We start from the raw sequence: 114,647 nt of genomic DNA on the forward strand, positions 1-114,647 counted from the left end.
TTCTGCGCGTTGGTGCGATCCCAGGCTTCCACCACCAGCGGCTTACCGGTTTTTTTCGCCTGCATCACCGTGGCGATATCGCTTTCCGGCAGGGTAAAAATGAGATCGATCGGATGCGTCTGGGTGATCACCACAATACCTGTGGTGTCGCCACTGGAAATCTGGTTACCCACATCCACCTGTTTCAGCCCCACGCGACCGTCCACTGGCGCGGTGATGCGGCTCCAGTCAAGCTGCAATTGCGCGCTGGCAACACTGGCTTCATCGGCTTTAATCGTGCCTTCGGTTTCACTGACCAGCGCCTGTTGGGCGTCCAGCTCCTGGCGAGAAACTAAGTTGCTTTTGACCAGTTGCTGGTAACGGGCCAGATCGCGGCGGGCGTTCGCCAGCGTCGCTTTATCTTTCGCCAGTTGGCCCTGCGCCTGTGCCAGCGCGACTTTAAACTGGCTGGGGTCGATTTCAGCGAGCAGGTCGCCCGCTTTGACCTGTTGGCCTTCTTCGTAGTGCAGCGCCAGTAGCTGCCCGTCGACGCGACTGCGCACCGTCACGGTATTGGCGGCGGTAATCGTTCCTAATCCGCTGAGATAACGCGGCACCGCCTGTTCAACGGCGGTCGCCGCCTGTACGGGCGCCAGCGGACCGGCGCGCATCCCGCGACGACCCGCGCCCGCAGGCGCTTTCGCCTGCCCGGTCGCGCCCGGGGCCGCGCTCTGCGGCTCGCTATGGTTTTGCCAGAACCAGACTGCGGCGATGGCCGCCACGACCACCGCGAGAGCTATCACCCAGCGGGATTTGTTACTGCCTTTCATCGTTATGAGTTTCTCATCCTGAAACGTTTCACGGAATGATACTAGTTTAGACAGCCATCAAGGGAGAAAAATGGAGGAATTATGAAACCCGGTACGGATTCATCCTAATGGCGGCGCGCTTTGCGAGACGTTACGCAACAATCGATAACGAAAAAAGCGCTGGCGGAAAATGGCGTTAGAGTGGCGGCAAGGCGATGAAAGAGGTAAGCCACGGATTTCAGCATGACGCTGAAAAGGGAAAGCCCCTCCCGAGGAAGGGGCCAGAATAAGAAAAGGGTTATGATGAAGTCAGTCATCATACTGGTGAGACTCTTAGTCATTAGCTTCCAGGCTTACTCAGACACCAGGGGGAGGGGCGACCCTCCCTTACCCTCACTCCTGAAACTAAGCCACACCAACGCTCATGTCAATGCGTTAGCTTGCAGCCTGCGAGGCGGTTAGCGGAAAACAACTTCCGCCCAGCGCGCCAGTCCGGCGGTCACCGAACCAAAGTCATCGCCGCCGGCAATCGGAATGCCCGGCAATTGCCTCGCCAGCGCTTTTTTAATCAGCGGCGAGCGGGCGCTGCCGCCGGTCAGGTAGATCACATCCGGTTTCTCCTGAGCGTTATCCAGCGCCAGTCGCACCTGTTCCAGAATTCGCGTTAACGGTTGATCCAGCGCTGTTTCCAGCCCCTGCTGGCTGATGGCGGTCGCCAGTTCATCGCTAATAAACGGCAGTGTGGCGGTAAATTCTGGCTGGTCGGACAGGGCGATTTTGCACTCCTCGGCGCGGCGCGCCAGACGATGGCTCAGCCGCTGACGCCAGACTTTCACCAGCAACGCCACTTTTTCCGGTTCGCGGGCATCGCGTACCAGCGTGTCCAACAGGCGACCGTTGGCACTGCTGTAAAAATCGCTCTGCGCCGGAACGTCGTTGATGGCCACGGCGTTCCACCACGGCAGCACCGGCAGGGCAATGCCTTTTTCGGTCTCGCCGCCCATGCCGAGTAGCGGCATCAGGTTTTTGAACGCCAGCGCGATGTCGAGGTCGTTGCCGCCGACGCGGCAACCGCTGTGTCCGAGCAGGCTGGAACCACGGTCGGCGCGATGGTGCCATTGGGGTCCCATCAGCAGCAGCGAACAGTCGGTGGTTCCGCCGCCGATGTCCACGACCAGTACGCGTTTTTCTTCCTGCAGGGTGGCTTCATAATCCAGCCCTGCCGCGACCGGCTCGTACTGAAAGACCACATCCTGGAATCCGGCGCGGGTAGCGGCCCGCTGCAGAATGCCCTGCGCCTGACGGTTGGCTTCGTCACCGCCCAGCCCCTGAAAGTTGATCGGGCGACCGATGACGGCCTGGGTAATCGCGTCGGCAAGCTGATGTTGCGCCTGATTTCGGATGTGCAGCATCATGGCGCAAACCAAATCTTCAAACAGCGCAACCTGTTGTGGTTTGAGTCCGTTGGCGCCCAAAAAAGACTTGGGCGACTTAACGAAGTAGACCTCTTCCGGATCGTCAACGTATTGCGCCAGCGAAGACAGGCCGAACTGGACGCTGCCGCCGTGAACCTCGATATCTTCGTCGCGGTTGAAGCGGATCGCCCGGCGCAGCAGCGCCTGCGTCTCTTCATCCGGCGTTGGTACAGCGTGATGGCGGAACAGCCATTCGCTCACGGCTTCCCGGGTGGGCGCGCAGAGCATTGACGGTAACAGCGTGCTGTCGTTTTCCATTTTCAGTAACTGCGGCGCGCCGTCGCGCATGATCGCGACCGAGCAGTTCGCGGTACCGTAATCAAAGCCAATAAACACCTTATAAATCCCCATGCCAGTGAAGAAGGGGCGTGACTTTAGCGAAATGTCATCGCGCCGACAACTGGAATATGAAAGCAAGGCGTAACAATGGAATAGGGGTTATGCTCAGGGTTTGCAGAAAAAGGAGTGGGTGATGTTTTTTCTGAACTGGCAGCCGCCTTATGACTGGTCCTGGATGTTGGGTTTTCTCGCCGCTCGTGCGGTGAGCGGTGTGGAAATGGTCGGTGATATGCGCTATACGCGCAGCCTGGCGGTAGGGGAGCATCGGGGGATAGTCAGCGTGGTGCCCGATGAACGGACGCATACGCTGGCGGTCACCTTAACCGGGGGGCTGCTGCCGGTAGCGGATGTCTGTCTGGAAAAAATGGCGCGGTTGTTCGATCTCGGCTGCGAGCCGACGAAAATCACCCGGGCACTTGGCGATCTGGGCGCGGCGCGTCCGGGGTTGCGCCTGCCCGGTTCGGTAGATGCCTTTGAGCAAGGTGTACGGGCAATCCTGGGGCAGTTAGTTAGCGTGGCGATGGCGGCAAAGCTCACTGCAAAAGTGGCGCAGCGCTATGGCGAACCGCTGGCCGACGCGCCAGGCTACGTCTGTTTCCCCGGCCCTGACATCCTTGCCGGCGCCGATCCGCTGGATCTGAAAGCGCTGGGAATGCCGCTTAAACGCGCTGAGGCGCTGATCCACCTCGCGCGGGCCGCGCGTGACGGGATACTGCCCACCAGCGCGCCTGAAGATGTTGAGTCTGGGGTGAAAGCGCTACAGGCGTTTCCGGGGATTGGACGCTGGACGGCGAACTATTTCGCACTCAGAGGCTGGCAGGCGAAAGACGTGTTTTTGCCGGATGATTACCTGATCAAACAGCGATTTGCGGGCATGACGTCGGCGCAGATCCGGCGCTACGCGGAGCGCTGGAAACCCTGGCGCTCCTACGCCCTGTTGCACATTTGGTATACCGACGGCTGGCAACCGTCAGTTGATGGCGAAGTAACTGGTATTCAGTAGCAGATCCAGAGGCTGGGCTTCCGTAATGATGTCGCCATAGATCTGGTCGATGCCGATACCCGACAGCGTATCCATGACTACCGCCGTCTGCACCGGGCCGGCGATAGTTTTGCATCCCAGACGCTGGGCGTGACCGTGGATGATCGATACCAGCATTTCATCCATCAGGTTACTGTGGATGCTGGCGCTAAGCTCGCTGTCGAGCAGCAGGTAGTCGGCCATATTGGGGGCCAGCAGATTAAAGATTTGCAGGTCGCGCCCGATCTGGCTGAGGATAATGCGACAGCCCGCCTGACGAAGGGTCCGCAAGGCGGGCGCGGCTTCTTGCGCGTGGAGCAGCAGTGCTTCCGCCGGAATAATCAGGTGCAGCAGACGCCCCGGCAGCGGACTTTTTTCCAGTTGTTGCAACAGTTCGTCTATCAGTGTCGCGCTGGTTAATCCGGCGACGGACAGCGGCAGGGCGATGCTCAGTCCTTTGTGCGCGACCGCCGGGGCGGCATGATGGAAAAAGGCATGAAAGACCCGCCGATCCAACGCATGATTGAGCGCCGGGTCTGCCAGTCCGGCGCGAAACGCCTGTTCTTCCATAACCTCGCCCTCGCTGGTCCACAGACGAAGTGAGATGAGCCACAAGCTGCGCGCTTCCGGAATACGCGGCGACGCGACGCCGCGGGCTAACATCAGCAGATGGTTTTCTTTTATCATGTGCCACTGTTCATCCAACGACATCATGGCGCGCGGGTGCTGCGCCATTTCCTGCTGCGGCTCGTAGACGGTGACCTGACCGCGACCGCTATTTTTCGAGGCGTAACAGGCGATATCGGCCTGTGACATCACTTCCACCGGCTGGCAGTTGTCGTCGTCAATGAGCGTGATGCCCGCGCTGGCCCCAACCCGGTGCAGACGGCCTTCCCACATAAAAGGGTACTCGTTAACCGCAGTGATGAGCCGGGTGGCGATAACGCGCGCGCTTTCAAGATGACAGTCCGGCAACAACAGGCCAAACTCATCACCGCCCAGACGCGCCAGTACGTCGCCAGGACGAAGCAAACCGAGCATCAGTTGGGCGAGTTCGCGCAGTAACGCGTCGCCCGCGGCGTGACCGGCGCTGTCATTGACAGCTTTAAAACGGTCGAGATCGATAAATACCAGCGCATGATGCTGGTGGGTACTGCGCACCGTTTGCAGCAACTGCTTTAGCCGGGTCTCAAAGCTGGGGCGATTAGTCAGCTGTGTGAGCGCATCATGCGTGGCGCTGTAGCTCAGTTGGCGCAGCATCTTGCGTGACTCGGTGACATCCTGGATCACAAGAACCGAACCAATGTTCCCGCCGTCCAGCGTCGTGAGCGGAGTGATGCTGTAGTGAATATCGTAGCTGCCGCCGTTGCGACAGTGCAGCACCACGTCCTGTTCGATGGCCGAGCGGGACATATCCGCGCTGTAGATGTTTTCCATCAGCGGACCGTTATTGCCCAAGGTAATGTGCAGCACTGTCAGTAAGGGTACGCCGATGGCGTTCTCTTGCTGCCAGCCGCTCATTTTTTCAGCGACCGGGTTCATAAAGGTGATTTTCATATCGACGTCTACACAGATCACCGCCTCGCCGATGGAGTCGAGGGTAATGTGCAGCCGCTCTTTTTCCTGAAACAGCGCTTCATTCAGGCGCTTATTTACCCATTCCGTGTGTTTAAGATCGTTAATGTCTTCAATCTGAGCAATAAAGTAGAGCGGCGTGCCGTCAGTATGACGAACCAGAGAAACCGCCAGCAGCGCCCACACCACTTCACCGCTGCGGGTGTAATAGCGCTTCTCCAGCGAATAGCTGTTGATGTCGCCGCGCACCAGCATGTCGAGCTGCTCCAGATCGTTATGCAGATCTTCCGGCCAGGTCAGTTGCTGAAACGTGAGCGTGCGCAGTTCGTCCTGCGGGTAGCCAAGAAACTGACACAACGCTTTGTTGACCTGTAACCACTGTCCTTCGGTACCGACCAACGCCATGCCGATGGCGGAATATTCCATGGCGTTACGGAAGCGTTCTTCGCTTTCCGTAATGTGTTTACGTTCCGCGCGAAACGCATACATCACCATGGTCATGATATTCGCCGGCAGCAGGATCATCAGGAACGGCAGCCACGGCAGATGCGTCAGCAGATTCACCTTCGGCGTAACCAGCAGCGACGGGTCGGCGGCCAGCATCAGTGAAACCACCATCACCGTGGCGAGAAAGACTAAAAAAGCTTCCATGCGCGGCAGGCGCACCGCGCTCCACATCAGCAGCACGATGACGCAGGTAAACGGCCAGGGGACAAACTTCATCGCCAGCCAGCTTAGCACCAGCGTGACGATCAGCGTCAGCAGCGTTTCCAGCAGCAGGCGAGGGTTGCGGTGGCGCAGCAGATAGTGTGGCTTAAACAGCAAGCCCAATGGCACCAGCGCCAGCGCGCCGATGGATTCTGACAGCACCCAGAACAGAAACGCCCGCAGCGGGGTATCGTGCGGAGACAACATCCAGACCAGCATCCCGCCGAGCAGTGGGGGGATCACCGCGCTGCCGAAGGCCAGACGGATCCAGTCGTTCAGATTCTGTAACGGGTTATACCCAGGCAGGAGCTTGCGCAGCAACAGCGCGCCTGTTGCCGCTTCAATAATGTTTATCGCCGTATAGGTAAAGTTGAGCGCGCCCGGGGGAAACAGCACCAGCGAGGCGCCAATACTGCCCAGAGAACAGGCGAGGGCGATGCCCGGCCACATGCGACCGGCATGGCGGTAAAAAGCCACCATCATAATGGAAGTAGGAAACCACAGAGGCGCTAACGCATTGCCGAACTGGGATAATTCCAGTGAAAAGAGCGTAAAAACAAACGCCGCCAGACCTAAACTGACGAAGCGCAGCAGAGGGTGCGGCAAGGGAACTAAAACATGTTGGGTTGGTTTACTCATTACCCTATCCGAATAGCCGGGAACGTCGAAGCACGCCAGGACGCGTCAGTGTGAGTCTGTGTTTATGCTAGTACAAACTTTTTACCTTTTATATCCCGGCTGCGCATAATTTGCCGTCAATCCAGAAGTCATCAGGGCGCAGGGACGGGGCTGGCGTGACGTTTCGCCGCGATGCATCTTGTCTGAATTTGTGTATAATTGCCGGCGTTTGACGCTCCGGCGTCTCCCTTCCTTACAGGTTATTCAGGTCGCTAAATTTATGACTGATCAGTCTCATCAGTGCGTCATTATCGGTATTGCTGGCGCATCGGCTTCTGGCAAAAGTCTTATTGCCAGTACTCTTTATCGTGAATTACGTGAACAAGTCGGTGACGAACATATCGGCGTGATCCCCGAAGACAGCTACTATAAAGATCAAAGCCATCTGTCGATGGAAGAACGCGTAAAAACCAACTATGACCATCCCAACGCGATGGATCACAGCCTGTTGTTTCAACATCTGCAAGCGCTTAAGCGCGGCTGCGCGATTGAACTGCCGGTCTACAGCTACGTCGAACACACCCGCATGAAAGAAACCGTGCGCGTGGAGCCGAAGAAAGTCATTATTCTGGAAGGCATTTTGCTGCTCACCGACGCCCGTTTGCGCGAAGAGATGAACTTCTCTATTTTTGTCGATACACCGCTGGATATCTGCCTGATGCGCCGCATCAAGCGCGACGTTAACGAGCGCGGGCGTTCCATGGATTCCGTGATGGCGCAATACCAGAAAACGGTGCGTCCGATGTTCCTGCAGTTTATCGAGCCATCCAAGCAGTATGCGGATATTATCGTGCCGCGCGGCGGGAAAAACCGCATCGCCATCGATATTCTGAAAGCGAAAATCAGTCAGTTCTTTGAATAAGCCCTGCGAATTGTGTACCGTTCAGTGATAACCTGGTTTGCCCTTGCGACACAATGCGTTAAGGGCCTGCTGCACGAAAGGAGAAAGTGCCATGCGTCTGTGTGACCGAGATATTGAAGCCTGGCTTGATGAAGGCCGTTTGTCGATCAACCCGCGTCCGCCTGTGGAGCGTATTAATGGCGCGACGGTGGATGTGCGCCTTGGCAATAAATTCCGTACCTTCAGCGGCCACACCGCAGCATTTATCGATTTAAGTGGGCCAAAAGATGAAGTCAGCGCCGCGCTCGACCGCGTAATGAGCGACGAGATTGCGCTGGCCGACGGCGAAGCGTTTTATCTCCATCCGGGCGAACTGGCGCTGGCGGTGACCTATGAGTCGGTGACTTTACCCGCGGATTTAGTCGGTTGGCTGGATGGCCGCTCTTCCCTGGCGCGTCTTGGCTTGATGGTGCACGTGACCGCCCACCGTATCGATCCCGGCTGGTCCGGCTGTATCGTGCTGGAATTTTATAACTCCGGTAAACTGCCGCTGGCGCTGCGCCCCGGCATGTTGATCGGCGCGCTGAGCTTTGAACCGCTTTCCGGTCCGGCGCTTCGCCCCTATAACCGTCGCGAAGATGCCAAATATCGCGATCAGCAGGGCGCGGTCGCCAGCCGGATTGATAAAGACTGAGTCTGATCCACTGAGGATAGCATGAGACGATTTCTGACGACGCTGATGATTTTGCTGGTCGTGCTGGTGGCCGGCTTTTCTGCGTTAGTAATGCTGGTCAACCCGAACGACTTCCGTACCTATATGGTGCAACAGGTCGCGGCGCGTAGCGGCTATCAGCTACAGCTGGATGGCCCACTGCGCTGGCACGTCTGGCCTCAGCTCAGTATCCTCTCCGGACGCATGGCGTTGACGGCGAAAGGCGCCAGTGAACCGCTGGTGCGCGCCGATAACATGCGGCTTGACGTTGCGCTGTGGCCGCTGCTTAGCCATCAGCTGAGCGTCAAGCAGGTGATGCTCAAAGGCGCGGTGATTCAGCTCACCCCGCAAACGGAAGCGGCGCGCAATGAAAACGCGCCGGTGCCTCCCAAAGACAATAACTTACCGGACGTCGCGGAAGATCGCGGCTGGTCGTTTGATATCGCCAGCCTGCGGGTGGCCGACAGCGTGCTGGTGTTCCAGCATGAAAATGATGAGCAGGTCACCGTTCGCGACATCCGCCTGCAAATGGAGCAGGATGCGCAGCATCGCGGCGCTTTTGAGTTTTCCGGGCGGATTAACCGCGATCAGCGTGATTTGAATCTGGCCTTAAACGGTACGGTGGATGCGTCCGACTATCCGCATAACCTCTCTGCCGGGATCCAGCAGCTTAGCTGGCAGCTCCAGGGCGCCGATCTGCCGAAACAGGGGATTCAGGGACAAGGACAGCTTCAGGCGCAGTGGCAGGAAGACGCGAAATTACTCTCGTTCAGCCAGCTTGATCTGACAGCGAACGACAGTACGCTGACCGGAAGCGCCCAGGTGACGTTGACGGAGCAACCGGCCTGGCGCATTAACCTGAATTTCGGCAAGCTGAATCTGGATTCCATTATTCCGCTGTCGGAAAACAGCAGCGGCGCTAACGGCGGTGGCGAGCAGGGCGTGACGTCATCGTCTCTGGCCCGACCGGTCATCGCCAGCCGGGTCGATGAACCGGCCTACCAGGGGCTGAAGGGGTTTTCCGCGGAGATCGCGCTGAATGCGGAGAGCGTATTATGGCGCGGGATGAATTTCTCGGCCGTTTCGACGCGAATGACGAATCAGGCCGGCGTGCTGAAAATCGCGCAGCTCGAGGGCAAGCTTGATGGCGGCACGATTTCACTGCCCGGCACGCTGGATGCCAGCGCTGACACTCCGCGCGTGGTGTTCCAGCCGCGTCTTAATGATGTGGAGATAGGCACGATTCTGAACGCGTTCCATTATCCCATTGCCCTGACCGGTAAAATGTCGCTGACGGGCGATTTCTCCGGCGCGGACATTGATGCCCAGGCGTTTCGCCATAACTGGCAAGGTCAGGCGCGCGTCGAGATGCGCGATACGCGGATGGATGGCATGAACTTTCAGCAGTTGGTTCAGCAGGCGGTGGAACGCAGCGGCGGCGACGTTGAGGCGATGCGTAATTACGATAACGCCACCCGTCTCGATCGTTTCGTCACTGACCTGACGCTCGACCACGGTAAGCTGGGGCTGAACAGCATGGAAGGCGAATCCTCTGTGCTGGCCCTGACCGGTAAAGGTACGCTCGATCTGGTCGGAGAGTCGTGCGACACGCAGTTTAACGTGCGGGTGCTCGGCGGCTGGAAAGGGGAAAGTAATTTGATCGATTTCCTGAAAAACACGCCGGTGCCGCTGCGGGTTTACGGTAAGTGGCAGGCGCTGAATTATAACCTGCAGGTTGATCAAGTGCTGCGTAAGCATGTCCAGGATGAAGCGAAACGTCGTCTCAATGACTGGGCGGAGCGGAACAAAGATACCCGCGACGGCAAAGACGTCAGGAAGCTGCTGGATAAGCTGTAAACCGCCTCTGGCGAGTCCCTTTTTGTAAGGCCGGACAGGGCGCGAAGCGCCGCTGTCCGGCGATTGCCACTACGCGTCGTATTCCCCGTCTTCGTCCGCGCGTAACGGAATCAGTTGCACCTTCTGTACGCGATGACTTTCTACCTGTAGCGTTTTCAGCAAGTAGTCGCCCACCTGAACCTCCTCACCCTCTTTCGGTATACGCTGCAGATATTCCATCAACAGGCCGGCGATGGTGTGATACTCGCGTTTCTCATCGAGCGGCAGGGGAACATACTGCACCAGATCGTCCAGCGGCATATGACCGTTTGCCGTCCACGAACCGTCCTGATTTTTCTGAATATCATGGCGGGCGTCGATCTCTTCCACTTCGTTCGGCAAATTACCGGCAATGGTTTCCATCACGTCGCTCAGCGTCACAATCCCTTCGACAGACCCAAACTCGTCAACCACAAAGGCAAAATGCGTGCGGGCGTTGCGGAACTGCTCCAGCGCCGGCAGCAGCGGGAGCGTTTCCGGGAACACCAGCGGCTGGCGTACCAGTACCCGCAGGTTGAGCGGCTCTCCGCGCAGCGACTGCTGGAGCAGATCGATAACGTGCACCACGCCAAGCAGATCCTCCTGGTCATCTTCGCCGGTGACCACCAGTCGCGTATGCTGGTTTTTTTCGAGCAGGGCGCGGATATCCGCCTCGGGCGCGCAGAGATCGATATGCTCGATATCATGGCGCGAGGTCATAATGCTGCTGACGGTGCGCTGGTTCAGGTTGAGTACGCGCTCAATCATCCGCCGTTCCTGCGGGTTGAAAATTTGCGTGTCGTCATGATCCACCAGCATCGAGGCTGTTTCCGCATCCAGTTCGGCGTCCTCTTTCTTCCCGCTTAACAGGCGCATCACTGCTTCGGTCGTTCGCTGGCGCAGCGTATGGTTTGCGGAAAGAAAGCGGCGGCGGTTAAAGATAGCCAACTGGTTCAGGGCTTCAATCATCACCGAGAAGCCGATAGCGGCGTACAGGTAGCCCTTCGGAATGTGGAAACCAAAACCTTCCGCCACCAGGCTAAAGCCGATCATTAACAGGAAACTCAGACAGAGAATGACGATGGTCGGGTGGCTGTTGACAAAACGGGTCAGTGATTTGCTGGCGAGCAGCATCAGCGTAATCGCGATAATTACCGCCGCCATCATCACCGCCAGGTGATCCACCATACCGACGGCGGTAATGACCGAATCAAGCGAGAAGATGGCGTCCAGCACCACGATTTGCGCCACCACGCCCCAGAATTTAGCCCCTTTGCGCTGGGTGGGGTTGTCGCTGTCTTTCCCTTCCAGCCGTTCGTTAAGCTCCATCGTGGCTTTAAACAGCAGGAAGAACCCGCCGAACAGCATGATCAGGTCGCGCGCGCTAAAGCTTAAGCTCTGAACGCTAAAGAGCGGCTTCGTCAGGGTGACCAGCCAGGAGATTGACGCCAGCAAGAGCAGGCGCATCAGCATCGCCAGAATCAGGCCGGTGATGCGCGCGCGGTCTCGTTGCGCGGGCGGCAGTTTTTCGGCGAGGATGGCAATAAAGACTAAATTATCAATGCCGAGGACCAGCTCGATCACCACCAGCGTGACGAGACCGGCCCAGATTGACGGATCGGCAATCCATTCCATAGTAAGCGTAAAACCCTTCGTTATATGACAATTGTCACAATTCGATCATGGATAAAGCTGGCGGAAAATGCAATGCCAGAGCGGGATTTATCCTGCTTTTGTATTTCTTCCCACCCGTAATAATAACCTTAATGTTTCTGTCGGGAATAAATTCTGGATTAAAAACAATTTCGGATATATCGCAGACTCGGTGGAATATATGCATTTTGTCAACATCAAGTAATTCCTAAAAATGCCGCTTTATATGACTTAATATTAATCTTAAAAAGACAAAATAGCAGGCTTGTTGCCTTGCCTGCTAATACGTTAGCTGTAACAATTCTTCCAGCGTTAATGAGGTGTGAAGAAATATATTGACCGGCATCGTTAATCATTAACCGCCGACATTCTTATTACCTTACGTATTTCTCTGTTGTGGCAGGAGAAAAATCACGAGGTTTGCAAAAATCTAACTTAATCAGTGTATTGGTAGCTAAAAAGCCAAGGGCGGTAGCGTGCCTGAACGCCTGATGACGAGTCTGCATTATTCTGTCAATAGCTTACGGATGAATTCAAATTTTTTAGGACTGATGCCAGTTAAATTTCTTTTCAATTAACTGCAATGTAAATGTGTACGGCGAAGTCGCTATTTAAATTGCACAGGATAATTACTCTGCCAAAGTGATAAATAATCAATGATGAAATCCAAAATGAAATTGATGCCATTATTGGTGTCGGTAACCTTGATAAGCGGTTGCACAGTACTTCCGGGCAGCAATATGTCTACGATGGGTAAAGACGTGATTAAACAGCAGGACGCTGATTTTGATCTCGACCGGATGGTGAATGTGTATCCACTCACCCCGCGACTGGTTGAGCAATTGCGTCCGCGGCCAAACGTGGCGCAGCCGAATATGTCGCTGGACCAGGAGCTTGCCAGCTATCAGTACCGCGTCGGGGCAGGGGATGTTCTGAACGTGACGGTATGGGACCACCCTGAGCTGACAACGCCAGCGGGGCAGTACCGCAGCTCCAGCGACACCGGCAACTGGGTGCAGCCGGACGGCACGATGTTTTATCCCTATATCGGCAAGGTTAGCGTGGTGGGGAAAACACTCGCAGAGATCCGCAGTGATATTACCGGGCGCTTAGCGAAGTACATCGCCGACCCGCAGGTGGACGTTAATATCGCCGCGTTCCGTTCGCAAAAAGCCTATATCTCCGGCCAGGTGAACAAATCCGGCCAGCAGGCGATCACCAACGTGCCGCTCACCGTACTGGATGCGATCAACGCCGCAGGCGGCCTGACCGAAGACGCCGACTGGCGCAACGTGGTGTTGACCCATAACGGCAAAGAACAACGGATTTCCCTGCAGGCGCTGATGCAAAACGGCGATCTCAGCCAGAACCGCCTGCTGTATCCGGGCGACATTCTTTATGTTCCGCGCAATGACGATCTGAAAGTGTTTGTGATGGGTGAAGTGAAGAAACAGAGCACGCTCAAAATGGACTTCAGCGGCATGACGCTGACCGAAGCGCTGGGCAACGCCGAAGGTATCGATCTGACCACCTCCAACGCCAGCGGCATCTTCGTGATCCGTCCGCTGAAAGGCAAAGGTCCGGGCGGCAAGATTGCCAATATTTATCAGCTCGATATGTCTGATGCGACCTCTCTGGTCATGGCGACGGAATTCCGTCTGCAGCCTTATGACGTGGTGTATGTCACCACCGCACCGGTTGCGCGCTGGAACCGTCTGATCAATCAGTTGCTGCCGACCATCAGCGGTGTCCGTTATATGACGGATACGGCCAGCGACATTCACGCCTGGTAATCGTCATGTTTAACAAAATATTAGTTGTTTGCGTGGGGAACATTTGCCGTTCCCCAACGGCAGAGCGCTTATTGAAGCGCTACCACCCGGCGCTGACCGTCGAGTCGGCGGGGCTTGGCGCGCTGGTGGGAAAGGGCGCAGACGCGTCTGCCCTTAGCGTGGCGGCCGATCACGGCCTGTCGCTGGAAGGACACTGCGCGCGGCAAATCACCGGACGGCTGTGTCGGGACTATGACCTGATCCTGGCAATGGAGAAAAGACACATTGCGTCTCTGCATGAGCTGGCGCCGGAAATGCGCGGCAAAGTCATGCTGTTTGGTCACTGGGACGATGAGCGCGACATTCCCGACCCGTATCGTAAAAGCCGCGAGGCGTTTGAAGCGGTGTACGCATTACTTGAACGGTCTGCCCGCCAGTGGGCGCAGGCATTGAACGCAGAGCAGGTAAAATAATGACAGAAAAAGTAAGACAGTCTGCCGCTCCGGTAACGGGCAATGATGAAATCGATATCGGCCGCCTGGTGGGCACCGTCATTGAAGCACGCTGGTGGGTGCTGGGGATTACGGCATTATTCGCACTTTGCGCAGTGATTTACACGCTCTTCGCCACGCCAATCTACAGTGCGGATGCGCTGGTGCAGATTGAACAGAACGCTGGCAGCTCGCTGGTGCAGGATATCAACTCGGCGTTGTCCGATAAACCTCCCGCCTCTGAGGCCGAAATTCAGCTGATTCGCTCGCGTCTGGTGTTAGGCAAAACGGTGGATGACCTGGACCTGGATATCTCCGTCAGCAAAAACACCTTCCCGCTGTTTGGCGCAGGCTGGGAACGGCTGATGGGACGCCAGAATGAGACGGTGAAAGTTACCACCTTTACCTTGCCGAAGGGAATGAACGACCAGGTTTTCACGCTGAACGTGTTGGACGATAAGTCCTACGCGCTGACCAGCGACGGCGGGTTTAGCGCCCGTGGGCAGATCGGTCAAACCCTGAACAAAGACGGCGTGACGATGGTGGTGAGCGAGATCCATGCCCGCCCGGACACCGAATTTACCGTCAATAAATTCTCCACGCTCGGGATGATCAACACCCTGCAAAACAACCTGACGGTAACCGAAACCGGCAAGGACACCGGCGTGTTAAGCCTGACGTTTACCGGTGAGGATCGCGAACAAATCCGCGAAATTCTCGACAGCATTACCCGCAACTACCTTGAACAGAACGTGGCGCGTAAATCGGAAGAGGCAGCGAAAAGCCTGGCATTCCTGGCAAAACAACTGCCGGAAGTGCGCAGCCGTCTGGACGTCGCGGAGAACAAACTCAACGCCTTCCGCCAGGATAAAGACTCCGTTGACCTGCCGCTGGAAGCAAAAGCGGTGCTGGACTCAATGGTCAATATCGACGCCCAGTTGAATGAGCTGACATTTAAAGAAGCGGAAATCTCTAAGCTGTACACCAAAGCGCACCCGGCTTACCGCACGCTGCTGGAAAAACGCCAGGCGCTGGAGGATGAAAAAGCGAAGCTCAACGGGCGCGTGACGGCAATGCCGAAAACGCAGCAGGAGATTGTGCGTCTGACCCGTGACGTGGAGTCCGGTCAGCAGGTCTACATGCAGCTGCTGAATAAGCAACAGGAGCTGCAGATCAACGAGGCCAGCACCGTCGGCGACGTGCGAATTGTTGACCCGGCGATTGCCCAACCGGGTGTACTGAAGCCGAAGAAGGGGCTGATCATACTGGGCAGCATTATTCTTGGCCTGATGTTGTCAATCGTCGGCGTCCTGCTGCGTTCGTTGTTCAATCGCGGTATCGAAAGCCCGCAGGTGCTTGAAGAGAACGGGATCAGCGTTTACGCCAGCATTCCGCTGTCGGAATGGCAGAAAGCGCGCGATAACGTGAAAACCATCAAAGGCGTGAAGCGTTACAAGCAGAGCCAGTTGCTGGCGGTAGGGAACCCGACCGATCTGGCGATTGAAGCGGTGCGTAGTCTGCGTACCAGCCTGCACTTCGCCATGATGCAGGCGCAGAACAACGTGCTGATGCTGACCGGGGTCAGCCCATCAATCGGTAAAACTTTTGTCTGCGCCAACCTGGCGGCGGTCATCAGCCAGACCAACAAGCGCGTGTTGTTGATCGACTGCGACATGCGCAAGGGGTACACCCATGAGTTGCTCGGCACCAACAACGTGAACGGCCTGTCCGATATTCTGGTCGGCAAGGGAGATATTTCCGCCTGCGCCAGACCAACCTCTATCCCAAACTTCGATCTCGTCCCGCGCGGCCAGGTGCCGCCAAATCCGTCGGAACTGCTGATGAGTGAACGTTTTGGTGAGTTGATCAAGTGGGCCAGCAGTCACTATGACCTGGTGCTGATCGATACGCCGCCGATTCTGGCCGTGACTGACGCGGCGATTGTCGGTCGCCACGCGGGAACCACCCTGATGGTGGCGCGTTACGCCGTGAATACTCTGAAAGAGGTGGAGACCAGCCTCAGCCGCTTCGGGCAAAACGGCATTCAGGTGAAAGGGGTGATCCTCAACTCTATCTTCCGTCGCGCCACCGGATACCAGGATTACGGGTATTACGAGTACGAATATAAGTCAGATTCCAAATAAAAAACGAGAATGCCGGATGGCAGTGAAACGCCATCCGGCGAAAACGCTTTGGGGAACGAGCATGAATAAAGACAACCCGCTGATTTCAATCTATATGCCCACCTGGAACAGGCAACAACTGGCGATTCGGGCCATCAAATCGGTGCTGCGCCAGGACTATACCCACTGGGAAATGATCATTGTCGATGATTGCTCCAGCGCCTATGAACAGCTGCAACAGTTCGTCGAAGGGTTAAACGATCCACGGGTGCGTTATACCCATAACGACGTCAATTCCGGCGCCTGCGCGGTGCGTAACCAGGCGATCCGACAGGCGAACGGGCAGTACATCACGGGTATTGACGATGACGATGAATGGACACCAAATCGCCTGAGCGTGTTTCTCGCCCATAAGCATCAGTTGGTCACTCATGCGTTCCTTTACGCGAACGATTATGTCTGTGAAGGCGAAGTCTATTCGCAACCGGCCAGTCTGCCGCTCTACCCGAAGTCCCCGTACTCTCGCCGCCTGTTCTACAAGCGCAACATCATCGGCAACCAGGTGTTTACCTGGGCGTGGCGTTTTAAAGAGTGCCTGTTCGACACTGAACTGAAGGCGGCGCAGGATTACGATATTTTCCTGCGCATGGTGGTGGAGTACGGCGAACCGTGGAAGGTGGAAGACGCGACGCAGATCCTGCATATCAACCACGGCGAAATGCAGATCACCTCGTCGCCGAAAAAATTCTCCGGCTATTTCCATTTTTATCGCAAGCACAAAGATAAATTCGACCGCGCGAGCAAGAAATATCAGCTGTTCACCCTTTACCAGATCCGCAATAAACGGATGACCTGGCGCACGTTGCTCACGCTGCTGTCCGTTCGTAACGGCAAACGGCTGGCTGACGGACTGCGAGGGCGTTAAGCATGCTGGAAGATATTCGCGCCAACAGCTGGAGCCTGCGCCCGTGCTGCATGGTGCTGGCTTATCGCGTCGCCCACTTTTGTTCCGTCTGGCGCAAAAAAAATGTCCTTAACAACCTGTGGGCCGCGCCGGTGCTGGTGCTGTATCGCCTGATCACCGAATGCCTGTTTGGCTACGAGATACAGGCCGCAGCGACCATTGGTCGACGTTTCACTATTCATCACGGTTATGCCGTGGTGATAAATAAGAACGTGGTCGCCGGGGACGATTTTACGATTCGTCATGGTGTCACCATCGGCAACCGCGGCGCCGACAGCCTCGCCTGCCCGGTGATTGGCAACGGGGTGGAGCTGGGCGCGAACGTCATTGTGCTGGGTGATATCACCATTGGTAATAACGTGACCATTGGCGCCGGGAGCGTGGTGCTTGACGCTGTGCCGGACAATGCGCTGGTGGTAGGCGAGAAGGCACGAGTGAAGGGAATAAAATGAACATTCTGCAATTTAATGTGCGGCTGGCGGAAGGCGGTGCGGCTGGGGTGGCATTAGATCTGCATCAGCGCGCGCTGCAAAAAGGACTGGCTTCACGTTTCGTGTACGGCTACGGCAAAGGCGGAAAGAAAAGCGTCAGCCACAATCATTATCCGCATGTGAGTAAGCAGACGCCACGGTTGACGTCGGTGGCGAATATCGCCCTGTTTCGTCTGTTTAACCGCGACCTGTTTGGCAATCTCAATAATATATACCGCAGCGTCACCCGCACACCGGGGCCGCTGGTGCTGCATTTTCACGTCCTGCACAGCTACTGGCTGAATCTGGCCGAGGTGGTGGCGTTTTGCGAAAAGGTGAAAAACCACAAGCCGGACGTCACGCTGGTCTGGACGCTGCACGACCACTGGAGCGTAACTGGCCGCTGCGCCTTTACCGACGGTTGCGAAGGCTGGAAGTCGGACTGCCGGAAATGCCCGACGCTGAACAATTACCCACCGGTGAAGGTCGACCGCGCCCATGCGCTGGTGCACGGTAAGCGCCAGCTTTTCCGTGACATGCTGGCGCTCGGCTGTCAGTTTATCTCACCAAGCCAGCACGTCGCCGATGCCTTTAACAGCCTGTACGGGGCAGGGCGTTGCCGCATCATCAATAACGGTATCGACGTGGCGACCGAAGCGATTCTCGCGGAGCTGACCCCGGTCAGCGCGACGGAAGGAAAACCGAAAATCGCGGTGGTGGCCCACGATCTGCGCTATGACGGTAAAACCAACCAGCGGCTGGTGCGCGAAATGATGGCGCTGGGCGAGGCGATCGAATTACATACCTTCGGTAAGTTTTCGCCGTTTGACGGAACGAACGTGGTCAATCACGGATTTGAAACCGACAAGCGTAAGCTGATGAGCGCACTGAACCAGATGGACGCGCTGGTGTTCAGTTCACGGGTGGATAACTATCCGTTGATTCTCTGCGAAGCATTGTCGATTGGCGTGCCGGTTATCGCCACCCATAGCGAGGCGGCGCAGGAGGTCCTGCAAAAATCCGGCGGCAAAACCTTCGACGACAGCGACGTACTTCGCCTGGTGCAGTTAAGCAAAGCCGATATCGCGCAGGCCGTCTTTGGCACTTCGCTCGACGCCTTTCGCGAGCGCAGCCGGGCGGCTTACAGTGGACAACAGATGCTGGAGGAATATGTCTCGTTCTATCAGAATCTGTAGCTATCTGCTGCTGCCGCTGATCTACCTGCTGGTCAACGTCAAAATTGCCCAGTTGGGCGAAAGTTTTCCCATCACCATCGTCACCTTTTTGCCGGTTTTGCTGCTGCTTTATGTGGAACGCATCAACCTGAAAAAACTGATGATTGCATTGGGGATCGGCGCCGGGCTGACGGCGTTTAACTACCTTTTCGGCCAGTCGCTGGACGCCAGCAAGTACGTCACTTCCACCATGCTGTTTGTTTACATTGTGATCATTATCGGCATGGTCTGGAGTATTCGCTTTAAAACTATTTCACCGCACAACCACCGCAAGATCCTGCGCTTTTTTTATCTGGTGGTAGGGCTGGTGGTACTGCTCGCCGCTGCCGAGATGGCGCAAATTATCCTCACCGGCGGCAGCAGCTTAATGGAAGCGATTTCGAAATATCTTATTTACAGTAACAGTTATGTACTGAACTTTATTAAATTTGGTGGCAAGCGAACCACCGCACTCTATTTCGAACCGGCCTTTTTTGCTCTGGCGTTAATCTCAATTTGGCTCAGCATCAAACAGTTTGGTATCAAAACACCTAAAACCGATGCTATGATTCTGGCAGGGATAGTATTATCAGGATCGTTTTCAGGGGTAATGACATTTATCTTGTTTTACCTGCTGGAATGGGCATTTCAGTATCTGAATAAGGATGCGATAAAGAAAAAACTGCCGCTGGCGATAATTTCATTAACCGTATTTCTGGTGGGGGTGATGTTCGCATTTCCTTATATCTCCACGCGCCTCGGTGATTTAGGCACAGAAGGGTCATCGTCTTATTATCGTATCGTCGGTCCGCTGGTTATGGTCGGCTATTCTTTGACCCATATTGACGGCGTTGTCAGATTTGGCTCACTTTACGAATATGTCGCATCATTCGGAATCTTTAACGGTGCGGATGTCGGAAAAACAATAGACAATGGTTTGTATCTGCTGATTATTTATTTTTCCTGGTTCGCGGTACTCATGACTCTGTGGTACATGGGGAAAGTGGTAAAAATGACGCTTAATGCGTTTGGTGATAATCAGAATTTTCGGGTGCAGCTTTATCTTTTTACCCCGGTGTCTCTGTTTTTTACCGGTTCAATATTTAGCCCGGAATATGCGTTTCTAATTGTCTGTCCGTTTATTTTGCGCAAAGCGCTCAATATTACAAAAGTATGATGAGGTTATTCCTATGCTGCTCAGCATTATCACCGTCGCGTTTCGCAATCTGGACGGCATTGTCAAAACCCATGCGTCACTTGCGCACCTGGCCCAGGCAAATGATATCAGCTTCGAGTGGATTGTGGTGGATGGCGGCTCGAACGACGGGACCCGCGAGTTTCTCGAAAACCTCAATGGTGAGTACCACTTACGCTTTGTGAGCGAACCGGATAATGGCATCTATGATGCGATGAATAAGGGCATAGAGATGGCGCAGGGAACGTTTGCGCTGTTCCTCAATTCCGGTGATATTTTTCATCCGGATGCTGCCCGGTTCGTGCGTCAGCTGAAGACACAAAAAGATGACGCCATGATGACCGGTGATGCGCTGCTGGATTTTGGCAATGGTCATAAAATTAAACGCAGCGCGAAACCCGGCTGGTATATCTATCACAGTCTGCCAGCCAGCCATCAGGCGATCTTTTTCCCGGTCAGAGGGTTAAAAATCTGGCATTACGATTTGCAATATAAAGTGTCATCCGACTATGCGCTGGCCGCCAGAATGTATAAAGCGGGTTATCATTTTAAAAAATTAAATGGCCTGGTGTCTGAATTTTCTATGGGCGGCGTGTCGACAACGAATAATCTTGAACTCTGCGAAGATGCGAAAAAGGTCCAGCGTAACATATTACATGTCCCCGGTTTCTGGGCGGAGTTGTCATGGCATTTACGCCAGCGCACTACGGGTAAAACGAAAGCCTTATATAACAAATCATAAATATAAGGAAATAATATGCAGGATTTACGCGGCTTTTCCGTGCCGAAAGGTTTTCGTGGCGCGAATGGCATAAAAGTTCAATTGTGGTGGGCGGTACAGGCGACATTATTTGCCTGGTCTCCGCAGGTCCTTTATCGCTGGCGCGCATTTTTGCTCCGTTTATTTGGCGCAAAAATAGGAAAAAACGTAGTCATCCGACCTTCGGTAAAAATTACCTATCCGTGGAAATTAACGTTAGGGGATTACGCCTGGGTCGGCGATGAGGTCAATTTATACACCCTCGGCGAGATTATTATCGGTGCAAACTCGGTGGTTTCGCAAAAAAGTTATTTATGTACCGGCAGTCACGATCACGCCAGCGCGCATTTTGATATTACCGCCACGCCGATTGTGATTGGCGAGAAGTGCTGGCTGGCAACCGATGTCTTCGTTGCGCCCGGTGTGACGGTTGGCGATGGCACGGTCGTTGGCGCCCGCAGCAGCGTTTTTAAATCGCTACCGGCAAATACGATTTGCCGTGGCAATCCCGCAGTGGTGATACGCGAACGCGTTGAAACGAAGAGCCCGGTTCAGAATGGCAAGACAGATAGCCTTATGAGCAGGGTTTGAAAACTTTGATAAGTACAGAGGAAAATAAACATGTCTAAAGTCGCTCTCATCACCGGCGTTACCGGACAAGATGGTTCTTACCTGGCAGAGCTGCTACTGGAAAAAGGGTATGAAGTGCACGGTATTAAGCGTCGTGCCTCTTCTTTTAACACGGAACGTGTTGATCATATTTATCAGGATCCGCACGCCAGCAACCCCAAATTCCATCTGCATTACGGTGACCTGACGGACTCTTCCAACCTGACCCGTATCCTGCAGGAAGTGCAGCCGGATGAAGTGTATAACCTGGGCGCGATGAGTCACGTTGCGGTCTCCTTCGAGTCGCCGGAATACACCGCCGATGTTGACGCCATGGGGACCCTGCGTCTGCTGGAAGCGATTCGTTTCCTGGGCCTCGAAAAGAAAACCCGTTTCTATCAGGCGTCCACCTCTGAGCTGTACGGTCTGGTGCAGGAAATTCCGCAGAAAGAGACCACGCCGTTCTATCCGCGTTCACCGTATGCCGTGGCGAAACTGTATGCCTACTGGATCACCGTTAACTACCGCGAGTCTTATGGCATTTACGCCTGTAACGGCATTCTGTTCAACCACGAATCCCCACGCCGCGGCGAAACCTTTGTCACCCGCAAAATTACCCGCGCGATCGCTAACATCGCGCAGGGCTTGGAGTCATGCCTGTACCTCGGCAACATGGATTCCCTGCGTGACTGGGGCCATGCGAAAGATTACGTCAAGATGCAGTGGATGATGCTGCAGCAGGAACAGCCGGAAGACTTCGTTATCGCCACCGGCGTGCAGTACTCAGTGCGTCAGTTCGTTGAGATGGCCGCGGCACAGCTGGGCATCAAACTGCGCTTTGAAGGCGAAGGCGTAAATGAGAAAGGCATTGTCGTCTCCGTCACGGGCCACGACGCGCCAGGCGTGAAGGCAGGCGATGTGATTGTTGCCGTCGACCCGCGTTATTTCCGTCCTGCGGAAGTGGAAACCCTGCTGGGCGATCCGAGCAAAGCGCACGAGAAGCTGGGCTGGAAACCGGAAATTACCCTGCAGGAAATGGTTTCCGAAATGGTCGCGAAAGATCTGGAAGCGGCGAAGAAACACTCCCTGCTGAAGTCTCACGGCTACGAGGTTGCCATCGCGCTGGAGTCCTGAGAATGAGCAAACAACGAATTTTCATTGCCGGCCATCGCGGGATGGTCGGTTCCGCGATAAAACGCCAGCTTGAACAGCGCGGCGACGTGGAACTGATCGTGCGCACCCGCGAGGAACTGAACCTGCTGGACAGTCGTGCCGTTCATGACTTCTTCGCCAGTGAACGCATCGATCAGGTGTATCTGGCGGCGGCGAAAGTGGGCGGCATTGTCGCGAATAACACCTACCCGGCGGATTTCATCTTTGAGAACATGATGATGGAAAGCAACATCATCCATGCCGCGCACCTGAATAACGTGAATAAGCTGTTGTTCCTCGGGTCATCGTGCATCTACCCGAAGCTGGCGAAACAGCCGATGGCTGAGAGCGAGCTGTTGCAGGGAACGCTTGAGCCAACCAATGAGCCTTACGCCATTGCCAAAATTGCCGGGATCAAGCTGTGCGAGTCCTACAACCGTCAGTATGACCGCGACTATCGCTCGGTGATGCCGACCAATCTGTACGGGCCGCACGACAACTTCCACCCGAGCAATTCCCATGTGATCCCGGCGCTGCTGCGTCGTTTTCATGAGGCGACCGTGGAAAACGCGCCGGATGTGGTGGTGTGGGGCAGCGGTACGCCGATGCGTGAATTCCTCCACGTTGACGACATGGCCGCCGCCAGCATTCACGTGATGGAGCTGGATCGCGAAGTCTGGCAGGAAAACACCCAGCCGATGCTGTCGCACATTAATGTCGGTACCGGCATTGACTGCACCATCCGCGAGCTGGCGCAGACGATCGCGCAGGTGGTGGGCTACAAGGGCCGCGTGGTGTTCGACGCCACCAAACCGGACGGCACGCCGCGCAAACTGCTCGACGTCACCCGCCTGCATCAACTGGGCTGGTATCACGAGATCTCGCTGGACGCTGGCCTCGCCAGCACCTACCAGTGGTTCCTTGAGAATCAGCACCGGTTCCGGGGGTAAGCATGTTTTTACGTCAGGAAGATTTTGCCACGATCGTTCGTTCCACGCCGCTGATCTCCATTGATTTGATTGTGGAAAACGAACGCGGCGAGTTCCTGCTGGGAAAACGAACGAACCGTCCTGCACAGGGCTTCTGGTTCGTGCCCGGCGGGCGTGTGCAGAAGGATGAAACGCTCAGCGATGCCTTTGCGCGCCTTACTCTGGCGGAACTGGGCCTGCGACTGCCGATGGCAGCGGGCCAGTTTTACGGGGTCTGGCAGCACTTCTATGACGATAACTTTTCGGGCAGCGACTTCACCACGCACTACATCGTGCTGGGGTTCCGTCTGAAAGTGAGAGAGGCAGACCTGCCTCTGCCTGATTCTCAGCATGACGCCTACCGCTGGCTGTCGCCAGAGGCGCTGCTTGCCAGCGACAACGTGCACGACAACAGTCGTGCCTATTTCCTGGCCGATCGTCAGTCCGGAGTGCCGGGCTTATGAAAATTTTGGTGTATGGAATCAACTACTCGCCGGAGCTGACCGGCATCGGCAAATACACCGGCGAGATGGTCGAGTGGATGGCGCGCCAGGGGCATGAGGTGCGGGTCATTACCGCGCCGCCGTACTACCCGCAGTGGAAGGTGGGCGAGCGCTATTCCGCCTGGCGCTACCGCCGGGAAGAGGGTGATGCCACCGTCTGGCGTTGTCCGCTGTATGTGCCGAAGCAGCCCTCGACGCTGAAACGATTATTGCATCTCGGCAGTTTCGCGCTGAGCAGCTTTTTCCCGCTGATGGCCCAGCGCCGCTGGAAGCCGGATCGCATTATCGGCGTAGTGCCGACGCTGTTTTGCACACCGGGCATGCGCCTGCTGGCGAAGCTGTCTGGCGCGCGCACCTTACTGCATATTCAGGATTATGAAGTGGACGCGATGCTTGGACTCGGTCTGGCCGGAAAGGGCAAGAGCGGCAAAGTGGCAAAGCTGGCCTCCGCCTTTGAGCGCAGCGGCCTGCATAACGTCGACAACGTTTCCACCATTTCGCGTTCAATGATGAATAAAGCGCAGGAAAAAGGCGTCCCGGCGGAAAAAGTGATTTTCTTTCCGAACTGGTCGGAAGTGGCGCGCTTTCAGAACGTCAATGACGCGGATGTGCTTGCGCTGCGCAATCAGCTTGGTCTGCCGGATGACAAAAAAATCGTGCTTTATTCCGGCAATATCGGCGAAAAGCAGGGGCTGGAAAACGTCATCGAAGCCGCGGCTCAGTTGCGCGATAAGCCGCTGGTGTTCGCCATTGTCGGGCAGGGCGGCGGCAAAGCGCGACTGGAAAAAATGGCCCGTGAGCGCGGCCTCGATAACATCAGGTTTTATCCGTTGCAGCCTTACGAAGCGCTGCCTGCGCTGCTGAAAATGGGCGATTGCCATCTGGTGGTGCAAAAGCGCGGCGCGGCGGATGCGGTTTTACCGTCCAAGTTAACCAACATTCTGGCGGTCGGCGGCAACGCGGTTATCACCGCCGAACCGGAAACGGAACTGGGCCAGCTGTGCAGCAACGCGCCGGGTATCGCCGTTTGCGTTGAGCCGGAATCGGTCCCGGCGCTGGTCGCGGGGATTACCTCCGCACTCGCCATGCCAAAACACAACACGGTGGCACGTGAATATGCCGAACGCACGCTCGATAAAGAGAACGTGTTACGTCAATTTATTACAGATATTCGGGGATGAATCATGGGGCAAAATAAACTCTATCCGGTTGTGATGGCTGGTGGCTCCGGTAGCCGTTTGTGGCCGCTTTCCCGCGTACTTTATCCAAAGCAGTTTTTATGCCTGAAGGGCGATCTGACCATGCTGCAAACGACCATTTGTCGTCTGAACGGCGTGGAGTGCGAAAGCCCGGTGGTGATCTGCAACGAGCAGCACCGTTTTATTGTCGCCGAACAGCTGCGACAGCTCAATAAACTCACGGAAAACATCATTCTCGAACCGGCGGGTCGTAACACCGCGCCGGCGATCGCGCTGGCTGCGCTGGCGGCAAAACGCCACAGTCCGGACAGCGATCCGCTGATGCTGGTGCTGGCGGCCGATCATGTGATTGCCAACGAAGACGCTTTCCGTGAGGCCGTACGTAACGCCATGCCGTACGCTGAGGCGGGTAAGCTGGTGACTTTTGGCATCGTGCCGGATCTGCCGGAAACCGGCTATGGCTATATTCGTCGCGGCGAGGTGGTGCCGGGCGAGAAAGACTCGGTGGCCTTTGAGGTGGCGCAGTTTGTCGAAAAACCGAATCTGGAGACCGCTCAGGCGTATGTGGCAACCGGCGATTACTACTGGAACAGCGGTATGTTCCTGTTCCGCGCCGGTCGTTATCTGGAAGAACTGCAAAAATACCGTCCCGATATTCTGTCGGCCTGCGAAAAAGCGATGAGCGTCGTTGACCCGGATCTGGACTTCATTCGGGTGGATGAAGAGGCGTTTCTCGCCTGTCCGGAAGAATCGGTGGATTACGCGGTAATGGAACGCACGGCGGATGCGGTAGTGATGCCGATGGACGCGGGCTGGAGCGACGTGGGTTCCTGGTCCTCGCTATGGGAGATTAGCGCGCATACTGCCGAAGGTAACGTACACCACGGCGATGTGATCAGCCACAAAACCGAGAACAGCTACGTCTATGCCGAGTCTGGCCTGGTGACGACCGTTGGCGTGAAAGACCTGGTGGTGGTGCAGACCAAAGACGCGGTGCTGATTGCCGATCGCAACGCGGTGCAGGATGTCAAAAAAGTGGTTGAGCAAATCAAAGCCGACGGGCGTCATGAACACCATATTCACCGTGAAGTGTACCGTCCGTGGGGCAAATACGACTCTATCGACGCCGGTGACCGCTACCAGGTGAAACGCATTACCGTTAAACCGGGCGAGGGGCTGTCGGTGCAGATGCACCACCACCGCGCCGAACACTGGGTGGTGGTGGCGGGCACCGCCAAAGTCACCATCAACGGCGAGATCAAACTGCTTGGTGAAAACGAGTCTGTTTATATTCCGTTGGGCGCGACCCACTGTCTGGAAAACCCGGGAAAAATTCCGCTCGACTTAATTGAGGTGCGCTCCGGCGCCTATCTGGAAGAGGACGACATCGTTCGCTTCGAGGATCGCTACGGCCGCGTCTGACCATCATCTTTCGCGGCGCAGGGGCGCAGGCTTCCTGTAACGCGAAATCGAATGGGTATCCGAAATGATAATTCTCCTTCCGGGAGAGGGCTAACTGTTGCCTGAAGAAGGGTAAAAAAACATGACAAAATTAACCTGTTTCAAAGCCTACGATATTCGCGGCAGACTGGGCGAAGAATTAAACGAAGATATTGCGTGGCGGATTGGCCGCGCCTACGGCGAATTTCTCAAACCGAAAACCATTGTACTCGGCGGCGACGTGCGTCTGACCAGTGAGGCGCTGAAGCTGGCGCTGGCGAAGGGGTTGCAGGACGCGGGCGTCGATGTGCTGGATATCGGCCTTTCCGGCACCGAAGAGATCTATTTCGCCACCTTCCACCTCGGGGTTGACGGTGGCATTGAAGTCACTGCCAGCCATAACCCGATGGACTACAACGGCATGAAGCTGGTGCGCGAGGGTGCGCGCCCAATCAGCGGCGACACCGGCCTGCGCGACGTCCAGCGCCTGGCGGAAGCCAACGACTTCCCGCCGGTCAATATGGCTAAGCGCGGCAGCTATAAACAGATCACCCTGCGCGACGCCTATATCGATCATCTGTTTGGCTACATCAACGTCAACAACCTCACCCCGCTGAAGCTGGTGATCAACTCGGGTAACGGCGCGGCGGGTCCGGTGGTGGACGCTATTGAAGCGCGCTTTAAGGCCCGGGGCGTACCGGTGGAGTTCATCAAGGTGCATAACACCCCGGACGGCAACTTCCCGAATGGTATTCCTAATCCGCTGCTGCCGGAATGTCGCGACGATACCCGCAATGCGGTGATTGAGCATGGCGCGGACATGGGGATTGCTTTTGACGGCGACTTTGACCGCTGCTTCCTGTTCGACGAAAAAGGGCAGTTTATTGAGGGCTACTACATCGTCGGCCTGCTGGCGGAAGCGTTCCTCGAAAAACACCCGGGCGCGAAGATCATCCACGACCCGCGCCTGTCCTGGAACACCGTGGACGTTGTGAAGGCCGCAGGCGGCACGCCGGTGATGTCCAAAACCGGTCATGCGTTCATCAAAGAGCGGATGCGTGCGGAAGATGCTATTTACGGCGGCGAAATGAGCGCCCACCACTACTTCCGTGATTTCGCCTACTGCGACAGCGGGATGATCCCGTGGCTGCTGGTGGCGGAGCTGGTATGCCTGAAAGGGCAGTCGCTGGGCGAGCTGGTCCGCGACCGGATGGCGGCGTTCCCGGCGAGCGGTGAAATCAACAGCCAACTGGCGGAACCGGCGACGGCGATCGCCCGCGTGGAGGCGTACTTCGCGAAAGAGGCACTGTCGGTGGATCGCACTGACGGCATCAGCATGTCGTTTGCCGACTGGCGTTTTAACCTGCGTTCGTCCAACACCGAACCGGTGGTACGCCTGAACGTCGAATCGCGCGGTGATATCCCGCTGATGGAAGCGCGAACGCGCACTCTGCTGACGCTGCTGAATCAGTAAGGTCAGGTCTTCCCTTACCCGGTCGCGGGTAAGGGGCTAATAACAGGAACAACGATGACAAATCTAAAAAAGCGCGAACGAGCGAAAACCAATGCATCGTTAATCTCTATGGTGCAACGCTTTTCAGATATCACCATCATGTTTGGCGGGCTGTGGCTGGTCTGCGAAGTGAGTGGACGGCCCTTCCTGTATATGCACCTGTTGGTGGCGCTGATTACGCTGGTTGTTTTTCAGATGCTGGGCGGCATGACCGATTTTTACCGATCCTGGCGCGGCGTCAAAATTTCCACAGAACTGACGCTCCTGCTGCAAAACTGGACGCTGAGCCTCGTTTTTTGCGTGGGTCTGGTGGCGTTTAACCAGGATTTCGATAATCGCCTGGGCACCTGGCTGGCATGGTATCTGTTGAGCAGCATTGGCCTTGTGATCTGCCGTTCGTTTATCCGCTACGGCGCGGGCTGGCTGCGCAACCGCGGCTATAACAAACGCCTGGTGGCGGTAGCGGGCGACCTGCCAGCCGGACAGGCGCTGCTCGACAGTTTTCGCAACGAACCGTGGCTGGGCTTTGAGGTGGTCGGCGTCTATCACGACCCGAAACCGGGCGGTGTATCTTCCGACTGGGCCGGAAATTTTGAACAATTGATTGAGGATGCCAAAGCCTCACGCATCCATAACGTCTATATCGCTATGTCGATGAGCGACGGCGCGCAGGTGAAAAAGCTGGTGCGCGAACTGGCGGATACCACCTGTTCGGTGATCCTTATCCCGGACGTCTTTACCTTCAACATCCTGCATTCGCGCATTGAAGAAGTGAGCGGCGTGCCGGTGGTGCCGCTGTATGACACGCCGCTGTCGGGCATTAACCGACTGCTGAAACGCGTGGAGGATATTGTGCTCGCCTCGCTGATCCTGCTGCTGATTTCACCGGTACTGTGCGGTATCGCGCTGGCGGTGAAGTTGACCTCGCCAGGTCCGGTGATCTTCCGCCAGACCCGCTACGGTATGGACGGCAAGCCGATCAACGTGTGGAAGTTCCGTTCAATGAAGGTGATGGAAAACGACAAGGTGGTTACGCAGGCGACGCAGAACGATCCGCGCGTGACGAAAGTGGGTAATTTCCTGCGCCGCACTTCGCTTGATGAGCTGCCACAGTTTATCAATGTGCTGGCCGGCGGGATGTCAATTGTCGGCCCACGTCCACATGCGGTGGCGCACAACGAACAGTATCGACAACTGATTGAAGGCTACATGCTGCGCCACAAGGTAAAGCCAGGCATTACTGGTTGGGCGCAGATCAACGGCTGGCGCGGCGAAACCGACACGCTGGAGAAAATGGAAAAACGCGTCGAATTCGACCTGGAATACATCCGCGAATGGAGCATCTGGTTCGACATCAAAATCGTTTTTCTGACCGTTTTCAAAGGTTTCGTTAACAAAGCGGCGTATTAAGATGAGCTTACGAGAAAAAACCATCAGCGGCGCCAAATGGTCGGCCATCGCCACGGTCATTATCATCAGTCTTGGGCTGATTCAGATGACCGTACTTGCGCGGATTATCGATAATCATCAGTTCGGCCTGCTGACCGTCTCGCTGGTCATCATCGCATTGGCGGATACCCTGTGCGACTTCGGCATTGCCAACTCGATTATCCAGCGCAAAACGATCAGTCACCTCGAGCTTACCACCCTGTACTGGTTGAACGTGGGGCTGGGGATTGTGGTGTGCGTGGCGGTATATCTGCTGAGCGATGTTATCGCGGGCGTGTTGCATAATCCGGATCTGTCGCCGCTGATAAAAACCCTTTCGCTGGTGTTTGTCGTGATCCCGCATGGGCAGCAGTTCCGCGCGCTGATGCAAAAAGAGCTGGAGTTCAACAAGATCGGTATGATCGAAACCAGCGCGGTGCTGGCGGGCTTTACTTTCACGGTTGTCAGCGCCCATTTCTGGCCGTTGGCGTTAACCGCGATTCTGGGATATCTGGTCAACAGTGTCGTGCGCACCCTGCTGTTCGGTTATTTTGGCCGCAAGATTTATCGCCCGGGTCTGCATTTTTCCCTGAAGTCCGTCTCGTCAAACCTGCGCTTTGGCGCCTGGCTGACGGCGGACAGCATCGTCAACTACGTCAATACTAACCTTTCCACGCTGGTACTGGCGCGCATTCTCGGCGCCAGCGTCGCGGGTGGCTACAATCTGGCTTATAACGTGGCGGTGGTGCCGCCAATGAAGCTTAACCCGATCATCACCCGCGTGCTGTTCCCGGCGTTTGCCAAGATTCAGGACGACACGGAAAAGCTGCGCGTGAACTTTTACAAACTGCTGTCCGTTGTGGGAATCATTAACTTTCCGGCGCTGCTCGGGCTGATGGTGGTTTCGGATAACTTCGTGCCGCTGGTGTTTGGCGAAAAGTGGAACAGTATTATCCCGGTGCTGCAACTGCTGTGCATCGTCGGTCTGCTGCGCTCGGTGGGTAACCCGATTGGTTCCTTACTGATGGCGAAAGCGCGGGTGGATATCAGTTTTAAATTCAATGTGTTCAAAACTTTTCTCTTTATTCCGGCAATCATTATCGGCGGGCAGATGGGGGGGGCGATTGGCGTAACGCTGGGCTTCCTGCTGGTGCAGATCGTGAATACCGTACTGAGCTATTTCATCATGATTAAGCCGGTGCTCGGTTCCAGCTACCGCCAGTACATTCTGAGTCTGTGGCTGCCGTTTTATCTCTCGTTGCCCACATTTATCACCGCCTACGGCGCAGGGAAGTTATTTGACAAAGCCTTGCCGCTGTCCGGTGTCTTCACTTTACAGGTCGTGGTCGGAATAGTGAGTTTTATTTTAATGCTTATTTTTTCACGCAACGCGCTGGTCATGGAAATGAAAAGACAGCTGTTCGGCAGTGCAAGAATGAAAAAATTATTACGTGTCGGATGACAGGTAAATAAATCGATAAGAGGCAACTTATGAAATTATTAGTATTAGGCAACCACACCTGTGGGAACCGTGGTGATAGCGCCATTATGCGCGGTTTACTTGATGCCATCCGCCAACAAGAACCTGAAGTCGACATGGATGTGATGAGCCGTTTCCCGGTCAGTTCCGCCTGGTTACAGGGACGGCCAATTATTGCCGATCCGCTGTATCAACTAAGCCAGAAACAGCAGCAGATGACCGGGCTGAATGGCCGGGTCAAAAAAGTGTTGCGCCGTCGCTTTCAGCACAAAATTTTACTGGCGAAGGTTGCGCAGGAAGGATCGCTGCGTAACTTTGCGCTTGCGCCGGAATTTGCCGACTTTGCCCGGTTTATCGCCCAGTATGACGCGGTCATTCAGGTTGGCGGCTCTAACTACGTGGACCTGTACGGCCTGACCCATTTTGAGTATCCCTTATGCGCGTTTATGGCGAACAAACCGATTTATATGGTCGGCCATAGCGTCGGGCCTTTCCAGAACCCGGACTTTAATCAGTTGGCTCATTACGTTTTTGGGCGCACTGATGCGCTGATCCTGCGTGAAACGGTCAGCCGCGATTTGATGACCGCCGCCCAAATCGACACCCGTAAAGTGGAACAAGGCGTGGATACCGCATGGCTCGTAGAGCGCCGCCATGATGATTTTGTCGCCAGTTATGCGGTACAGCACTGGCTGGATGTCACCGCGCGAAGAAAAACCGTGGCCATCACCTTGCGCGATCTCGAGCCCTTCGACAAACGTCTGGGCACGACTCAGCAAGCGTATGAGCAGGCTTTTGCGGAAGTTGTGAACAGACTGATTGACGATGGCTATCAGGTGTTGGTGCTTTCAACCTGTACCAGTATTGACCGCTATAACCGCGATGACCGCATGGTGGCGCTCCGGATGGCGAAATTTGTGAAGCCATCGGCGCATTTCCATATCGCGATGGATGAACTGAACGATGTGGAACTGGGCAAGATCCTTGCTTCCTGTGTTTTGACCATCGGCACCCGTCTGCATTCCGCCATCATTTCGATGAACTTTGGCACGCCCGCTATCGCGATTAACTACGAGCACAAATCCGCCGGGATCATGCAGCAGTTAGGCCTGCCAGAGCTGGCGATTGATATTCGTCACCTGCTGAACGGGTCGCTGCAAGGCGTGGTCGCAGATACGCTGGCGCAACTGCCCGCGCTCAGTGAAAAAGTGGATAACGCCGTCACGCAGGAGCGAACCAAGGGGTTTGCCATGATTAAATCCGTTCTCGACAGAATTCGGGAGGGGCGATGAAGGTCAGCTTTTTTCTGCTGAAATTCCCACTCTCATCAGAGACGTTTGTTCTTAATCAGATCACGGCGTTTATTGATATGGGATTTGATGTGGACATCGTCGCCCTGCAAAAAGGTGATACGCAAAACACCCATGCCGCCTGGGAAAAATACAACCTGGCGGCGAAGACCCGCTGGCTGCAGGATGAACCGCAGGGTCGGCTGGCGAAACTGCGTTACCGGGCGTTGAAAACGCTGCCGGGACTGCACCGGGTGGCGACGTGGAAATCACTGAATTTCTCCCGCTATGGCGACGAATCACGCAATCTGATCCTGTCGTCTATTTGCGCGCAGGTGAGCACGCCTTTGCAGGCCGATGTGTTCATCGCGCATTTTGGTCCTGCCGGCGTGACGGCGACCAAGCTGCGTGAACTGGGGGTGATCAAGGGCAAAATTGCGACCATTTTCCACGGCATTGATATCTCCAGCCGGGAGGTTCTGAATCACTACGCCCCTGAATACCAACAGTTGTTTCAGCGTGGCGACCTGATGCTGCCTATTAGCGACCTGTGGGCTAAGCGCCTGAAAAGCATGGGCTGCCCGGCGGAAAAAATCGCCGTCTCGCGGATGGGGGTGGACATGGCGCGCTTCAGCCATCGCCCGGTGAAAGCGCCCGGCACGCCGCTGGAGATGATCTCTGTGGCGCGTCTGACCGAGAAAAAAGGGCTGCACGTGGCGATAGAAGCCTGTCGCCAGCTCAAAGAGCAGGGCGTCGCGTTTCGTTACCGCATCCTCGGGATGGGGCCCTGGGAACGGCGTTTGCGGACGCTTATCGAACAGTATCAGCTTGATGACGTGATTGAGATGCCGGGCTTCAAACCGAGCCACGAAGTGAAGGCGATGCTCGACGAGACGGATCTCTTTTTGCTGCCCTCCATTACCGGCGCGGATGGCGATATGGAAGGCATTCCGGTCGCGCTAATGGAGGCGATGGCGGTGGGGATCCCCGTTGTTTCCACCGTCCACAGCGGTATTCCGGAACTGGTCGAAGCCGGAAAGTCAGGCTGGCTGGTGCCGGAAAACGATGCGCAGGCGCTGGCGGCGCAGCTTGCCGGGTTTAGCCAGATCGATCGCGCAACGCTTGAGCCAGTGGTGAAGCACGCACGTGAAAAAGTTGAACACGATTTTAACCAGCAGGTGATCAACCGTCAGTTAGCCAGCCTGCTGCAAACGATGTAAAACGAGGTTGTATGCCAGAAACGACGCTCTCCCGACGCACCTTCCTGGCGGCAGGCTCCGTGCTTGCCGCGCTTCCTGCACTCCATTCTCCTTTTACCCGCGCCGTGACCGCGGGTAACACCGTCAACATCCAGGACTATAACCCCAAAGACTGGATCGCTTCCTTCAGGCAGGCCTTTGCCGACGCACAAACCGTGCGGGTTCCGGCGGGTCTGGTTTGCGACAACATCAACGCCGCTATTTTTATTCCGCCGGGTAAGACATTACGGGTGGAAGGGGCGTTGCGCGGCAATGGACGTGGGCGTTTTGTTCTTCAGGACGGCAGCCAGGTCACCGGTGAGAAGGGCGGCAGCCTGCACAATATCACGCTGGACGTGCGCGGCTCTGACTGTGTCATCAGGGATATTGCGATGAGCGGCTTCGGGCCGGTGACGCAAATTTATATCGGTGGGAAAAAACCGCAGGTGATGCGTAATCTGGTCATCGACAATATCACCGTGACCCAGGCGAACTATGCCATCCTGCGTCAGGGTTTTCATAATCAGGTTGACGGCGCGAGGATCACCAACGGGACATTCACTGACTTACAGGGAGACGCCATTGAGTGGAATGTGGCGATTAATGACCGCAACATCCTCATTTCTGACCATGTGATTAAGCGTATTAACTGTACCAACGGCAAGATCAACTGGGGTATTGGGATTGGCCTGGCGGGCAGCACTTACGACAACACCTATCCAGAAACACAGACGGTTAAAAATTTTGTCGTCGCCAACATCACCGGTTCCGACTGCCGCCAACTGGTACACGTCGAGAACGGCAAGCATTTTGTCATTCGCAACGTAAAGGCGAAAAATATCACCCCCGATTTTAGTAAAAAGGCCGGGATTGATAACGCAACGGTGGCTATTTATGGCTGTGATAATTTCGTCATTGATAATATCGATATGGTAAATAGCGCCGGCATGCTGATTGGCTACGGGGTGGTAAAAGGCAACTACCTGTCGATTCCGCAAAATTTTAAATTGAATAATATCCGCCTGGATAATACCCAACTTGCGTATAAACTGCGCGGAATACAAATTTCATCCGGCAACGCGACTTCGTTTGTCGCCCTCACCAACATCGACATGAAGCGGGCAACGCTGGAGTTACACAACAAGCCTCAGCACCTTTTCTTACGCAATATCAAGGTGATGCAGGAATCCACCGTTGGCCCGGCGCTGAAGATGCATTTTGACCTGCGCAAAGACGTGCGCGGGAAGTTTATGGCCAAAAACGACACCCTGCTGTCGCTGGCGAATGTGCAGGCGGTCAACGAAAAAGGCCAAAGCTCGGTCGACATTGACCGGATAAATCATCAGGTCGTGAATGTGGACGCGATTAACTTCCGGTTGCCGGAGGGGAGGGGGTAGTTTTGCGACCATTCCTGGCGATACTGACCCATACTTAGGAATATGGCTACTGCAATTCACAGGTGATACGCGTAGCATCAGACGTCACGGCAATGATTTCACAAAATAATTCATGCTGGCGAAAACGAGTCAAAGAGCTATAATTCAGCAACCATTTTACAGGTGGATGAAATAATGATTAATTTGAAAGCAGTTATACCGGTAGCGGGTCTGGGTATGCACATGTTGCCTGCCACTAAGGCAATACCCAAAGAGATGCTGCCGATCGTCGACAAGCCGATGATTCAATACATCGTTGACGAGATCGTGGCTGCAGGGATCAAAGAAATCCTTCTGGTGACTCATGCGTCCAAGAACGCCGTTGAGAACCACTTCGACACCTCCTATGAATTAGAGTCGCTTCTCGAGCAGCGCGTGAAGCGCCAACTGCTGGCGGAAGTACAATCCATTTGCCCGCCGGGCGTAACGATCATGAACGTCCGTCAGGCACAGCCGCTGGGGTTGGGCCATTCCATTCTCTGTGCCCGCCCGGTGATTGGCGATAACCCGTTTGTCGTCGTCCTGCCGGACATCATCATTGATAATGCCAGTGCCGATCCGCTGCGCTATAACCTCGCGGCGATGGTGGCGCGTTTCAATGAAACTGGTCGCAGCCAGGTGTTGGCGAAACGTATGAAGGGTGACCTTTCTGAATATTCCGTCATCCAGACCAAAGAACCGCTGGATAACGAAGGTAAAGTCAGCCGCATCGTCGAATTTATTGAGAAACCGGATCAGCCGCAGACCCTGGACTCCGATCTGATGGCTGTGGGGCGTTATGTGCTTTCCGCAGATATCTGGGCAGAACTTGAGCGCACCGAACCAGGCGCCTGGGGACGTATCCAGTTGACCGACGCCATAGCAGAACTGGCGAAAAAACAGTCAGTTGATGCGATGCTGATGACCGGTGATAGCTATGACTGCGGTAAAAAAATGGGCTATATGCAGGCGTTTGTGAAGTACGGACTGCGGAACCTGAAAGAAGGGGCTAAGTTCAGGAAAAGCATTGAGAAACTTCTTAGCGAGTAAGCGAATTTAACGGTTGGTTTGACCAACGCGAAACAGTTAACGGCAGTAAACATTCCAGGCATATTTAACCTGTGCCGGGTATGTTTACTGCCGTTTTTGTTGAAATAAGAAAATACGTATCTTTTCAAAGGGTTATCTATTGAAATTTTAACCGCTTTTTGCAGGATTTTTGCTTGTTTCTAACATCATTTGGTAAGACAATTAGCGTTTGAGTTTAGAAAGCCTGCGCGTAAAGGTGGGCTTTGACATACCTTTGAAAGAGAGCAGTGCACTGGTAGCTGTAAAGCCAGGGGCGGTAGCGTGGGAAGCAAAATGTTAGTTTTGCGCCTAAAAATTCATGATTTAAAAGTAAAATTACTTCGGAATTAAAATTATATTAGCGATATTATATATAACCATTGGATATGTATTTTATCTGAATCAGCTAAGTTTATAAAATGCCTAAATTATGCTTATTTATAATGCAATCTTCTTATTTTTGACTCTGTTCGCTCTTTTAGATTTAAGTGATAAAAAAAACTTGGCGTTTTTTGTAATTCCATGTTTTACATTATTTATATTAACTGCTTTTCGTGGTAATGGCGGAGATGACTTTTTTGTATATGAGCAATACTTTAACTCGATACCAGATGAGCTTTTTAAATATGGATATGGATATTATATTTTAAATGTTATTGTAAAAAACGTTGGAGACTACTCACTTTTTATAATTATATCTTCGTCGTTATGTATCATCCTTCAATCAATATTTATTTATCGGGAGTCTGAAAAACCTTGCTTTGTGCTGTTTGTTTTTTTTGCGACAAGTTTTTTATGGCTAGATTTTATATTGATAAGGCAATCAATTGCAGTAGGCTTTTTTATCATTGCAATGATTTACTTTAAAAACAATAAAAATATCCTGGCATTATTGTTTTTATGTATGGCATCCTTATTTCATGAAACGGCAATCTTCGCAGGTTTAATGTTTTATATACTATACAGGGTTAATAAATCAGGAGCTATTATATCGGTTTTAATATTAATATTAATTGCTCCATTCCTATCCGAGGTGATTTCTATAATTAATAATTTAACTATAAAAAACAATAATGTCAATTTATACATAAACCAACGTGCGTTGCCAAGTTTAGCGAATATCGTAGAATTATTAGCTGCGTTCATTGCATTTTATAAAATTAAAAACACCACAGCATTTAGAAGTGATGTGGATCGTAAGTGTTATAAAAGCATTCTTTTATCCTCTCTATGCATTTTGATATTATCATATACAATTCCTTCTTTAGCCAGATTCCTTGAGTACTTCCGATTATTCTATTTCATTTTACTTGCAAAACTATTATCAAGGCTAGATTTTACAAGTAGATATTTATTATTAATTGTGATTGTGTTGTATGGCTTTTTACGTTTAAATAGTTTTATTAATCAATTTGACACAGGTTTTGATTATATTTTTAATGGAAGTACATTATGACCCTATTAGTTTCTGTTGTTACACCAACCTATAACAGGGCTGGGGAGTTACAATTGCTGTTTGATAGTTTGAACAAGCAAGAAGATGTGGATTTTGAATGGATAATAATTGATGATGGTTCAACGGATAGCACAAGCCAAAAAATCGCAAGCTTTAAAGATAATAATTTAAATATCAAAAAGATTAAGTATGTTTATCAAAGCAATAATGGTAAAAATAGTGCCGTAATTAAAGGAATACAACATACATCAGGCGAATATATTGTCATAATCGATAGCGATGACTATTTACTAGATGAAGCATTTATGAAAATAAAAAATTATTTAAAGGATGAGGCTGTAATTAACAATCCTGAAATTATAGGTATATCTGGAGTCAAGGTTGATAGTCAGATGAAACCAGTAAGTTTTACAGGACATACTGAATCATCAATAATGAGTCATTATGACTGGTTTTATACTAATCGTAGGTTAGGCGACAGAATTGATTTCTATAAGGCCTCAATTTTAAAAGAAAAAATATTTAATAGTTTCACTAAAGAAAAATTCATAACTGAAGACGCTTTATGGCTCGACCTAAAAGGAAAAAAATTATTTATTAGCGAACCATTATTGGTTGTTAAATATATGGATGGTGGGTTGAGTTCTAGCTATGCTTCACTTCTAAGAAAGAACCCATTTGGAACAACATATTATTACTATATTCTCTTAATTAATACCGGTAGCTTAAAAATTAAGTTCAAAGCATCATTGATGATGATGTATTATATAGTATTAGCTATTGTCAAAAATAGTAATATTTTGATTGGGTTCTTTTCTTTTGTTTTTTTACCATTACTATGCTTAATAAAACTATTTCGAAAATAAGAAGTGTGTTACTTCCATGCCTTACACTTGGCACATCTACAATTTTTTTCTTTGCGATAGGTTTCTTTTTTGGAATAAATAAAAAATCTGATTTTATATTATTTACAATAACAATATTAACTACAGTTGGTACAATTCTCCAAATTTCATGGTATGGGCTATTACCTCGCTTAACCTCAAGTTTAAACAATAAATTTTCTGCTTATATAATTTCTAACGGCTTCATTTATTGTTTTTTTGTGAATTTACTTCCTTTTTCTTTATTGTCTGTAGATATTCCTAACATATTTTTATCAGGGTGTGTTTTCTCATTATTATTTCAATTGCATCAATATTTTAAAAATGTTTTTATTTATTTAGGTAGGCTTAAGGCTTTTTATATATTTGATGCTTTAGGTTATGCTATCTGTATAATAAGTATGCTAATTTTTCGTGGGTGGTTGTTGGAACTGCCTGTGAGTGTGTTTTTTATGTTGTTGGCGTTCTGCTGGTTCTTTACAGTGATTGGTGAAATTATATATTTAAAACTATATATAAGTTATAAGTTATCTCTTAAACCAATTTTTATATGCCTCATCCCAACTTGGAAAACGCGACTAGCAAGCAGTGGTTTTATTATTAAAGATCTACTAACTGCTTATATTTTAAATATACTTGCCCCAGTCGGTGGACTGACAGTTTATTCCTATGCAAACAAGTTATCTACAGCTATATTTCAGCTGTTCTCACAATATAAAGTTAACGCCTGGGTTAGCCTTGTTAGAGATAAAGGCCTGAAAAAAGTTAAATTATCAGACATTAAGAAGGTTTCTTTTCTATCTTCCATTGACTTCTGTGTTTTCCAGTTTTTAGCTTGCCTTGGTGTTGTAATATTTATTTCATTGATAGGTGTTAAGGTCGATGTTCAATGGGGGTTGTTAAGTGTCATAAGTTCTGGGGCTTTGTATTTAATTCAATCCATTGAACAGCCTTATGCACGATTTGTTTATATGTCCCGTCGTTTTACCGAAATCGCTATTGCAGATGGAATTAATTTCGCATCTTATCTAATCTTCTTTATATATGGATATGCTTGTTCTAATGTATATGCTATCTTATCAGGGATTGTGACCGCGCAATTGTTTTCATTTTATTGCTATTCATTATTTTGCAAGAGGTTGTTTAAATATGATCCCTAAAATTATTCATTATTGCTGGTTTGGGCGTGGGGATAAACCAGCTTTGGTAAAAAAATGCATGGATTCCTGGCGACGAATATTACCGGGTTGGCAAGTTATCGAATGGAATGAAGATAATTCTCCTATTTCAGTCCCATATGTAAAAAATGCTTTAGAGGTTAAACGCTATGCTTTTGCTGCTGACTATGTAAGATTCCATGCTCTTAAAACGATGGGGGGAGTGTATCTTGATACAGATGTAGAATTAATAAAAGATATTTCGCCTCTCTTGAATGATAAATTTTTCACAGCAAGGGAATCTTTAGAACTCGTCAATGCCGCAATCATGGGTAGTGAACAAAATGGACGATTTGTAAGTTTGGTGATAAATGAATTGCAATCAAGAACTGGGAGCAATTATGAGTCTATACCGAAAATACTAACTGATTTATATAATAATATTCAGTTAGATCAGGGAGAAACTGTCTATGACATGGAATATTTTTATCCATATAATCCATTTGATAAAAGTCGAAATGAAGTAAAGCAGCTATTTTTTTGTGATATTACGCAAAATACTTTTGCTATTCATCACTGGCAACAAAGTTGGCATTATACATTTATTGAACGAGTGATAAATAGAATAAGGATGTTATTAAAGTGAGTGAAAATATATTAATAAGTGTGATAATGGCATCTAACAAAATTGATGAATTTTTGCCAGTTGCAGTAAATTCAATTCTCAACCAAACGTATAAAAATATTGAGTTGATTTTTGTTGCAAATGGAAGTAATGCAGAGGAAATAAGTGCATATATAAAAGAAAATTTTAGAGATAGTCGATTAAAAGTAATTGAAACAAAAATAGGGCAACTGGCTTTCTCGCTCAATTTAGCAATATCAAATGCTTCTGGAGAATATATAGCACGTATGGATGCGGATGATATTAGTCTGCCTGAACGCTTATCTAAACAAATAAAGTATTTACAAGGCCATAATTTAGATATGGTAGGTTCTGATATATTACATATTGACACTGCTGGTAATATTATTGGGACTAAACGTTATCCAAAAGGAAAGGTCGACATAAATAATCAATTGTTTTTTAGAAATACCTTTTCTCATAATACTATTTTGATAAAAAAAGAATGGCTTCTTGGTGCAAGAGGATACAATGCAGGTTTTAACTCAGAAGATTATGACCTTTGGTTGCGGTTAAAGCGAAATAATATAAATTGGGATAATATGAACGAATGTCTTTTGCAGTACCGAATCCATGGTGCTTCGACACAAAGGAGAAGATTAGGCTATGCAGAGGCTGCTGGCTATTCTTTGCGGGAGCTTTTATTACAATTCTCCTTTCTCGGGATATTAGCCATTTTTTGCCATATTATCAAAGTTTACGTTCGTTCTAAGAAAGAAAAATAAACGCCTTCTTATTTTGTTTAGCAGTAAAAATAGCATTTATCACTTGAATATCAAAATAAGTGAGGAATGCAATTTAGCGGTTTAACGGTAACTGAGATAAGTAAGGTTATATTTTAATATCTTGATGATCTTTTCAGGATTTTAGATTAAGGATATTATACTTTTCTTGTTAAAAGAATTATTAATATCTATCCTTAGGAAGGGTATTTAATTTTTATGAACATTTATAACCCCTATGCGGAATTTAGCTAATGAAAGTACTTTTAATAGGCAATCTCTCCAGTACAGTAATACTTTTTCGAGAGAAAGTAATAAAAGAACTAATTAGTAAAGGCTATAAGGTTTATACATTGACAATGGATGATAATCCAGCCAATTTTAAAATTATATCTGAATATGGAGCAAAGCCTTACTCTTACAGATTTTCACGCTCTGGATTAAATCCTTTTTCTGATGTCGTAAATACTTATCAATTGCATCTAAAAATTAAAAAAATAAAACCTGATATTGTTTTTAATTTTTTCCCCAAACCCGTTATCTTTGGAACTTTAGCAGCTAAACTGGCTGGTGTAAATAAAATATATAGTCTTTTAGAAGGCCTTGGGTTTTGTTATACCGAAAGTGCTGACTCGATAAGCTTTAAAAGAAAGGTTTTAAAGCTAATACAAAGTTATTTGTATAAGATTACCCTTCCATTTTGTACAAAGGTTCTTTTCTTAAATAAAGATGATTACGATGATCTTATAATAAAAAACAATATCAATATAAAAAAGCATGAAATAATAGGCGGTATAGGTGTTAATTTAACGGAATTTGAATATGAAGTACCAAATATAAAAAAAATACATTTTGGTATGGTTTCTCGGTTATTAATTGAGAAAGGAGTTAAAGAGTTTGTTTTGGCCGCGAAGCAAGTAAAAGAAAAATATCCTGAGATAGAGTTTAGTATTGCTGGTGCCATTGATGACAATCCTGGTGGTATCACTCAAGAACAAATTTCACTTTGGAAGAAAGAAGGTGTGGTAGATTTTTTGGGGCAAATATCAGATGTTAAAAGTTATTTAAAAAAGATTAGTATTTTTGTATTGCCTTCATATCGCGAAGGTGTTCCAAAAAGCACACAAGAAGCAATGGCTATTGGACGTCCTGTAATAACGACTGATGTACCAGGCTGCCGTGAAACTATTCTTGATGGTGTCAATGGTTTAATGGTGCCCCCTTATGATGCAGAGGCACTCGCTGAGGCTATGATTTTCTTTATAAAAGAGCCGCAAAATATAATAGTGATGGGCAGAGAGAGTCGGATCATAGCGGAGCAAAGATTTGATGAAGTTAAAGCTACTAATAAATTACTTAATCTAATTAAATGAAGAATCATACCGAAGGAGGGAGTAGGATGACTATTCTTATTACAGGTGGAGCCGGTTATATTGCATCGCATACAATTATAAGTTTACTTGAACAAGGCCGAAATGTTGTTGCTATAGATAATTTGTCTAATTCTAGTTATGAATCATTAAGTAGAATCAAGGAATTAACAGGGCGTGAAATCAAATTCTATGAAGGAAATATTCTTGACAATACACTGTTAAAAAAAATTTTCAGAGAGAATATGATCTCTGATGTGATTCATTTTGCCGGTTTAAAATCTGTAAATGAATCAGTTCGGAAACCATTAGAGTATTATAAAAATAATGTATCGGGAACATATTCTCTCGTTGAAGCAATGGTTGAGGCCGGAGTAACTAATTTAATTTTTAGCTCATCAGCAACAGTTTATGGCAAGCCTGAGAAAATTCCTCTTAATGAAAATTGTTTAACGGGGGGGACAACAAACCCTTATGGAACTTCAAAGTTATTTGTTGAAAAATTCCTTGCTGATTATACAAGTGCGCACCCTAATTTTAAAAGTACGATCCTAAGATATTTTAATCCAGTGGGCGCTCATTCATCGGGAACGATGGGGGAAGACCCTAATGGCATACCAAATAATTTGATGCCCTATGTCTGTCAGGTTGCTATTGGCAAGCACAAGCAGGTCTCGGTATTTGGCAGCGATTATCCCACAAAAGATGGTACGGGGGTGCGTGATTATATTCATGTAATGGATCTTGCGGAAGGCCATGTTGCAGCATTAAAACATATCAGTGAAGGCCCAAATCATAAAATCTATAATCTCGGTACGGGCATAGGTTATTCAGTTCTGGAAATATTAAATGCCTTTGAACGTGTGACTTCACGTAAGGTTCCTTATGTGCTTAGCGAAAGACGTCCCGGTGATATTGCAGAGTGCTGGTCCGATCCGTCAAAAGCGCAAAAAGAACTCGGATGGAAAGCGAAGCGTGGGCTTGACGAAATGATTCGTGACGCATGGAACTGGCAATTGAAAAATCCAAATGGTTACAAAAGAGACTGTTAATCTAAAGGCATTTTTCGCCAACAGTAAAAATTATTCATTTGCTTTATCCTGAGTTAACATCTAAGCCACTTTCAAGCCGCGCAAACATTGCGCGGTGACCACACCTGACAGGAGTATGTAATGTCCAAGCAACAGATCGGCGTCGTCGGTATGGCAGTGATGGGGCGCAACCTGGCGCTCAACATCGAGAGCCGTGGTTATACCGTCTCCGTTTTCAACCGCTCCCGTGAAAAGACCGAAGAAGTGATTGCCGAAAATCCTGGCAAAAAACTGGTGCCTTATTACACGGTGAAAGAGTTTGTTGAATCCCTTGAAACGCCTCGTCGCATCCTGTTAATGGTGAAAGCTGGTGCGGGCACGGATGCAGCCATCGATTCGCTGAAACCTTATCTTGATAAGGGCGACATCATCATTGACGGCGGTAACACTTTCTTCCAGGACACCATTCGCCGTAACCGCGAACTGTCCGCAGAAGGATTTAACTTTATCGGTACCGGTGTTTCCGGCGGTGAAGAGGGCGCATTGAAAGGGCCATCTATCATGCCTGGCGGCCAGAAAGAAGCGTACGAACTGGTTGCCCCGATTCTGACTAAAATCGCTGCAGTAGCGGAAGATGGCGAACCTTGTGTGACCTATATCGGTGCAGACGGCGCAGGCCACTATGTGAAGATGGTCCATAACGGTATTGAATACGGCGATATGCAACTGATTGCTGAAGCCTACTCACTGCTGAAAGGCGGACTGAATCTCAGCAATGAAGAGCTGGCCAGCACCTTTACGGAATGGAACAACGGTGAACTGAGCAGCTACCTGATCGACATCACCAAAGACATCTTCACCAAAAAAGATGAAGACGGTAAATACCTTGTTGATGTCATCCTAGATGAAGCGGCCAACAAAGGTACCGGTAAATGGACCAGCCAGAGCTCGCTGGATCTGGGTGAACCGCTGTCCTTGATCACCGAATCGGTCTTTGCGCGTTATATCTCTTCGCTAAAAGAGGAGCGCGTTGCTGCTTCAAAAGTATTAACGGGGCCGAAAGCGCAGCCGGCAGGGGATAAAGCGGAATTTATCGAGAAAGTGCGCCGCGCGCTGTACCTCGGTAAAATCGTTTCTTATGCTCAGGGCTTTTCGCAACTGCGCGCTGCGTCTGATGAGTACAACTGGGATCTCAACTACGGTGAAATCGCGAAGATTTTCCGTGCGGGTTGCATCATTCGTGCGCAGTTCCTGCAGAAGATCACGGATGCCTACGCGCAAAATGCCGGTATCGCCAACCTGTTGCTGGATCCGTACTTCAAAAACATTGCGGATGAATATCAGCAGGCGCTGCGTGACGTCGTGGCTTACGCAGTTCAGAACGGTATTCCTGTACCTACGTTCTCTGCGGCAGTCGCCTACTACGACAGTTACCGTGCGGAAGTCCTGCCTGCTAACCTGATCCAGGCGCAGCGTGACTACTTTGGCGCACATACCTATAAGCGTACTGATAAAGAAGGCGTTTTCCACACCGAATGGTTGGATTAATTCCTTTTAGCTTACAAAGCCCGGTTTTTTAGCCGGGCTTTTTTTTATCCTAATTCTTATTGCTTTATTTCTATTGCTTCATATTAACTTAATATTATTGCTTTAGTCTGATAAAGAAAATCTTAATTGTGTCAGGCTTCGTTGACACTCTATTCGATCGGACGTTAAAACAATAATAACGCGTCAGGGCTACAACTAGTCATGACATCATTATAAGTTAATTCTGAGAGCATGAAATGAAAATCACCATTTCCGGTACCGGGTATGTTGGCCTGTCTAACGGTCTGCTTATCGCACAGCATCATGATGTTATTGCGTTAGACATCGTCCCTTCCCGGGTAGAAATGTTAAATGATCGGATATCTCCGATTGTCGATAAAGAAATACAGCAATTTTTGCAGTCTGAAAAAATTAACTTCAAGGCGACATTAGATAAAAACGAAGCCTATAAAAACGCAGATTACGTTATCATCGCCACGCCGACAGATTACGATCCTAAAACGAACTACTTTAATACTACCAGTGTTGAATCTGTCATTCAGGATGTTCTTAAAATCAATCCCGATGCGGTAATGGTTATAAAATCTACCGTTCCGGTAGGCTTTACCGCCTCGATGAGCAATAAGTTCAACACCCAAAATATCATTTTCTCACCGGAATTCCTGCGAGAAGGGAAGGCGCTTTATGACAACCTGCATCCTTCCCGAATCGTTATCGGCGAGCGTTCCGAACGGGCCGAGCGCTTTGCAGCGCTTCTTCAGGAAGGCGCCGTTAAGCAAGATATCCCGACCTTGTTCACCGACTCCACAGAAGCGGAAGCGATCAAGCTTTTTGCCAATACCTATCTTGCCATGCGGGTTGCATATTTTAATGAACTGGATAGCTATGCCGAAAGTCTGGGACTGAATACGCGTCAGATCATCGAAGGCGTATGTCTGGACCCGCGAATTGGCAATCACTATAACAACCCGTCGTTTGGCTATGGTGGTTACTGTCTGCCAAAAGATACCAAGCAGCTCCTGGCGAACTACCAGTCCGTTCCCAACAATATTATCTCCGCGATTGTCGATGCTAACAGAACGAGAAAGGACTTTATCGCCGACGCTATTTTGGCCAGAAAGCCAAAAGTCGTGGGCATTTATCGCTTGATCATGAAAAGCGGATCGGACAACTTCCGCGCCTCTTCCATCCAGGGGATCATGAAGCGCATTAAAGCGAAAGGGGTGGAAGTGGTCATTTATGAACCGGTGATGAAAGAGGACACCTTTTTTAATTCGCGCATTGAACGCGATTTAACCCGGTTTAAGCAGCAAACGGATGTCATTATCTCAAACCGTATGGCTGAAGAATTAAAGGATGTGGTAGAAAAAGTCTACACCCGCGATCTGTTTGGCAGTGATTAAATGATTTTTAAACAGGGAAAGGAATCCCTCTGAAAGCCTCGTAAAATTACGTTTTTTATCAAATTTCTTATAGCATCCCGGCATTTTATCGTTACACTGTACCACCATAAGTCTTTTCCTATTCAGGGTATTGATATAAGTGGAAAATAACAACCTCACCGGTCGCAATAACGAACCGGAACAGATTGATTTAATTGATTTAGTTGTGCAGTTATGGCGCGGTAAGGTCACTATCTTTGCTTGTGTCATTATCGCCATCTTACTGGCTGTCGGTTATCTGGCCGTGGCGAAAGAGAAGTGGACGTCGACTGCCATCATCACCCAACCTGATGCGGGCCAGTTAGCCAACTATTCTAATGCGATGAACGTGCTGTACGGCGGCAACGCACCGCAGATCAACGATCTGCAAGCCAATATGATTGGTCGTTTTAATTCGGCATTTTCTGCTTTATCTGAAACACTGGAAAATCAGGAAAAACCCGAAAAGCTCACCATTGACGCCTCTGTGAAAGGTCAGCCGTTACCGCTGAAAGTGACGTATCAGGCGCCGACTGCGGAAGATGCGCAGAAAACGCTGGCGAAGTATATTCAGCAGGTGGATGAAAACATCTCCAAAGAAGTCAATGCGGATCTGGCGAAAAGCATCACAACCCGCACTTCAGACTTTGAACAATCGCTCGACGCGCAGGAAAAAGTCGCCCAGGAGCAAAAAGCGCTGCGTATCGCGCAGATAAGCCAGGCGCTGTCCGTCGCCAAAGAAGCGAACATCAAATTGCCGCAGGTTCAGCAGGCCGATCAGGTTTCGCAGGATACGATGTTTATGCTGGGCAGCGACGCGCTTTCCTCAATGGTGCAGAACGAAGCGACCCGACCGTTAGCCCTTTCGGATGGTTACTACCAGACACGCCAGAATCTGCTGGCGGTGAAAGCGCTGAAAATCGAACCGGACAGTGTTCACGCCTATCGCTACGTGATGAAACCGACGCTGCCGATTCGTCGCGACAGCCCGAAAAAAGCCATCACCCTGGTGCTGGCGGTGCTGCTGGGCGGTATGATTGGCGCGGGTGTGGTGCTTGGACGGAACGCGCTGCGTAACTATAAGCCGAAAGCGCAGTAAACGTGATTTTGCCAGAGGGGGCAACTTCTCAGGCCAGTAAATACAAAACCGGGCTCTGCGCCCGGTTTTTTTACATATGAAGATTACTGATGACGCTTACGCAGGTTTTCGATCACCGTCGTCAGGTCCAGTTCCTGATCCTGCAACAGCACCAGCAGGTGGTACATCAGATCAGAAGCCTCGTTGGTCAATTCATCGCGGTCATGCACCGTGGCGGCAAGCGCCGTTTCAACGCCTTCTTCGCCGACTTTCTGCGCAATACGCTTAGTGCCGCTGGCGTACAGTTTTGCCGTGTAGGAACTGGCCGGATCGGCAGTTTTACGCCCGGCTAACAGTTGTTCAAGTTGATACAGGAACAGCCACTGGTGTCTGGCTTCGCCAAAGCAACTGCTGGTGCCTTTATGGCAGGTTGGGCCAATCGGGTTAACCAGCGCCAACAGGGTATCGTTGTCGCAGTCAGGCGCGATGCTCACCACCTTCAGAAAATGGCCGGAGGTTTCACCTTTGGTCCACAGCCGCTGTTTCGTACGTGAATAAAAGGTCACGTTGCCGGTCTCAAGGGTTTTATCCAGTGCTTGCGGGTTCATATAGCCCAGCATCAACACTTCGCCGGATACCGCGTGCTGTACGACCACCGGCATAAGTCCGTTGGTTTTTTCCCAGTCCAGCTCGCGGCGCTGTTGCTCTGTTAACATATCCTGATCTCCACGCCCTGTGTTGCCAGGTACGTTTTTAACTCACCAATATTGATAATTTGTTTGTGAAAGACGGAGGCGGCCAGCGCCCCGTCGACGTCCGCGTCACGGAAGGCCTCAAGGAAGTGCTCCATGGTACCGGCGCCGCCGGAGGCAATCAGCGGGACATGACAGACGTCGCGCACTTTTTTCAGCTGCTCAAGGTCGTAGCCGTTACGTACACCGTCCTGGTTCATCATATTCAGGACGATTTCACCGGCGCCGCGTCTTTGCACCTCCTGCACCCAATCCAGCGTTTCCCACTGGGTGACGCGGGTACGGCTTTCATCGCCGGTATACTGATTCACGTGATATTTCCCCGTTTCGGCGTCGTACCAGGTATCAATGCCGACCACGATGCACTGTACGCCAAAACGATCCGCCAGGCGGGTAATCAACGTCGGATCCGCCAGCGCAGGGGAGTTGATGGATATTTTGTCTGCGCCAAAGGAGAGGATCTGCGCGGCGTCTTCCGCCGATTTAATCCCACCCGCCACGCAAAAAGGAATGTCTATCACTTCCGCGACGCGTGTCACCCAGCTCTTGTCGACAACGCGTCCGTCGCTGGAGGCTGTGATATCATAGAACACCAGTTCGTCGGCGCCTTCGTCCGCATAACGCTTCGCCAGCGGTACAATGTCGCCGATGATTTCATGGTTGCGGAACTGCACGCCTTTCACTACCTGGCCATCACGAACGTCGAGGCACGGGATTATGCGTTTTGCCAGCATTGGATAGCCTCCTTCACGGTAAATTTCCCTTCCAGCAGCGCGCGTCCAACAATCACGCCGCTGACACCGGTGCCGCGCAGGGCGGCCACGTCTTCAATGCCGCCAATTCCGCCAGAGGACTGAAACGCCACCTGCGGATATTTTGCGCACACTTCACGGTATAACGAGACGTTAGACCCTGCCAGCGTGCCGTCACGAGAAATATCGGTGCACAGCACGTGCTTCAGGCCGACGGGCAGATAAGTTTCAACCAGCTCTTCCAGCGAAACGCCGGAATCTTCCTGCCAGCCGCTGACCGCCACCTGCTTATTGCCTGCGCCATCAATACGCACGTCGAGCGCCAGCACCAGCGTGTCCGCGCCAAAGCGCTCAAACCAGCCTTTCACCACCTCCGGTGACTTCACTGCCGTTGAGCCGACCACTACGCGGGCAACCCCCGCCGCCAGCAGGGCGGCAACGTCTTCTTCGCTGCGCACGCCGCCGCCAACCTGGACGGGAACGTTAACGCCCGCCACCAGCGTTTTGATCAGCGGGATCTGGCGTTTTGCCGGATCTTTCGCCCCGGTTAAGTCAACCAGGTGCAGTACCTCCGCGCCCTGCGCCGCGTAATCCTGCAAACGCGGTAACGGATCGTTGCCATAGTCGCGCTGTTTTGCGTAGTCGCCCTGGTGGAGACGCACCACGGTGCCGTCGATTAAATCTAATGCCGGAATAATCATCACATCTCCAGGAAGTTTTTCAGTAACTGCGCGCCCGCAGCACCCGAACGCTCAGGGTGAAATTGTACGCCATAGAAGTTGTCTTTTTGCACCGCGGCGGTAAACGGTTCGCCGTAATTGCACTGTGCGATAGTCCACGGGTTCACCGGCATGGCATAGCTGTGCACGAAGTAAAAGTACGCGCCGTCCTCAATCCCCTGGAACAGCCGGTTTCCGGCCTGCGGATAGACCCTATTCCAGCCCATATGCGGCAGCGGCAACCCGAAATCGGTCATTTTCGGCACGTCCTGCTCAATAATTCCCAGCAGATCCACGCCCTGCGTCTCGTCGCTGCGACGTCCCAGAATTTGCATCCCCAGGCATATGCCCAGCACCGGTTGCGTACAGGCTTTGATCAGCTCGATAAGTTCGCGCTCGCGCAGCTGGTCCATCGCCGCCTGGGCGGTGCCGACGCCGGGCAAAAAGAGTTTGTCCGCCATCAGCGCCACGTCCGGGTCGCGGCTGACCTGCGGGTTGTATCCATGCCGCGCCACGGCGGATTTCACCGAATGGAGGTTGGCGCAGCCGGTATCCAGAATCACTACGTTCATCACAACACTCCTTTGGAGGAGGGGAGCGTATCACCTTCCACGCGGATAGCCTGGCGCAGCGTGCGGCCAAAGGCTTTAAACAGGCTTTCCACACGATGATGGTCGTTTTTGCCCTTGGTTTTCAGGTGCAACGTCACGCCCATGGTGTAAGAGAGCGAGCGGAAGAAGTGTTCAATCATCTCGGTGCTCAGATCCCCCACGCGCTGATAAGCGAATTCGGCTTTATATTCCAGGTGCGGACGCCCGGAAATATCCAGCGCGCAGCGTGCCAGGCATTCATCCATCGGCAGGACAAAACCAAAACGGCAGATCCCGCGCTTGTCGCCGAGCGCCAGCTTTAATGCTTCACCCAACGCCAGGCCGGTGTCTTCAACGGTGTGGTGATCGTCAATATAGAGATCGCCCTTGACCAATATCTCCATGCGAAAACCACCGTGGGTGGCGATCTGGTCCAGCATGTGGTCGAAAAAGCCGACGCCGGTGTTGATTTTGCTGTCGCCTTCACGATCCAGCCACACCTTCACATCAATCTGCGTCTCTTTGGTCTTGCGTTCCACGTGGGCGTAACGGTCGCGTTTCGTTAACTGCTCACCGATCATGGCCCAGTTCAGGGTTTCCCGGTTGTAGCGTAAGCCGCGAATGCCCATGTTGTCGGCAAGCTGAAGATCGGTTTCCCGGTCGCCGATAACATAGCTGTTGGCGCTGTCCATTGCCTGACTGGCAAGATAACGCTCAACCAGCCGGGTTTTCGGCTTCCGGCAGTCGCACGCGTCGGCGGGCAGGTGCGGACAAATCAGCACCTCGTCAAACTGCACGCCCTGCGAGGTGAAAATCTGCATCATCAGGTTATGTGGACCCTCGAAGTCGGCCTGAGGGAAACTCTGGGTTCCCAGACCGTCCTGGTTGGTGATCATTACCAGCGTATAGCCCGCTTTTTGCAGCTTCAGCAGGACCGGCACCACCTCTGGCTCAAAGGCCAGTTTGTCGAAGCGATCCACCTGGAAATCGCTGGGCGGTTCGGTGATCAGGGTTCCGTCACGATCGATAAAGAGATACTTCTGGCTCATACTTGCTCCGCACGTAAAGCGTCAATGACGCGCTGGCTTTCTTCCCGTGTTCCAACCGTAATGCGCAGACAGCCGCTTAATGAAGGTTGTTTGTTCTGGTCTCGTAAGATAATGCCCTGATCCCACAAAGATTTAAATACGCGGCTGGAGGCCGTAAAACGCGCGAGAATATAGTTGGTTTGCGAATCGAACACCTGCTCCACGCAGGCGATATCGCGCAGGGCATTAATCAGGTTCTGACGCTCCAGCAGAATCTGCGCCACGCGCTCGCGCATCGCGTTTATTCCCTGCGGACTAAGCGCCTGAGCGGCAATGTCGGCGACCGGCGTTGAAAGCGGGTACGGGGCGATCACTTTCAACAGCAGGTTGATGACCTCTTCATTGGCCAGCGTAAAGCCGCAGCGCAGTCCGGCCAGCGCGAACGCTTTCGACAGGGTGCGCAGAATGACAAGGTGAGGGTACTCAGACAGCCAGCCTGCCAGCGTCGCCTGTGGGCAAAACTCAATATAGGCTTCGTCGGCGACGACAATCGCTTTGCCACGCGTCAGTTCCAGCAGCGTGCGCAAGTCCTGCGGATGGATCAACTGGCCGGTCGGATTATTTGGGCTGCACACGTAAACCACTTTAACACCGTCGAGCTTGTCCGAAATGCCCTGCATATCCAGCTGCCAGTCGGCAAGCGACGGTACGGTACGGCATTCGACGCCGATTGTCTCCGCGCTGACGCTATACATGCCGTAGGTCGGCGGACAGTAGAGGATCGCGTCTTTACCCGGCTCGCAGAAGGCGCGGATTAACAGTTCAATGCCTTCGTCCGCCCCGCGGCTAACCAGCACCTGTTCTGGCTTAACGCCCGCGTACTGGGCGTAGTGTTCAATCACCGCTTTGGGCTGGCATTCCGGATAGCGGTTGAGCGTTTGCTGTGTCAGTTGAAACTCGACTGCCGTCGGGAATTCGTTGGCATTTAACCAGACATCACCGTTGCCACCCAGGCGACGGGCAGACTGATACGGCGTAAGATTGCGGACATTATCACGGGCTAACTCGCTGACGCTAAAACGGTTTTCAGTGCTCATGCTTGCTCCTTAAGGGCGTTGACGCGCAGGGTGACGGCATTTTTGTGAGCGGTCAGGCGTTCTGCCGCCGCCAGCGTTTCGATGGTGGACGCCAGAGCGGAAAAGCCCGCTTTCGACAGCTCCTGCACCGTCATACGCTTCTGAAAATCCGCCAGTCCAAGGCTGGAACAGGTCGCGGTATAACCGTAGGTTGGTAGCACGTGATTGGTGCCAGAAGCGTAATCCCCGGCTGACTCTGGCGACCAGTCGCCAAGGAAAACTGAACCGGCGCTGGTGATATCATCCACCAGATCGCGGGCGTTACGTGTCTGCACGATAAGGTGCTCCGGACCATACTGATTCGAAATCTCGACACACTGGGCCAGATCGCGGGTGACAATCAGGCGGCTGGCGCTGAGCGCCTGGCGTGCGGTTTCCGCGCGCGGCAGTTCCGCCAACTGGCGTTCTACCGCGTCGGCAACGCGTCTGGCGATGTCTGCGTCCGGGGTCAGTAAAATCACCTGTGAATCCGGGCCGTGTTCCGCCTGCGAAAGCAGGTCGGAGGCGACAAAATCCGGCGTCGCGCCGCTGTCGGCAATCACCAGCACTTCAGACGGACCGGCAGGCATATCGATCGCCGCGCCATCCAGACGCTGGCTGACCTGCCGTTTCGCTTCCGTGACAAACGCATTACCCGGACCGAAAATTTTATCCACCTTTGGCACCGACTCGCTGCCAAACGCCAGCGCGGCAATGGCCTGCGCGCCGCCGACGTTGAATATTTCCTGCACCCCACACAGTTGCGCCGCATACAGAATTTCGTCGGCGATCGGCGGCGGCGAGCAGAGCACCACTTTTTTGCAGCCCGCAATGCGCGCCGGCGTTGCCAGCATCAGTACGGTTGAAAACAGCGGCGCGGACCCGCCCGGAATATATAAGCCGACTGAGGCGACCGGGCGCGTGACCTGCTGGCAACGTACGCCGGGTTGGGTTTCCACATCCACGGTCTGCAGTTGTTGCGCAGTGTGGAACGTCTCAATATTTTTCACCGCGACTGCCATCGCCTGTTTTAAATCGTCGCCCAGGCGGGCGCCGGCAGCGGCAATTTCATCAGCGGACACGTTCAGCGCGCCAACGTCGGTTTTATCAAATTTCGCGCTGTATTCACGCAGGGCAGCGTCGCCGCGCGCCTTTACGTTATCCAGGATCTCGCTCACGGTGCGGGTAATACTGTCCGACGCGGAGATCGCCGGGCGCATCAGTAAGTTGCGCTGTTCTTCAACGCCGCATGCGTTCCAGTCAATGATTGTGCTAAAGCTCATAGCCATCACTCCATCATCTTCTCAATCGGCAGCACCAGGATCGAACTGGCGCCAAGCGCTTTCAGTTTTTCCATGGTTTCCCAGAACAGCGTTTCGCTGCTGACCATGTGCATAGCCACGCGCTGCTGGTCGCCCGCCAGCGGCAGAATCGTTGGGCGCTCTGCGCCTGGCAGCAGGGCGATCACTTCTTCCAGGCGTTCGCTTGGCGCGTGCATCATGATGTATTTCGATTCGCGTGCCTGAATCACGCCCTGAATACGGGTGAGCAGCTTGTCGATTAACTGCTGTTTGGCGTCGGCCATGTCGCCGTCGCGTTGGATCAGGCAGGCTTTTGAGCGGTAAATGACTTCCACTTCGCGCAGTCCGTTAGCTTCCAGCGTGGCGCCGGTAGAGACCAGGTCGCAAATGGCATCGGCGAGGCCCGCGCGCGGCGCGACTTCCACAGAACCGTTTAACAGACAGGATTTAAAGGAGACGCCTTTCTGGTCGAGATAACGCTTCAGCAGGTGCGGGTAAGAGGTGGCGATGCGTTTACCGTCGAGAGCGGCCGGGCCGTCCCAGGCTTCGTCAACCGGGGTCGCCAGGGAAAGGCGGCAGCCGCCAAAGTCGAGGCGACGGAGGGTAAAGTAACGCGGATCCTCACCCTGAGCGCGGCGGTTGAGCAGTTCCTCTTCCAGCACGTTCTCGCCAATAATGCCAAGATCGACCACGCCATCCATCACCAGACCCGGGATATCGTCGTCACGCACGCGCAGAATATCGATCGGCATATTCTCGGCCATCGCAATCAGACGCTGGGTGTGTAAGTTAATTTTAATGCCGCAGCGTGCCAGCAGTTCGCGTGAATCATCACTCAAACGGCCTGATTTCTGAATAGCTATGCGTAAACGGGTGTTATCTAACATTCTTATTTCCTCTTTATCCTGTCTGAATCGGTCTGAAACGCGCGCCAAAAAAAAGCCCCCGGAAGATGATCTTCCGGGGGCTTTCTCATGCGTTCATGCACCACTGGAAGATCTGAATGTCTCCCAGCACACATCGCCTGAAAGACTAGTCAGGATGATGGTGATGATGGTGGTGTTTAAATTGAACGCGTGTCATAAAATTCTCGATGAATGCTTATTCATTTGATGTCTTTTAACCTAAACCACTTTGGCGTGATAAAGCAAGCGCTTTTTTACATTCCTATTTATAGTATGAATTGTCAGTCTGAATACGCAGGCGTAGCCTTATATAAATAGTGCCGGAGTCAGGAGAAAACGGATGAAAAAGGTCGCAATTGTCGGTTTAGGATGGTTGGGCATGCCGCTGGCAATGTCGCTGACGGCCAGAGGCTGGCAGGTGAAGGGGAGCAAAACCACCCTGGATGGGGTGGAAGCGGCCAGAATGAGCGGTATTGAAGGGTATCCACTGCGTCTGGAGCCCGAGCTGGTCTGCGAGGCGGACGATCTGGAGGCGTTGATGGACGTCGACGCGCTGGTGATCACGTTACCGGCTCGTCGTAGCGGTCCTGGAGAAGAATTCTATTTACAGGCAATGCAGGAACTGGTCGACAGCGCGCTGGCCTGGCGCATTCCGCGCATTATCTTTACCAGTTCGACCTCGGTGTATGGCGATACATCGGGCACGGTGAAAGAAAACACGCCGCGTCATCCGGTCACAGCCAGCGGGCGAGTATTGAAGGAGCTGGAGGACTGGCTGCATCATCTGCCGGGCACCTCAGTGGATATTCTGCGCCTGGCGGGGCTGGTCGGACCCGGGCGGCATCCGGGGCGTTTCTTCGCCGGAAAAACCGCGCCAAATGGCGAACACGGCGTCAATCTCGTCCATCTTGAAGATGTCATTGCCGCCATCACGCTTCTGCTTCAGGCGCCGAAAGGGGGGCACATCTATAATATCTGTGCCCCCGTCCACCCTGCGCGAAAAGTGTTTTATCCGCAAATGGCGCGACTGCTGGGCACCGAGCCACCGCAATTCCTGGACTCGCCGGACAAGGGTAAAGGCAAAATTATTGACGGTAGCCGGATCTGCAATGAGCTAGGATTTGAATATCAGTATCCCGACCCGCTGCTGATGCCGATGGAGTAATGCATATCCCAGCGGTCTTTTGCCATCCATCGCAAGGGGGCGTGTATGAAACCACTGCTGGACGTGCTGATCATTCTTGATGCGCTGGAAAAAGAGGGCAGTTTTGCCGCAGCGTCGGCGCGGTTATATAAGACGCCGTCGGCGCTCAGCTATACCGTTCACCGCCTCGAAAGCGACCTGAATATTCAGATCCTCGATCGCAGCGGCCATCGCGCCCGCTTTACCCGCACCGGGCAGATGCTGCTGGAAAAAGGGCGTGAAGTGCTGCATACCGTGCGGGAGCTGGAAAAACAGGCGGTGAAACTGCACGAAGGCTGGGAAAATGAGCTGGTCATTGGCGTAGACGACACTTTTCCGTTTTCCCTGCTCGCCCCGCTGATCGAGTTATTTTATCAACATCACAGCGTCACGCGGCTGAAATTTGTTAACGGGGTGCTGGGCGGCTCGTGGGATGCGCTGACCCAGGGACGGGCGGATATTATTGTCGGCGCCATGCATCAACCGCCGTCATCCAGCGAATTTGGCTATACGCGTCTTGGCGATCTGGAACACGTTTTCGCGGTTGCGCCTCATCATCCGCTTTCGGAAGAAAGCGAACCGCTGAGCCGCGGCACCATCAGACGCCACCGGGCGATTGTGGTCGGTGACGGCGCACACCCCGCCTGTTCAACGGCAACGCAGCTACTGGACGATCAGGACGCGATAACCGTTTTCGATTTTAAAACCAAACTGGAGCTGCAAATCAGCGGCTTGGGTTGCGGTTATCTGCCGCGCTATCTGGCCCAGCGATTCCTTGAAAGCGGCGCGCTCATCGAAAAGAAAGTGGACGCGCAGGTACTGTCTGAACCCGTGTGGGTTGGCTGGAATGTGCGCACCGCCGGGCTGGCCAGCGCCTGGTGGCGGGACGAGATTTTAGCAAATAGTGCTATCGCTGGTGTTTACACAAGCGGCGAGTCCAGCAAATCAAACAGTTAGGAAAAAATTTTTTATGACAAGGCTCTCATTCTCTTGTCATTTCGCCTCAATTTAAGGCACAATGCGCCGCTTGCAAAAAATGACATTAACCGACGTTTTACTACGCGTCGGTTATTTTTTTGCATCAAACCAATCATTCATACCAAGAGGCCGGGCTTCGTACCGGATAGATATTTACTAAAAACCGACAGTTGTTGTCGCTGAGGAATCCAGAAAATGGGGCAATTTTTTGCTTACGCGACGGCATTCGCCGTAAAGGGGAATGACCATGTCGCATAACGTTACTCCAAACACCTCTCGCGTGGAATTACGTAAAACCCTTACGTTGATTCCGGTTGTAATGATGGGTCTTGCCTATATGCAGCCGATGACGCTGTTCGATACATTCGGTATCGTTTCGGGCCTCACTGACGGTCACGTGGCAACGGCGTATGCCTTTGCGCTGGTCGCGATTCTTTTTACAGCGTTGAGCTACGGTAAACTGGTTCGCCGTTTCCCGTCCGCTGGCTCGGCGTACACCTATGCCCAGAAATCCATTAGCCCGACCGTTGGCTTTATGGTGGGTTGGTCATCTCTGCTGGACTACCTGTTCATGCCGATGATCAACATCCTGTTGGCAAAAATCTATTTCGAAGCGCTGGTGCCGTCAGTACCGTCATGGATCTTTGTTGTCGCGCTGGTGGCCTTTATGACCATCTCTAACCTGCGCAGCATCAAGACGGTAGCGAACTTCAATACCCTGATCGTGATCCTGCAGATGGGCATCGTGGCGGTGATTGTCGGCCTGATTATCTACGGTGTTTCCCACGGTGAAGGCGCGGGTACGCTGGTAAGCTCACGTCCGTTCTGGTCTGAAGGCGCGCACGTGGTGCCGATGATCACTGGCGCGACCATCCTGTGCTTCTCGTTCCTCGGCTTTGACGGCATCTCTTCGCTGTCTGAAGAGACCAAAGACGCAGAGCGCGTGATCCCGAAGGCGATCTTCCTGACCGCGCTGATTGGCGGCCTGATCTTCATCGGCGCCTCTTACTTCCTGCAGCTGTACTTCCCGGATATCTCCCGCTTCAAGGATCCGGATGCGTCTCAGCCGGAAATCATGCTGTACGTGGCGGGTAAAACCTTCCAGTGGGGCGTGCTGATCTTCTCCAGCGTAACCGTACTGGCCTCCGGTATGGCGGCGCACGCGGGCGTGTCTCGTCTGATGTACGTCATGGGCCGTGACGGCGTGTTCCCGACGCGCTTCTTTGGCTACGTACACCCGAAATGGCGTACCCCGGCATGGAACGTGCTGCTGGTCGGCGCCATCGCGCTGCTGGCGATCAATTTTGACCTGGTGACGGCGACGGCGCTGATCAACTTCGGCGCGCTGGTGGCGTTTACCTTTGTGAACCTGTCTGTGATTTCACAGTTCTGGATCCGCGAAAAACGTAACAAGACGCTGAAAGACCACTTCAATTACCTGATTCTGCCGACCTGCGGCGCGCTGACCGTGGGCGCTCTGTGGATTAACCTGGAAGAAAGCTCGATGGTTCTGGGGCTGATCTGGGCCGGCATTGGTCTGGTGTATCTGGCTTGCGTGACCAAAAGCTTCCGCAATCCGGTTCCGCAGTACGAAGATATCGCTTAATCGTGTAATCCAATCAAACCGGAGACCTGTTCTCCGGTTTTTTTATGCCTGCGTTTTATTCCCTGTCTGGCTTAATAACCTTTCGTTCTAATTTAGAGAATTTGGTTATTGGTTATGAACAACCGCGTCATGAATAATTTCCTGACAAATGTTCTTCAGGCTAATTAATTTATGCTTTCAATGATAATAAGCGGACTGTTCTGCGGTGCGCTGCTGGGTTTTGTCATGCAGCGCGGACGGTTCTGTCTGACCGGCGGATTCCGCGATATGTACATCGCAAAAAACAACCGTATGTTTTATGCCTTGCTGATTGCGATCTGCGTTCAGAGCGTGGGCGTGTTTACGCTGATCCAGACCGGGGTTGTCAGCTATGACGCGGGGACGTTTCCGTGGCTCGGCACCGTGGCGGGCGGCTACATTTTTGGCATTGGTATTGTCTATGCGGGCGGTTGCGCCACCGGTACATGGTATCGCGCGGGCGAGGGGTTGATCGGCAGCTGGATTGCGCTGTTTACCTATATGGTAATGAGTGCGGTAATGCGTTCACCGCACGCCAGCGGACTTAACCAGACGCTGAAAACCTACAGCACTGAACACAATTCGATTGCCGACACGCTCAACCTTTCCGTCTGGCCGCTGATTGCCTTATTGCTGGTGCTGACGCTGTGGGTGGTGGCGAAAGAGCTGAAAAAGCCGAAGCTGAAGGTAGCGACGCTACCGCCGCGCCGTCGCGGGTTGGCGCACATTCTGTTTGAAAAGCGTTGGCATCCGTTTGTCACCGCAGTCCTTATCGGCCTGATCGCGCTGCTGGCATGGCCGCTGAGCGAAGCGACCGGCAGGATGTTTGGCCTGGGCATTACCTCGCCGACCGCCAATATTTTGCAATTCCTGGTGGCAGGCGACAGCAAATTCCTTAACTGGGGCGTGTTCCTGGTGCTCGGTATCTTTCTTGGCTCGTTTATTGCCGCAAAAGCCAGCCGGGAATTTCGCGTACGCGCTGCCGATGCGCCAACCACGCTACGCAGCGGGTTTGGCGGGATCCTGATGGGCGTTGGCGCCAGCATCGCCGGAGGATGCTCGATCGGTAACGGCCTGGTGATGACGGCGATGATGACCTGGCAGGGCTGGATTGGTCTGGCCTTTATGATCCTTGGGGTGTGGACCGCATCCTGGATAGTGTATGTACGACCGCAGCGTAAAGCCCGACTGGCGACCGCTGCGGCGAATTAAACGTAAGGATAAATGATGGCGATTAAAAAACTGGACGTGGTAACGCAGGTTTGCCCGTTCCCCCTGATTGAAGCAAAAGCGGCGCTGGCGGAAATGGCGAGCGGCGACGAACTGGTGATCGAGTTTGACTGCACCCAGGCCACGGAAGCCATCCCGCAGTGGGCGGCGGAAGAGGGGCATACTATTACCGATTACCAACAGGTTGGCGATGCCGCCTGGAGCATCACCGTACAGAAAGCGTGACCCATGCTTCCCTCTGCGTTCGCGCAGAGGGAAACCTTCAGACGATCTCTTGCGCGTACTGCCACAACGACTTCAGTAACGCCTGCTTCTCACTGTCATTCGCGTATTCCTGATACAGCATCTGTAACTCTTCGGCATAGCGTTGCAAAAATTCCGGCGTAAAGACCTGGCGGCGGTGCTCCAGCCAGCGCTGCTGTTCCTCTTCATCCAGCGTGCCAGGAAAGTTGCGGGCGCGGTAATTGAACAGCAGCTTCTCAATACGCGGGTCGACAAAGGTGATGTCCAGCGCAGGCAGGTTTTGCGGGGCAGTCTCCAGTATAATCTTCATTGCCGCGCGATCGGCGTCGCTAAAAAAGCCATCGTATAACTGGGCGTCGACGTTATCAGACGGCGTAAAGGGCTCCGCTTCGGCGAAGATAGCCACCACTTTGTCACGCACCTGCGGGTTGTCGCGCAGCACTTTCAGGTTATCGAGGCAGTGCTGACGATTAATCCCTAACCGGTCGGCATCTTCCGGACGCAGCGTATTCGCCTGGGCCAGCACCGGACATTTATTGATGTGCACCAGTTTCACCGGCACGGCGGCATTATCGCCGAGATCGGCTTTGGCGGTGTACAGCCGCTCGCGCAGGGCGTCGCTGTCGAGTTCGAGGAGCGGTGAAATATCCCCCGCCAGATCCACCATAATCACCGCGTTGCGGTTCTCGGGATGCCATGCCAGCGGCGCGACCCAACTGGTGTTGCCGCGCCATGCGCCAAACATACCAGAGACATGCACCAGTGGTTTCATCTGCGGCACGTCGATCAGCGCCGCCAGCTTGTGCTTGCTGCGGTGCGTGTAGAGGTAGTCAAACAATCGCGGCTGCCGCGCCTTCACTAACTGCGCCATCGCTATCGTCGCATACACGTCCGCCATGGCGTCGTGGGCGTTGCTGTGCTCAATCCCGTTCGCTTTTGTCAGGTGTTCCAGGCGAAAGCTGGGAAGCCCTTCCTCGTTTTCCGGCCAGACGATCCCTTCCGGGCGCAGGGCGTAACAGGCGCGCATCACGTCCAGCAAATCCCAGCGCGAATTATCATGCTGCCAGCTCCAGGCGTAGGGATCGTAGAAATTGCGGTACAGGACGTTACGCGTTACTTCGTCGTCGAAGCGCACGTTGTTATAGCCAATAATGCAGGTTTTTGGCACGGTGAACAGCGCGTGGATTCGGGCGGCAAACGCCGCCTCGTTTTCGCCTTTCTCCCGCGCTTCCTGTGGCGTAATACCCGTAACCATCACGGCCCCTGGCTGCGGCAGATAGTCGTCTGCAGGCTTGCAGTAAAACACCTCAGGTTCGCCGATAACGTTAAACTCGCTGTCTGTGCGAAGAGCGGCAAATTGCGCGGGTCTGTCGAGCGCCGGATGCGTGCCGAAGGTTTCGTAGTCGTGAAAGAGAAAGGTGGGTTGCTGCTGACCGTCATTCATAAAAAAGTGTATTCCGTGGCTGAAAGTTGCGCGCTGCCTGAACGCAACAGAGTAGCAAAATTCGGCGGGGCGATCAGCCAGAGCTGTTGTCAGGAGGCGAATAAAATGGCGTGAGGTAAAAATGCGGACCCCGTCTGAGTGGAAAAACGTGTCTTACGTCACATTTTCTTGCAATTAATCCCTGTTCGTTTATCAGATTTTCCGTAAAAAGGACGGCTCTTTTGTCACACCTGAGGATATGCTGTGGAACGCCGTCTGTTTATTGCCGCTTCGTTACTCGCTACGCACCTTTCTACCGCGCTCGCGTCAAGCACTGTCGACTTCGCGCCGCAGCCACCTGCGGTAGAGGCCGCTTCATGGGTGCTGATGGACTACACCACCGGGCAAATCCTTACCGCCGGAAATGAACATCAGCAGCGCAACCCGGCGAGTCTGACCAAGCTGATGACCGGCTACGTGGTTGACCGGGCCATCGACAGCAAGCACATTTCTCCTGACGACATGGTTACGGTTGGGCGCGACGCATGGGCCAAAGATAACCCGGTGTTTGTCGGTTCTTCGCTGATGTTTCTCAAACAAGGTGAACGCGTCTCGGTGCGCGATCTCAGCCGTGGTTTGATTGTTGATTCCGGTAATGACGCCTGCGTTGCGCTGGCGGACTATGTGGCCGGCGGGCAGCCGCAGTTCGTGGCGATGATGAACAGCTATGTCAGGAAGCTGCATTTGCAGGACACCCATTTCGAGACGGTTCACGGCCTGGATGCGCCGGGACAGCACAGCTCCGCGTACGATCTGGCCGTGCTTTCACGGGCGATCATTCACGGCGAACCTGAGTTTTATCACATGTACAGCGAGAAAAGCCTGACCTGGAACGGCATCACCCAGTACAACCGCAACGGTCTGCTGTGGGATAAATCGCTGAACGTCGACGGCCTGAAAACCGGACATACTTCTGGCGCGGGCTTTAACCTGATTGCTTCCGCGGTTGATGGCAAGCGGCGTCTTATTGCGGTCATTATGGGGGCAGAAAGCCCGAAGGGTCGGGAGGAACAGGCGCGTAAACTGCTGCATTGGGGACAGCAGAATTTCGATACGGTGCAGATCCTGCGCAGCGGTAAGCAAGTAGGCGCTGAGCGGATCTGGTATGGCGATAAAGAGAAGATTGCGCTGGGCACCGAGCAGGATTTCTGGATGGCCTTACCAAAAGCGGAAATTCCTCACATCAAAGCGAAATATGTGTTGGATAAAGCGGAGCTTGAAGCGCCGCTCACCGCCCATCAGCGGGTCGGGGAAATCGAGCTGTATGATCGCGACAAGCTGATTGCCCACTGGCCTTTGGTGACGCTGGAAGCAGTTGACAAGGGCGGTCTGTTCTCGCGACTGAGCGACTACTTCCACCATAAAGCCTGACAGGAGACTGGCAGGAGTTCGCCTCTGCTCACATAATAATCACAAATAACTTGTGGCTGTTATTTCGACTTCGTTACACTGTATATAAATACAGTGTAACAATGGAGGCAACATGAACTACGAGATCAGACAAGTCGATAAGCGAACCGTAGCGGGTTTCCACCTGGTGGGACCCTGGGAACAAACGGTGAAGCAGGGCTTTGAGCAACTGATGATGTGGGTGGACGGCAAACAGATCGTAACGGATGAATGGATCGCCGTGTATTTTGACAATCCGGACGACGTTCCCGCAGAGAAACTGCGCTGCAGTACGGTGGTGTCCGTCCCGACCGATTTCGTTATCCCGGAAAACAGCGAAGGCGTTACGCTGAGCGAAATCGAGGGCGGGCAATACGCTACGGCGGTTGCCCGCGTAACGGACACGGATTTCGCCACGCCGTGGTATCAGTTCTTCAATAGTTTGTTGCAGGACAAAGCGTATGAGATGGCCTGCAAACCGTGCTTTGAAGTCTATCTTAACGATGGCTGCAAAGACGGCTACTGGGACATTGAGATGTATATCGCCGTACAACCTGCCGTCAAATAAGCGCGAAAACCTGGCGGACTGGCGCTAAGTGAGACTACGCTTAGCGAGATGTCCTGTCCGCTACGGTGAAATTTTCAGTGTAAAAGCAGGTACAATCCGTTTATTGTTTTTCTGACGGAGTGCATGAGTGCGTGCCGACAAGTCGCTGAGTCCCTTCGAAATCCGCCTGTATCGCCATTACCGTGTCGTGCATGGCATCCGTATTGCGCTGGCCTTTATCCTGACCTTTCTCCTCGTCCGGTTGTTTAACATTCCGGAAGGCACCTGGCCTTTGATCACGCTGGTGGTGATCATGGGGCCGATCTCCTTTTGGGGAAACGTGGTTCCCCGCGCCTTCGAGCGAATCGGCGGCACAATTCTTGGTTCGGTACTCGGGCTGGTGGCGCTGCGTCTTGAGCTGTTTTCCTTACCGCTGATGCTGTTATGGTGCGCAGCGGCGATGTTTCTCTGCGGCTGGCTGGCGCTGGGGAAAAAACCGTATCAGGCGCTGTTGATCGGCATTACGCTTGCCGTGGTGGTTGGCGCGCCAGCCGGGGATATGGAGACCGCGCTGTGGCGCGGCGGCGATGTCATTCTCGGCTCGCTTCTGGCGATGTTGTTTACCGGCATCTGGCCGCAGCGGGCCTTCATTCACTGGCGTATCCAGTTGGCGCACTGCGTGACAGCATACAACCGGGTTTATCAGGCGGCGCTGTCGCCCAATCTGCTGGAACGTCCGAGGTTGGAGAAGCACCTGCAACAGTTGCTGAGCGATGTGGTGAAAATGCGCGGGCTTATCACGCCAGCCAGCAAAGAGACGCGCATTCAGAAATCGATTTTCGAAGCCATTCAGACCGTGAATCGCAATCTGGTCTGCATGCTGGAGCTGCAAATCAACGCCCTGTGGGCAACGCGCGCGAGCCACTTCGTGATGCTCAACGCCCACACGTTGCGGGAAACTCAGCAGATGACGCAGCAGGCGCTGCTGACCATCACCCACGCGCTGTTTGAAGGGAACCCGCAGCCGATCCTTGCCAATACCGAAAAACTGAATGATACCGTTAATGAACTGCGGACGCTTATCCGCCAGCATGACGAGCGCAATGTAGCGGAAACGCCGATCCACGGTTATGTGTGGTTGAGTCTGGAAACCGCACGCCAGCTGGAGCTGCTTTCACATCTTATCTGCCGGGCGCTGCGCAAATAATCAGCAGATGAGGAGAATGAACCGGGTGCTGCTTCGATTCAGCAACGAATAAGGGTATGATGAAAACAAGGACGTCGCCATTGTCATTTATGGCTACGAAAAGTAATGTAAGCCCTATAGTTTAAACGAATCCGAATCTCACATTATCAGGGGTGTAAAAATGGAAACTACCAAGCCATCTTTCCAGGACGTGCTGGAATTTGTCCGTCTGTTCCGTCGCAAAAATAAACTGCAACGTGAAATCCAGGACGTTGAGAAAAAGATCCGTGACAACCAGAAACGCGTTCTGCTGTTGGACAACCTGAGCGACTACATCAAGCCAGGTATGAGCGTTGAAGCCATTCAGGGCATCATCGCCAGCATGAAAAGCGACTATGAAGATCGCGTTGATGACTACATCATCAAAAATGCTGAAATCTCTAAAGAGCGCCGCGATATTTCTAAAAAGCTGAAAGCGATGGGCGAACTCAAAAACGGCGAAGCGAAAGCAGAGTAACGTCTTGACGCAGTGAGGATCGTCTGGTCCTCACTGACATGTCACGCCACCGCGCACCATCCGTAGCAAATGCTGTTCCGGCCAGTGTTCAGCTAATCTCTTTTTCTTTAGCAGCCACTTCACGTATTCGACGTCATGTTTATGCCTGTCGAGCATCAACCCGACTACGCTGCCGCTGTGTGCGACGTTCACGCCATACAAATCACACTCTTCCATGAGCGACAATAGCGCGTCAAAGTCGGGCTTCGGCAGCAGCGCCTGGCTGGCGATGGCGCTCAACGTTGCCGCTTCGCCCATCCGGTACGGATTTTGCTCCGCGCAGGCTTGCTGAACCTTCTCCCAGGCTCTTTTCAACGCTGGCGCGCCAGCGTCCAGCCCCGCCTGACGTGGGATACGGTGATAATCCGCCGTGCGCAGCGTCTGCGGACTTTCCAGTACAAGGAGGTCCAGTTCCGGTTGGCATTCACAACCGATGCGCACTGACGCATCGTTATGATCAAACAGGGTTAACTGGTGAAAAACGGTACTGTCGGTGGGTTCCAGCGACACGCAAAGCTGCGCAAGGGTGGTCTCGTCCAGTGCGCGCCCCAGATAGCGCGCAGTCGCTACGGCAGTGGCGGCGATGTCTGCTGTACTGCTTGCCATCCCCTTGGCGATGGGGATCGTGGAATGAATATCAATGCGAATGTCCTGACTGAGTTCGTCCGGGTATTGCCAGTGCGCAAGCAGGGTATTCACCATGGCCCGTGACAGAGGGCGCTCATCCGCCAGCGGCGAACCGGCGCTGATTTCAACGGTGCTGTACCAGTCAACAGGGCAGGAGACCAGTTTCTCGCTGCCCATAATCCAGCCCTGAATGAGTTCTCCGCACGAAGCGGGGCATTGCGCAACAGCCACATTTTCACCTTTCTGCTCTGTCATCCCCGGCGCATAGTGTCATGGCGATTGCGCTATTACCATGATTTACCGCAATGTGCGCGGCGCGCCTCAGGCGGAAACCGCCAGCGTGGACGTTTCGGCGAGGGCAATCCGCATGACGTCCTGCGCTATCATCAACTCTTCGTTGGTATTGATGACCGCGACCTTTACCAGCGCATTTTCAGCCTGAATGAATGTGGCGTTGCGCTGGTTTTTCTCCTCATCAATATTCAGACCGAGGAAGTGAAGGTTGTGACAAATCGCCGCCCGGGCGCGCGCCGAGTTTTCGCCAATACCGCCGGTAAACACCAGCGCATCCAGACCGCCCATCTGCATAATATAGCTGCCGATGGTCGCACGAATACGTTCGGCGAATAACGTGAGCGCCAGTGCCGCCCGTTGATTTCCGCTGTCGGCGGCTTGCTCAACGTCGCGGTAATCGTGGGATACGCCGGAAACGCCAAGCAGACCGGATTCATTATTCAGCAACTGGTTAAGCTGCTGCGGCGTTTTGCCTTCCCGCTGGGCTATCCAGGGCAAAATGGACGGATCAATATCGCCGCTGCGGGTTCCCATCATCACACCGGACTGCGGGGTAAAGCCCATCGACGTATTGACCGACTTACCGCCTTTGATAGCGCAAAGGCTGCTGCCGTTGCCAAGATGACAACACACCACCCGCAGGGCGCTGAGCGGCACGCCGAGTTTCTCAGCCAGCGCGGCGCTGACATACTTGTGGCTGGTCCCGTGAAAGCCGTAGCGGCGGATACCAAACTCTTCATAGTAGCGCCACGGAAGCGGATAAATATAAGCGGATTCGTCCAGCGTTTGATGAAAGGCGGTATCAAAAACGGCTACCGCAGGTACGTTCGGTAGCAACTGGCGAAACACATTAATACCCAGCACATTGACCGGATTGTGCAGCGGCGCCAGTTCAGCCAGTCGTTCAATTTCCGCGATGGAATCATCCGTGATCCGCACGGCGTCTTTAAAGGCTTCACCGCCGTGCGCCACGCGATGGCCTACGCCATCGATATCCTCAATGCTGCGGATCACGGCGTGGCTGATTAACATTTCCAGTAACAGGGTCACCGCGTCGCGGTGGTCAGCCACCGGCGCGGTCTGCTGCCATTTTTGCTCTTTCGCCTTCAGCGTGATCCGGGCATCAGGCATACCAATGCGTTCAATTAATCCCTGACACAACAGGTCGCCCTGCGGCATATCCAGCAACTGGAATTTGAGCGACGAACTTCCCGCGTTAATCGCCATTATTTTGTGAGACATGAAGGTTCCTTTTGATTCAGAAAGGCAAACAGTTCATCAAGTCCGCTGTTGTTTACGGCACTGGTGACAAATACCGCTTGCGCGCCCGCCAGCGTCAGCCACTGCGTGACGCGGGTGATGCGCTGCGGGTTAGCTAAATCGGCTTTAGTAAGAATGCCGATCACCGGGCGGTTCATCGGTCCGGTAAATCCGGGCGAGAAGGGTGACCATCCCGCATCGCTGTTCAGCACCAGGGCGATGACGTCAGCCTCGCAGGCGCTGGCCAACAGTGCGCTGTACAGACAGCGGTTTTCCAGGTATTCCCCGGGCGTGTCGATGGTCTCTGCGGACCAGACAATAGCCTGGGTTTTCTGGTACTGAAGCGCTTCCCCTCGTAACGCCTGGGTGAGAGACGTTTTCCCGCACTGACTCGGGCCGATTAACATCATGCGTTTCATAACGTCAGGTCCGGGTGATCGGGCAGGCCGTGAAGCGCATCAGTTCGCCGAGGGTGCGCGTCACCTGTTTCAGCGCATATTCAACCGCTGAAACGTCGCCGGTTATCACGACTGCCCCGGTAAAGCGGTCAAGAAAACCAATCTCCACCGCCCCGGATTTGGTGGCGATATCGCAGGCGATAATGGATGCTTCGCTGGGTGTTATCGTGAGAATCCCGATGGCGGAAACGCCATCCTGCAATCCCAGCTTTTTAAACAGATCTTTGCCAGGGTTTGCAATCAAATGCGCCAGCGTGACCTGTTTACCCGGCACGTACTCCTGGATCATGCGTTCTGTGGTCGGCTGTCTTTCCATCATCCCTCCACCATCTGACGCCACATGGCTTCATGCGGACGCGGGATAACCGAGCGGTAAACCAGCAATCCTTTTTCCCCCGCGCTTTCGCTGGCCACCGTCACCGCGTTGTTCACATCAGAAACGTCGCCCGCCACCACCATGTAACATTTACCGCCGATGCCGAACGCCATATGGACGCGAACCAGCGTCACGTTTGAGGCTTTCACCGCGCGGTCGGCGGCGCTGATGCAGGCCGCGACGCTCCAGGTTTCGACAATGCCGACAGCCTGACGGCGATCGACGCTGTTGAGGCCGCTAATGGCAGGCAGCACGCTGGCATGAATGTTTGGCAACACGAGGCTGTCTACCAGCATTTCGCCTGCGAGCGATGTCCCGGTTTCGATAGCCTGCTGTACCGCTCCAACATCGCCACCGAGCATCAGCAGAAATTTACCGGGACAAATCGTTTTGCTGACCAGCAGATCCACGCTGGCGCTTTTCAGCATTGCGTCGCCGGTTTCCATTCCTTTGGCAATGCTGGTGAGTTCTAAAATACCTATGGCCTGAGACATAGTTAACCTCTTACAACGATGATGGCCTGCTCTGTGATTTCAGAGACAATACCGTCCATACTGGCGTGAATGGGGGCGCCTGGCGCGCCTTGCGGAACATCGGCAACGCACTGGCCGCGCGTTACGCGTTCGCCTTTTTGCACGCAAGGCACCGCGCTGGCGCCGATATGCTGACGCAGCAAAAGCGTGGTTTTTTCTGTGACCGGTTCGTCTTCACGTAGCGGCGCTTCCCGATACCAGGGCGTCAGCCCGAGTTTGGCGATGAGGCGTTTCACCGGCACCAGGCGATACTTCGCCATTTCATCCGCCGGATTAAGCGGACCTTCATACCGCTGGTTTTGCGCGCGCAGTTCGCGCTTGAGCATCCGGTTAATGCGCATCGGTGAAATGCCAACCGGACAGGCCACGCTTTCGCAGACGTTACATTCTGAGCAGGTCAGGGCGCTGAGCAGTAACTGCGGCGTCGCCGCCTGGTGAAAATTCACGGCGCGCACCAGCAGGTGTGGAGACAGTTCATGACCAATGAGGTGTCTCGGACAGAGATCGGTGCATAAGCGACACTGTTCGCACACGGTTCTCGCTACCGACAAGACGGTGCGCTCGTCCTGCATACGACGCTGAATCAGCGGATGGGTTTTCGGCAAAACCAGCAGGCCGCCAGTGGTTTTGGTTACCGGCGTGTCCAGCGAGGTCAGCAGGCCGCCCATCATCGGCCCGCCATTAATAAAACCCGGGTCGTCAATTGTGGCGCCGCCCGCCAGCGCCAGTACGTCGCGCAGCGACATGCCGATGGGGACGGTCAGCGTTTGCGGATGGGCCACTGCGCCGTTAACGGTGAGCGTGCGGCGCGTCACCGGGTACTGCTGTTCTACCGCACGGGCAATATTCAACACGGTCTGAACGTTATTAACCACCACCCCGACGCTGACGGGCAGCGCCGCCGGAGGCACGCGTCGACCCGTCGCCATCCAGATGGTCAGCACCTCATCCCCTGCCGGATAAACGTCCGGCAATATGTGTAAACGCATCGCCGGAGGTAAAAGCGGGCGTAGCGCCGCAATAGCAGGCTGGTACTTCTCTTTCAGGGCGATAATTCCTTCCCGCGCGCCCGTCGCTTTCATCGCGTACTGCACCCCGCGCACCAGACGAGCCGCCTGCTGCGCCATTAACTGCTGGTCAACTTTCAGCATCGGTTCGCATTCCGCGGCGTTCACCAGGAAAATTTCTACCTGCGCCTGCAGCTTAACGTGCGTTGGAAAGCCCGCGCCGCCTGCGCCAACGATTCCCGCTGCGCGCACGCGTTCGCGAACAGTATGCGCATCCACTTCATTCATCTCAGCCATCTGCGCGGTGTTCATAGCATCTCCTCAAGCAGTGCCTGAATGGCGCGGGCATCGGCTGCTTTCGGGTTTGTTTTCAGCGTGACGTCTGCCAGCGCGGCCTGCACCATTGCCGGGATCCGCCGGGCCCAGTTCTGTTTCTCTTCTTTCAGCGCATCGGCGAGAGAAGGGATCGCGCACGCTTTTTTTAACTGCTCAATGTGCTGCGCCAGCGCATTGATGCAGGCGGTGTCATTGGCGCTGTCCGGACAGAGATGGCAGGCTCTGGCAAAGCGCGCGTAGCGTTTCGCCGCGCGCGGATCGTGGGCGTTAAACCGGATGACCGCGGTAAGCAGGAGCGCATTCGCTAATCCATGCGGCAGGTGGAACTGCCCGCCCAACTGATGTGCGATGGCGTGGTTAAGGCCCAGTCCCGCCTGGCTAAAGGCCATGCCGGCAAGCGTTGAGGCGTTATGCATTTTGCCGCGCGTGGCAAGGCAGTCCCCTTTACGCACCGCGACCGGCAGATACCGGAAAACGCTCTGCGCCGCTTTTTCGGCCAGCGCATCGGTAAAGTCGCTGGCACGCGTTGAAACATAGGCTTCCAGCGCGTGGGTCAGGACATCCATGCCGGTATTGGCGGTAATTGCTGGCGGTACGCTGACCACCAGTACCGGGTCGAGGATCGCCATATCCGGATAGAGCGCATTGTCAAACAGCGGATACTTAATGCCCTTGTCCGGATCGCCGATCACGCAGGCGCTGGTCACTTCCGAACCGGTGCCGCTGGTGGTCGGGATCGCCACGCAGGTTTCTATTTTGATGTCGAACTGACGGCTGAACCAGACAATGGCCTTGGCGGCATCCAGCGCCGAGCCGCCGCCGAAACCAATCACAATGTCTGGACGCAACGACTGCATATGGGCGATGCCCTGCGCCACGGTGGCGATGGTGGGATCGGGGGTGATCTCACTGAACACGCTAATACGGTTGTTCGCCGGTATCGCGTCGCGCAGAGCTTCAATCAGCGGCGAACGCGCCAGAAAACCGTCACAGATAATCCAGATGTGCTTATGGGTAAATCGACCGAGCACCTTCAGGCTTCCCGGCCCGCTGTACAAACGCGTTTGCAGCGAAAAGGTTTTCATCACCACCTCATTAGCGGATTGAGAAGCCATTGGTGAGTACGCACCGACGAGAACGAGCGAAGGTGCGCGCCGAAGTCGTGCCTTCGCCGGTTGGCGTGGCAATCGTGAAGGTGGTGAACCCTTCGCCACCGACGCCAATCCCCGCGTAGGACGGGCCATTTTTCACAAAAATGGAGGTTTGCAGCGTCCGCGCGGCGAGATTCAGTCGCGACACGTTTTGCGAGTGCATAATGGCGGTGTGGTGCAGTCCTTCTTCCACTTTCAGAGCCAGCGATAATGCGGCGTCAAAATCCTTAACCTTTACGATCGGCAGCATCGGCATCAATTGTTCGCAGGTGACCCAACTGTCATCCGCGCTAACGACGCCTGTCAGCAGTCGCGGCGCTTTAGCCGGAACGGCGATACCGGCGGCTTCCAGCATCGCCGACGGGCTCTTGCCGACCAGTTTTTTATTGGCGACGCCTTCCGGCAGGCAGACCGCGCGCAGTTTTTCGATCTCTGACGGACTGAGCAGCAGCGCGCCAAAGCTCTGCATCTGCTGAATAAGCTGTTCAGCGACCGACTCAACCACGATCAGGCTTTTCTCGGCAATGCAGGGAAGGTTGTAGTCAAACGAGGCTCCGTTGATGATATCTTCCGCGGCTTTAACAATATCCGCGGTTTCATCCACGATGCACGGCGGGTTGCCCGCACCGGCGCCGATGACTTTTTTCCCGCTCTTCATGCCCATTGCCACAATGCCAGGACCGCCGGTGATCGCCAGGACGGCGATCTTAGGGTGCGCCATCATTTGCTGAGTGGCTTCAAAGGTCGGTTCGGCAACGGTAACCACCAGGTTGCGAATGCCGCAGCTGCGAAACACGATCTCTTCAATCATGGCGATCAGCTTCAACGATACGGTTTTTGCGCCGGGATGTGGGCTGAAGTAAACGCTGTTGCCCGCCGCCAGCATACTGATGCTGTTGTTGATAATGGTTTCGGTTGGATTCGTGCTTGGGGCGACGGAACCAATCACGCCAAATGGCGAGTATTCGAACAGCACCATGCCGCCGTCGCCAGTGAGCGCGGTGGTGGTGAGATCTTCAATCCCCGGCGTATTTTCCAGCGCCGCTTTGTTTTTAAGGAATTTATCTTCTTTATTACCCATCCCCGTCTCTGCGGCGCTTTCTGCCGCCAGGTCCGCAAGATGCGGCGTAAGCTCTTCCCGTATCGCGCTAATAATGGCGCTGCGCGTTTTCAGCGGAGACTGCTGATAACGTAAAAAGGCCTGGTGGGCGGCGTCGATGGCTTCACCCACGGACTGAAAAATACCGTTGCCCTTTATGTCGGTTTTCGCAGGCGTCAGTTGTTCAGTCAGAATGGTCCGGATGAGGGTTTCCAGTTCAGAAGTATTCATTGATGTGTTCTCACGTTAATTGCCGCAATTGCAGCCTGTGCAATGTCCATGTCCTGTTCAACGCTGCCACCGCTGATCCCAAGACCCCCAATAAGTTTTCCGTCACGCCATAGCGGAAAACCGCCGCCAAAGGTGACCACTTTTCCCTGCATATGCGTTTCCAGTCCGTAAAGCGGCGCGCCGGGCTGGACTGCGGCGGCAAGCGCGTGCGTTGCGCTTTTCATCGCGACCGCTGTCCAGGCCTTTTTCGGCGCCAGTTCATTGCTCACCAGCAATGCATCTGGCATCCGCCACGTCACGGTTTCGGTCCCGTTGGCATCGACTATGCTAATCACCACCGGGACGTTGATTTCTTCTGCCCGCGCCACGGCGGCGCGGGTTAACTGATGAAGATCGCCAAACGAAAGCGACATAACATGTTCCTTTTGGGCAGGCGGCTGAGCCGACGCCAGATAGCGCGTCGTCACCTCCTGGATAATTTTTGTCTGATGCGCGTCGTGATCTTCGGCGCGGGCCAGCGCGTATAAACAATCCGACAGGCGATTGATGTAGCGCATCAGCACGTGCCTGACGGTGAATGCTGCGGAAAGCTCAACCAGACGACGTTCCGCCCGGCGCGCCAGCGTGCGCGCGAAGTGAAGTCGGCTGGCGGCTTCGCAACGGCCGGGCAAAATAAAACTGCGCAGCGGCGCGACACGTCCCATCGCGGTGTCGATGGCGGCTTCCAGCGCGGCGATTTCTTCCGTGCTGATGTAGCGCTGCTGCGCAGGCGGTTCATCACTTTCGCTTGCCAGCTCCGCGCTGAACCAGAATATTTGTTGCTGGATTGCCTCCAGCAGGGCGCGGTGCTGTACGCTCTGGCTGGCGCAAATGCACAGGCTGAGCGCGGCGTTAAGCTCGTCTAAGGTGCCGTATGCCTCCACGCGCGGGTGTGTTTTACTGACACGTTGCCCGGTAAACAGCGCGGTAGTGCCTGCGTCGCCAGTACGGGTATAAATCGCCATGCCGTCTCCTTAACGCGAAAGCGTGTCGACAATGCCGACGACGGCGAGGTCAATGGCCTCGTTCGGGCCGGAAAAAACATGTCTGGCGCTGGAACCGCTGCTCAGCAGCACCAGTTCGCCAACCCCTGCGCCAACGGAGTCAACGGCAACTTCATCTCCCGCCGTTGGATTCGCAGGCAGTTCGCCGTCGGCGCTTACCCGGCGCACCAGCAGAAGTTTTTTCCCGACCAGAGAAGGCGATTTTTGCGTGGATACCACCGCGCCTGTTACGCGTGCCAGATGCATGGTTCACTCCTGCTTAATGAATTGGATGTTGCGAGAGCTCGCGGCATCGCGAGCCAGCGCGGTGACAACACATTTTCGACACAGCACGAATACGCCACCGGAGAAGCGGACGACATCGGCATAGCTGACCAGCCGGGTCGGATGCAGCACGATGCGCACACCTTGCTCGTCACAGAACGTCAGCGGTAATCGGGCGAGTTTTTTCACCGGCAGGGCAGGCAATAGCGCCCGGCGTAGCGAGAGTCGCACCTGCAGACCAAACGCCAGCGCGTCGTGAAGGATGACGGCTGCGCTATCCGTTGCGTCGTTTTCGGCAATCTTCTCCAGCAGGGGCAGGTCGACCAGCAAAACATGCAGAGAGGAATACCGGGAAAACAGCGTTCGGGAAGGCGTTTCCCGCAGTTGCGCGACGCTCAACGTCAGCGTGCTTTCGGCACGACGCTGCAGGCGGGTGACCACCTCCTCGACGATTCGCTGCAACAGCTCGCCGTTCATCGCGGCGTAACCAGCGTGGCGTACGCGTTGGGGCTGTCGGCCCCGGCGGCGTTGGCTTCGTCGGTATCGATATGCATTTCCAGACGCATATCGGGCGACACGCGAATCGCGACGTTATCGAAAATGAGCCGACGCTCACTGCCTTCGATCGCCACGCAGACGTTGTCGCCATGCGCGACGTGCAGGATCAGCGCATCCAGCGGCGACATGTGAATATGACGCTGGGCGACAATAACGCCGGCAGCGAGCTCAATCTCGGCGAAGGGGCTCACAAGGCGGATACCCGGAGTGCCGTTGAGGTTTCCGGACATCCGCAGTGGTGCGGCGATCCCCAGCGTTCTTGCGTCTGTTCGCGATATTTCAACCTGACTGGTGCGGCGAAGTGGTCCCAGTAGACGCACATTCTTAATCTGACCTTTGGGACCCACCAGCGTGACGGTCTGTTCGGCGGCGTACTGCCCCGGTTGCAGCAGCGCTTTCTTCTCGCTTATCGGTTGTCCCGGAAAAAGACGGGCATAGTCTTCGGCGCTCAGATGAATATGACGATTAGACACACCCAACGGAATTGGGCGCTCCCGCATCTCATCCAGCACTTTGCTGACCGTCGTCTCCAGAAGGTGTTTATCCATTACGCTTAACCTCGTTTACCTGAATGCAGGCAGAGCGACCGGGGTTCGCCTTTCTGACGCGGACAGGCCGGGTCGAGGCACAAATTGCAACTGATGATTCCGTCGTCAGATGCGGTTACCGGTGCAGACTCTTCTGCAACAACGTCAGTTTCGGGTTCCTCGATGATCGCTGGCGCGGGGGCAGGTGCGGCTACCGTCGCACGGGCAAGAATGCCCTCGCCAGGTCTGGCGATAACTTTGCGCGCCACCAGACCATCGCGCTGTTCGGCAAAGCTGGCACCGGTGATAATGGCGGACTGAACCGAGGCCACATCACCGGTGATTTTGATCACCGTCCAGCCTGAACCGTTGGTTTTCTCAAGGCCAACCAGCGTGATGGAAGCGGCTTTCGCCATGACATCCGCGCAACTGATGGCTAATGCCAGACCACTAACTTCAAGTAATCCCAGTGATTGCTTCACGCTGTGCTCCTTTTCGGCAGTGCTTAGGCAGACTTCGGTAAAATGGCCTCAACGTCGCTGTGCGGACGCGGGATAACGTGGCAGGATTTGACCTCGCCGACGGCGCTTGCTGCTGCGCTGCCTGCGTCAACCGCCGCTTTAACCGCGCCAACGTCGCCGCGCACCATGACAGTCACGAGGCCGGAGCCGATTTTCTCGTAGCCGACCAGTTGTACGTTGGCGGATTTCACCATCGCATCTGCGGCTTCAATGGCGCCGACCAACCCTTTTGTTTCAACCAGCCCTAATGCGTTATTCATACTGCGATTCTCCTGTGGATTAAGCATTGAGATCCCGGAAAGGGATCCCTTTGACTAACCTTGCCGCGTTGTTTCCAGTACTTCGCCGGTCAAGGCTGTTTTGGCGATACGTCAGCGTAAACAGCGGCGCTGAAGTGGGTAAATTCTTGTAATGCACCACCAGTTTTTCCCGGTCGCAGGCGATGCCGACGAGCAGTGGCGACAGGCGTGCCGCCTGCCAGGCGCTGTGGACGACGTCTCCGACACTCTGGGGCTGAATGACAAACGGAATGCCTTCTTCTTCAATACCGAGCAGCACCTCTTGCCAGACGGTAAGACAGTCGCCGATGGGGGCGATCACAATGGCTGGCGTGCTGATGTTACTGTCCACGGGCGAACTCCTTATGCCAGGAAAGGATCAGGCCCGTGGCGACGGCATTTCGCGGACCTTCAGTTCCGCGAATGTTGCCGCGCCCGGCGACTAACCGGTAATGCGCCAGCGCATCAGTCACCAGTTGCGGTACCTCGAAGTCCAGAGACGATCCGCCCACCAGCACCACAAATGGAATATCGCGAATGTTGCCGGTAGGGCTGACCTGACGCAGCGCGCGAAGGGCATTGGTGACAAAAACACGCTCTTTAGCGCTGCGGCGAATCGCACGCACTTTTTCCAGGGCCAGTTCACCCGGCAGCGGCACCAGTTCGTCGGGTTTGACAACGCAAACGCGGGCAAACACGGCTGGAGGGAGCGGGGAAGGGAAGAACTGGACGCTGCCATCTTCGTGACGCAGATGGAACAGGCTTTCCACTTTCGCCAGCGGATATTTTTTGATCTCTTCCGCCAGGTAACGGTCTTCGAGTCCAAGCTCTCTGGCAATGATCATCGTCACCATATCGCCTGCGCCGGCGAGGTGGGTGGCGATAATTTCCCCTTTCGGATTAATGATCGAAGCGTCGGTAGATCCCGCGCCTAAATCGAGAATGGCCAGCGGACGAGTGGTGCCTGGCGTGGTTAACGCGCCAAGAATGGCGGCTTCGGCTTCTGCGCCGCCAACCTGAACGTCAACGTTCAGCTTTCCTTTGATCTCCCGGGCGATCATCGCCATTTGCAGACGGTCGGATTTCACCATAGAGGCAATGCCAACGGCCTGTTCCAGCGAAAACTCGCCGGCCAGTCCGCCCGTGACGCTAACCGGCACGGAGGTGTCGACGGCGAGCAAATCCTGAATGAAAATTTCGTTGCTGGGTTTGTTGGTCAGTTCCGCCATGGTCTGGCGAACGTGTTCAAGCATACCGCCAATATTGGTGCCAGCTTCACCGGTGACGTTATCCAGTTTCGGGCAGTCGCCAACCGCTTTCATAATGGCGTCAGCCCCTGCGGCGACGTCAACGCGCACTGTACGGCCTTGCGCATGCAGCTCAATATTCCCGGCGGGAATGGCGCGTGCCTTCACGTCTCCCGAGGGGGTTTTAACGACGACGGCGGAGCGGTTGCCAATCAGGGCGCGCGCCATCGGTACAATGTTTTTCGTTTCGTCCGCGTTCAGGTTGAAGACGGTGGCAATGCCGTACGGGTTAGACAGGGTTTCGATGACTTTGCCCGGTACGGCGACTTCGATAGCCGCCAGCATGCCGAGTGGAATTCGGTCGATGTACAGCACTTCGTCAACGATAGGCAGCGGTTTTTCCAGTCGGTTACTGACCAGTACGCCATCATCCTGCTGCAAAATGACGCCGGTTAACTGATAGCCCGCGCGAACAGCGGCGTTGATCATGGTGGCGACATCGGCGAAGTCGAATGCCGACGATACCACCAGAATGTAAGGTGCATCTGCCGCGCGTGTCAGAAGCTCTTCCGGCGTGATAGTCATGCCCACCCCCAGACCAACGCCGCCTGGCGTCTTGGGGTTATGACCGATCATAGTGGACTCGGTGATGATGGTTTCCGTAATGGTTTCCATCGCCACATCGCCAATCACCGGCGTGGCTTCGTTTATGCGAATGAGCGAAATATCGCTGACAGTGATGCCGGCGTTTTTGGCCGCAAGCGTAAGCGCCTCCTGAATGCCAAACACATTACGTAATGTGCCTTTTATTCCGGTGGTTTCCGCCAGCGCGCTGCCGGTAATGGTCAGCTTGCCAGTATCATCGAGGGTCGCCAGAGCGACTTCTGTTGATGAGTTGCCGATATCAATGCCAGCTATATATCGCATCGCGTTTCCTTAACGTTAATCGTCGCCTTTCAGTTTTTTACGCTCGACGTACAGCGTCGCGGCCTCGCGCACAAAGGCGGCGCAGATCTTCGCCTGATAGCGGTTTTCGAGATCGTCCGCGATGGCCATCAGCTCATCTTTCGTTGAGCGGTAAGGACGCAGTGCGTTGTAAATCTCAAGAATGCGATCGTCAGGTACGGCGGTCAGTTCGGCAGCGCGTTCAAAGTTCATCGCCAGGCGGTCGCGTCCGGCATCCCGGGCGATAGCGGCCTGAATACGCAGCGTCTCCGGTGTGATACGCATATCCTGGGCGGTGACTTTATTGCTGAGGACGTTTTCCAGGGTGAAATCATCCAGCGTTTTATTGGTGGCCGTTTTCACCCATTCCGGATGTTTGTTCGCCAGCGGGTAATCGGTCACTTTAACGGTCTGAGTTGAATGGCTTACCGCCGCCGCCGGGGCAGGCGCGTCGCCCTGCAGGCTGTTCATGCGGCTCAACACGTCCCGAACCATCGATTCAATTGCATCGGTATTCATAAAGGGATCCTTATTAAAGCGCCACGCGCAGTTCCTGCGGGTTTTTGCCTGTTACGACGTACTTCGTCTCTTTAATATGCAGAATGGCCGACTTCGCCTGATACTTCGGACGCGCCATCTGGTCGTTCAGCGTCGGCACCGGTTGCGGCGATTCACGCTTGGCATAGCGCGCGGCGTTTTTACCGATCTGCCGGTAGGTCGCCAGCGTCAACAGCGGCGCCTGCGGGAACAGCTCCAGGTTAGAAAGCGGCGGCAACCCCTGCTGGTGGATCACGGTGGTGCCTTTCGACTGAATGCCGATAGAGATACCGGAGCCACTCAGTCGGTTGCCTTCGACCGCGACAAACGCCACGTCGGAGGATTTAAAGCAGCGAATCACGCGCGCTTTGATGCCTTCTTCTTCAATGCCGGCAATCACTTCGCGCAGGATGCTCTTATGCGGCAAGCCAACAATGTTGACTGTCTGAGAGAGACCGAACGCCGGACCGACCGCAATGACCACTTCGTCCTGTTGCGTGCCCTGTTTCGCCTCGCCGATTTCGGTCAGAAAGCTGTCTCCTGTTGGAGCGGCAGAAGCGGCAGCGCTACCCGGCGCGCGAAAGGAGACCGGCTTATCGCTGGTCTGCATTTCAGACAGCACGTCTTCGATAATCTGGCGCAGCAGTTTTTCATTGATTTCCATTGTTCACCCCTTAGCCAAGCTCGTTGGGATCAAGTGCGCCAGGGATGTTTTTAATCTCTTCCCAGCGTTCGCCCTGCAGGCGATAACCTGTTGCCGGACCGGCATAATCGTTGACGTCATTGACCGCAGAGAGCACTTGTCCGTCGCCGACGATGATGGCGGAGGTGTGCAGATAGTCCCCGGTTAACTTCGCTTTCTGGATGTTAAGCATGTCCTGCGCCACGTCGGTAAAGCCGCCCTGAGCCAGCGCTTTCACGACTTCCAGACCATTTCGGTTCTTATTGATGATCTCCTGAGCGAACTTAATGTCTTCAACGATGTTACGTTCCGGCATATCCTTCGAGCCGTGCGCGTAGGTGGCGGCTTCCACTTCTTCATCGGTGATCGGCGGCAGGCCCATCCCGGCGAATACTGCCTGCAGCGCGCGCGCCGCTTTGTTACGAATGGCGATAACGTCTTCTTCGCGGACCGGACGCAGACCGCCGTCGACCTTCAGGTCACGTTGAATAACGTTGTAGTCATCGAAGTCCTCTGCGTCTTCGTTGGAGCCGGCAAACATGTTGTCGTAGTTCGGCACCGCGGAATAACCGGACGAGATAAAGTCCGTTCCCGGCAGAAACTGCATCAGCAGGCGGGCGGTCCGGCGCATATCGGAGTGGGTAAAGGTCTGGTCATTACTGGAGGCGCATTCCAGATCCAGTGACGAACAGATCAGGTTTTCAGCCAGTACCGCACGGATCCCGGAAGGAACGGCGGACGGAACGCCGATGCAACTCACCGAACCGTTTTGCAGTCCCTGAACGCCAGCCGCTTTGGTGATGTAAATGCAGCGCGCTTCGAGGTAAAGCATGGATTTCCCTTCCGCGTAGCCCATCTGCACTTCTGAGCCGGAACCGGAGGTGAAGCGCATTTTCAGTCCGCGAGAGGCATAAGAGGACGCGAGAAACCCTTTCGACCACGGCGTATCGTCACCGTCGGTAAATACCGGTTCGGTACCATAAACAGAGATGGTTTCGGCGTAGCAGGTGTGGCCCAGCATACCGAGCTTTAACTCTGTGGCTTCTTCCAGTGAACACTGGGTGAGAACCCCAGGACGCCCCACCTGCGAACCTACGAGCAGAGCGATAGCGTTGAACGGCGCATAGCGCGCGACGGCAACGGTGGTTTCCTGTTCGTCAAAACCGCGCCATGCCCCTTCGGCGGCGTCAGCGGCGATCTGTACCGGGTTATCTTTAACGTTGGTGACGTGGGCCTGCTGAGACGGCGTGCGACGGGCGCGCATTTTCTGCATTGCCATCATCATCTCAACCACGTTCATGTGGGAGACCACTTCGACAATTTTCGCTGGGGTCATTGCGGTGGTGAGCGGCACAATATCGCTGCGCTTCACGTTTGGATCGCACAGCATATTGGCGAGCTTGACGGAGTCCATCGCCATCACCTCTTCCGCGCGCGCCAGGTTAATGCCGTAGCGGGCAATGAAGTGGTCGATCAGGTCAAACTCGCTGACGGATTTGCCATCCAGTTCGGTTACCGCGCCGTTAACGATTTTAATCGAGGGTTTCGGATCGTTCGGGCTTTCCATCGCAATGAAGCCTTCTTCGATCCACTCCTTAACGAACCCGTCCTGGTTAACAGGGCGTTTCGCCAGTGCTTCAAATCTTTTCGATCTCATGAATGAGCCTCACGGATATCAGATATAGGACGGGCGATCGTTTTTCGGTTCGCTACCGAGTGTCGCCAGCACGGTTTTGCCGATTTCACGCGCGGAGATAACCGCCTGACGCACCGCGCCGGAGTCGCCGGAAATCACCAGAATCGCTTCGTTACTGAAGCTGGTGCCATGCGCTGGCGAGCTGTACGCGACAACGTCGACATTGGCGGATTTCAGGGCGGTATCCGCCATCAGTACGCCGACCGATGCCGGCGCGCCGACAATCACGCCGCAGGCGCGGCCAACAGGAGCGCCGAAGGCTTTTTCCAGCGCATAGCTGGCGCGGGCGGTATACTGAAGCTCGATGTGCCCGGCCTCGTTGCCATAGACATCGCCAAAAGTGCGGTCGAGTTCTTTTAATGCGACTTCGATCCCCCGCTTGACGTCAGAAACGTCATTCCCGCCCAAAATGATCAGCGAACCGTGACCGGCGCCGCCTTTGGTGTCGCGCGGCAGTTCAATGCTGACCACTTCGGTGTTGGTGGCTTTTACCGCTTCGTCTGCCGCCATAATGTGCGGACCCGCGCCGGTACGCGCCCCCAGAATGCCGATGGAGCGATAGCGCTTTTCAAGCTTCATTGCTTCAAGTAGAGCGCTGTCGACGTTAGCGATAACCAGACCGACGGTGTCGCCAATCGCGGTGCCTACAAATTCCGTTAAACTGCAGCTTTTCTCTGCCATAGCCGTCTCTCGTTTTGGATGGGGTGTATCAGGGGTACCCGTTTGCGCAGGTGTCGCCACACGGGCGATTACCTGTGCCATGATCTGTTCAACCAGTTCATTGCTGCTCATGGGTTAATTCCCTTCGGTAAGATTTTTTCAACATCGGTATGCGGGCGCGGAATAACGTGTACGGCTTTCACTTCTCCCACGTTGCCTGCCGCGGCAGCACCGGCATCGGTCGCCGCTTTTACGGCGCCGACGTCACCGCGAACGATGACGGTTACCAGGCCTGAGCCAATTTTTTCGTAGCCGACCAGCATGACATTGGCCGATTTCACCATGGCGTCTGCGGCCTCTATGGCGGCAGTCAAGCCTTTGGTTTCTACCATTCCTAATGCTTCTTGTTGCATAAAGACCTCGCGTGGGTTGTCCCGATATTCATGACTATAAAAAGAAGCGAGGAAAAAGAATGGCTGACTTGACAGTATGCGTGGAAAAATAGTTGGCGCTAAATGTGATTAATTTGGTGTGAATTGTTTTATGTGACTGTTTTTAAAGGGTGTTGATATTTTTATGAATAGTAAAAATTGGTTTTTGTGATTCCATTTTTACATTTTCAGGCGTGACATAAATAATTTATTTTGTTATGGGCGGGAAAGGGAAGTGTGACCTTTATAGAAAAAAGGAAACCTGCAAATAACGAATTTTTATTATCTTTAAGTTTGCGGTTTAAATGCCTGACTGCGTGGTTAATGCCTGTTTGTGAATAATGCAATGGCAAAAATTTGTTATCTCAACACGATTTTTCAGAGCCCCGGCAGGTTCAGTTTGCCAACAATTTTCAGCCAGCCGTTTTTATAGTAAGTGTCGTTGTACTCTACGGCCAGCAAGGGTCCGCTGGTCAGACACGAACGCTTCTAAGAAGGTGTCACAATGAATGATTCACTGAAAGCGCAATGTATTGCCGAGTTTTTGGGCACCGGGCTGTTTCTGTTTTTTGGCATCGGCTGTCTTAGCGCTCTGAAAGTCGCTGGCGCCAGCCTCGGTCTCTGGGAAATTTGCATCATTTGGGGTCTGGGTATTTCCCTGGCGGTGTACCTGACAGCGGGGATCTCCGGGGCGCATCTCAACCCGGCGATTACCGTCGCGCTCTGGCTTTTTGCCTGTTTTCCGGGGCGCAAAGTGTTGCCTTACACCGTTGCCCAGGTGGCAGGGGCGTTTGGCGGCGCAGTATTGGCCTATCTGCTGTATGGCAGTTTGTTCACCGAGTATGAAACCGCCCACAACATGGTGCGCGGTAGCGTCGACAGTCTGTACCTGGCCAGTATTTTCAGTACTTATCCGGCGGCTGCGCTGAACGTGTGGCAGGCGGCTGGCGTCGAAGTGGTTATCACCTCGATTCTGATGGGACTGATTATGGCGTTGACGGACGACGGCAACGGTGTGCCAAAAGGGCCGTTGGCGCCGCTGCTTATCGGGATCCTGGTTGCCGTTATCGGCGCGTCCACCGGGCCGTTGACTGGCTTTGCGATGAATCCAGCCCGTGATTTTGGCCCTAAGCTGTTCACCTGGATGGCTGGCTGGGGGGATATTGCGATGACCGGCGGGCGGGATATTCCTTACTTTATTGTGCCGATTATTGCACCGGTGATTGGCGCATGCGGCGGCGCAGCCATTTATCGCTTTTTCATTGGCAAAAATTTGCCCTGCAATGCCTGTAAAATTGAGGAAACGAACGCCTCTTCCTGAGCAGCAAGGTTATTATCACGAAATCAATAACGATTTCGTGATCTGCTTTCCCGAACTGACTAAAAAGTCTCCCCAGCCCGGGAGACTTTTGTTATTGTCATTTGGCTTTCAGTCATTAACTAAGGACAGCCGATGACAAAAAGTAAATGTAAAAAATATGTTTTAATTATAACAATGGATTAACTGAGGGATTTTATCATGATTTCTGCGAGTACCCTGAACTCAGAACTCATTAATAAAATCGCACAGGATTTTGCGCAAGCCACAAGCCTGGCCGTTGTGGTTGTCAATATTCACGGTGATGAGATTTCTGAGCTATTTAATTTCACGCCTTTTTGTCAGCTGATGCGTCAACATCCTCAGCACAGCACCCGCTGCCGGATGAGCGATCGCTGCGGAGGGCTGGAAGCCTCGAAATCGGATCAGCCCTGTATCTACCGTTGCCATGCCGGGTTAACCGATTTTTCTATCCCCCTGGTTATCGCCGGGCATCTGGTTGGGTTCGTATTGTGTGGTCAGGTGCGTCTGCGTAACGATGAGGGGGTTGATTTGGTCGATATTCTCAACGTTGACGACCGCTGGCAGGCCGACCCGGAACTGCTCAATGAATTTCGCAACGTCCCGGAAATGGACTACTCGCGAGTGATGGCATCTGCGGATTTGTTGAAGCTAATTGTCGAAAACTGCCTGAAAAAACAGCTGAATTTTGTGGTAATCAAAGACAGCGAACAGAGCGCGGAACCGTCGCGTCCGGCGCGTGCGCCCAGCCCGCATGACAGCAAAATGAAAAAAGCGCTGCGCTATATTGATGCCCATTTGTCCGACGATTTACGCCTTGAAGACGTGGCTTCACATGTCTACCTCAGCCCGTACTATTTCAGCAAGTTGTTCAAAAAATATCAGGGGATCGGCTTTAACGCATGGGTGAATCAACAGCGTATGGCCAGCGCGCGGGAACTGCTTTGCCATAGTGACTGGAGCATTGCCAGTATTGCCCGCAATTTAGGTTTTTCTCAAACCAGTTATTTCTGCAAAGTATTTCGTCAGACTTATCAGGTGACGCCGCAGGCATATCGGCAGCAGGCCGCAGAAAATTTACCGGTAGAATCGGCGTAAATAGCAATATTTTGCTATTGCCGATTTTTGATATTTCCCGTGAGCGAGCCATTATTCGCGGTTTATTTTATTTGGCGCAGCAATAAATTGTCATAGCGCAATAAAATATCAAAATTTGCAGCGTAAACTTCGCCAGTTTTTATTTTTGTGATGAGATACAGTTTCATTGTGAAGGGTTTTCATTATTCTTCTGCGTGTCTTTTCAGAAAGAAGCGTGTTAATCCGGCATTGTTTTGCCGTTGAGGGTTCCAATACCCGCGCGAAAAAGAATGCGTTAAAAAAGGTTTAAGATGATGAGCAGATGCCAGTCTGTTCATCATTGACGCCGACAGGTTAGACACATTTGTGTCAGGGAAGGGGGTGAAAATCCCCCGCAGCCCCCGCTGCTGTGATGCTGACGACCCCGTAAAGACCACTGATCGCAAGATTGGGAAGGACGGGAGAGGATGACGCTAAGCCAGAAGACCTGCCTGTCGGATACATTCAACAACTTCGGTGGGAAGTGGGTTGCTTTAAAACAGACAGTCGAAAGACTGGATGTCAGTACATCCCTACCACCCTGAACAGGATCAGGGTCATGGCGGCACAGCAGTATGCGTTTGTTCTGGCAGGTACCGGGAGTGGCTGTGGAAAAACCACGGTTACGTTGGGTCTGCTTAGCGCGCTAAAACAACGAGGGCTTCGCGTCCAGCCCTGTAAAGTCGGCCCTGACTACCTGGATACCGCCTGGCATACGGCGGTCTGCGGTACACCTTCCCGTAATCTCGACAGCTTTATGCTTCCCGAACCCGTCCTCAATGCGCTGTTTTGCGAGCAGATGCAGGGGGCGGATATCGCCGTTATCGAAGGAGTGATGGGACTCTACGACGGATACGGCACCGATCCCGGCTATTGCAGTACCGCGGCGATGGCGAAACAACTTGGGTGTCCGGTGATCCTGCTGGTGGATGGCAAGGCCGTTTCGACCTCCATTGCCGCGACGGTAATGGGATTTCAGCAATTCGACCCGACGCTTAACCTCGCGGGCGTGATGGTAAATCGCGTCAACAGCGAAGCGCATTTTCACTTGCTTAAAACGGCGATTGAGCGCTATTGCGCAGTGCCCGTGCTGGGTTATGTGCCGCACGTTGAGGGCGTTACGCTGCCGGAGCGCCATCTTGGACTGGTGACTGCCCGCGAGTCGGTGGTGACACAGCAACCCTGGCTGGATTTTGCCGCTACGCTGGAGCAGACGCTCAATATCGACCACCTTTTAGCGCTAAGCGAAATAGCAACCTTACCACAGGGCGCATGGCCGGAATTGCCCGCACAGGACGCCGGAAAGGGACTCACGCTGGCGATGGCCGACGACGAAGCGTTTAATTTTTACTATCCCGATAACGTGACGTTGCTGGAGCGTACCGGCGTGAAGATCGTCCGCTTCAGCCCGCTGCATGACCGGGTTTTACCCGACTGTCAGATGGTCTGGCTGGGTGGCGGCTATCCTGAACTGCATGCCAGCGCGCTGGCGGCTAACGGCACGATGCTGGCGAGTCTGCGCGATGCGCACCAGCGTGGCGTCGCCATTTATGCCGAGTGCGGCGGGTTAATGTACCTCGGTACGCAACTGGAGGACGCCGGTGGATTCGTGCATTACATGGCGGATATCCTTCCCGGTTACAGCAAAATGGGGGAACGGTTGACCCGCTTTGGCTACTGCGAAGCGCAGGCGCTGCAGCCAACCCTGCTGGCGGCGGAAGGCGAAATCCTGCGCGGCCATGAATTTCACTACTCCGATTTTTTCCCGCAAATTTCCGCCGTGATGGCCTGTCACAAGGTGCGCGACGGTAAAACGCTGCAGCAGTGGTCCGGCGGCTGGCAGGCAGGTAATACTTTCGCCAGTTATCTGCATGTCCATTTTGCCCAACGTCCGCTCATGCTGACCCGCTGGCTGCAGGCGGCGAGGGAGGCGTTATGACACTGCTTGCGTGGTGTGTCGCCTGGCTCCTCGACGTTATGGTTGGCGACCCGCAGCACTGGCCGCACCCGGTGCGCTGGATAGGCAACCTGATTACCGTCGTACAGCGGACGGTTCGTCGTCATTGTCACAGCGAGCGTGCGCTGCGCATCGGTGGCGGCGTGATGTGGCTGGTGGTGGTGGGGGTGACGTGGGCGGCGGCCTGGGGCGCGTTGACCGCCGCCCGGCTGATCCATCCGTGGCTGGGCGGGTTGGTGGAGGTGTGGATGATTTTCACCGTGCTGGCCGGTCGCTGTCTGGCCAATGCCGCCAGAGACGTGGAGCGCCCGCTGCGCGCGGGGGATCTCGCCGCCAGCCGGGAAAAATTGTCGTGGATTGTCGGTCGTGACACCTCGCAGTTGGCTCCACAACAAATAAACCGGGCGGTGGTGGAAACCGTCGCAGAAAATACCGTCGACGGCATTATTGCGCCGCTGTTCTTTCTTATGCTGGGCGGCGCGCCGCTGGCGATGGCCTATAAAGCGGTCAACACCCTGGACTCGATGGTGGGCTACAAGCACGAAAAGTACCGGGCGATCGGCATGGTCAGCGCCCGTCTTGATGACCTCGCAAACTTTCTTCCCGCCCGGTTGAGCTGGCTGCTGCTGAGCGCCGCGGCATTTTTGTGCCGCAACGACGGCGCGCGCGCCCTGCGTATTGGCTGGCGCGATCGCTATAACCACAGCAGCCCCAATTGCGCGTGGGCGGAAGCGCCCGTGGCCGGCGCGCTGGGCATTCGCCTCGGCGGTCCAAATGACTATTTTGGCGAGCGCGTTGAAAAGCCGTGGATTGGCGACGCGCAGCGCGAGATTACCGTAAATGACATTCCCCAAACGATTCGACTGATGTGGGTTGCGTCCACGCTGGCCCTGGCGCTGTTTATGTTGACGCGCTGGCTGGTGGTTGGCATGGCCTGAGGATTAAACAATGCATTACATCCAACAACCGATGGCGATAGAGGCCAAAAGCTTCGACATCATTGGCGAGATCATCCATGAAACGCGCCCGGAATACCGCTTCGCCAGCCCACTGCATGAGGCCATTATCAAGCGTGTCATCCACACCACCGCCGATTTTGACTGGCTCGATATTCTCTGGTTTTCCGATGATGCACTCTCCCGACTTTGTGCGGCGCTGCGTCGTCCGTCAGTGATCTACACCGATACCACGATGGCGCTGTCGGGGATCAACAAAACGCTACTGGCGAAATTCGGCGGTGAGTGCCGTTGCTACATCAGCGATCCGCGGGTGGTGGCGCAGGCGAAAGCACAGGGGATCACTCGCTCAATGGCGGCCGTGGATATTGCCGTGACGGAAGAGAGCGAGAAAGTGTTTGTTTTCGGCAATGCCCCCACCGCGTTATTTCGTCTGCTTGAACATGATGCGGCGGTGAATGGGGTGGTCGGCGTACCGGTCGGATTCGTCGGAGCGGCGGAATCAAAAGAGGCGCTGACGCGCAGCCCATTACCCGCGATTGCCGCCCTCGGACGTAAAGGCGGCAGCAACGTCGCAGCGGCAATTATCAACGCCATCCTTTATCACCTTGAGGGGGCGCGATGAGCGATCAGACGTTTGATGCTCCCGTCTGGCACAACGGTAAAGCGTTGCGAAAAGGCTATACCACCGGTTCGTGCGCCACGGCGGCGGCAAAAGTCGCGGCGCTGATGGTGCTGCGCCAGCATTTGATCCATCAGATTTCCATCGTTACGCCGTCCGGCGTCACGCTGTGCCTCAATGTGGAATCACCGCACATTGAAGGCCAGCAGGCGATTGCCGCGATCCGCAAAGACGGCGGGGATGATGTCGACGCTACACACGGCATGTTGATTTTCGCCCGCGTGACGCTGAACGACAGCGGTGAAATAACGCTGCTGGGCGGGGAGGGGGTTGGCACCGTTACGCGTAAAGGTATTGGTCTGCCGATTGGCAGCGCCGCTATTAACCGCACGCCACGTCATACCATTGAATCGGCGGTGCGAGAGGCGATAGGCCCGGCGCGCGGCGCGGAAATTGAAATATTCGCGCCGGAAGGCGAAGCGCGGGCGCAAAAAACCTACAACTCGCGGTTGGGGATCGTTGGCGGCATTTCCATTATCGGCACCACCGGCATCGTGACGCCAATGTCGGAGGAAAGCTGGAAACGATCCCTGTCGCTGGAGCTGGAGATTAAGCGCGCCGAGGGGCTTGAACGGGTGGTGCTGGTGCCGGGCAATCATGGCGAGCGCTTCGTGCGCGAGCAAATGGGGATTGACAGCAAAGTGGTGGTCACCATGAGTAACTTCGTCGGTTACATGATTGAAGAAGCGGTGCGGCTCGGTTTCCGCCACATCGTTCTGGTCGGTCATCCGGGGAAGTTAATCAAAATCGCTGCCGGGATCTTCCATACCCATAGCCATATTGCCGATGCGCGAATGGAAACGCTGGTGGCGCACCTGGCGCTGCTCGGCGCACCGCTGGCGCTGTTGAGAGAGGTCAGCGACTGCGACACTACCGAGGCGGCGATGGAACATATCGACGCGTATGGCTATCAGCGCATTTATGACCATCTTGCGGAACGCATCTGCCTGCGCGTGAAGCAGATGCTGCGCTTTACCAAAACCCCGCCGACCTGCGACGCCATTATGTTCTCGTTCGATAACCAGGTACTGGGAAGCAACCGTCCTCTCGGGGCGATAGCTCAGGAGTTGCAATGTTAACGGTGGCAGGAATGGGGCCTGCGGGCTTGCATCTGATGACGCCTGCCGCGCGGGACGCGGTGGCGAATGCCGACGTGCTGGTGGGAGGTAAACGTCACTTGCAGCAGTTTCCGGCGTTTCAGGGGGCAAGGTTTACGCTCGGCGCCAATATTCCGGCGCTGCTGGCATGGATTGAGACGCAGCGGGATAAAAATGTGGTGGTCCTCGCCTCTGGCGATCCGTTGTTTTATGGCATCGGTACGCGGCTGGTCGCGCACTTTGGCATTGAGCGGGTACGCATTATTCCCGGGATCAGCGCCGTGCAGTATCTCTGCGCCCGGTCAGGTATCGACATGAATGACATGTGGTTAACCAGCAGCCACGGGCGCAGCGTCTGCTTCGATACGCTGGCGGCGCATCGCAAAGTGGCGATGGTCACCGACGCGCAGTGCGGGCCGCGGGATATCGCCGCGCAACTGGTGGCGCGCGGCAAAGGCGATAGCTGGATGGTGATTGGCGAGAACCTGGCGATGGACAATGAACGGATCCACTGGCTGCGCGCCAGTGAGGTGCAGGCCGACTACGAGATGAATGCGGTGGTGATCTTAGATGAAAGATGAGCTTTTTCTGCGCGGCGGAAACGTGCCGATGACCAAAGAGGCGGTACGGGCGATTGCGCTGGCAAAACTGGAGCTACACCAGGCCAGTCACCTGATTGATATTGGCGCGGGAACGGGCAGCGTCTCTATAGAGGCGGCGTTACGCCATCCCTCTTTGCATGTGACGGCCATCGAACGTAACCCGGCGGCGCTACGGCTGCTGGACGAGAATCGTCAACATTTTGCCTGTCCGAATATCGATATCCTGCCGGGGGAAGCCCCCATGATGTTGACCGAAAAAGCCGACGCGGTGTTTATGGGCGGCAGCGGCGGCCATTTGACCGGGCTTATTGACTGGTCGCTGCGCCAGTTGCACCCGCGCGGACGTCTGGTAATGACCTTCATCTTACAGGAAAACCTCAACGCCGCGCTGGCGCATTTGCAGCAGTTGGACATACACGACGTTGACTGCCTGCAACTGCAAGTGTCGTCCCTGACCGCGCTCGGCAGCGGCCATTTTTTCAAACCGAACAACCCTGTGTTTGTCATCGCCTGTCAAAAGGAAGAACGCTATGTCTGAGACATTTGATCCCCGCTGTGTGTGGTTCGTTGGTGCCGGTCCGGGCGACCGCGAGCTGATTACTCTCAAGGGCTACCGCTTACTGCAACAGGCGCAGGTGGTGATTTATGCCGGTTCGCTGATCAACACCGAACTGCTTGAGTATTGTCCTGAGGGAGCCGAGTGCCATGACAGCGCGGCGTTGCACCTTGAGCAGATCCTCGATCTCATGGAAGCAGGCGTGAAGGCCGGGAAAACGGTGGTACGTCTGCAAACCGGGGACGTTTCGTTATATGGCTCGGTGCGTGAGCAGGGTGAGGAACTGACCAAACGCGATATTCCCTGGCAAGTGGTGCCGGGCGTCAGCGCGTTTCTTGGCGCGGCGGCGGAACTGGGCGTTGAGTACACCGTGCCGGAGGTGTCCCAGAGTCTGATCATCACCCGGCTTGAAGGACGTACGCCAGTGCCGGAGCGGGAGCAGCTTGAGTCCTTCGCCAGCCACCGTACCTCAATGGCGATTTATCTTTCGGTACAGCGCATTCATCGGGTGGCGGAACGGCTAATTGACGGCGGCTACCCGGCGACCACCCCTGTGGCGGTGATCTACAAAGCCACCTGGCCGGAAAGTCAGACCGTGCGCGGCACTCTAGCGGACATCGCAGACCGCGTGCGTGACGCCGGGATCCGCAAAACGGCGCTGATTCTGGTCGGGGATTTCCTGGGTGAGGAGTACCACTACTCAAAACTGTATGCGGCGGACTTTAGCCATGAATACCGTAAAGCCTGAATCCATTGCCCTGTTTTGCCTGACGCCCGGCGGGGTGCAACTGGCGAAACGGCTGGCGGCGATGCTGCCGCTGACCTGTTTTACCAGCGAGAAGCTGCTTGAGGACGGTTTTTTGCCGTTTGACGGCGGTTTCGCCCAGGCGGCGCGTGACGCGTTTAGTCATTATTCAGCGCTGATTTTTATTGGCGCGACCGGCATTGCGGTCCGCGTACTGGCGCCGCTTGTGAACGACAAGTTCAGCGATCCGGCGGTGGTGGTTATTGACGAACGCGGCCAGCACGTTATCAGCCTTCTTTCCGGCCATGCGGGCGGAGCAAATGCGCTGACCCGCTATCTGGCGGGGATGCTAGGCGCGGATCCGGTGATTACCACGGCGACCGACGTTAATGACATGGCGGCGCTGGATACCCTCGCTTTTCAACTTAACGCGCGCATGAATGATTTCCGCGCGGCGGTCAAAGTGGTCAACCAGATGCTGGTGAGCAATCAGCGGGTCGGTTTGTGGTGGGATCCCGAACTGGACGAAGACGTGGGCCACTGTGACCGCCGCGGATTTATCACCGTGACCGATCTCAGGCAGTTACCCGAGCTGGATGCGCTGGTGTGTATCACCTTGCGTGACGAACTGCCTGATATTCCAGTGCGTCACTGGAAGCTGGTGCCGCAGCGTGTGGTGGCCGGAATCGGCTGTCGTCGGGATACGCCGTTTCCGCTGCTGGCGGCGCTGCTGGCGCGTCAGCTCGCCGCGCAGCGTTTTGACCCGCTCGCCCTGAAAGCCATTGGCAGCGTGTCGCTAAAAAAAGATGAAGAAGGGTTGATTCAGCTCGCGTCATGCTGGCGCGTGCCGTTTGAAACCTTTAGCGCTGACGTGTTGCGTGAACATGAGCACCGCTTTCCGGCATCGTCGTTTGTTCGCCAGACGGTAGGCGTCGGAAGTGTGTCGGGGCCGGCAGCCTGGCTGCTGAGTCATGGGCAGTTGTTAGGCGAAACCCTGCGGGAACAGGGCGTCACTATTACTTTAGGAGTTTCAAACTGATGTTAAGCGTAATTGGAATCGGCCCTGGCTCACAAGCCATGATGACCATGGAAGCGGTGGAGGCGTTGCAGGCGGCGGAGATCGTCGTGGGCTACAAAACCTACACCCATCTGGTGAAAGCTTTTACCGGCGACAAGCAGGTCATCAAAACCGGAATGTGCAAGGAGATTGAACGCTGCCAGGCGGCGATTGAGCTGGCGCAGGCCGGACATAATGTGGCGCTGATCAGTAGCGGCGACGCGGGCATTTATGGCATGGCGGGACTGGTGCTGGAACTGGTCAGCAAGCAGCAACTGGACGTAGAGGTGCGTCTGATCCCCGGCATGACCGCCAGCATTGCCGCTGCTTCGCTGCTTGGCGCGCCGCTGATGCATGATTTTTGCCACATCAGCCTGAGCGACTTGCTTACGCCGTGGGAGGTGATTGAAAAGCGCATCGTCGCCGCCGGGGAAGCTGACTTTGTTATTTGCTTCTATAACCCACGCAGCCGGGGCCGTGAGGGGCATCTGGCGCGGGCGTTTGAACTGCTTTCCGCCAGCAAAAGCGTGCAAACGCCGGTCGGGGTCGTGAAGTCAGCGGGCCGCAAAAAACAGGAGAAATGGTTGACCACGCTCGGTGAAATGGATTTTACGCCGGTGGACATGACCAGCCTGGTGATTGTGGGCAACAAAGCCACCTATGTGCGGGAGGGGCTGATGATCACGCCAAGGGGCTACGCACTGTGAGTGTCGGCGAGGTGCTGGTGGTAGGGGGAACCAGTGACGCCCGGGCGATCTGCCAGCAACTGGATGCCGCCAACGTGGCGTACACCCTGTCTGTGGCGACACCGACCGGGAAACAGTTGGCGGGGGATATCAAAGGTCAGGTGCGCTGCGGACGGCTGGAGCAGGAACAAATGGTCAACTGGTTGAAGGAAAACGGCACGCGCTGGGTGATAGACGCTTCTCATCCGTATGCCGAAATAGTGAGCCGCAACATCATGCGTGCCTGCGAGCAGGCTGGCGTCTTGCTCAGTCGCTATCAGCGTCCCGAACAGCTCCGTGACTTAACGCATCCGCTGCTTTACACCGTAAACAGTATCGCCGACGCCTGTGAAGTGGCAGGACGGCTGGGCGAGCGCGTTTTGCTGACGACCGGCAGTAAAGATTTGGCGAACTGGCGTACGGGGTTACCGGGGAAAACCCTGTTTGCCCGGGTACTGCCGGTGCCTGAAGTGATAGCGCAATGCGCAGAACTTGGCTTTGGCGTCGGGGAAATATTCGCGCTTTGTGGTCCATTCAGCGCAGAGTTTAACGCCGCATTTTACCGCCAGTGTCAGGCTGACGTCGTGATAACCAAAGCCTCAGGCGCTGAGGGGGGGTATCAGGAAAAAGTTCAACCCTGTCTGGATGCAGGGATCCCTTGCATCGTCATTACCCGCCCGGCGCCGCTGGTGACGGGAGAAGAATTACTGGAAAGTCAGGCCGCATTTGCTCAGCGTCTGTCACGCTGGCTGGCCGCTGCTAAAGGAGTCATACAATGAAAAAAGCGCTTCTGGTGGTCAGCTTTGGCACCAGCTATCACGATACCTGCGAGAAAAACATTGTCTCCTGCGAACGCGATCTTGCCGCAAGTTGTCCCGATCGGGATCTGTTTCGCGCGTTTACCTCGGGAATGATTATTCGCAAATTGCGCCAGCGGGACGGCATCGACATCGACACGCCGTTGCAGGCGCTGCAAAAGCTTGCCGAACAGGGCTATCAGGACGTGGCGATTCAGTCGCTGCACATTATTAACGGCGACGAATACGAGAAAATTGTTCGCGAAGTGCAGACGATGCGGCCACTGTTTTCCCGTCTGACGCTGGGGGTGCCGCTGCTGAGCAGTCATGACGACTACACGCAGTTGATGTGCGCCTTGCAGCAGCAGATGCCTACGCTGGGCGAGGGTGAAAAGGTGGTATTTATGGGCCACGGCGCCAGTCATCATGCCTTTGCCGCCTATGCCTGCCTTGACCATATGATGACCGCGCAGGGCTTTCCGGCCCGCGTCGGCGCGGTAGAAAGCTATCCGGAAGTGGGGGTGCTGATCGACAGTCTGCGTAAAGAAGGCATCCGTGCCGTTCATCTCATGCCGCTGATGCTGGTGGCGGGGGACCATGCGATTAACGACATGGCTTCTGACGAAGAGGATTCATGGAAAACCCTGTTCAATGCGGCCGGTATCCCGGCGACACCGTGGCTGAGTGGACTTGGCGAAAATCCGGCGGTACGTGCGATGTTTGTCGCGCATCTGCAGCAGGCGCTGAACATGGCGATGGAGGCGGCGGCATGAGCGGAAAACTTTACGCGCTGAGCACCGGGCCGGGCGCCGCGGATCTGATTACCGTTCGCGCCGCCCGTATTCTGGGGTCGCTGGATATCCTCTATGCTCCGGCGGGGCGGAAGGGCGGTGACAGCCTGGCGCTTTCCATAGTTCGCGAATATGTCGGCGCGAAAACTGAAATCCGCTGTTGTCACTTTCCCATGAGCGCGGACAGCGCGGAAAAAGAGGCTGTCTGGGACGACGTCGCCGCCGCGCTGGTTCAGGCGGTGACCGCCGGAAAACAGGTGGGTTTCATTACCCTTGGCGACGCTATGCTGTTCAGCACCTGGGTCTTTTTACTCCAGCGCATCGGCTGCCCGGACTGGCTCGACATTGTTCCCGGCGTCACGTCATTCGCCGCCATCGCCGCGCGGTCGAAAACCCCGCTGGCGATGGAGCAGCAGTCGCTGGCGGTAGTTTCGTGCACGGCGCCGGAAGCGGACATTCTCCGCGCCTTACATCAGCATGACAGCCTGGTACTGATGAAGGTATATGGTCGCTTCGCACGCATTAAGGCGCTACTGAAGCAGGCCGGGTTGCTGGAGTGCGCGCTGATGATGTCGGAAGCCACCCTGCCGGGTGAACAGTGTTGGCGACATCTCAATGAGGTTAGCGACGACCAGCCGTTGCCTTATTTCTCGACCATTCTGGTCAACAAACAGTGGGAGAATGCACAATGAAACGTGAACAACAGCTGAAAAAGCTGTCATTCAGTGGTCTGGCTGCGGCGCTATTGCTGATGCTCGTGCCCGAGCAGGCGTTCGCGATGCACATTATGGAAGGCTTTTTACCGCCGATGTGGGCGCTCGCCTGGTGGCTGCTGTTTTTACCGTGTCTGTGGTACGGGCTGGTGCGCCTGCGTCAGATTGTGATGGAAGACAGCCATCAGAAGGTTCTGTTGGCGCTGTGCGGCGCGTTTATTTTTGTACTGTCCGCACTGAAGATCCCCTCTGTGACGGGCAGTTGTTCTCATCCTACCGGCGTCGGGCTGGCGGTGATCCTCTTTGGTCCGGGGGTAGTAGCCGTGCTTGGCGCCATTGTGCTGCTGTTCCAGGCGCTGCTGCTGGCGCACGGCGGTCTGACGACGCTCGGCGCAAACGGCATGTCGATGGCGGTGATTGGCCCGGTTGTTGGCTATCTGGTGTGGAAAATGGCCTGTCGCGCCGGGCTGCGTCGTGATGTCTGCGTCTTTCTTTGCGCCATGCTGGCGGATCTGGTGACGTATTTTGTCACGTCGGTCCAGCTTGGCGTGGCTTTCCCGGATCCGCAGGCGGGGGCCACCGGGTCGGTCATTAAATTCATGGGGATCTTCTGCCTGACGCAAATCCCGATTGCTATCGCTGAAGGGCTGTTGACCGTCATGATTTATGACCAGTTGACGAAACGGCAACTCATAACCGCACAAGGACATTAAGATGAAAAAGACGCTGATACTGCTGGCGATGGTCGTTGCCCTCGTTATTCTGCCGTTTTTTATCAACCACGGCGGAGAATACGGCGGCTCGGATGGCGAAGCGGAAAGCCAGATTCAGGTCGTCGCGCCGCACTATGAGCCGTGGTTCCAGCCGCTGTACGAGCCGGCCAGCGGTGAAATTGAAAGCCTGCTGTTTACGTTGCAGGGGTCACTTGGCGCGGCGGTGATTTTCTATATTCTTGGTTATACCAAAGGCAGACAACGCCGTGATGACCGGGCTTGACAGACTAAGCTACCAAAGCCGTTGGCTTCATATAGCCCCGGAGCGTAAGTTTGTGTTCTGGTTGCTGATGATGGTGCTGGCCTTTACCCTGCCGCCCTGGGGGCAGGGTATTGAACTGGCGCTGATAGCCGGTTTAACCTGCTGGCTGCTGCGTATTTCGTTTGGCCGTTGGTGTCGCTGGATGGCGCTGCCGTTTGGTTTTTTAGCGGTGGGCGTGGTTACCATTCTCCTCAGCATTAGCCGCGATCCGCAGACGTTGCTGGCGGCGTTTCCGGTTGGCGACTTCTGGCTTGGGGTCAGCGCCCAAGGCTTACAGACGGCGAATGAGACGTTCTGGCGCAGCCTGGCTGCGCTGGCCGCTACCTTCTGGCTGGTGCTGAATCTGCCGTTTCCCCAGTTGATCACGTTACTCAGGCGGGCGCATGTCCCCCGCCTGCTGACCGAGCAGATCCTGCTGACCTGGCGCTTCATTTTTATTCTGTTAGACGAAGCGCTGGCGATTCATCGCGCGCAAACGCTGCGTTTTGGTTATAAAAGTTTGCCAAAAGGCTACCGTTCGCTGGCGATGCTGGTGGGTTTACTGTTTACCCGGGTGCTGATTCGTTATCAGCAAATGACTGCGACGCTGGATATCAAACTGTATCAGGGTGATTTTCACCTGTAAGGAATCACATGCTTGCCACCGCCGATCTCTGGTTTCGCTACCAGGAAACGCAGGTACTTAAAGGGCTGACGCTGGATTTTTCAGCACATGCTGTCACCGGGCTGGTGGGGGCGAACGGCTGCGGGAAATCGACGTTATTCATGAACCTGAGCGGCCTGCTGCGGCCGCAGCAGGGGGCGGTACTTTGGCAGGGGAAACCGCTGGACTACAGCAAACGCGGCCTGCTGGCGCAGCGTCAGCAGGTGGCGACAGTGTTTCAGGACCCCGATCAACAAATCTTTTATACCGATATCGACAGCGATATCGCCTTCAGCCTGCGTAATCTTGGCGTCGCGGAAGATGAGATCGCCCGCCGGGTTGATGATGCGCTGACGTTGGTGGATGCCCGGCATTTTCGCCAGCAGCCGATCCAGTGTTTAAGCCACGGGCAGAAGAAGCGCGTGGCAATCGCCGGAGCACTGGTGCTGCGCGCGAAATATCTGTTGCTGGATGAACCGACGGCGGGGCTGGATCCCTCTGGTCGTCGCCAGATGATCGCCATCATTAAACGTATCGTGGCGCAGGGAAATCACGTGGTGATTTCCAGTCATGATATCGATCTCATTTATGAAGTTAGCGATGCCGTCTATGTGCTTAACCGTGGTGAAGTGCTGGCGTACGGTGCGCCGGGCGACGTTTTTGCCCAAAGCGCGTTAATTGAACTCGCCGGATTAACCCCGCCCTGGCTGGTCAAACTGCACGCGCAGTTGGGGCTGCCGCTGTGCAAAACCGAAGATGAATTTTTTAGCCGCATGCGGCAACACACTTTTCATTCCATCAAGGAGGCGTCATGACGCAGGCGATTATGTTGCAGGGGACGGCGTCTGACGTCGGTAAAAGCGTGCTGGTAGCGGGACTGTGCCGCATCTTTTATCAGGACGGTCTGCGCGCCGCGCCGTTTAAATCGCAGAATATGGCGCTTAATTCCGGCATCACGCCGGACGGTAAAGAGATGGGGCGCGCGCAAATTTTCCAGGCGGAAGCTGCTGGTATTTCTCCTGATGTACGGATGAACCCGGTGCTGTTAAAACCGACCAGCGATCGCAAGGCCCAGATAGTGTTGATGGGGCAGGTGGCGACTGACATGGATGCCGTAAGCTATCACGACTATAAACCGCGCCTGCGCGAGCAGATCCTCTCGGTGTATACCAGTCTGGCGCAGGAATTCGACGTCCTGGTGTTGGAAGGCGCGGGCAGTCCGGCGGAAATTAATCTCCGTGACCGGGATATCGTCAATATGGGCATGGCGGAGATGGCGAAGTGCCCGGTGATCCTTATTGCGGATATCGACCGGGGCGGGGTTTTCGCCTCAATCTTTGGCACGCTGGCGCTGCTGCGCGAACATGAGCGCGCGCGGGTGAAAGGGGTGATCATTAATAAATTTCGCGGCGACGTGGCGCTACTTTATTCCGGCATTGAGCAGATCGAAAACCTGACCGACGTCCCTGTGCTGGGCGTGATGCCATGGCTGGATGTCGATCTGGAGGATGAGGACGGTGTGGCGCTGCAAAAAGGAAAGTATCTGCGTACCGACAGACGCGACATCAACATTGCGGTGATTCAGGTACCGCACATCTCCAATTTTACCGATTTTAATGCGCTGGCGGCGCAGCCGGACGTCAGAGTGCGCTACGTTCGTCAGCCGGAGGAATTGGCTGATGCCGACTTGCTGATCCTGCCTGGCAGCAAAAACACGCTCGGCGATTTAGTGTGGTTACGGGAAAGCGGCATGGCGCACGCGGTGATGCAGGCGCACCGGAGAAATGTACCGGTCTTCGGGATCTGCGGCGGTTACCAGATGCTTGGGGAAAGCATTATTGACGAGGTGGAGTCGGGGCTGGGCACCCTTCCGGGGCTGGGACTGCTTGGCACTGTGACCCATTTTGCCTGGCATAAAACCACCACCCAGGTGGATGCGAAAATGTCGGCCTCGCTGCCCGGGTGGCTGTCAGCAGCAGCGGGGCTGCCGCTGCGCGGTTATGAAATTCATATGGGCGAAACGACGCTGACCGGAGACAGCCAGCCGGTGATGCAACTGCATAAGAACGGGGAGCACGTGGCGGATGGCGCAGTAACCGCTGACGGGCTGGCGTTTGGCACATACCTGCACGGCCTTTTTGACAGCGATGATTTTACCCGCGCGCTGATTAATGGGTTGCGTATGCGTAAAGGGCTGGAACCGCTGGATTCCACCTTTCAGTACGCGCAATATAAATCGCAGCAGTTTGATCTGCTGGCGGATGCGATGCGGCAACACATCGATATTGAGAAAATCTATACCATCATGCAAAACCATCAGGAGCCCGTATGATTCTCGTCACCGGCGGCGCGCGCAGCGGGAAAAGCCGTCATGCGGAAGCCTTGATCGCCGAATGCCCCCACGTATTGTACATCGCCACCTCGCAAATCGTTGACGAGGAGATGGCGGCTCGCATTCAGCATCATCGCGACGGGCGTCCAGCGCACTGGCGTACGGCCGAACGCTGGCAACGTCTGGATGAGCTGATTGGCGCAGATAACGCGCCTGACGACGCTATTTTGCTGGAGTGCATTACGACCATGGTCACCAATCTGCTTTTTGCCTGTGGCGGCGACAGCGATCCCGACGGCTGGGATTATGCCGCGCTGGAAAAGGCGATTGACGCGGAGATCCAGACGCTCATTAGCGCCTGTCAGCGCTCACCGGCAACGGTTGTGCTGGTAACGAACGAAGTGGGGATGGGGATTGTTCCGGAAAACCGGCTGGCGCGCCATTTTCGGGATATTGCCGGGCGCGTTAATCAGCGTCTTGCGGCTGCGGCGGATGAAGTCTGGCTGGTGGTATCAGGCATTGGAGTCAAAATTAAATGAGTAAGTTGTTCTGGGCGATGCTCTCTTTTATCACCCGTTTACCGGTTCCGGCGCGCTGGTCGTCAGGGCTGGAGTTTGAGCACTATTCGCGCGGGATTATCACCTTCCCGGTCATTGGCCTGTTGCTTGGGGGACTGAGCGGTGCGGTGTTTTTGCTGTTTGAGAATTGGTGCGGTATTCCGTTGGCGGCGCTGTTCAGCGTGTTAGCGCTGGCGTTGATGACCGGCGGCTTTCATCTTGACGGTCTGGCGGATACCTGTGACGGCGTTTTCTCCGCGCGCAGCCGCGAGCGGATGCTGGAGATCATGCGTGACAGCCGCCTCGGCACCCACGGCGGGCTGGCGCTGATTTTTGTTCTGCTGGCGAAAGTGCTGGTGGTCAGTGAGCTGGCGCTACGGGGCACGCCGATGCTGGCGGCGCTGGCGGCGACCTGTGCGGTGGGACGAGGTTTAGCCGTTCTGCTGATGTACCGCCACCGCTATGCCCGGGAAGAAGGCCTGGGGAATGTGTTTATCGGCCACGTCACCGGGACCCAGACCTGTATCACTCTCGGCCTGTCAGTGATTTTTGCCGCTGTTCTGCTCCCGGGAATGCACGGCGTTGGGGCAATGATTGTGGCTGCCGCGGCTATTTTCCTGCTTGGACAACTGTTGAAACGCACGCTGGGCGGGCAAACCGGCGACACGCTTGGGGCAGCCATCGAACTGGGTGAGCTGGTCTTCCTGCTGGCTCTGCTGTGAGTCAGCCAACATAACGAGAACCCTTATGCAGACGTTAACCTCTTTACTTCACCACATTCCGCCGACAGACCGTGATGCAATGGCGCGTGCCCAGCAGCATATCGATGGCCTGCTTAAGCCGCCGGGCAGCCTTGGTCGCCTGGAGGCCCTCGCTGTGCAACTGGCGGGAATGCCAGGCCTTAAGGGCGTACCGCACGTCGCGGATAAAGCGATGCTGGTGATGTGTGCCGATCATGGTGTCTGGGACGAAGGGGTAGCGGTTTCGCCAAAAGCGGTGACCGCTATTCAGGCGGCTAATATGACGCGGGGTACCACGGGCGTGTGTGTGCTGGCGGCGCAGGCAGGGGCGAAGGTACATGTGATTGACGTGGGCATTGACGCCGACCCGATCCCCGGCGTGGTAAATATGCGCGTGGCGCGCGGATGCGGCAACATCGCCAGCGGCCCGGCAATGAGTCGCGGCCAGGCAGAGGAACTGTTGTTGGAGGTGATTCGTTACACTCGGGAGCTGGCGCAAAACGGCGTGACCTTATTTGGCGTCGGTGAACTGGGAATGGCAAACACCACGCCTGCCGCGGCGATTGTCAGCGTGATAACAGGTAGCGAAGCCGAAGCAGTGGTGGGCATTGGCGCGAATTTACCGCTTTCGCGCATTGGCAATAAGGTGGCGGTGGTTCGCCGCGCCATTGCCGTTAATCAGCCCGATCCGCGAGATGGCATCGACGTATTAGCCAAAGTCGGCGGCTTTGACCTGGTCGGTATGGCGGGAGTGATGCTGGGGGCGGCGTCCTGTGGATTACCGGTGCTGCTGGACGGCTTCCTTTCCTATTCCGCCGCGCTGGCTGTTTGTCAGATCGCCCCACAGAGTAAGCCCTATCTGATCCCTTCGCATTTTTCGGCTGAAAAGGGCGCGCGGATAGCACTGGGGCATCTGGAGCTGGAACCTTATCTTAATATGGGAATGCGGCTGGGCGAAGGCAGCGGCGCGGCGCTGGCGATGCCGATTGTCGAAGCTGCCTGCGCGATGTACAGCAATATGGGACAGTTAGCTGCCAGCAATATTGTTTTACCCGACGGCAGATAATCTGCCCTGCGCCAGCATTGACGTTCTCCGGCCTGAACATCTCATGGTCAGGCCTTTCTAATGTCGATCAACAAAACACTCCCGCGAGCCATATCGCAAAGATTCTGTACTTTTGTATCGGGGCGCTGGCCGTGCGGGATCGCCAGGAATTAGATAATACAGTTATAAAAGCTATAATTTCCCGATATCTGTCGTGATTGAGGAAAGGGAAATGAGACCTCGAGTGAAAGGCTTCTGTTCGTTATTACTGCTGCTGGCCGGGCAGAGCGCGCTGGCGGTGACTTATCCGTTGCCGCCGGAAGGCAGCAGACTGGTGGGCACACCGCTGACGATAACGGTGCCGGAGAATAATACCCAACCGTTGGAGGCGTTTGCCGCTCAGTATGGACAGGGCTTAAGCAACATGCTGGAAGCGAATCCGGATGTTGACGTCTTCCTGCCGACGTCTGGCTCTACGCTGGTGGTGCCGCAGCAGCTCATTCTGCCCGCCACGGTGCGTCAGGGGATTGTGGTTAACGTTGCGGAAATGCGGCTGTACTATTATCCGCAGGACAGCAATACGGTTGAAGTCCTTCCGATTGGCATTGGTCAGGCGGGACGTGAGACGCCGCGTAATTGGGTGACCACCGTTCAGCGTAAGCAGGAAGCGCCGAGCTGGACGCCGACGGCGAATACCCGGCGCGAATACGCAAAGCGAGGGGAAACGCTGCCAGCGTTCGTGCCAGCCGGGCCGGACAATCCGATGGGGCTGTATGCGATCTATATCGGTAAGCTGTATGCCATTCATGGCACAAATGCGAATTTCGGTATTGGTCTGCGCGTGAGTCAGGGCTGCATTCGCTTACGTAATGACGATATTAAGTATCTGTTTGATAATGTTCCGGTTGGCACACGGGTACAAATTATCGATCAGCCGATAAAAATGACGGCTGAACCGGATGGAAGCCGTTGGGTTGAGGTGCATGAACCGCTTTCGCGTAATCGTGTGGAATTCGAGTCTGATAAAAAAGTTCCGCTGCCTGTCACCCCTGCCATGCGCACCTTTATGGCGGGCGAGGGCGTGGATGTACATCGGGTCAGTGAGACGCTTGAACGCCGCTCAGGTATGCCGGTGAAGATCACTCACGAACAGGTCGGTATCTGAAGCTAAACAGACGAAAACAGAAAAAGCAAAAAGCCCGCTAAAAAGCGGGCTTCTTAAAATCTGGCTCCTCTGACTGGACTCGAACCAGTGACATACGGATTAACAGTCCGCCGTTCTACCGACTGAACTACAGAGGAATCGTGTGAACGGGGCGCATATTAGCGACGCTGAATGTTAATGTCAAAGCCTGAATACGCTTTTGCGTTTGTTTGCCGAAATATTCTTCATTTCGCTGTTTATTCCGCCGCGACCGGCGTTTTTGTCGCCTTTTCGTGTTCCGGACGTGGGTATTTCCATAGCCAGCGACCGCTGACCATACGCCAGTAAAACAGCGCTGCGCGTACTGCCCAGTCAAAAAACATCCCCATCCACACACCGACCACGCCCCAGCCCAATACGATCCCAAGTGTATAGCCCGCCACAACGCGACAGCCCCACATTCCCAGCATCGATACCCACATAGCAAAGCGTGCGTCGCGTGCTCCTTTAAATCCGGAGGGTAGCACCCACGATGCTGCCCAGATAGGCATAAACGCCGCGTTGAGCCAGATAAGAACCACGACAACGTCTTTGACGTCCTGATCGTGGGTATAAAATGATGCCATAAGTCCAGCAAACGGGGCGCTCAGCCAGGCGATGGCGGTTAAGCCAATGGTTGAAAGCCAGAACACGTGGCGCAACTGGATTTCCGCCTGCGCGATCTGACCATTTCCCAGACGTCTGCCGGTAATAATCGTCGATGCTGACCCCAGCGCGTTACCGGGCAGGTTGATCAGCGCGGCAATAGAAAAGGCAATAAAATTACCCGCGATGACGCTGGTGCCCATGCCAGCAACAAACATTTGCGTTAGCAGTTTGCCGCCGTTAAACAACACTGACTCAATGCTGGCAGGGATGCCAATCCCCATCACTTCCCAGATAATGGCGAAGTTAAGCGGTTTGAAATAGCTTTTGAGCGGAATGCGTAGCGCAGGATTAAAGCCAATCATCAGCACCCAGATAATGGCCGCCGCGCCAATATAGCGTGAGATCGTTAATCCCAGCCCCGCACCGACAAAGCCAAGACCTTGCCATGAAAAAATACCGTAAATAAGGATGCTGCTGATAATGATATTGAGGATGTTCATCCCGCCATTAATCAGCAGTGGGATTTTTGTGTTGCCCGCGCCGCGTAGCGCGCCGCTGCCGATGAGGGCAATGGCAGCGGCAGGGTAGCTGAGGACGGTTAATTCAAGGTACGTCAGCGCCAGCGCTTTAACTTCCGTTGTCGCCTCTCCGGCGACGACATTGATAATCTGCTCGCCAAAATAGTGAATCACCGCCGCCAGTATCACCGCGAACAGCGTCATGATGACCAGCGACTGTCTGGCTGCTGCCCGGGCGCGTCGGCGGTCGCGCTTACCGAGGCTAAACGCCACCACAACCGTCGTACCCAGGTCGATAGCCGCGAAAAACGCCATAATGACCATATTGAAACTGTCGGCAAGGCCGACGCCCGCCATGGCTTCTTTACCCAGCCAGCTAACGAGGAACGTACTGAGTACGCCCATGAGCAGTACGCAGGTATTTTCAAGAAAAATGGGGACGGCAAGCGGGGTAATTTCTCGCCAAAAAAGCACCTTATAACTCTTGCGTTTAGCGTACCAGGGCGTGCGGGCGACGGCCTGGCGTAGAGCAGTGGAGACGTTCAAAATTGACCTTAGAGAAGAAAGTTGAAACCACATTTCAAATGATGAGGGAGAAAGTAAAAAGCTGCAAAGTTTTTTCCCTGGAAAATGGCCGTAATTGCAACAAATTGTTGAGAGAAACGGCAACTGAACGTTGTTGTTGGAAATGGGGTTTGACAAAAGATTTTTCGCCGTTAAGATAAGCCTCCACAACGATTCCTCTGTAGTTCAGTCGGTAGAACGGCGGACTGTTAATCCGTATGTCACTGGTTCGAGTCCAGTCAGAGGAGCCAGATTTAAAGAAGCCCGCTTTTTAGCGGGCTTTTTGCTTTTCGGATTCAGAAGAAAATCAACGGAACGGTGGTTCGTTGAAGGTACGCAGCTTGCGTGAGTGCAGGCGGTCGCCTTCCGCGCGCAGCAGGTCAATGGCGCGAATGCCGATTTGCAGGTGCTCGGAGATCGCGCCCTCATAGAAACGGTTCGCCTGGCCGGGCAGTTTGATCTCGCCATGTAGCGGTTTATCTGACACGCACAGCAGCGTTCCATACGGCACCCGGAAGCGATAACCCTGTGCGGCGATGGTTGCGCTTTCCATATCAATCGCGACTGCGCGGCTTAGGTTAAATCGCAGCGCCGAGGCAGAATAACGCAGCTCCCAGTTGCGATCGGAGGTGGTGACCACGGTACCGGTACGCAGCCGCTGTTTCACCTCTTCACCCGGCATACCGCTGACCAGCTTCGTGGCGTCATACAGCGCGCGCTGGACTTCCGCGATGCTTGGGATTGGAATATCCGGGGGCAGTACCGCATCCAGCACCTGATCGTCGCGCAGGTAAGCATGCGCGAGAACATAATCGCCTATAGCCTGACTTTCGCGCAGACCACCGCAGTGGCCAATCATCAACCAGACGTCAGGGCGCAGCACCGCCAGATGATCGCAAATGGTCTTGGCGTTTGACGGACCCACCCCAATATTCACCAGCGTAATGCCTTGCCCATCGGCGGTGATAAGGTGCCAGGCGGGCATCTGATGCTTTTTCCACGCCAGATCCGAAATCGCTTCTTCGGGCGCTTCTGTTTCTGCCGTAATCCAGATACCGCCCGCGCAGGAAAGGGCAATATAAGGACTGTCCGGATCGAGGATCTGACTGCATCCCCAACGGACAAACTCATCAACATAACGGGTGTAGTTGGTGAACAAGACAAACGGCTGAAAATGCTCCACCGGGGTACCCGTATAATGGCGTAGCCGCGCGAGGGAAAAATCGACCCGGCGCGCATCAAAATGCGACAGCGGCGAAAATTCTGCCGGATGATAAATACCGTCTGCCGTTTCATCACCAATCTGCGCCAGCTCAGTGGTGGGGAAGTGTCGGGTTAACCCGGCGCTCATGGAACGGTCCAGCGTCAGCTCGGAGCCGTCAATCACGTAGGGGTAGGGGATCTCATGCTGTGAAGGCTCTACGGTGATATGCGCGTCGTAATCCTGATAAAGCAGCGTAAGCTGTTCTTCAAGATAGCGACGGAACAGCGTCGGGCGAGTGACGGTAGTTGAGTAACATCCCGCGTGAGTGAAGCGACCATAGGCGCGCGTTTTTGGCGGGTTGGTGGCATTACCGTCCCAGCTCACGGAAAGCGACGGATAAACAAAAAGACCTTTATTGCGGGCGGTGATATCGGGAAGCTCCCCGGTTTCAATGTACTGGCCAATGGCACTGCGCAACGCCTGAACCGACTGCTCATATAGCGCGTCAAGTTTTTCCAACGCTTGCGCTGGCGTCAGGCTGGAGCCCTTACTCTTCATCTGTGTCTCCTTGTTTTACAGGTGTACTGCTCACCCGATAGTATGTCAGGCGTTTATGAAACAAAAGTGAGAGTTTTTGAGAGGATGCGAGAGCCGAATGGCCCTCGCAATACGATCAGGCGTGTTGCTTATCTTTCATAAATAATGCGGTGAGGGCTGAAATCAGGCAACCTGCCAGTAAATAGAGGGCGACACTGTGCCAGCTCCCACCAAAGAAGGCGACCAGCGCAGCGGCGATGAAAGGCGTAAAGCCGCCGCCCACCACGCTCGCCACCTGGTAACCGACTCCCGCCCCGCTGTAGCGATAACCTGCGCCAAACATGCCGGTAAACATCGGCTGCTGAACGCAAACCACCATGTCATGCGCGATGTTGGCAAGCATGATGGAAAAGAACACAATCCAGAACAGAGATTGCGCTTCAAGCGCCATAAAGAAGGGAAACGCGCTGAGCGTCCCTATCAGCGCTCCGGTAATATAGACGCGACGACGACCAAAACGATCGGCCATCCAGGCGAACAGAGGGATGGTCAGGCAGCTTAATCCACCGACCAGCAGGCCGATATTCAAAAAAAGCTCACGTGGCAGACCGAGATTCTGCGTCGAATAGTTCAGCGCAAAAGCGGTAACGATATACATCGTCAGAAGCTCACACAGGCGCAGAGCGATAATTTTCAAAAACGCGCCAGGATGTTGTGCGAGCGCTTCGAGAACCGGCAGCCGCTTTTTCGCCTCGGGCGCTTGTTCTCTTTGTTGCTCAAATTCGGCGGATTCTTCCATTCCGTTTCGCACCCACAGCGCGCCCAGCACCAGAACGATGCTGAACAGGAAGGGAATACGCCAGCCCCAACTCAGAAACTGCTCATCGGTGGTCAGATAGCTGATTAACGACACCAGCCCCGTCGAGAGCAACAGACCGACGCCGTATCCCACTTGTACGCCACTGCTGTAAAACGCTTTTTTGTGTTCTGGCGCACTTTCAACGGAGAGTAACGCCGCGCCGCCCCATTCGCCTCCCACGGCAAAGCCCTGAATCGCGCGCAGCACGACCAGCATAACTGGCGCCCACCAGCCGATAGTGGCGAATGAAGGCAGGATACCGATTAGCGCAGTGGCAATCCCCATCATCCAGACGGTGAGCATTAGCATCCGTTTGCGCCCCAGACGATCGCCGAAGTGGCCGAAAATCACCCCACCAAGCGGGCGGAACAGGAACCCGACGCCAAAGGTCGCAAAGGCAGCGAGCGTACCCATCGCCGGACTGACCTGAGGGAAAAATTCGCTATTAAAGACCAGCGCGGCGGTGATGCCATAAAGCAGAAAGTCATACCAGTCGACAACCGCGCCGGCAAAACTGCCCAGCGCAGCGCGCCGGGCACGATGAAGTGAAGGTGTTTGCTCCTGCGCGGAAGCGGAGATGAGGGTGGAATCCATAGTAATCCTGTCAGTACTGTTTTTATTATTAGTATGGGAATCAAGGTCACACACATTGCGGCCGACGTATAAGTGGCTGTTATGAGACTACCGCGACAGGCTGAAAGAGAAAACGATTTTTATTCTTGTTTGGCGAAGAACAGGAAAATATAGGCTTTATGGCGAGAAGGAAAGCAAAAAGCCCGCTAAAAGCGGGCTTTTTTAAATCTGGCTCCTCTGACTGGACTCGAACCAGTGACATACGGATTAACAGTCCGCCGTTCTACCGACTGAACTACAGAGGAATCGTGTGAACGGGGCGCATATTAACGAGGGTGCCCGATGTTGTCAAAGGGGGAAATACGATTGTGCGTTTGTTTGTCGACAAAACCAGCAAAGCGGCGAACTTCTGATCGTTGATCTTTGCCCTCTTCTGGTGCAGTGCTACCCCGAATGGGGCAGATCAAAAAGCGCTGACGGCACAGGGCCATAAGCGGAACAATCATAAGCGCTTATTTTTTGGGAGGTTAAGACGCGCGAAAACCTTGATAAGAAACTGGCAAGCATCTTGCAATTCTCTCCTGACATCACTGCCAGCATAGGTTCTGGCATTCCCGACAGGAGGCAAAATGAACTTCAGACGACTGAAATATTTCGTGAAAATTGTCGATATTGGTAGCCTGACCCAGGCCGCTGAAGTATTGCACATCGCCCAGCCTGCTTTGAGTCAACAGGTCGCCACGCTGGAGGGTGAACTGAACCAACAGTTATTGATACGCACCAAGCGGGGTGTAACCCCAACCGAAGCGGGGAAGATCCTTTATACACATGCCCGCGCGATCCTGCGTCAGTGCGAGCAGGCGCAACTGGCAGTCTATAACGTGGGCCAGACCCTGACGGGGCAGGTGTCGATTGGACTGGCGCCGGGAACGGCGGCCTCGTCGGTGACCATGCCGCTGCTCCAGGCCGTACGCGCGGAACTGCCTGAAGTACTGGTTTATTTACATGAAAACAGCGGCGCAGTGCTCAACGATAAGTTACTCAGCGGTCATCTGGATATGGCCGTATTGTATGAGCGTTCACCGCTGGCGGGTATTTCCAGCCAGCCACTGCTGAAAGAAGATCTGTTTCTGGTCGGCACCCGTGATTGCCCTGGCCCGAGTGTCGACCTCACCGCCGTCGCTCAGATGAATCTGTTCCTGCCGCGCGACTACAGTGCCGTGCGTTTGCGGGTCGATGAGGCTTTTTCACTGCGTCGTTTAACCGCGAAGGTCATCGGAGAGATAGAATCGATCGCCACCCTGACTGCCGCGATTGCCAGCGGAATGGGGGTCACCGTATTGCCGGAATCCGCTGCGCGTTCATTATGCGGTGCGGCAAACGGTTGGATGGCGCGGATCACAGCGCCGTCCATGAATCTGTCGTTGTCGCTGAATATATCGGCACGAGGCAGTTTGTCGCCACAGGCGCAGGCGGTGAAAGAGATCCTGCTGTCATTGGTCAGTAGCCCGGCACTGGCAAATCGCGAGCTGCAACTGGTCAGTTAGGCCTTATTCTCTGACGGAATAAGTTGCGGGTTTTTATTATTTGTTATGCCGGACGTCAGACTTTAACAATAGCGTAATGTCTGATGTTTCCGGAGCAACACGTGAATTTCCAGCAGCTAAAAATTATTCGGGAGGCGGCCCGTCGGGATTTCAACCTGACCGACGTTGCCAATATGCTGTATACCTCGCAGTCAGGCGTCAGTCGACATATTCGGGAACTGGAGGATGAGTTAGGCATCGAAATTTTTATCCGCAGGGGAAAGCGTCTTCTAGGCATGACCGAACCGGGTAAGGCGCTGTTAGCGATCGCTGAGCGGATCCTTAATGAAGCCAGTAACGTCCGGCGTCTGGCGGATCTGTTTACCAACGACACGTCCGGTGTGCTTACTGTCGCCACAACCCATACCCAGGCGCGCTATAGTCTGCCAGACGTGATCAAAGCGTTCCGCGATATTTTTCCGGAAGTTCGTCTGGAGTTGATTCAGGGCACGCCACAGGAAATTGAAACCTTACTGCACAATGGTGAGGCGGACATTGGTATCGCCAGCGAGCGGCTGAGTACCGATCCGCTATTGGTCGCATTTCCGTGGTTTCGCTGGTATCACAGCCTACTCGTGCCTGTCGAACATCCGCTGACGCAGTCCTCTCCGCTCACGCTTGAGGCCATCGCACAGTGGCCGTTGATTACTTACCGTCAGGGCATTACCGGGCGTTCGCGTATTGATGAGGCGTTCGCACGTAAGGGATTGCTGACGGATATCGTGCTTAGCGCGCAGGATTCCGACGTAATTAAAACCTACGTCGCACTGGGGTTGGGCATAGGTCTCGTGGCTGAACAGTCCAGCGGCGTGCGGGAAGAGGGGACGTTGGTGCGCCTGGATACCCGGCATCTCTTCGACGCGAATACCGTTTGGCTGGGGTTGAAACGCGGGCAGTTACAGCGCAATTACGTCTGGCGATTTATTGAGTTATGTAACGCGGGCCTGTCGGTTGAGGAGATTAAACGGCAGGTGATGGAACCGGACGAGGTAGTGATTGATTACCAGATATAAAGCAAAAAGCCCGCTAAAAAGCGGGCTTCTTTAAATCTGGCTCCTCTGACTGGACTCGAACCAGTGACATACGGATTAACAGTCCGCCGTTCTACCGACTGAACTACAGAGGAATCGTGTGAACGAGGCGCATAATACTGGCCACACTACAGCGTGTCAACTGTAAAATTAACACGCTTTTTCAATTGGTTAATTAATCCTCAAAACAATGAATTAATGAACCTGCGAAGGTGGAGGCGCGTCCTCTTCCTGGCTGTCGCGTAGCCGTTGCAGCGGGTCCTGCTGATAGAACTGGCAAAACCGTTGCCAGAGTGCAGGGAAGCGTGGGGCGAAAAGCTCCGGCGCGCTGAAAAAGTACTCCGACAAAACAGCAAAACACTCGGCGGGATCGCTCGCTGCGTAAGCGTCGATGCTTGATGCTGTTTCGCCCACCAGATCAATTTCATCCTGAATATTGTTCATTGCCGCGTGCAGGTCATGCTCCCAACTGGCCACTTCGCGCAGTGGGATGAGCGGAATGCCACTGGCGCGATCGCCGTTACGCATGTCCAGCTTGTGCGCCACTTCGTGAATGATCAAATTGAAACCGGAAGCATCGAAGGAGTCCTGAATATCCAGCCAGTTCAGGATAATCGGCCCTTGCTGCCAGCTTTGTCCAGACTGCACGACCCGCTGGTTATGCACCAGACCAATGTCGTCTTCCCATTCATCATCGACGACAAACGGAGCAGGGTAGATGAGCACCTCATGGAAACCATCGAGCCATTCGATCCCCAATTCCAGCACCGGAAGACAAAAAAGCAGGGCAATACGCGCGCTTTTCAATGCGTCGAGTTCGAATCCCTGAAGTGCGACCAGCCTTTTTTGCTGTAAGAATCGTTCCGCCAGCGCGATCAGTCTGGCTTGTTCCTGCGCGGTTAGGGTCATCAGCAAGGGGATAGCGAGGGCTTCCTCCCACTGAGCGGACGCATTTTGCGCGTTATCTTGTGCTTTCCAGGGCCACTTTATCATCGTTTTGCTCGCAAACTCGTCACTTGAACAAAATTGAAGGGACAGGGTCTGTTAAAATGCCAAATTACCTGGCATCATGGCAACCATCAAAACGGAGAGATGCCGGAGCGGCTGAACGGACCGGTCTCGAAAACCGGAGTAGGGGCAACTCTACCGGGGGTTCAAATCCCCCTCTCTCCGCCACTATTCAAGCACTTACCCCACCCGCTGTCAGTGACGCAACTCTCGTTGAGCAAAATGAATTGACGAACTCACGTTTTTTACGCCTTGATGTGCGTCATGTTTTTCTACCGTGTCTGGACAATTTCGGACATATCAAAGACGTGAGACTGGTATAGCAGGCAACAAAAAGCCCGCCAGAGGCGGGCTTGGGTGAGACGGTGGGATTAGAACTGATACACTAAACCCACTGCAACGATATCATCGGTTGCGATACCGTTATCCGCGTAGAAGTTATCGTCTTCGTCCAGCAGGTTGATTTTGTAGTCAACGTAGGTGGACATGTTTTTGTTGAAGTAGTAAGTCATACCCACGTCAACGTATTTCACCAGATCTTTGTCGACATAGCGCCAGTGACCACGATGAATATCCTGGCCGCCTAAGTCGACGCCTTTAGATTGCAGGTACGCGATAGACGGACGCAGACCGAAGTCGAACTGATACTGTGCGACAACTTCGATGTTTTGGGTCTTGTTAGCGATGCCGCCTTCAAAATCTTCACCACTTCCGTAAGAAGTCATATTGCGGGTTTCTGCATACATGGCTGCCAGATAAACGTTGTTAGCATCGTATTTCGCGCCAACGGTCCAGGCTTCAGCCGTTTCGCCGCCAGCATATTTGTTAGCCTGACTGCGATCGCCATAACCGCGACGAACCTGATTATCGGTACGATCGGAAGTAGAGTAAGCAGCCCCCAGGCTCAGCCCGAAGTCAAAGTCGTAAGACGCGGACATACCGAAACCGTCGCCATTCTCACGTGCCAGTTTACGTTTGCCGCCATTACCTGTGCCTTCACCTGAACCCGGGTTTTCATTGTTACCCTGATACTGCAGCGCAAAATTCAGACCGTCTACCTGTCCAAAGAAACCGTTATTACGGTAGGTGGCAACGCCATTGGTACGTCCGGTCATGTAGACATCGGTCTGCGACCAGGTATCACCGCCGAACTCCGGCAGCATATCGGTCCATGCTTCAACGTCGTAAACCACACCGTAATTGCGACCGTAGTCGAAGGTGCCATTCTGACCGAAGCCTAAACCCGCGAAACCCAGACGGGTCCAGGAGTTAGCGCCTTCGCCTTCAGTGGTATTTGCCTGGATATTGTATTCCCACTGACCGAAGCCCGTTAACATGTCGTTAATCTGCGTTTCGCCTTTGAAGCCTAAACGCGCATAAGACATATCGCCGTCGTTACCCGTGTCATCAGAGAAATAGTGCAGACCATCAACTTTGCCGTACAGGTCCAGTTTATTGCCGTCTTTATTATAGATTTCCGCTGCATTTGCTGCGCCCGCAACCAATAATGCCGGGACAAGCATTGCCAATACTTTTCTTTTCATTATGTATTCCCTTATGATAATAACCATCATGAATAAGTGCTTTTTTCACGAAAGCACATTTGGATACTATTCTAAAGAGTTCATTTTATTTTAAATATTACATGTAACAAATGTATTTAAAATATTTCAATATGTGTCTAACAGGGAATTTAAAATTCATTATATATGAGTCGATTACAATGTATTCATGATTGTTATCTATTTATATCAGATAGTTATTGGTTTTTGAGGTTGATTTTTACAATGAATGTTTTATGCCTTCTCAAACACGACGCTTCAGGGGATAAGCATAAAAAAAACCGACATAAATGCCGGTTGTAAATGAGGGGGTAAATAAATGATAAAAAGGCTAATAACCTAAGGATAATGCCATGTTTGATCTAAAGTGAAAAGGGAGGGGATAAAGCACGATTATTATTATTGTCATCAATGTATTCACTCGGAATAAACCTGACAAAAGCGGTAAAATAGGGTTGATATGCGAGATTTTCAGGCGCATGGGTAATTTGCGCCGGATCAAAACATATGCAAAATAAATGGTTGGTTTTTAGACAATCACCTCCACGCCCGCATAATGTGACTATACTCACAAACAGTTAAGTGAAATTTTTTCTGCATCAGATCACAAAACTGGAGATTTCTTTGAGTCGTCTGGAAGTAAACGCAAGCCGTAGCCTGGGGGGCAAACTGGCGCTGTGGGTATTTTATGTCTTTTGCCTCTATTTCATCTGGGCAATGTTGCATTATGTATGGGTTATCAGTCATGTCGAATCTGCTCCGGTTGCCGGATTCGACAGCAGCCCCGGTTCAACCAGCGGGAAATGGCTGGGGGCGTTGCTCGGCTTTGTAGTGCTAAGCGTCGTGGGTGCCATTCTCGGCGCTATCGCCTGGTATACGCGCCCACGCACCTCGTCAGAGTGAACGCGGCGCTAAAAATTGCTACTGTAGCGGTTTCAAACGCACGGGAGGCAATGTGGATCTTCAGCACTGGCAGTCACAATTTGAAGCGTGGTTAGTGAACCACCATAACCAACAGGACGCCGCCCACGATATCTTCCATTTCCGCCGGGTCTGGGCGACTTCTCGTCAGCTCAGTCGTGGGCTGGCTGTGGATGAACTCGTGGTACTGACGGCCTGTTATTTTCATGACATTGTCAGTCTTGCTAAAAATCATCCTGAACGCCACCGCTCGTCTGTCCTTGCTGCCGCTGAAGCGCGCCGTATTCTTATTCATGACTTTCCCGGCTTCCCGGCATCACGGTTAGCGGGGGTTTGTCACGCCATTGAAGCCCATAGCTTCAGCGCCAATATAGCCCCTGTTACCCTGGAAGCGAAAATCGTACAGGACGCCGACCGGCTTGAAGCGCTGGGGGCGATTGGCCTGGCGCGTGTCTTCGCCGTTTCGGGTTCGTTAGGCGCGGCGCTGTTCGATGCGGAAGATCCGCTTGCCCGGCGGCGAGCGCTCAACGATAAACAGTTCGCGCTCGATCACTTCCAGACCAAACTGCTGGCGCTGCCCAACACCATGCAAACCGCCCGGGGGAGGGAACTGGCGCGACACAACGCAGATTTCCTGGTGACCTACATGGCGAAGCTCAGCGCCGAGCTGAAAGGCGAGTATGCGTCGCTGGACGCCACGGTGATTGCGGCGTTTAGCCCCAACCACGCGTGACGCCAAATTTATGTTACTCTCACATCACTCTTTTTTGGCCGGTTAAAGATATGCAGCACACTCTCTCAGTAGCGGACTCGCTGATTCCTGCGACAGACAATAGCGCGGAGTCGATACAGGCGATGCTGGCGAAGTTAATGGAAATCTATGATGTCAAAACGCTGGTGGCGCAGCTGAACGGGGTTGGCGAACACCACTGGAGTCCGGCCATCTTAAAGCGTGCGGTGGCGAACGCCTCGGTCTGGCACCGGCTGAGTGAACGTGAAGCGGCGCATTTGCGTACGTTGCTTCCCGCGCCGCCAGCGCATCATCCCCATTATGCTTTTCGCTTTATCGATCTTTTTGCGGGCATAGGCGGGATCCGCCGCGGGTTTGAAGCGATCGGCGGGCAGTGTGTTTTTACCAGCGAATGGAATAAACATGCGGTACGCACGTATAAAGCTAACTACTACTGCGACCCGGACAGCCATCACTTTAATGAAGATATCCGCGATGTCACGCTGAGCCACCGCGAAGGCGTGAATGACGCTCAGGCGGCAGAGCACATTCGCCAGCATGTGCCGGAACACGATGTACTCCTGGCGGGCTTCCCCTGTCAGCCGTTTTCTCTGGCTGGCGTGTCGA

The 114,647-nt window shown here is 54.1% G+C and carries 113 protein-coding genes, 5 tRNA genes, 2 pseudogenes, 1 riboswitch and 1 other annotated feature (2 of these 122 running past the window's edge); of the genes and pseudogenes, 76 read left to right on the forward strand and 44 right to left on the reverse strand.

Translation table 11 applies throughout. From position 1 onward, the window contains the following. A protein-coding gene (locus tag JY391_RS08400; protein WP_211935556.1) for an MdtA/MuxA family multidrug efflux RND transporter periplasmic adaptor subunit crosses the window boundary here: on the reverse strand, window positions 1-809 show its 5' portion. Its footprint begins 439 nt before the window's first position; only the first 809 of its 1,248 coding nucleotides appear in the window; its start codon is at window positions 807-809; its stop codon lies off the left edge, out of view. Between the two features lie 279 nt (window positions 810-1,088). On the opposite strand from JY391_RS08400, the pseudogene JY391_RS23750 reads away from it, so the two are divergent. After that, a pseudogene (locus JY391_RS23750) lies at window positions 1,089-1,145 on the forward strand (type I toxin-antitoxin system Ibs family toxin); the annotation flags it as partial. A gap of 101 nt (window positions 1,146-1,246) precedes the next feature. On the opposite strand, the gene yegD reads toward JY391_RS23750, so the two are convergent. Next, a complete protein-coding gene (gene yegD / locus JY391_RS08410; RefSeq protein WP_181822929.1) occupies window positions 1,247-2,599 on the reverse strand; it encodes a molecular chaperone in 1,353 nt (450 codons plus the stop codon). A 136-nt stretch (window positions 2,600-2,735) separates the two neighbouring features. On the opposite strand from yegD, the gene alkA reads away from it, so the two are divergent. Next, window positions 2,736-3,605 carry a DNA-3-methyladenine glycosylase 2 gene (alkA, locus tag JY391_RS08415; protein ID WP_211935557.1) on the forward strand — a complete coding sequence of 290 codons (870 nt, stop codon included), beginning with the start codon at window positions 2,736-2,738 and terminating at the stop codon, window positions 3,603-3,605. On the opposite strand, the gene JY391_RS08420 is transcribed toward alkA, so the two are convergent. Then, the gene (locus tag JY391_RS08420; protein ID WP_211935558.1) at window positions 3,573-6,545 is read right to left on the reverse strand and encodes a diguanylate cyclase domain-containing protein; all 2,973 of its coding nucleotides are present in this window, start codon (window positions 6,543-6,545) and stop codon (window positions 3,573-3,575) included. The two genes, alkA and JY391_RS08420, sit on opposite strands and share 33 nt — an antisense overlap. A gap of 259 nt (window positions 6,546-6,804) precedes the next feature. On the opposite strand from JY391_RS08420, the gene udk reads away from it, so the two are divergent. From udk to asmA, 3 genes are all read left to right on the forward strand, one after another. Then, window positions 6,805-7,446 (forward strand): uridine kinase, encoded by a 642-nt coding sequence (udk, locus tag JY391_RS08425; protein ID WP_042284352.1) that lies wholly within the window; start codon window positions 6,805-6,807, stop codon window positions 7,444-7,446. 91 nt (window positions 7,447-7,537) lie between these two features. Continuing rightward, window positions 7,538-8,119 carry a dCTP deaminase gene (gene dcd / locus JY391_RS08430; RefSeq protein WP_042284348.1) on the forward strand — a complete coding sequence of 194 codons (582 nt, stop codon included), beginning with the start codon at window positions 7,538-7,540 and terminating at the stop codon, window positions 8,117-8,119. A 21-nt stretch (window positions 8,120-8,140) separates the two neighbouring features. Continuing rightward, window positions 8,141-9,994 (forward strand): outer membrane assembly protein AsmA, encoded by a 1,854-nt coding sequence (asmA, locus tag JY391_RS08435; protein ID WP_211935559.1) that lies wholly within the window; start codon window positions 8,141-8,143, stop codon window positions 9,992-9,994. A 69-nt stretch (window positions 9,995-10,063) separates the two neighbouring features. Here asmA and JY391_RS08440 read toward each other — a convergent pair whose 3' ends face one another. Next, window positions 10,064-11,647, reverse strand: coding sequence for a TerC family protein (locus JY391_RS08440; protein WP_060569279.1), 1,584 nt, complete (start codon window positions 11,645-11,647; stop codon window positions 10,064-10,066). Between the two features lie 674 nt (window positions 11,648-12,321). Here JY391_RS08440 and JY391_RS08445 point away from each other — a divergent pair. The 31 genes from JY391_RS08445 to wzzB all read left to right on the forward strand — a co-directional run bounded on the left by JY391_RS08445 (window position 12,322) and on the right by wzzB (window position 47,329). Continuing rightward, window positions 12,322-13,458: a polysaccharide export protein gene (locus JY391_RS08445; RefSeq protein WP_042284340.1), complete on the forward strand. Its 1,137-nt coding sequence runs from the start codon at window positions 12,322-12,324 to the stop codon at window positions 13,456-13,458. A 5-nt stretch (window positions 13,459-13,463) separates the two neighbouring features. Then, entirely contained in the window at window positions 13,464-13,910 is a 447-nt protein-coding gene (gene wzb, locus JY391_RS08450; RefSeq protein ID WP_042284338.1) for a low molecular weight protein-tyrosine-phosphatase Wzb, read from the forward strand. After that, window positions 13,910-16,072 carry a tyrosine-protein kinase Wzc gene (gene wzc, locus JY391_RS08455; protein ID WP_060569278.1) on the forward strand — a complete coding sequence of 721 codons (2,163 nt, stop codon included), beginning with the start codon at window positions 13,910-13,912 and terminating at the stop codon, window positions 16,070-16,072. The genes wzb and wzc overlap by 1 nt, the downstream gene beginning before the upstream one ends. Before the next feature lie 61 nt (window positions 16,073-16,133). Continuing rightward, window positions 16,134-16,976, forward strand: coding sequence for a colanic acid biosynthesis glycosyltransferase WcaA (gene wcaA, locus JY391_RS08460; RefSeq protein WP_042284758.1), 843 nt, complete (start codon window positions 16,134-16,136; stop codon window positions 16,974-16,976). 2 nt (window positions 16,977-16,978) lie between these two features. Next, window positions 16,979-17,467 (forward strand): colanic acid biosynthesis acetyltransferase WcaB, encoded by a 489-nt coding sequence (gene wcaB, locus JY391_RS08465; RefSeq protein ID WP_199956717.1) that lies wholly within the window; start codon window positions 16,979-16,981, stop codon window positions 17,465-17,467. After that, the gene (gene wcaC, locus JY391_RS08470; protein WP_211935560.1) at window positions 17,464-18,681 is read left to right on the forward strand and encodes a colanic acid biosynthesis glycosyltransferase WcaC; all 1,218 of its coding nucleotides are present in this window, start codon (window positions 17,464-17,466) and stop codon (window positions 18,679-18,681) included. The genes wcaB and wcaC overlap by 4 nt, the downstream gene beginning before the upstream one ends. Further along, window positions 18,656-19,876 (forward strand): colanic acid polymerase WcaD, encoded by a 1,221-nt coding sequence (gene wcaD, locus JY391_RS08475; protein ID WP_042284327.1) that lies wholly within the window; start codon window positions 18,656-18,658, stop codon window positions 19,874-19,876. Before wcaC ends, wcaD begins: the two co-directional genes overlap by 26 nt. Window positions 19,877-19,889: 13 nt before the next feature. Further along, window positions 19,890-20,636 carry a colanic acid biosynthesis glycosyltransferase WcaE gene (gene wcaE / locus JY391_RS08480; RefSeq protein WP_211935561.1) on the forward strand — a complete coding sequence of 249 codons (747 nt, stop codon included), beginning with the start codon at window positions 19,890-19,892 and terminating at the stop codon, window positions 20,634-20,636. A gap of 15 nt (window positions 20,637-20,651) precedes the next feature. Next, window positions 20,652-21,245 (forward strand): colanic acid biosynthesis acetyltransferase WcaF, encoded by a 594-nt coding sequence (gene wcaF / locus JY391_RS08485; RefSeq protein ID WP_211935562.1) that lies wholly within the window; start codon window positions 20,652-20,654, stop codon window positions 21,243-21,245. Between the two features lie 30 nt (window positions 21,246-21,275). Continuing rightward, the gene (gene gmd / locus JY391_RS08490; RefSeq protein ID WP_042284320.1) at window positions 21,276-22,397 is read left to right on the forward strand and encodes a GDP-mannose 4,6-dehydratase; all 1,122 of its coding nucleotides are present in this window, start codon (window positions 21,276-21,278) and stop codon (window positions 22,395-22,397) included. Between the two features lie 2 nt (window positions 22,398-22,399). Then, on the forward strand, window positions 22,400-23,365 hold the full coding sequence (gene fcl, locus JY391_RS08495; protein WP_060569274.1) for a GDP-L-fucose synthase: 966 nt from the start codon (window positions 22,400-22,402) through the stop codon (window positions 23,363-23,365). Between the two features lie 2 nt (window positions 23,366-23,367). Continuing rightward, on the forward strand, window positions 23,368-23,847 hold the full coding sequence (locus JY391_RS08500) for a GDP-mannose mannosyl hydrolase (protein WP_211935563.1): 480 nt from the start codon (window positions 23,368-23,370) through the stop codon (window positions 23,845-23,847). Further along, window positions 23,844-25,067 (forward strand): colanic acid biosynthesis fucosyltransferase WcaI, encoded by a 1,224-nt coding sequence (wcaI, locus tag JY391_RS08505; protein WP_042284312.1) that lies wholly within the window; start codon window positions 23,844-23,846, stop codon window positions 25,065-25,067. The genes JY391_RS08500 and wcaI overlap by 4 nt, the downstream gene beginning before the upstream one ends. A 3-nt stretch (window positions 25,068-25,070) precedes the next feature. Beyond that, on the forward strand, window positions 25,071-26,507 hold the full coding sequence (gene cpsB, locus JY391_RS08510; RefSeq protein WP_211935564.1) for a mannose-1-phosphate guanyltransferase: 1,437 nt from the start codon (window positions 25,071-25,073) through the stop codon (window positions 26,505-26,507). 121 nt (window positions 26,508-26,628) lie between these two features. Next, the gene (gene cpsG, locus JY391_RS08515; protein WP_211935565.1) at window positions 26,629-27,999 is read left to right on the forward strand and encodes a colanic acid biosynthesis phosphomannomutase CpsG; all 1,371 of its coding nucleotides are present in this window, start codon (window positions 26,629-26,631) and stop codon (window positions 27,997-27,999) included. Between the two features lie 54 nt (window positions 28,000-28,053). After that, complete coding sequence (gene wcaJ, locus JY391_RS08520; protein WP_211935566.1) at window positions 28,054-29,448, forward strand: undecaprenyl-phosphate glucose phosphotransferase; 1,395 nt, start codon at window positions 28,054-28,056, stop codon at window positions 29,446-29,448. A gap of 1 nt (window position 29,449) precedes the next feature. Then, window positions 29,450-30,928: a colanic acid undecaprenyl disphosphate flippase WzxC gene (gene wzxC / locus JY391_RS08525; RefSeq protein ID WP_199956723.1), complete on the forward strand. Its 1,479-nt coding sequence runs from the start codon at window positions 29,450-29,452 to the stop codon at window positions 30,926-30,928. Between the two features lie 29 nt (window positions 30,929-30,957). After that, complete coding sequence (gene wcaK, locus JY391_RS08530; protein ID WP_211935567.1) at window positions 30,958-32,238, forward strand: colanic acid biosynthesis pyruvyl transferase WcaK; 1,281 nt, start codon at window positions 30,958-30,960, stop codon at window positions 32,236-32,238. Next, window positions 32,235-33,455, forward strand: a complete 1,221-nt coding sequence (wcaL, locus tag JY391_RS08535; RefSeq protein WP_211935568.1) for a colanic acid biosynthesis glycosyltransferase WcaL — start codon at window positions 32,235-32,237, stop codon at window positions 33,453-33,455. Before wcaK ends, wcaL begins: the two co-directional genes overlap by 4 nt. An 11-nt stretch (window positions 33,456-33,466) precedes the next feature. Continuing rightward, the gene (wcaM, locus tag JY391_RS08540; RefSeq protein ID WP_211935569.1) at window positions 33,467-34,870 is read left to right on the forward strand and encodes a colanic acid biosynthesis protein WcaM; all 1,404 of its coding nucleotides are present in this window, start codon (window positions 33,467-33,469) and stop codon (window positions 34,868-34,870) included. 174 nt (window positions 34,871-35,044) lie between these two features. Further along, the gene (gene galF, locus JY391_RS08545) at window positions 35,045-35,938 is read left to right on the forward strand and encodes a UTP--glucose-1-phosphate uridylyltransferase GalF (RefSeq protein ID WP_211935570.1); all 894 of its coding nucleotides are present in this window, start codon (window positions 35,045-35,047) and stop codon (window positions 35,936-35,938) included. A 448-nt stretch (window positions 35,939-36,386) separates the two neighbouring features. Further along, a complete protein-coding gene (locus JY391_RS08550) occupies window positions 36,387-37,412 on the forward strand; it encodes an EpsG family protein (RefSeq protein WP_211935571.1) in 1,026 nt (341 codons plus the stop codon). After that, window positions 37,409-38,278, forward strand: coding sequence for a glycosyltransferase family 2 protein (locus JY391_RS08555; protein WP_211935572.1), 870 nt, complete (start codon window positions 37,409-37,411; stop codon window positions 38,276-38,278). The genes JY391_RS08550 and JY391_RS08555 overlap by 4 nt, the downstream gene beginning before the upstream one ends. A gap of 239 nt (window positions 38,279-38,517) precedes the next feature. Further along, the gene (locus JY391_RS08560; protein WP_309568843.1) at window positions 38,518-39,456 is read left to right on the forward strand and encodes an O23 family O-antigen flippase; all 939 of its coding nucleotides are present in this window, start codon (window positions 38,518-38,520) and stop codon (window positions 39,454-39,456) included. Next, window positions 39,446-40,099, forward strand: a complete 654-nt coding sequence (locus JY391_RS08565; RefSeq protein WP_211935574.1) for a glycosyltransferase family 32 protein — start codon at window positions 39,446-39,448, stop codon at window positions 40,097-40,099. The genes JY391_RS08560 and JY391_RS08565 overlap by 11 nt, the downstream gene beginning before the upstream one ends. After that, window positions 40,096-40,863: a glycosyltransferase gene (locus JY391_RS08570; protein ID WP_211935575.1), complete on the forward strand. Its 768-nt coding sequence runs from the start codon at window positions 40,096-40,098 to the stop codon at window positions 40,861-40,863. Before JY391_RS08565 ends, JY391_RS08570 begins: the two co-directional genes overlap by 4 nt. 251 nt (window positions 40,864-41,114) lie before the next feature. Next, window positions 41,115-42,233, forward strand: coding sequence for a glycosyltransferase family 4 protein (locus tag JY391_RS08575; protein WP_211935576.1), 1,119 nt, complete (start codon window positions 41,115-41,117; stop codon window positions 42,231-42,233). 26 nt (window positions 42,234-42,259) lie between these two features. Beyond that, window positions 42,260-43,282, forward strand: coding sequence for a UDP-glucose 4-epimerase GalE (gene galE, locus JY391_RS08580; RefSeq protein ID WP_211935577.1), 1,023 nt, complete (start codon window positions 42,260-42,262; stop codon window positions 43,280-43,282). 120 nt (window positions 43,283-43,402) lie between these two features. Then, window positions 43,403-44,809: an NADP-dependent phosphogluconate dehydrogenase gene (gene gnd, locus JY391_RS08585; RefSeq protein WP_211935578.1), complete on the forward strand. Its 1,407-nt coding sequence runs from the start codon at window positions 43,403-43,405 to the stop codon at window positions 44,807-44,809. Window positions 44,810-45,045: 236 nt separating this feature from the next. After that, the gene (gene ugd, locus JY391_RS08590) at window positions 45,046-46,212 is read left to right on the forward strand and encodes a UDP-glucose 6-dehydrogenase (RefSeq protein WP_211935579.1); all 1,167 of its coding nucleotides are present in this window, start codon (window positions 45,046-45,048) and stop codon (window positions 46,210-46,212) included. A gap of 139 nt (window positions 46,213-46,351) precedes the next feature. Beyond that, window positions 46,352-47,329 carry an LPS O-antigen chain length determinant protein WzzB gene (gene wzzB / locus JY391_RS08595; protein ID WP_229264097.1) on the forward strand — a complete coding sequence of 326 codons (978 nt, stop codon included), beginning with the start codon at window positions 46,352-46,354 and terminating at the stop codon, window positions 47,327-47,329. 83 nt (window positions 47,330-47,412) lie between these two features. Here the strand turns inward: wzzB and hisIE are convergent, their stop codons facing one another. The 9 genes from hisIE to hisL all read right to left on the reverse strand — a co-directional run bounded on the left by hisIE (window position 47,413) and on the right by hisL (window position 54,648). Further along, entirely contained in the window at window positions 47,413-48,024 is a 612-nt protein-coding gene (hisIE, locus tag JY391_RS08600) for a bifunctional phosphoribosyl-AMP cyclohydrolase/phosphoribosyl-ATP diphosphatase HisIE (RefSeq protein WP_211935580.1), read from the reverse strand. Then, window positions 48,018-48,794: an imidazole glycerol phosphate synthase subunit HisF gene (hisF, locus tag JY391_RS08605; RefSeq protein ID WP_042284251.1), complete on the reverse strand. Its 777-nt coding sequence runs from the start codon at window positions 48,792-48,794 to the stop codon at window positions 48,018-48,020. The genes hisIE and hisF overlap by 7 nt, the downstream gene beginning before the upstream one ends. Beyond that, window positions 48,776-49,513: a 1-(5-phosphoribosyl)-5-[(5-phosphoribosylamino)methylideneamino]imidazole-4-carboxamide isomerase gene (hisA, locus tag JY391_RS08610; protein ID WP_211935581.1), complete on the reverse strand. Its 738-nt coding sequence runs from the start codon at window positions 49,511-49,513 to the stop codon at window positions 48,776-48,778. The genes hisF and hisA overlap by 19 nt, the downstream gene beginning before the upstream one ends. Beyond that, entirely contained in the window at window positions 49,513-50,103 is a 591-nt protein-coding gene (gene hisH / locus JY391_RS08615; protein ID WP_211935582.1) for an imidazole glycerol phosphate synthase subunit HisH, read from the reverse strand. The genes hisA and hisH overlap by 1 nt, the downstream gene beginning before the upstream one ends. Continuing rightward, entirely contained in the window at window positions 50,103-51,170 is a 1,068-nt protein-coding gene (hisB, locus tag JY391_RS08620) for a bifunctional histidinol-phosphatase/imidazoleglycerol-phosphate dehydratase HisB (protein ID WP_181822961.1), read from the reverse strand. Before hisB ends, hisH begins: the two co-directional genes overlap by 1 nt. Further along, window positions 51,167-52,246, reverse strand: coding sequence for a histidinol-phosphate transaminase (hisC, locus tag JY391_RS08625; RefSeq protein WP_211935583.1), 1,080 nt, complete (start codon window positions 52,244-52,246; stop codon window positions 51,167-51,169). Before hisC ends, hisB begins: the two co-directional genes overlap by 4 nt. Further along, complete coding sequence (gene hisD, locus JY391_RS08630; RefSeq protein WP_200034196.1) at window positions 52,243-53,547, reverse strand: histidinol dehydrogenase; 1,305 nt, start codon at window positions 53,545-53,547, stop codon at window positions 52,243-52,245. Before hisD ends, hisC begins: the two co-directional genes overlap by 4 nt. A gap of 5 nt (window positions 53,548-53,552) precedes the next feature. Then, window positions 53,553-54,452 (reverse strand): ATP phosphoribosyltransferase, encoded by a 900-nt coding sequence (hisG, locus tag JY391_RS08635; RefSeq protein WP_042284232.1) that lies wholly within the window; start codon window positions 54,450-54,452, stop codon window positions 53,553-53,555. 46 nt (window positions 54,453-54,498) lie between these two features. Beyond that, window positions 54,499-54,622: a sequence feature (His leader region), on the reverse strand. Further along, a complete protein-coding gene (gene hisL / locus JY391_RS08640; protein ID WP_001364200.1) occupies window positions 54,598-54,648 on the reverse strand; it encodes a his operon leader peptide in 51 nt (16 codons plus the stop codon). It overlaps the preceding feature by 25 nt. Before the next feature lie 162 nt (window positions 54,649-54,810). Between hisL and JY391_RS08645 the strand changes: the two genes are divergently transcribed. From JY391_RS08645 to tsuB, 6 genes and pseudogenes are all read left to right on the forward strand, one after another. Next, complete coding sequence (locus JY391_RS08645) at window positions 54,811-55,635, forward strand: SDR family oxidoreductase (RefSeq protein ID WP_200034194.1); 825 nt, start codon at window positions 54,811-54,813, stop codon at window positions 55,633-55,635. 45 nt (window positions 55,636-55,680) lie between these two features. Then, window positions 55,681-56,665, forward strand: a pseudogene (locus tag JY391_RS08650) (LysR substrate-binding domain-containing protein). A 161-nt stretch (window positions 56,666-56,826) separates the two neighbouring features. Further along, window positions 56,827-56,889 (forward strand): membrane protein YoeI, encoded by a 63-nt coding sequence (yoeI, locus tag JY391_RS08655; RefSeq protein ID WP_099433339.1) that lies wholly within the window; start codon window positions 56,827-56,829, stop codon window positions 56,887-56,889. Next, on the forward strand, window positions 56,879-58,237 hold the full coding sequence (locus tag JY391_RS08660) for an APC family permease (protein WP_042284225.1): 1,359 nt from the start codon (window positions 56,879-56,881) through the stop codon (window positions 58,235-58,237). Before yoeI ends, JY391_RS08660 begins: the two co-directional genes overlap by 11 nt. Window positions 58,238-58,408: 171 nt before the next feature. Next, complete coding sequence (gene tsuA / locus JY391_RS08665; RefSeq protein WP_060569823.1) at window positions 58,409-59,467, forward strand: thiosulfate utilization transporter TsuA/YeeE; 1,059 nt, start codon at window positions 58,409-58,411, stop codon at window positions 59,465-59,467. A 15-nt stretch (window positions 59,468-59,482) separates the two neighbouring features. Continuing rightward, a complete protein-coding gene (tsuB, locus tag JY391_RS08670; protein WP_042284219.1) occupies window positions 59,483-59,710 on the forward strand; it encodes a thiosulfate utilization sulfurtransferase TsuB/YeeD in 228 nt (75 codons plus the stop codon). Between the two features lie 37 nt (window positions 59,711-59,747). Here tsuB and sbcB read toward each other — a convergent pair whose 3' ends face one another. Then, window positions 59,748-61,172, reverse strand: coding sequence for an exodeoxyribonuclease I (sbcB, locus tag JY391_RS08675; protein WP_211935584.1), 1,425 nt, complete (start codon window positions 61,170-61,172; stop codon window positions 59,748-59,750). A 243-nt stretch (window positions 61,173-61,415) separates the two neighbouring features. Here sbcB and dacD point away from each other — a divergent pair, with 243 nt between their 5' ends. The 4 genes from dacD to JY391_RS08695 all read left to right on the forward strand — a co-directional run bounded on the left by dacD (window position 61,416) and on the right by JY391_RS08695 (window position 64,850). After that, a complete protein-coding gene (gene dacD / locus JY391_RS08680; RefSeq protein WP_211935585.1) occupies window positions 61,416-62,582 on the forward strand; it encodes a serine-type D-Ala-D-Ala carboxypeptidase DacD in 1,167 nt (388 codons plus the stop codon). A gap of 112 nt (window positions 62,583-62,694) precedes the next feature. Further along, window positions 62,695-63,168, forward strand: coding sequence for a DNA gyrase inhibitor SbmC (sbmC, locus tag JY391_RS08685; RefSeq protein WP_060570663.1), 474 nt, complete (start codon window positions 62,695-62,697; stop codon window positions 63,166-63,168). A 127-nt stretch (window positions 63,169-63,295) separates the two neighbouring features. Next, the gene (locus JY391_RS08690) at window positions 63,296-64,354 is read left to right on the forward strand and encodes an FUSC family protein (protein ID WP_181822967.1); all 1,059 of its coding nucleotides are present in this window, start codon (window positions 63,296-63,298) and stop codon (window positions 64,352-64,354) included. A gap of 160 nt (window positions 64,355-64,514) precedes the next feature. Next, window positions 64,515-64,850: a DUF496 family protein gene (locus JY391_RS08695; protein ID WP_032939582.1), complete on the forward strand. Its 336-nt coding sequence runs from the start codon at window positions 64,515-64,517 to the stop codon at window positions 64,848-64,850. Between the two features lie 30 nt (window positions 64,851-64,880). On the opposite strand, the gene JY391_RS08700 is transcribed toward JY391_RS08695, so the two are convergent. The 21 genes from JY391_RS08700 to pduA form a co-directional block, all read right to left on the reverse strand. Next, window positions 64,881-65,747 carry a GHMP family kinase ATP-binding protein gene (locus JY391_RS08700; protein ID WP_211935586.1) on the reverse strand — a complete coding sequence of 289 codons (867 nt, stop codon included), beginning with the start codon at window positions 65,745-65,747 and terminating at the stop codon, window positions 64,881-64,883. Window positions 65,748-65,837: 90 nt separating this feature from the next. Further along, entirely contained in the window at window positions 65,838-67,052 is a 1,215-nt protein-coding gene (locus tag JY391_RS08705) for an acetate/propionate family kinase (RefSeq protein WP_042284211.1), read from the reverse strand. After that, a complete protein-coding gene (gene pduV, locus JY391_RS08710; RefSeq protein ID WP_200034161.1) occupies window positions 67,037-67,489 on the reverse strand; it encodes a propanediol utilization protein PduV in 453 nt (150 codons plus the stop codon). Before pduV ends, JY391_RS08705 begins: the two co-directional genes overlap by 16 nt. 4 nt (window positions 67,490-67,493) lie before the next feature. Further along, window positions 67,494-67,844, reverse strand: coding sequence for a propanediol utilization microcompartment protein PduU (gene pduU, locus JY391_RS08715; protein ID WP_042284206.1), 351 nt, complete (start codon window positions 67,842-67,844; stop codon window positions 67,494-67,496). Continuing rightward, window positions 67,844-68,398, reverse strand: coding sequence for a propanediol utilization microcompartment protein PduT (gene pduT / locus JY391_RS08720; RefSeq protein ID WP_042284204.1), 555 nt, complete (start codon window positions 68,396-68,398; stop codon window positions 67,844-67,846). Before pduT ends, pduU begins: the two co-directional genes overlap by 1 nt. 2 nt (window positions 68,399-68,400) lie before the next feature. Beyond that, entirely contained in the window at window positions 68,401-69,756 is a 1,356-nt protein-coding gene (locus tag JY391_RS08725) for a 4Fe-4S dicluster domain-containing protein (protein WP_211935587.1), read from the reverse strand. Further along, window positions 69,753-70,865, reverse strand: coding sequence for a 1-propanol dehydrogenase PduQ (locus JY391_RS08730; protein ID WP_211935588.1), 1,113 nt, complete (start codon window positions 70,863-70,865; stop codon window positions 69,753-69,755). The genes JY391_RS08725 and JY391_RS08730 overlap by 4 nt, the downstream gene beginning before the upstream one ends. A gap of 10 nt (window positions 70,866-70,875) precedes the next feature. Continuing rightward, window positions 70,876-72,261 (reverse strand): CoA-acylating propionaldehyde dehydrogenase PduP, encoded by a 1,386-nt coding sequence (gene pduP / locus JY391_RS08735; RefSeq protein WP_181822972.1) that lies wholly within the window; start codon window positions 72,259-72,261, stop codon window positions 70,876-70,878. After that, on the reverse strand, window positions 72,258-73,265 hold the full coding sequence (pduO, locus tag JY391_RS08740) for a two-domain cob(I)yrinic acid a,c-diamide adenosyltransferase PduO (protein ID WP_211935589.1): 1,008 nt from the start codon (window positions 73,263-73,265) through the stop codon (window positions 72,258-72,260). Before pduO ends, pduP begins: the two co-directional genes overlap by 4 nt. 9 nt (window positions 73,266-73,274) lie before the next feature. Next, the gene (gene pduN, locus JY391_RS08745) at window positions 73,275-73,550 is read right to left on the reverse strand and encodes a propanediol utilization microcompartment protein PduN (RefSeq protein ID WP_012906340.1); all 276 of its coding nucleotides are present in this window, start codon (window positions 73,548-73,550) and stop codon (window positions 73,275-73,277) included. A 3-nt stretch (window positions 73,551-73,553) separates the two neighbouring features. Beyond that, window positions 73,554-74,045: a microcompartment protein PduM gene (gene pduM, locus JY391_RS08750; RefSeq protein ID WP_211935590.1), complete on the reverse strand. Its 492-nt coding sequence runs from the start codon at window positions 74,043-74,045 to the stop codon at window positions 73,554-73,556. After that, window positions 74,042-74,674 (reverse strand): phosphate propanoyltransferase, encoded by a 633-nt coding sequence (locus tag JY391_RS08755; RefSeq protein ID WP_211935591.1) that lies wholly within the window; start codon window positions 74,672-74,674, stop codon window positions 74,042-74,044. The genes pduM and JY391_RS08755 overlap by 4 nt, the downstream gene beginning before the upstream one ends. A gap of 5 nt (window positions 74,675-74,679) precedes the next feature. Continuing rightward, the gene (locus tag JY391_RS08760; protein WP_211935592.1) at window positions 74,680-75,135 is read right to left on the reverse strand and encodes a BMC domain-containing protein; all 456 of its coding nucleotides are present in this window, start codon (window positions 75,133-75,135) and stop codon (window positions 74,680-74,682) included. 23 nt (window positions 75,136-75,158) lie between these two features. Next, the gene (pduJ, locus tag JY391_RS08765) at window positions 75,159-75,434 is read right to left on the reverse strand and encodes a propanediol utilization microcompartment protein PduJ (RefSeq protein WP_004853788.1); all 276 of its coding nucleotides are present in this window, start codon (window positions 75,432-75,434) and stop codon (window positions 75,159-75,161) included. Window positions 75,435-75,453: 19 nt separating this feature from the next. Further along, window positions 75,454-75,804, reverse strand: coding sequence for a glycerol dehydratase reactivase beta/small subunit family protein (locus JY391_RS08770; RefSeq protein WP_042284173.1), 351 nt, complete (start codon window positions 75,802-75,804; stop codon window positions 75,454-75,456). Beyond that, window positions 75,794-77,626: a diol dehydratase reactivase subunit alpha gene (locus JY391_RS08775; RefSeq protein WP_211935593.1), complete on the reverse strand. Its 1,833-nt coding sequence runs from the start codon at window positions 77,624-77,626 to the stop codon at window positions 75,794-75,796. Before JY391_RS08775 ends, JY391_RS08770 begins: the two co-directional genes overlap by 11 nt. Window positions 77,627-77,641: 15 nt before the next feature. Beyond that, window positions 77,642-78,163 (reverse strand): propanediol dehydratase small subunit PduE, encoded by a 522-nt coding sequence (gene pduE / locus JY391_RS08780; protein ID WP_181822978.1) that lies wholly within the window; start codon window positions 78,161-78,163, stop codon window positions 77,642-77,644. A 13-nt stretch (window positions 78,164-78,176) separates the two neighbouring features. After that, window positions 78,177-78,845: a propanediol dehydratase medium subunit PduD gene (pduD, locus tag JY391_RS08785; protein ID WP_042284166.1), complete on the reverse strand. Its 669-nt coding sequence runs from the start codon at window positions 78,843-78,845 to the stop codon at window positions 78,177-78,179. A 10-nt stretch (window positions 78,846-78,855) separates the two neighbouring features. Beyond that, the gene (gene pduC, locus JY391_RS08790) at window positions 78,856-80,520 is read right to left on the reverse strand and encodes a propanediol dehydratase large subunit PduC (protein WP_181822979.1); all 1,665 of its coding nucleotides are present in this window, start codon (window positions 80,518-80,520) and stop codon (window positions 78,856-78,858) included. 18 nt (window positions 80,521-80,538) lie between these two features. Beyond that, complete coding sequence (gene pduB, locus JY391_RS08795) at window positions 80,539-81,351, reverse strand: propanediol utilization microcompartment protein PduB (RefSeq protein ID WP_042284162.1); 813 nt, start codon at window positions 81,349-81,351, stop codon at window positions 80,539-80,541. Continuing rightward, on the reverse strand, window positions 81,348-81,632 hold the full coding sequence (pduA, locus tag JY391_RS08800) for a propanediol utilization microcompartment protein PduA (protein ID WP_042284159.1): 285 nt from the start codon (window positions 81,630-81,632) through the stop codon (window positions 81,348-81,350). The genes pduB and pduA overlap by 4 nt, the downstream gene beginning before the upstream one ends. A gap of 523 nt (window positions 81,633-82,155) precedes the next feature. Between pduA and pduF the strand changes: the two genes are divergently transcribed. The 23 genes from pduF to ldtA all read left to right on the forward strand — a co-directional run bounded on the left by pduF (window position 82,156) and on the right by ldtA (window position 102,300). After that, a complete protein-coding gene (gene pduF, locus JY391_RS08805) occupies window positions 82,156-82,971 on the forward strand; it encodes a propanediol diffusion facilitator PduF (RefSeq protein WP_060570649.1) in 816 nt (271 codons plus the stop codon). Between the two features lie 198 nt (window positions 82,972-83,169). Continuing rightward, window positions 83,170-84,087, forward strand: coding sequence for a transcriptional regulator PocR (pocR, locus tag JY391_RS08810; protein ID WP_042284155.1), 918 nt, complete (start codon window positions 83,170-83,172; stop codon window positions 84,085-84,087). 313 nt (window positions 84,088-84,400) lie between these two features. Further along, window positions 84,401-84,575, forward strand: a riboswitch (cobalamin riboswitch). An 89-nt stretch (window positions 84,576-84,664) separates the two neighbouring features. Further along, window positions 84,665-86,044, forward strand: coding sequence for a cobyrinic acid a,c-diamide synthase CobB (locus JY391_RS08815; RefSeq protein ID WP_211935594.1), 1,380 nt, complete (start codon window positions 84,665-84,667; stop codon window positions 86,042-86,044). Then, window positions 86,041-87,000 carry an adenosylcobinamide-phosphate synthase CbiB gene (gene cbiB, locus JY391_RS08820; protein WP_205613084.1) on the forward strand — a complete coding sequence of 320 codons (960 nt, stop codon included), beginning with the start codon at window positions 86,041-86,043 and terminating at the stop codon, window positions 86,998-87,000. The genes JY391_RS08815 and cbiB overlap by 4 nt, the downstream gene beginning before the upstream one ends. Before the next feature lie 10 nt (window positions 87,001-87,010). After that, a complete protein-coding gene (locus tag JY391_RS08825) occupies window positions 87,011-87,643 on the forward strand; it encodes a cobalt-precorrin-8 methylmutase (RefSeq protein ID WP_042284148.1) in 633 nt (210 codons plus the stop codon). Beyond that, window positions 87,640-88,779, forward strand: a complete 1,140-nt coding sequence (cbiD, locus tag JY391_RS08830; RefSeq protein ID WP_199956751.1) for a cobalt-precorrin-5B (C(1))-methyltransferase CbiD — start codon at window positions 87,640-87,642, stop codon at window positions 88,777-88,779. The genes JY391_RS08825 and cbiD overlap by 4 nt, the downstream gene beginning before the upstream one ends. Then, window positions 88,773-89,378, forward strand: coding sequence for a cobalt-precorrin-7 (C(5))-methyltransferase (locus tag JY391_RS08835; RefSeq protein WP_200034090.1), 606 nt, complete (start codon window positions 88,773-88,775; stop codon window positions 89,376-89,378). The genes cbiD and JY391_RS08835 overlap by 7 nt, the downstream gene beginning before the upstream one ends. Then, window positions 89,368-89,937 carry a decarboxylating cobalt-precorrin-6B (C(15))-methyltransferase gene (locus JY391_RS08840; protein WP_211935595.1) on the forward strand — a complete coding sequence of 190 codons (570 nt, stop codon included), beginning with the start codon at window positions 89,368-89,370 and terminating at the stop codon, window positions 89,935-89,937. Before JY391_RS08835 ends, JY391_RS08840 begins: the two co-directional genes overlap by 11 nt. Further along, complete coding sequence (locus tag JY391_RS08845) at window positions 89,930-90,703, forward strand: cobalt-precorrin-4 methyltransferase (protein WP_060570644.1); 774 nt, start codon at window positions 89,930-89,932, stop codon at window positions 90,701-90,703. The genes JY391_RS08840 and JY391_RS08845 overlap by 8 nt, the downstream gene beginning before the upstream one ends. Further along, window positions 90,684-91,739 carry a cobalt-precorrin 5A hydrolase gene (gene cbiG, locus JY391_RS08850; protein ID WP_205613082.1) on the forward strand — a complete coding sequence of 352 codons (1,056 nt, stop codon included), beginning with the start codon at window positions 90,684-90,686 and terminating at the stop codon, window positions 91,737-91,739. The genes JY391_RS08845 and cbiG overlap by 20 nt, the downstream gene beginning before the upstream one ends. Continuing rightward, window positions 91,739-92,464: a precorrin-3B C(17)-methyltransferase gene (locus JY391_RS08855; RefSeq protein ID WP_205613081.1), complete on the forward strand. Its 726-nt coding sequence runs from the start codon at window positions 91,739-91,741 to the stop codon at window positions 92,462-92,464. The genes cbiG and JY391_RS08855 overlap by 1 nt, the downstream gene beginning before the upstream one ends. Further along, a complete protein-coding gene (locus JY391_RS08860; protein ID WP_211935596.1) occupies window positions 92,461-93,261 on the forward strand; it encodes a cobalt-precorrin-6A reductase in 801 nt (266 codons plus the stop codon). The genes JY391_RS08855 and JY391_RS08860 overlap by 4 nt, the downstream gene beginning before the upstream one ends. Further along, the gene (cbiK, locus tag JY391_RS08865; protein WP_200034078.1) at window positions 93,258-94,052 is read left to right on the forward strand and encodes a sirohydrochlorin cobaltochelatase; all 795 of its coding nucleotides are present in this window, start codon (window positions 93,258-93,260) and stop codon (window positions 94,050-94,052) included. The genes JY391_RS08860 and cbiK overlap by 4 nt, the downstream gene beginning before the upstream one ends. Further along, a complete protein-coding gene (locus tag JY391_RS08870; RefSeq protein WP_060570640.1) occupies window positions 94,049-94,762 on the forward strand; it encodes a cobalt-factor II C(20)-methyltransferase in 714 nt (237 codons plus the stop codon). The genes cbiK and JY391_RS08870 overlap by 4 nt, the downstream gene beginning before the upstream one ends. After that, window positions 94,759-95,496, forward strand: a complete 738-nt coding sequence (gene cbiM, locus JY391_RS08875) for a cobalt ECF transporter S component CbiM (protein ID WP_060570639.1) — start codon at window positions 94,759-94,761, stop codon at window positions 95,494-95,496. The genes JY391_RS08870 and cbiM overlap by 4 nt, the downstream gene beginning before the upstream one ends. A gap of 1 nt (window position 95,497) precedes the next feature. Beyond that, entirely contained in the window at window positions 95,498-95,779 is a 282-nt protein-coding gene (locus tag JY391_RS08880; RefSeq protein WP_042284121.1) for an energy-coupling factor ABC transporter substrate-binding protein, read from the forward strand. Then, window positions 95,766-96,443 carry an energy-coupling factor ABC transporter transmembrane protein gene (locus JY391_RS08885; RefSeq protein ID WP_200034808.1) on the forward strand — a complete coding sequence of 226 codons (678 nt, stop codon included), beginning with the start codon at window positions 95,766-95,768 and terminating at the stop codon, window positions 96,441-96,443. Before JY391_RS08880 ends, JY391_RS08885 begins: the two co-directional genes overlap by 14 nt. A gap of 8 nt (window positions 96,444-96,451) precedes the next feature. Continuing rightward, complete coding sequence (locus tag JY391_RS08890; RefSeq protein ID WP_211935597.1) at window positions 96,452-97,276, forward strand: energy-coupling factor ABC transporter ATP-binding protein; 825 nt, start codon at window positions 96,452-96,454, stop codon at window positions 97,274-97,276. Further along, window positions 97,273-98,793, forward strand: coding sequence for a cobyric acid synthase (locus tag JY391_RS08895; protein ID WP_211935598.1), 1,521 nt, complete (start codon window positions 97,273-97,275; stop codon window positions 98,791-98,793). The genes JY391_RS08890 and JY391_RS08895 overlap by 4 nt, the downstream gene beginning before the upstream one ends. Continuing rightward, window positions 98,790-99,332 (forward strand): bifunctional adenosylcobinamide kinase/adenosylcobinamide-phosphate guanylyltransferase, encoded by a 543-nt coding sequence (gene cobU, locus JY391_RS08900; protein ID WP_042284113.1) that lies wholly within the window; start codon window positions 98,790-98,792, stop codon window positions 99,330-99,332. The genes JY391_RS08895 and cobU overlap by 4 nt, the downstream gene beginning before the upstream one ends. Beyond that, entirely contained in the window at window positions 99,329-100,072 is a 744-nt protein-coding gene (cobS, locus tag JY391_RS08905) for an adenosylcobinamide-GDP ribazoletransferase (RefSeq protein ID WP_060570635.1), read from the forward strand. The genes cobU and cobS overlap by 4 nt, the downstream gene beginning before the upstream one ends. Window positions 100,073-100,097: 25 nt before the next feature. Continuing rightward, window positions 100,098-101,156, forward strand: a complete 1,059-nt coding sequence (gene cobT / locus JY391_RS08910; protein ID WP_060570634.1) for a nicotinate-nucleotide--dimethylbenzimidazole phosphoribosyltransferase — start codon at window positions 100,098-100,100, stop codon at window positions 101,154-101,156. A gap of 211 nt (window positions 101,157-101,367) precedes the next feature. Next, window positions 101,368-102,300: a L,D-transpeptidase gene (ldtA, locus tag JY391_RS08915; RefSeq protein WP_200034043.1), complete on the forward strand. Its 933-nt coding sequence runs from the start codon at window positions 101,368-101,370 to the stop codon at window positions 102,298-102,300. Between the two features lie 61 nt (window positions 102,301-102,361). On the opposite strand, the gene JY391_RS08920 is transcribed toward ldtA, so the two are convergent. The 3 genes from JY391_RS08920 to JY391_RS23980 form a co-directional block, all read right to left on the reverse strand. Then, window positions 102,362-102,437, reverse strand: a tRNA-Asn gene (locus JY391_RS08920). A 99-nt stretch (window positions 102,438-102,536) separates the two neighbouring features. Continuing rightward, the gene (locus JY391_RS08925; protein WP_309568844.1) at window positions 102,537-104,024 is read right to left on the reverse strand and encodes an EmmdR/YeeO family multidrug/toxin efflux MATE transporter; all 1,488 of its coding nucleotides are present in this window, start codon (window positions 104,022-104,024) and stop codon (window positions 102,537-102,539) included. A 1-nt stretch (window position 104,025) separates the two neighbouring features. Further along, the gene (locus JY391_RS23980; RefSeq protein WP_350397303.1) at window positions 104,026-104,178 is read right to left on the reverse strand and encodes a DUF5951 family protein; all 153 of its coding nucleotides are present in this window, start codon (window positions 104,176-104,178) and stop codon (window positions 104,026-104,028) included. A gap of 6 nt (window positions 104,179-104,184) precedes the next feature. Between JY391_RS23980 and JY391_RS08930 the strand changes: the two genes are divergently transcribed. After that, a tRNA-Asn gene (locus JY391_RS08930) sits at window positions 104,185-104,260 on the forward strand. A gap of 56 nt (window positions 104,261-104,316) precedes the next feature. On the opposite strand, the gene JY391_RS08935 is transcribed toward JY391_RS08930, so the two are convergent. The 3 genes from JY391_RS08935 to JY391_RS08945 all read right to left on the reverse strand — a co-directional run bounded on the left by JY391_RS08935 (window position 104,317) and on the right by JY391_RS08945 (window position 107,487). Next, window positions 104,317-105,771: an AMP nucleosidase gene (locus JY391_RS08935; RefSeq protein ID WP_042284105.1), complete on the reverse strand. Its 1,455-nt coding sequence runs from the start codon at window positions 105,769-105,771 to the stop codon at window positions 104,317-104,319. A 115-nt stretch (window positions 105,772-105,886) separates the two neighbouring features. Then, window positions 105,887-107,203 (reverse strand): shikimate transporter, encoded by a 1,317-nt coding sequence (gene shiA, locus JY391_RS08940; RefSeq protein ID WP_181822992.1) that lies wholly within the window; start codon window positions 107,201-107,203, stop codon window positions 105,887-105,889. Between the two features lie 208 nt (window positions 107,204-107,411). Continuing rightward, window positions 107,412-107,487 (reverse strand) — tRNA-Asn (locus JY391_RS08945). A 324-nt stretch (window positions 107,488-107,811) separates the two neighbouring features. On the opposite strand from JY391_RS08945, the gene nac reads away from it, so the two are divergent. Together nac and cbl are read left to right on the forward strand one after the other, a co-directional pair. Then, window positions 107,812-108,729: a nitrogen assimilation transcriptional regulator NAC gene (nac, locus tag JY391_RS08950; RefSeq protein ID WP_042284100.1), complete on the forward strand. Its 918-nt coding sequence runs from the start codon at window positions 107,812-107,814 to the stop codon at window positions 108,727-108,729. Between the two features lie 101 nt (window positions 108,730-108,830). Next, window positions 108,831-109,781, forward strand: a complete 951-nt coding sequence (gene cbl, locus JY391_RS08955; protein WP_211935600.1) for an HTH-type transcriptional regulator Cbl — start codon at window positions 108,831-108,833, stop codon at window positions 109,779-109,781. 37 nt (window positions 109,782-109,818) lie between these two features. Here the strand turns inward: cbl and JY391_RS08960 are convergent. Both JY391_RS08960 and mtfA read right to left on the reverse strand, forming a co-directional pair. Further along, window positions 109,819-109,894, reverse strand: a tRNA-Asn gene (locus JY391_RS08960). A 100-nt stretch (window positions 109,895-109,994) separates the two neighbouring features. Next, entirely contained in the window at window positions 109,995-110,792 is a 798-nt protein-coding gene (mtfA, locus tag JY391_RS08965; RefSeq protein ID WP_042284095.1) for a DgsA anti-repressor MtfA, read from the reverse strand. Between the two features lie 93 nt (window positions 110,793-110,885). Here mtfA and JY391_RS08970 point away from each other — a divergent pair. Beyond that, window positions 110,886-110,975 (forward strand) — tRNA-Ser (locus tag JY391_RS08970). 203 nt (window positions 110,976-111,178) lie between these two features. Here the strand turns inward: JY391_RS08970 and ompC are convergent. Then, window positions 111,179-112,351 carry a porin OmpC gene (ompC, locus tag JY391_RS08975; protein WP_211935601.1) on the reverse strand — a complete coding sequence of 391 codons (1,173 nt, stop codon included), beginning with the start codon at window positions 112,349-112,351 and terminating at the stop codon, window positions 111,179-111,181. A gap of 651 nt (window positions 112,352-113,002) precedes the next feature. On the opposite strand from ompC, the gene drpB reads away from it, so the two are divergent. The 3 genes in view from drpB to JY391_RS08990 are tightly spaced (at most 52 nt apart) and all read left to right on the forward strand, a layout consistent with a single transcriptional unit that may run on beyond the window. Further along, the gene (gene drpB / locus JY391_RS08980) at window positions 113,003-113,272 is read left to right on the forward strand and encodes a cell division protein DrpB (protein ID WP_082636905.1); all 270 of its coding nucleotides are present in this window, start codon (window positions 113,003-113,005) and stop codon (window positions 113,270-113,272) included. Window positions 113,273-113,324: 52 nt separating this feature from the next. Continuing rightward, entirely contained in the window at window positions 113,325-114,023 is a 699-nt protein-coding gene (locus JY391_RS08985; protein ID WP_211935602.1) for a phosphohydrolase, read from the forward strand. A 50-nt stretch (window positions 114,024-114,073) separates the two neighbouring features. Next, a protein-coding gene (locus tag JY391_RS08990; RefSeq protein ID WP_211935603.1) for a DNA cytosine methyltransferase crosses the window boundary here: on the forward strand, window positions 114,074-114,647 show its beginning. It continues 860 nt past the right edge of the window; only the first 574 of its 1,434 coding nucleotides appear in the window; it begins with the start codon at window positions 114,074-114,076; its stop codon lies off the right edge, out of view.

This window comes from Citrobacter sedlakii (genome assembly GCF_018128425.1).
Taxonomy (GTDB): Bacteria; Pseudomonadota; Gammaproteobacteria; order Enterobacterales; family Enterobacteriaceae; genus Citrobacter_A; species Citrobacter_A sedlakii.

Coding starts and splice junctions, on each gene's coding strand:
- alkA (WP_211935557.1), top strand. CDS start 2,736: ATGTTTTTTCTGAACTGGCAGCCGCCTTATGACTGGTCCTGGATGTTG.
- JY391_RS08420 (WP_211935558.1), bottom strand. CDS start 6,545: ATGAGTAAACCAACCCAACATGTTTTAGTTCCCTTGCCGCACCCTCTG.
- udk (WP_042284352.1), top strand. CDS start 6,805: ATGACTGATCAGTCTCATCAGTGCGTCATTATCGGTATTGCTGGCGCA.
- dcd (WP_042284348.1), top strand. CDS start 7,538: ATGCGTCTGTGTGACCGAGATATTGAAGCCTGGCTTGATGAAGGCCGT.
- asmA (WP_211935559.1), top strand. CDS start 8,141: ATGAGACGATTTCTGACGACGCTGATGATTTTGCTGGTCGTGCTGGTG.
- JY391_RS08440 (WP_060569279.1), bottom strand. CDS start 11,647: ATGGAATGGATTGCCGATCCGTCAATCTGGGCCGGTCTCGTCACGCTG.
- JY391_RS08445 (WP_042284340.1), top strand. CDS start 12,322: ATGATGAAATCCAAAATGAAATTGATGCCATTATTGGTGTCGGTAACC.
- wzb (WP_042284338.1), top strand. CDS start 13,464: ATGTTTAACAAAATATTAGTTGTTTGCGTGGGGAACATTTGCCGTTCC.
- wzc (WP_060569278.1), top strand. CDS start 13,910: ATGACAGAAAAAGTAAGACAGTCTGCCGCTCCGGTAACGGGCAATGAT.
- wcaA (WP_042284758.1), top strand. CDS start 16,134: ATGAATAAAGACAACCCGCTGATTTCAATCTATATGCCCACCTGGAAC.
- wcaB (WP_199956717.1), top strand. CDS start 16,979: ATGCTGGAAGATATTCGCGCCAACAGCTGGAGCCTGCGCCCGTGCTGC.
- wcaC (WP_211935560.1), top strand. CDS start 17,464: ATGAACATTCTGCAATTTAATGTGCGGCTGGCGGAAGGCGGTGCGGCT.
- wcaD (WP_042284327.1), top strand. CDS start 18,656: ATGTCTCGTTCTATCAGAATCTGTAGCTATCTGCTGCTGCCGCTGATC.
- wcaE (WP_211935561.1), top strand. CDS start 19,890: ATGCTGCTCAGCATTATCACCGTCGCGTTTCGCAATCTGGACGGCATT.
- wcaF (WP_211935562.1), top strand. CDS start 20,652: ATGCAGGATTTACGCGGCTTTTCCGTGCCGAAAGGTTTTCGTGGCGCG.
- gmd (WP_042284320.1), top strand. CDS start 21,276: ATGTCTAAAGTCGCTCTCATCACCGGCGTTACCGGACAAGATGGTTCT.
- fcl (WP_060569274.1), top strand. CDS start 22,400: ATGAGCAAACAACGAATTTTCATTGCCGGCCATCGCGGGATGGTCGGT.
- JY391_RS08500 (WP_211935563.1), top strand. CDS start 23,368: ATGTTTTTACGTCAGGAAGATTTTGCCACGATCGTTCGTTCCACGCCG.
- wcaI (WP_042284312.1), top strand. CDS start 23,844: ATGAAAATTTTGGTGTATGGAATCAACTACTCGCCGGAGCTGACCGGC.
- cpsB (WP_211935564.1), top strand. CDS start 25,071: ATGGGGCAAAATAAACTCTATCCGGTTGTGATGGCTGGTGGCTCCGGT.
- cpsG (WP_211935565.1), top strand. CDS start 26,629: ATGACAAAATTAACCTGTTTCAAAGCCTACGATATTCGCGGCAGACTG.
- wcaJ (WP_211935566.1), top strand. CDS start 28,054: ATGACAAATCTAAAAAAGCGCGAACGAGCGAAAACCAATGCATCGTTA.
- wzxC (WP_199956723.1), top strand. CDS start 29,450: ATGAGCTTACGAGAAAAAACCATCAGCGGCGCCAAATGGTCGGCCATC.
- wcaK (WP_211935567.1), top strand. CDS start 30,958: ATGAAATTATTAGTATTAGGCAACCACACCTGTGGGAACCGTGGTGAT.
- wcaL (WP_211935568.1), top strand. CDS start 32,235: ATGAAGGTCAGCTTTTTTCTGCTGAAATTCCCACTCTCATCAGAGACG.
- wcaM (WP_211935569.1), top strand. CDS start 33,467: ATGCCAGAAACGACGCTCTCCCGACGCACCTTCCTGGCGGCAGGCTCC.
- galF (WP_211935570.1), top strand. CDS start 35,045: ATGATTAATTTGAAAGCAGTTATACCGGTAGCGGGTCTGGGTATGCAC.
- JY391_RS08550 (WP_211935571.1), top strand. CDS start 36,387: ATGCTTATTTATAATGCAATCTTCTTATTTTTGACTCTGTTCGCTCTT.
- JY391_RS08555 (WP_211935572.1), top strand. CDS start 37,409: ATGACCCTATTAGTTTCTGTTGTTACACCAACCTATAACAGGGCTGGG.
- JY391_RS08565 (WP_211935574.1), top strand. CDS start 39,446: ATGATCCCTAAAATTATTCATTATTGCTGGTTTGGGCGTGGGGATAAA.
- JY391_RS08575 (WP_211935576.1), top strand. CDS start 41,115: ATGAAAGTACTTTTAATAGGCAATCTCTCCAGTACAGTAATACTTTTT.
- galE (WP_211935577.1), top strand. CDS start 42,260: ATGACTATTCTTATTACAGGTGGAGCCGGTTATATTGCATCGCATACA.
- gnd (WP_211935578.1), top strand. CDS start 43,403: ATGTCCAAGCAACAGATCGGCGTCGTCGGTATGGCAGTGATGGGGCGC.
- ugd (WP_211935579.1), top strand. CDS start 45,046: ATGAAAATCACCATTTCCGGTACCGGGTATGTTGGCCTGTCTAACGGT.
- hisIE (WP_211935580.1), bottom strand. CDS start 48,024: ATGTTAACAGAGCAACAGCGCCGCGAGCTGGACTGGGAAAAAACCAAC.
- hisF (WP_042284251.1), bottom strand. CDS start 48,794: ATGCTGGCAAAACGCATAATCCCGTGCCTCGACGTTCGTGATGGCCAG.
- hisA (WP_211935581.1), bottom strand. CDS start 49,513: ATGATTATTCCGGCATTAGATTTAATCGACGGCACCGTGGTGCGTCTC.
- hisH (WP_211935582.1), bottom strand. CDS start 50,103: ATGAACGTAGTGATTCTGGATACCGGCTGCGCCAACCTCCATTCGGTG.
- hisB (WP_181822961.1), bottom strand. CDS start 51,170: ATGAGCCAGAAGTATCTCTTTATCGATCGTGACGGAACCCTGATCACC.
- hisC (WP_211935583.1), bottom strand. CDS start 52,246: ATGAGCACTGAAAACCGTTTTAGCGTCAGCGAGTTAGCCCGTGATAAT.
- hisD (WP_200034196.1), bottom strand. CDS start 53,547: ATGAGCTTTAGCACAATCATTGACTGGAACGCATGCGGCGTTGAAGAA.
- hisG (WP_042284232.1), bottom strand. CDS start 54,452: ATGTTAGATAACACCCGTTTACGCATAGCTATTCAGAAATCAGGCCGT.
- JY391_RS08645 (WP_200034194.1), top strand. CDS start 54,811: ATGAAAAAGGTCGCAATTGTCGGTTTAGGATGGTTGGGCATGCCGCTG.
- JY391_RS08660 (WP_042284225.1), top strand. CDS start 56,879: ATGTCGCATAACGTTACTCCAAACACCTCTCGCGTGGAATTACGTAAA.
- tsuA (WP_060569823.1), top strand. CDS start 58,409: ATGCTTTCAATGATAATAAGCGGACTGTTCTGCGGTGCGCTGCTGGGT.
- tsuB (WP_042284219.1), top strand. CDS start 59,483: ATGGCGATTAAAAAACTGGACGTGGTAACGCAGGTTTGCCCGTTCCCC.
- sbcB (WP_211935584.1), bottom strand. CDS start 61,172: ATGAATGACGGTCAGCAGCAACCCACCTTTCTCTTTCACGACTACGAA.
- sbmC (WP_060570663.1), top strand. CDS start 62,695: ATGAACTACGAGATCAGACAAGTCGATAAGCGAACCGTAGCGGGTTTC.
- JY391_RS08695 (WP_032939582.1), top strand. CDS start 64,515: ATGGAAACTACCAAGCCATCTTTCCAGGACGTGCTGGAATTTGTCCGT.
- JY391_RS08705 (WP_042284211.1), bottom strand. CDS start 67,052: ATGTCTCACAAAATAATGGCGATTAACGCGGGAAGTTCGTCGCTCAAA.
- pduV (WP_200034161.1), bottom strand. CDS start 67,489: ATGAAACGCATGATGTTAATCGGCCCGAGTCAGTGCGGGAAAACGTCT.
- pduU (WP_042284206.1), bottom strand. CDS start 67,844: ATGGAAAGACAGCCGACCACAGAACGCATGATCCAGGAGTACGTGCCG.
- pduT (WP_042284204.1), bottom strand. CDS start 68,398: ATGTCTCAGGCCATAGGTATTTTAGAACTCACCAGCATTGCCAAAGGA.
- JY391_RS08725 (WP_211935587.1), bottom strand. CDS start 69,756: ATGAACACCGCGCAGATGGCTGAGATGAATGAAGTGGATGCGCATACT.
- JY391_RS08730 (WP_211935588.1), bottom strand. CDS start 70,865: ATGAAAACCTTTTCGCTGCAAACGCGTTTGTACAGCGGGCCGGGAAGC.
- pduP (WP_181822972.1), bottom strand. CDS start 72,261: ATGAATACTTCTGAACTGGAAACCCTCATCCGGACCATTCTGACTGAA.
- pduO (WP_211935589.1), bottom strand. CDS start 73,265: ATGGCGATTTATACCCGTACTGGCGACGCAGGCACTACCGCGCTGTTT.
- pduN (WP_012906340.1), bottom strand. CDS start 73,550: ATGCATCTGGCACGCGTAACAGGCGCGGTGGTATCCACGCAAAAATCG.
- pduM (WP_211935590.1), bottom strand. CDS start 74,045: ATGAACGGCGAGCTGTTGCAGCGAATCGTCGAGGAGGTGGTCACCCGC.
- JY391_RS08755 (WP_211935591.1), bottom strand. CDS start 74,674: ATGGATAAACACCTTCTGGAGACGACGGTCAGCAAAGTGCTGGATGAG.
- pduJ (WP_004853788.1), bottom strand. CDS start 75,434: ATGAATAACGCATTAGGGCTGGTTGAAACAAAAGGGTTGGTCGGCGCC.
- JY391_RS08775 (WP_211935593.1), bottom strand. CDS start 77,626: ATGCGATATATAGCTGGCATTGATATCGGCAACTCATCAACAGAAGTC.
- pduE (WP_181822978.1), bottom strand. CDS start 78,163: ATGAATACCGATGCAATTGAATCGATGGTTCGGGACGTGTTGAGCCGC.
- pduD (WP_042284166.1), bottom strand. CDS start 78,845: ATGGAAATCAATGAAAAACTGCTGCGCCAGATTATCGAAGACGTGCTG.
- pduC (WP_181822979.1), bottom strand. CDS start 80,520: ATGAGATCGAAAAGATTTGAAGCACTGGCGAAACGCCCTGTTAACCAG.
- pduB (WP_042284162.1), bottom strand. CDS start 81,351: ATGAGCAGCAATGAACTGGTTGAACAGATCATGGCACAGGTAATCGCC.
- pduA (WP_042284159.1), bottom strand. CDS start 81,632: ATGCAACAAGAAGCATTAGGAATGGTAGAAACCAAAGGCTTGACTGCC.
- pduF (WP_060570649.1), top strand. CDS start 82,156: ATGAATGATTCACTGAAAGCGCAATGTATTGCCGAGTTTTTGGGCACC.
- pocR (WP_042284155.1), top strand. CDS start 83,170: ATGATTTCTGCGAGTACCCTGAACTCAGAACTCATTAATAAAATCGCA.
- JY391_RS08815 (WP_211935594.1), top strand. CDS start 84,665: ATGGCGGCACAGCAGTATGCGTTTGTTCTGGCAGGTACCGGGAGTGGC.
- cbiB (WP_205613084.1), top strand. CDS start 86,041: ATGACACTGCTTGCGTGGTGTGTCGCCTGGCTCCTCGACGTTATGGTT.
- JY391_RS08825 (WP_042284148.1), top strand. CDS start 87,011: ATGCATTACATCCAACAACCGATGGCGATAGAGGCCAAAAGCTTCGAC.
- cbiD (WP_199956751.1), top strand. CDS start 87,640: ATGAGCGATCAGACGTTTGATGCTCCCGTCTGGCACAACGGTAAAGCG.
- JY391_RS08835 (WP_200034090.1), top strand. CDS start 88,773: ATGTTAACGGTGGCAGGAATGGGGCCTGCGGGCTTGCATCTGATGACG.
- JY391_RS08840 (WP_211935595.1), top strand. CDS start 89,368: ATGAAAGATGAGCTTTTTCTGCGCGGCGGAAACGTGCCGATGACCAAA.
- JY391_RS08845 (WP_060570644.1), top strand. CDS start 89,930: ATGTCTGAGACATTTGATCCCCGCTGTGTGTGGTTCGTTGGTGCCGGT.
- cbiG (WP_205613082.1), top strand. CDS start 90,684: ATGAATACCGTAAAGCCTGAATCCATTGCCCTGTTTTGCCTGACGCCC.
- JY391_RS08855 (WP_205613081.1), top strand. CDS start 91,739: ATGTTAAGCGTAATTGGAATCGGCCCTGGCTCACAAGCCATGATGACC.
- cbiK (WP_200034078.1), top strand. CDS start 93,258: ATGAAAAAAGCGCTTCTGGTGGTCAGCTTTGGCACCAGCTATCACGAT.
- JY391_RS08870 (WP_060570640.1), top strand. CDS start 94,049: ATGAGCGGAAAACTTTACGCGCTGAGCACCGGGCCGGGCGCCGCGGAT.
- cbiM (WP_060570639.1), top strand. CDS start 94,759: ATGAAACGTGAACAACAGCTGAAAAAGCTGTCATTCAGTGGTCTGGCT.
- JY391_RS08880 (WP_042284121.1), top strand. CDS start 95,498: ATGAAAAAGACGCTGATACTGCTGGCGATGGTCGTTGCCCTCGTTATT.
- JY391_RS08885 (WP_200034808.1), top strand. CDS start 95,766: ATGACCGGGCTTGACAGACTAAGCTACCAAAGCCGTTGGCTTCATATA.
- JY391_RS08890 (WP_211935597.1), top strand. CDS start 96,452: ATGCTTGCCACCGCCGATCTCTGGTTTCGCTACCAGGAAACGCAGGTA.
- JY391_RS08895 (WP_211935598.1), top strand. CDS start 97,273: ATGACGCAGGCGATTATGTTGCAGGGGACGGCGTCTGACGTCGGTAAA.
- cobU (WP_042284113.1), top strand. CDS start 98,790: ATGATTCTCGTCACCGGCGGCGCGCGCAGCGGGAAAAGCCGTCATGCG.
- cobS (WP_060570635.1), top strand. CDS start 99,329: ATGAGTAAGTTGTTCTGGGCGATGCTCTCTTTTATCACCCGTTTACCG.
- cobT (WP_060570634.1), top strand. CDS start 100,098: ATGCAGACGTTAACCTCTTTACTTCACCACATTCCGCCGACAGACCGT.
- ldtA (WP_200034043.1), top strand. CDS start 101,368: ATGAGACCTCGAGTGAAAGGCTTCTGTTCGTTATTACTGCTGCTGGCC.
- JY391_RS08925 (WP_309568844.1), bottom strand. CDS start 104,024: ATGTGGTTTCAACTTTCTTCTCTAAGGTCAATTTTGAACGTCTCCACT.
- JY391_RS08935 (WP_042284105.1), bottom strand. CDS start 105,771: ATGAAGAGTAAGGGCTCCAGCCTGACGCCAGCGCAAGCGTTGGAAAAA.
- shiA (WP_181822992.1), bottom strand. CDS start 107,203: ATGGATTCCACCCTCATCTCCGCTTCCGCGCAGGAGCAAACACCTTCA.
- nac (WP_042284100.1), top strand. CDS start 107,812: ATGAACTTCAGACGACTGAAATATTTCGTGAAAATTGTCGATATTGGT.
- mtfA (WP_042284095.1), bottom strand. CDS start 110,792: ATGATAAAGTGGCCCTGGAAAGCACAAGATAACGCGCAAAATGCGTCC.
- ompC (WP_211935601.1), bottom strand. CDS start 112,351: ATGAAAAGAAAAGTATTGGCAATGCTTGTCCCGGCATTATTGGTTGCG.